Source organism: Bacteroides sp. AM32-11AC (assembly GCF_003603515.1).
GTDB lineage: Bacteria > Bacteroidota > Bacteroidia > Bacteroidales > Bacteroidaceae > Bacteroides > Bacteroides uniformis.
This window is the reverse complement of record NZ_QTNH01000014.1, coordinates 1-115,343: the sequence shown is the minus strand read 5'-3', so window position 1 is coordinate 115,343 and position 115,343 is coordinate 1. Positions and strand designations below refer to the sequence as shown.

Below are 115,343 nucleotides of genomic sequence, written 5' to 3'. Positions count from 1 at the left end.
TTCCTCACCTCGGTTGTTAATATGTGCTGCAACTGCTGTGAGGTCAGCGTCTCGGTGGGAGAGAACTCAGCCGACTTCATATAGCTTAAAATGGCATTGCGCAGCTGACCTCCTTCCGGAGTGTGGCGAATTGCTTCGAGGTTGCTCATACAAACCAATACCTTACCGTTGTCTACGGCAAATTCGAACAGCAAGCCTAACTTGTGGTTCCGTTCCACATTGTCTACTACTTGGATAAGCGGCTTGTATTCGTGGCGCGTAGCATTCAGAATAAAGGGGCGGGCATGGCGTACGATGCTCCACCATTGCCAGTTGCTATGGCACTCGGTGGGGAACTGCCGGAACAAGGGATGTTTCTCGTCCATCAGCAAGGAGAGGGTGCCCGGCGAAACTTCGCGGCCGGCGTTTTCCGAAATGCTTTTGAACATGGCATAGTTCCAGTAGTCAGGAGTAAAAAGTCCGCCTACACTCTGTTCTTCAATGGCTTTGTGGTCGGGTATAAGCAGTATCTTCCCTCCTTGGCTCAGTCTCTTTCGCGCCTCGTCATCCAAGGACTGACAGATGAAGATGTCCGCTTCGCTTTCCGGTGTCCGGTCGGGGTATACCCATAAGTTATAATAGTTATGATAATTCCCGGTGGTCAGTGTCAGTCGCAATTGGGCAGGCTTGTCTATTTCGGTAAGGGTGCTTTTCAACTCGCCCACCTGCATTGCTTTTCCTTGCTCTACATGGGCGGGGACTTTGCCTTCGCGAACAAAAGTTACGCTGTCACTCAGGCTTTCCAGACGCCAGCATAATGCATCAGACCATGGTTGCTCTTCGTAATTTGTCAGGGCGAGGCCTATGTTCAGCTCTTCTTTGTTGCTGTAACAGTAGGTGTCCATAAGCGCCAGCGGTACCACCGGAGCACAAAAGCCGCGGAATGTTTCGGGAGTGACAATGCCTTTGCTGTCCATGAAAGCATCCAGAATGCCTACCAGTGCCGAGCCTTGTCCGGGAAAGTCTTGAAGGTCGAGCATCTGGAATCCGCCTAAACCGGCAGTGCGCAGGCCGTATTCAATATCAGCCTTGTAGCATTCGACGGCAAACCGGCCGGTGGCCTGATGGAATGCGTCAATCTGGTCCTGTAGTCCATTTTCATTGAGCCGGTCACGGAATATCTCCAAGTTATATGGATGCAATACGCCGGTGTATTTCTCCAACTCCTTGTAGTCGGGATAAATTTGGAACTGTCCGGTTTCGTGACTGATGACCGGTCGGGGAGATTTCGCTATGGCAGCAGTATAATCCGCACGGGTATTGGGACGGGTGTTGTTCAAGATACCTCCCTTTTCGGCATCGACAAAGGCAAATGAACTGCGTACGTGCGTTGTATAGCCTTCGCCTCCTCCTACCCGGCAGGTTGTCAGATAATCTTCACCGTCTATGGCACCTCCCCAACCCAGGAAGTTGTTGGAACCGAACGAATAGAGATGGCGGTTGTCATGTTTTCTGAATCCGTCCAGCCAATTGCGCATCAGGTCAACGTCGCCACCCAACTCGTTGCCCAGTCCCAACATGGTGAATGAGGGGTGATTGCCCATGTAGTCGAGGGTCATATAGGCTTCGTTCAGCAAGAAGTCATTCAAGCGATGGTTGTCCGGTGAAATGCTTCCCCATAAAGGCAACTCGGCTTGGAAATAGATACCCTCGATGTCGGCAGCGGCAAAAGCGGCGCGGGGCGGGGTGTAGGAATGGCAACGGTAGTAGTTGATGCCATAACTCTTGGCTGTTTGAAAAACTTTTCGCCAGGACTTTACATCCATCGGCGCATATCCGGTAAGTGGGAATACGCAAGCGTCGTGTTTGCCGCGCAAGAAGGTCTTGAAGCCGTTTATGGTGAACTGAGTACCTTCGGTGGCAAAGTCGCGCATACCGAAATCTGTTATTATATTGTCTTTACCCTCGTTTGTGGCAAGGGTCACGTTCAGTGCATAAAGTGTGGGGTGGAATTCGCTCCATGTCTGCATCCGGTTGCCCATGTCGAGCACCAGTTCTATCTTATTTTCACCTTTGCTCAAGCCGACTTGTTTTTCCATGTCCGGCAACTGGTGTTCTTGTTGGGTGTTCCACGTCTTGGCAGAAAGGGTCACTATGCCCGATTGCTCTGAATCGCTGTATATGTTTACATGGATGCGGGCCTTTTTCTCCTTTACAGATGGGTAGACTTGTACCTGCTTGAGATAGGTGTGTGGGGTCGCTTCGATGTAGAAGTCGCCCAGAATACCGTTCCAGTTGGTTTGTGTGCCGTCGGTCCAGGCATGCGAGCTTTGGATTTCGGCTGGTACGGAGCTGGGGGAATTGTCAATGCGTATCTTTATATGGTGGCTGCCGGGTGCCAAGGCCGGCAGGCTATAGCAGTGAGGTGCATAGATATGTCCCAACGTGCCGACGCTGTCCCCGTCTATCCAGAGAGTACTGGGCTTTGTACGTTCCATGAAGAGTATCAGGCGTTTCCCTTCCATCTGTACGGGAATTTCAACATCTTTTTCATATTCTACGATGCCGGAGTAGGGATAAGTCCGTGTCAACTGGGAGGTTACATTGGTGGGATGCCTGCCGTCTCCCAACTTGTTTTCATCCGTCGTACCGGGCAATGTGCAGTTCCCTAATGAACTGTTCCAATTTCCTGATAAATCGATTCGTTCTCTTATTGTCTGGAATTCTTTTTTGTCTGTACATGATGCCAGACATGCCAATAAGCATAATACAATGAAATTTCTCATAAACTACCTGTTTTTCATGGCCGGTGATTGATTGACCGGTTGCAAATATAGGGCATTGCTCCCGTCTCTCTGTATACAAAATGTTTCCAATTATGTGACGGGATGTTTTTTTATTGCTATCTTCATGCTTGATATTAGTGTTGTTGAGTGTTCGTCATTATAGATGAGGATTTTTATATCATGTAATTTGTTTCTGTCTTTATGAATAAAGAATTGAAAATCAGTGATAAATCACCTTTTGAGAAAATAAGGAAGTTTGATGGGCAAGGACGGTCATACTGGACTTCGAGGGAATTGTGCGCTGCTTTGGGGTATAGTACGTACCAGAAATTTTCCGTTCCATTGGCAAAGGCCATGAAGTCCGCCGAAGCGGATGGCATAAATGTGGATGACCATTTTAACCTGATGGTTGAAATGGTTGGGGTAGGCTCTGGTGCATGTAGGAGCGTGGAAAACTATCACCTTACGCGGGAGGCTTGCATCTTTATAGCGAGGCAGGTCTATGCTAAAAAGAAAGAAGTGCAGGCAGCCCTTGAATATTTTTCCAGTGTTAGCATTGATTTTGATGGGGCCGAATGTGATGTGAACTGTCAGGAGGCTGTCTCTGAGATGGAGAAAGATAAAATCAGAGAGAGGAACCGGAAGCATTGGGAAGAACTAAATGGCATAGCTTCAGAGTTTTATAAAAAGAAGATGAGGTTGTTGGATGAAGTGGAGGATTTTAAAGCGGATGCTTCTTTTCATGGAAACAAGGCTCCGCATCACATGATGTATAAGCTGGAGACATTGTATAGTAAGGATGGATGCAGAGGGTATGAATTTCTGATAGAATATGATGTGTATGAACCGGTTGTCGGTATTTATTATGGGTGTAAGGGACTGATTCTTGATGAGAATGATAAAGATGGGATGGCCATGTTCAATGAAGAATGGGAAGATATTCGTTATTATGTTACTGCTGTTCTTGAAAATACATTTCCGGGGAAATTTTTCACTCACCGCTTTAAGCCTACAAATAATGCGAACAACCATACTTATTGGCCCTTTTGGATTACTCTTCATGAAGATGAGGATATTGTGGAGGTGGGTGCAAGGGCGGTTCGTCTTATAAGAAGTGTATATGAGGGGTATCTTGAAAATGAAGATGTTGAGGCTCTGAGAAAACGTTCTGACTCCCGGAAAGAGTCTCAAAAAGAGGATAAGATACGTTTCTCTGCTGATGTTAACTTTACAAAAGAGGCATATCAGGAACTGCTTGAAAAGATAGGCCGAATGTCGAAAAAGGGAAAGGGGAAGACAAATAAAAAATTGTTTGAGAAGCTGCTGGAAAAGGCCACTGAAAGTGGATACTTAACAAAAGAAAAACACTATGAGGCAGCGTGGCGGATAGTAGGAAACGGAGATGTGAAAGAGCGAGATTTCCAGAAGAAAACTAATAAACAATTTGTCTATGTGATTATACTTCTTCTGGGGTATATGCAATTTTATTTGAAAACATTAGATACTTCTAAGTGTGGTAAAGAAAATAATAGAATAGTGGCTGTTTCACCTCCTTACACGCATATCAACAAGATTCTGATGACAATGAACGGCAGATCTTTCGGGGCAACACTAAGAAAGGTGTGTACAAAGGGCGATGCTACATCTATAATAATAAATGCATGGAAAATATTGCAAACTCTATTAGACCTGCCAAAGGACGCGTGGAGAATCGTAAATGATACATTGAACTTTCCTGACTGGCAATGGGAAGAATTTAAAAAGAACATGAGGAATGGATAAAGAGGTTGATTGCCTTTTTCGTAGACGTCTATTTCGTGCTTGATTCTTCCCCCATATTTTTGCAATCGTTAATGCTAACGGTTGCTTTTTGTTTTTATAGGCAGAGGGCGCCATAATATAAACTTTAAAAAAAAAGATTATGGAAAATCAAGAATTTCCAAAAGGAGTCGGTTTCGCTCCGTTTTTGCGTTCATTCATGAGTAATTCTTCTATTTCTATTGATGAACTTGCAGTGGCTATGACAATGTCGAAGTACGCAATTACACGTTTGGCCGAGGGCAAGAGCTATCCTACTGACGTGTGCTATGCAGAATTCTGTATCATGTTCACCGTTGTATTAGGCAAAGATTTTGATGCTTACAAAAAGATGACTAGAAAAGACAAAGATGATTTGGTTGCCAAAATAATGGCAAGTGGAGGATCTGCTTGTACGGTGGCAGGAATGATAAGCTTGATTTCGGCTTCAGGTGTTGTTGCTGGGTTGTCGGCAGCAGGAATAACCTCCGGATTGGCTGCAATTGGCGGTATAATAGGAGGTGGTATGCTGGCAGGGATTGCAGTTGTTGCGGCTGCCCCATTGGTAGTAGGGGCCATATTGTATTCTCTTTGTAAACCCAAAGATAAAAAGGCCGATTTTTTGCTTGCGTACAGATATGATTTAGACCCCAAATATGAAATAAATCCTCAAGACAATGAAGATGAAGATATGGATTGAAGAAGCAATGAAGGAAATGGTAGAAGAGGTAGAAAAAAATGAACCGATGCCAAAACATTGGAAACGCAATGTGCTGCTGTTCTGCTTGTTGTCGGCCGTTTGTTTTCAGACGGGACTTTGGGTGTTGGCAAAAAACGGCATTGCTTCCGCTGATAGAAGTCCTCTTTTCATTGCAATTGGCATTGTCTGTTCTATGCTGGTGGGAGTTGTGCTGATTAAATGCTGCTTATATGCAAAAAGAATAATGAATAAAAGTAATAATTTAAAAATAAGATAGTTATGGAATGTATTTTTTGTTTGAATGAGAATGCCTATTTCGATGGCGTGAATTATGTTTGTCCGGATTGTGGAAGAGAATGGCCATGTGATGAAATTGCGGACGACGATGATGATAACAATAAGTTGCGTTGCCTTGAATGTGGCTCGCATTTGGTCTATCCTGATTCAAGCGGTATTAATGATTATGCTTGTGATGCTTGTGGGTGTAGATGGGATGGTGACGATGATGATGACTACGATGAAGATTATGACGATGATGAAGAAGAAGATTAATTATTGCAATTATGGAGCTGGGCAAATAGCGCTATTATTACCGCATTATTACATGCTTCAATCTGAAAAAGATTAGCATTCCTTTGCCAAGCCCCCTGCTTTTCATTATCTTTGCCTCTGTAGTTTGTAGTTGCGCACAGTCGTGGAATGTCTTTCTCATAGTTGTGAAGAAGGTGTATCACAAATATGAAGAAGGTGAACCACAGCTGTGCGCATCTTTTGTTGATAAGCTTTCAGCAGAAGGAAGAACGCTTCTTTGCGTAAGGAAGACCTATGCTCTGCCTAATAAAAGCCGGTACTTTGCATGAACGAAACCTGCAGACAGCAACAGAAATGAATCTAAAAATGGAGGAAAGAATATGGCAATTTTATTTGATTGGTACGAAAACCCGAAAACGAAGGATAAACAAGGGGAAGAACTGACCCTGCATCCCCGGATTAAACTGAACGGCTCCACGACGACCGATGAGCTGCGCAGGCATATACAAGAATACTGCTCGCTGACCGAGACGGATGTACTGGCGGTACTCGATGCTTTGTCGCATTTTGTGGGACGCGAGCTGGGGGAGGGCAGGCAGGTACATTTGGACGGCATCGGTTACTTTGTTCCCACGCTGACCTGCACGGAACCGGTGACACTGGAGACAAAGCGGAAAAGTACTAAGGTGAAGTTGAAAAACATCACTTTCAGACCGGACAAGGCGCTGCGCAGTGAGATAGGAGTATTGAAGGTAAAGCCGCTGAAATTGCGGAATCTCACGAAAAAGAGGCTGACGGATGATGAGGTGAAGCAAAAAGTGGTGAACTATCTACGTAAGAATGAGTTCATCACCCGCAGTGTTGTACAGTCGATTTGCGGCATGACCCGCACGACTGCGACGCGGCAGATTCGTCGTCTTTGTGAGGAGAATGTGTTGGTGAACAAAGGGTTGCAGAAACAGCCGATTTATTTTTTGAAGGAAAAAGAGTAGGTTGATGCGTATAGGGCTTGCATGGATTGCGTCATGTAGGCAAAATCTGCCTGCATGCTTGCATGAGGTCTGCTTGCATGGCGCAATCTGTTGTAAATTAGTGCGCTATGTCATTTCATGCAAGCATGTAAGTAAAACATGCGATAAAACTACAGTTGTAGATTAGGAATACCTATAATCGGCAGACGAGAAATTAAAGAATGAAAACAACGCGGCAGAAGGATAGTTTTTATTATTTTTGCAATCAATTCTCAATAGTTATTTAAAAAATATGGCAAAGAAAAATTCAACAGCTAAAGATACGGAGCTGTCACTCTCGTTTTTTGGGAAAGTGGCAGCGTTATTTAGAAGTGAAACTGTTCATTTCGTTATCGGCTTGGTACTGGTAATCTTTTCGGTTTATTTGTTGCTCGCCTTTTCGTCGTTCTTTTTCACGGGAGCGGCAGACCAGAGCATCATTGACGGAGGCAGTGCGCAGGAGCTGATTTCCACCAATAATGGGGTGAAGAACTACGCCGGTAGCCGCGGTGCGCAGTTGGCCAGCTATCTGATAAATGATTGTTTCGGCGTATCGTCTTTCTTGATTCTCGTGTTCCTGGCTGTGGCGGGATTGAAGCTGATGCGGGTGCGTGTGGTGCGCTTGTGGAAGTGGTTCATCGGCTGTTCGTTGATGCTGGTGTGGTTCTCGGTATTTTTCGGTTTTGTGTTTGTAGACCAGTACAAGGACTCTTTCCTCTATCTGGGCGGTATGCACGGATACAATGTCAGCAACTGGCTTGTGTCTCAAGTCGGTGTGCCGGGAGTATGGCTGCTATTGTTGGTAACTGCCATCTGCTTCCTCATCTATCTGAGTGCACGGACTGTCATCTGGTTGCGCAGATTGTTCAGTCTCAGCTTCTTGAAGCGTAAGGAGAAGGCGGAAAGCGTGCAGGGTGAAACGCCGGAAGAGTTCAAGACCTCTTGGGGTGCAAAGGAAAAGACTACTGCTCCGACACCGGAAGCTGCGGAGCCGGAAAAGGTTCTTGAAAAGGAGGAGGAGGTTGCCACAGAGGAAGAAGAGGACGAACCGCTGAATGAAATCACCCTTGACTTGGGTGGAAGTGATGGAAAGGTAAAGCCTGCCAAGTCTGCGGATGAGGACGTTACCATGACTTTTGAGACTCCTGCACCGGAGCCGGTACCCCCTTTTCGGGAACAGCCGGTAGAGAAGGAGCCGGCATTCCAGGTTGAGAAGGCTGAAGAGGAGGAGTATGTGGGAACGGAGAAGGAGCCGTACAATCCCCGTCTGGATTTGGAAAACTATCATTACCCCACAATAGACTTGATGAAGCATTACGATGACAATGGTCCGACCATTGACATGGTAGAGCAGAACGCGAACAAGGATAAGATTATCAATACTCTGCGTAGTTTCGGTATAGAAATCAGTACCATTAAGGCGACGGTAGGTCCTACGGTGACGCTGTATGAAATCACTCCCGAGCAGGGCGTCCGCATTTCGAAGATACGCGGTCTGGAAGATGATATTGCCCTCAGCCTTTCGGCGCTCGGCATCCGTATCATCGCTCCCATTCCGGGAAAGGGTACGATTGGTATCGAAGTGCCCAACTCCAATCCGAAGATTGTATCCGGTCAGAGCATTATCGGCAGCAAGAAGTTCCAGGAGTCTACTTACGACTTGCCCATCGCACTGGGTAAGACGATTACGAATGAAGTGTTTATGGTGGATTTGTGCAAGATGCCGCACGTGCTCGTTGCCGGTGCTACCGGTCAGGGTAAGTCCGTGGGGTTGAATGCCATCATCACCTCCTTATTATATAAGAAGCATCCGGCAGAGCTGAAGTTTGTGCTGGTAGACCCCAAAAAAGTAGAATTCAGCATCTACTCCGTAATTGAGCATCACTTCCTCGCGAAATTACCCGATGGGGAAGATGCCATCATTACGGACGTCACGAAGGTGGTGCAGACTTTGAACTCCATCTGTGTGGAGATGGATACTCGCTATGACTTGCTGAAAGCTGCCCATGTGCGCAATATCAAGGAGTATAACGAGAAGTTCATCAACCGTCGTCTGAATCCGGAAAAGGGGCATAAGTTCATGCCTTATATCGTAGTCGTTATCGACGAGTTCGGTGACTTGATTATGACAGCCGGTAAGGATGTGGAACTGCCCATCGCACGTATCGCCCAGTTGGCGCGTGCCGTGGGTATACATATGATTATCGCTACACAGCGACCGACAACAAACATCATTACGGGTACGATTAAGGCCAACTTCCCGGCGCGTATCGCCTTCCGTGTATCGGCAATGGTCGATTCGCGTACCATCCTCGACCGTCCGGGAGCCAACCAGCTGATAGGCCGCGGTGATATGTTATTCCTGCAGGGAGCTGACCCGGTGCGTGTGCAGTGTGCCTTTATCGATACGCCCGAAGTGGCGGAGATTACGAAGTTTATCGCCCGCCAGCAGAGTTACCCCACTGCTTTCTATCTGCCCGAATATGTGGATGAAAATGCAGGAGGTGATTTGGGGGATGTGGATATGGGACGTCTCGATCCTTTGTTCGAGGATGCAGCCCGTCTCGTTGTTATTCACCAGCAGGGTTCCACATCGCTCATTCAGCGTAAGTTTGCCATCGGTTATAATCGTGCCGGCCGCATCATGGACCAGTTGGAGAAAGCGGGGATTGTGGGACCGGCGCAAGGTAGTAAGGCGCGTGAGGTGTTCTGTATAGATGAGAGCGACCTGGAAATGCGGTTAAACAATTTGCAATAAGGAATGGTTATTTATAGAATGATGAAACTTGATAAGCTTTTACTTGGTGTGCTATTGCTGTTGTTTGCTGTGCCGATGTCGGCACAACAACCGGATGCCAAGAATATATTGGAGCGTACAGCCGAAGCCTTTCGGAAAGCGGGAGGGGTGAAGCTGGCGTTTACCGTGAACGAACAACAAGGCTCTTATGCGGGAGTTCTCTATCTGGAAGGTGAGAAGTTTGTGGTTGAGACCGAGGGAATGAAGACTTGGTTTGACGGACATACGCAGTGGAGCTATGTGGCTTCGGCAGATGAGGTGAATGTATCGGAACCTACGCAGGAGGAATTGCAGACTCTCAATCCGTATGCCTGGTTGTCCCTCTACAAGCAGGGATACAGATTGAAGTTGAGCAGTGTCGGTGGTAAGCAAGACAAGTCTGTTTATTACATCACCATGACTGCTGCCGACAAGAGGAAAGACCCTGAAAGTGTCTATCTGTTTGTGACAAAGGATACGTATCGTCTGCATCAAGTGGACTTGGCACCACGGGGGAGTAAGTATATGACTACTATCCTTATTGATAGCTACCAGACAGGACAATCCTATCCGGATAGTTTCTTTGTCTTTGACAAAAAAGCCTATCCCACGGCTGAAGTCATCGACATGCGCTAAATAGTAAATTGTAAATAGTCAAATAGTAAATAATATAATGATGGAAACAGAAAAAGTAAAATGTCTGATTATCGGTTCGGGTCCTGCCGGCTATACTGCCGCTATTTATGCAGGTCGTGCCAATCTTTCACCGGTACTTTATGCAGGATTGCAGCCCGGTGGCCAGTTGACAACCACTACTGATGTGGAGAATTTCCCCGGTTATCCCCAAGGTATCGGAGGTCCGGAATTAATGGAAGACCTGCGGAAGCAAGCCGAACGTTTTGGCGCAGATTTGCGTTATGGAGTTGCTACCGCAGCCAATCTTGCTGAAGCACCTTACAAGATTACGATTGATGACGAAAAGATGATTGAGGCTGAAACGCTGATTATTGCTACAGGTGCCGCTGCGAAGTATCTGGGGCTGGAGGATGAAAAGAAATATGCGGGAATGGGTGTCAGCGCTTGTGCCACTTGTGACGGTTTCTTCTACCGCAAGAAAACGGTAGCTGTTGTAGGGGGTGGAGATACTGCCTGCGAGGAAGCTGTTTACCTTGCCGGACTGGCTGCCAAGGTTTATCTGATTGTCCGCAAACCTTATCTCCGCGCTTCCAAGATTATGCAGGAGCGTGTGATGAAGCATGACAAGATTGAAGTACTGTTCGAACATAATGCCGTAGGCTTGTTTGGAGAGAACGGTGTGGAAGGTGTACATTTGGTACAGCGTATGGGTGAACCTGATGAGAAGCGCTATGATGTGGCTATTGACGGTTTCTTCCTGGCTATCGGCCATAAACCCAACTCAGATATTTTCAAACCTTATGTAGATACGGACGAAGTAGGTTATATCGTCACCGAGCCGGGAACACCGCGTACGAAAGTGCCGGGCGTATTCGCCGCCGGAGACGTTGCTGATCCTCACTATCGTCAAGCCATCACCGCTGCCGGAACTGGTTGCCAGGCAGCCATTGAAGCGGAAAGATATTTGTCTGCGAAAGGACTGATTTAGTGATTAGTGATTAGGGGTTAGGATGGTAACAATGTGTTTTTATTATGCTAACCCCTAATCGCTTATCCCTTGTCACTTATTCCTTATCCTATCTTGCTGATTTTCTTCAGCTTTTCTTCGTCTATGATTTTGATTTTACGTCCGTCGATGGTGATTAACCGTTCTGTGGCAAACTGTGACAACGTACGTATGGCGTTGGAAGTGGTCATGTTTGACAAATTGGCCAGATCTTCACGCGAGAGATAGATACTCAAGGTGGAGCCGTCTTCCTCCAAACCATAACTTTCTTTGAGGAACAGCAGGGATTCTGCGAGTCTTCCGCGGATATGTTTCTGCGTCAGGTTTACGGTACGTTCATCGGCAATGCCCAAGTCAACGGACAATTGCTTGATGAAGAACATGGCAAGGTCGTTGTTTTGTGTGAGCAGAGTCATCAAGGCAGTCATGGGGATTTGGCAAACAAGAGACGGCTCGAATGCAGATGCTGCCGTGACATAGTCTGTTTTTGCAAAGTAAGGGCGGTAACCGAAATATTCGACAGGTTTAATCATACGGATAATCTGGCTTCTACCACCGACTCCGTCTTTATAGATTTTGACCTTTCCACTCAGCAGACACATCAAATGCGTAGGTGTCTCGCCTTCGCAATGGATGACTTCGTTTTTTTTGTAGTTCTGGAGTGTGAAGTGGTTGGCGAGGAATTCCCGTTGTTCGTCATTCAAGGGAGACCATATATCTGCAATCAACTCCGGAACATTAATATCAGACAAGTTTACTTTTACCATAACTGCTGCAAAACTGTGTTATACAGCACAAATGTAAAAAGAAAAAATTAAATATTGCACAAATATGACAAAAAGATGTCGTAGGGGGGAGATAAAGGAAAATCTATATATTTACGATTAGACGATTTACGATTGAAGTTTGTATTGTTAAACAACTGCTCATTAGCAGGTGGGTTTATGATTGTATGAGTAACTCCAACCGTAAACCGTCAAATCGTAAATCGTAGTAACTTAATTGTTTATCGTAGTATCTCTATCCCCCTCCCTGCGGGGGAGGGGCTAGGGAGAGGCCTACTTTGTAAACAGCAGCTCCCTATATTTCGGAAGCGGCCAGATTTCATCATCAATTTCCATCTCAAGGTGGTCGATGTGGTCACGGATACTTTCCAGATAAGGGCGTACGGTTTCTTCGTAAGCGAAAGCCTTGTCTTTGTAGTTATCCATGTGGTTGGCTACTTTGCGGGCTTCGGTCATTTCGCGTACTTGTACCTTGATGGCTGTTACGCGCTTGGAAATTTCGCGTACAAGCTCTTTCCGGTCGGCACTGAGGACTTCGTATTCTTCGGGAGAGAAGGTCTCGCGCAGGCCACGGAGATTTTCCAGCAGACGGTTTTGGTAGATAACGGCAGTCGGTACGATGTGGTTGATGGCAAGGTCGCCCAGCACACGGCTTTCTATCTGTACCTTCATGGTGTATTTCTCCAGTTCTACTTCCAGGCGGCAGGCAAGCTCCGTTTCGTTGAAGATACGTTCGCCGATGAGTACGGAACGGGACTGGTTATCCATGTAGTGCATCAGGGCTTCGGGAACGTGGCAGATGTTGGTCAGCCCACGGCGGGCGGCTTCCTGCTTCCATTGTTCGGAGTAGCCGTCACCCTCAAAGCGGATAGGCTCGGAGGCGATGATGGTCTCTTTCATAATGCGGAAGATGGCTTCATCCTTGCCGACTCCTTCTTCCATCAGTTTGTCGATGGAGACTTTGAATTCGTTCAACTGGTTTGCCATAGCTGCATTGATGGCAATCATGGCGGCGGCACAGTTGGCGGACGAACCTGCGGCACGGAACTCAAAGCGGTTGCCGGTAAAGGCGAATGGAGAAGTACGGTTACGGTCGGTGGTATCCAGTAATATTTCGGGAATACGTCCGATGCCTAATTTCAGTGTTGTCTTTTCTTCCGATGTCATCTTGCTGCTGCTTATCTGGCGAGCTATCTCGTCGAGGATGGAAGACAGCTGTTTGCCCAGGAAGATGGACAGAATGGCGGGAGGTGCTTCATTGGCTCCCAGACGGTGGCTGTTTCCGGCACTCATGATGGAGGCGCGCAGCAAGTTCTGGTTTTTGTATACCATCATCAGTACGTTTACCAGGAAGGTAAGGAACAGCATGTTTCCTTTCGGATTCTTGCCCGGTGCAAACAAATTGATACCCGTATCGGTGCAAAGCGACCAGTTGTTGTGCTTGCCGGAGCCGTTCACGCCGTTGTAGGGTTTTTCGTGAAGCAGTACGGCGAAGTGATGCTTGCGTGCGATGCGTTTCATCAGATCCATCACAAGCTGGTTGTGGTCGTTGGCAAGGTTGGCATTCTCAAAGATAGGCGCCAGCTCAAACTGGTTGGGAGCTACTTCGTTATGGCGGGTCTTGACCGGGATACCCAGTTTGTGACATTCGATTTCCAGTTCTTTCATAAAAGCTGTGACACGTGGGGGGATGGAGCCGAAATAGTGGTCCTCCAGCTGCTGGTCTTTGGCCGAGGAGTGTCCCATCAGGGTACGTCCGGTCAGACAAAGGTCCGGGCGGGCATTGTACAGTGCCGAGTCGACGAGGAAATATTCTTGTTCCCAGCCTAAATTGGTATAAACGCGTGTGATATTCTTGTCGAACAACTGGCATACGTCTGTCGCTGCTTTGTCTACGGCTGCCAAGGCTTTGAGCAATGGAGTCTTGTAGTCGAGCGCTTCGCCGGTATAAGAGATGAAGATAGTGGGGATGCAAAGTGTGGTATCTACCACAAAGGCAGGTGAGGAAACATCCCAAGCAGTATATCCTCGTGCTTCGAATGTGTTTCTGATACCTCCGTTGGGGAAAGAGGATGCATCCGGTTCCTGCTGGATGAGCAGTTTGCCGGAAAAACGTTCGATCACTTCTGTTCCTTCGCCGAATTCGATGAAGCCGTCATGCTTTTCAGCAGTTCCATCCGTTAGGGGTTGGAACCAGTGCGTGTAGTGGGTGACGTTGAGGGACTTTGCCCAACTTTTCATGCCGTTGGCAATCAGGTCTGCCATTTCGCGGTTGATGGGAGTGCCTTTTTCAATGGCGTCGGTCACGGCTTTGTAGGCTTCACGAGGCAGGTATTCCTGCATTTTCTTACGGTCGAAGACATGGCTGCCGTAGTAGTCGGACAGTTTGTTTGAAGGGGTGGTCACTTCAAGAGGTTGCCGATTGGCAAGTTCTTGCAAAGCAAAAAATCGCATTTTTGACATATAAGTCTCTCCTTTTATTGGTTGTTGGGCGCAAAAATACATGTTTTTTCTGAACTACCCCCTCTTTTTTAGGGGGTATTCTCGAAAATATTAGTGTTTTTTGAGAATAGACCCCCTGAAAAAGCCTGCTTGTTATGGAAAAACGACCCAAAGCTTGCGTTTGTTACATGCCATGATTAGTAATCTTTCCGCATCACGATTAGTAATCTTAGTGCGTCGTGATTAGTAATTTTCATGTGTCACAATTACGAATCATTCTGTACATGACACTTGTGGCACCCTTTTTATAACAATTAATATAGGTTCGTATTTATCTCGCACAAACTATGTGTGCTTGTGTATTATTGTCTCTCGCGCGTAACATATGTTTTATAATAAAGGGTGTCACAAGTGTCATTCCCGCTTCTTTATGGAACATGTTTTTGCATTACACAAATTCTTCCGTATATTTGTCCCGATTCTATAAGGAGAAATTGCGGTTGAAACGTTTGTTGTTTATATGGATTTGGATTTGCTTCTTGTTTTCTTTTGTACAGAAGGCAGGGGCGGAGCGTGTATCTTATCCGGTTGACAAACATGTGAGTTCGGCAGACTCCATCATGGAGAAAGTCATCTTCTTTGCCCCCCTTTATGAACGTATTATTGAAAGTTACAAGGCTGAGCTTTACATAAAGGGCTGGGTGAATATCCGTAAGAAGAATCATATTCTCCGCTACATCCCTTCCATGTTCCGGCCCAAGAAAGGGGTGCGGGAATATATGATGGAAACTTATAGCGATTTGCATTTTACTGCTCCCGACATCTATGACCAGAAGGTAAAGGCAAGTGTCGGTACTGCTTCCGAGTTTTGGGAAATGGACGGACGGCTGCCGGAATATTTTCACATCAACATCTATTCTTCTACCTTATTATATGACAAACTACTCTCTCCTTTAGCACCCAATGCCAAAAAATATTATACCTATCGGATTGATACGGTGATGGGGGAACGGCATGCCCTTCAGTATAAAATCCGTTTTATGCCAAAAAGCAAAAGCTTTCAGCTGGTGGGCGGTTATCTGATTGTGAGTGATAACGTGTGGAGTGTACGCGAGATGCGTTTTTCCGGACGTAATGAGATGGTGCGGTTCAATAATCTGGTGAAGATGGGTAATGTGGGCGATTCGGACGAATTTCTTCCGTTGCAGTATGATGTGGATGCAACGTTTCGCTTTTTGGGAAATGTGGTAGATGGCACTTATGAAGCTGTACTCGATTATAAGAACATCATTCAGAAAACTTCTGGCAGTGATATACGGAGGTCGGTGAAGAAAAGTAAATATGACTTGTCCGATTCATACACGTTGCGTACTGATACGAATGCTTATCTACGTGATACTGCTTACTTTAAAACTTTGCGTCCCATTCCTTTGACTCCGCATGAGGAGACACTGTATCAGGATTTCTTCTTGCGTCGGGATACGCTCGCCCGGAAAAAGAAACCGGTGAATAAGAACTTGGAGTTTTGGGGGCAGATTGGAGATGCATTGATCAGTCGCTATACGGTAGACCTTGATAAATTGGGGAGTGTGCGCTGTTCACCGCTAATCAATCCTTTTCTTTTGAGCTATAGCGGCAAGCATGGAATTTCGTATCGGCAGGAGTTCAAGTACAACCGTATTTTTACCGGTGATCGCCTGCTGCGCATTGTTCCCCGGATAGGTTATAATTTTAAGGAAAAAGAGTTTTACTGGAGGGTGAGGTCCGATTTTGATTATTGGCCCCGTAAGCGTGCAGCATTGCATCTGGAGTTTGGTAACGGTAACCGGATTTACAGCAGTGATGTGCTGGACGACCTGAAAGCCATCCCCGACAGTATTTTTGACTTCAACCAGATACACTTGGATTATTTCAAGGATTTGTATCTGAATCTGCGTCATAGCTGGGAAATAGTAAACGGTCTGTCGCTGGAAGTGGGTGTATCCATGCACAGACGTACGGAAGTGAACCGCTCCCGGTTTGAACTGAACTACCCGAGCATGCCGCCTACCAAGTCGGCCACCCGTGCCGGTTCCGGAGGTTCATCCTTCTTTCCGAATTTTGACCCGAATATCCTGAACAAGTTCCGCCATACCTATAATAGTTTTGCTCCCCGCGTCCGCCTCACCTGGACTCCGGGACAATACTATTATATGAATGGCGACCGTAAAGTAAATCTTCATTCCAAGTATCCTTCCATCTCAGTAGATTGGGAGCGGGGACTCAGTGGAGTGTTGCAGAGCAGTGGTTCGTACGAGCGTGTAGAGATTGATTTGCAGCATCAGGTTTCTTTGGGCTTGATGCGTGATATTTATTGGCGTTTTGGTTGGGGAGAGTTTACCAATCAGAAGGAACTGTACTTTGTGGACTTTGCCAATTTGCGGCGTTCCAATCTTCCTATGGGTTGGAGTGATGATATTGGCGGGGTGTTCCAGTTGCTGGACGGCCGCTGGTATAACTCTTCCCGTAAATATATCCGCGGACACCTTACCTATGAAGCGCCTTTCCTCCTGCTCCGCCATCTGATGAAATATACCCAATATGTATTGAATGAACGTCTGTATCTGAATGCATTGGTGGTTCCTCACTTGAAACCTTATCTGGAAGTAGGGTATGGCATTGGTACACATATATTTGACTTTGGCTTGTTTGCCAGCTTTGCAAACTGGAAGTATCAGGAAATAGGTTGCAAATTTACCTTCGAACTGTTTAACAGATAGCAATGTGGTAATGTGATTAATGTGCCAATGTGTCAATGACCAGGGCGTGATGGCGTAGCATAAACATAGCGCAGCCAATTAGCATATTGGCACATTATCACATTAATCAATTGTCAATTATTGATTCTTTTGTAACTTTGCTGCAAATTGCTTGGAGCTATGGGTATAGTAATAGGAATAGATGTGGGTGGAAGTACCACGAAAATCGTTGGAATCAATGGAGAACAGATACAGTCTCCAATGTTTATTACGGCTACCGACCCGGTGACTTCCTTATTCGGAGCATTCGGTAAGTATATTTATGACAATGGTATACAGCTGGCCGATGTGGAGCAGGTGATGCTGACGGGAGTGGGAAGCGCATTTGTCAACAGCCCTCTATATGGACTGCCTACTCGCAAAACGGATGAGTTTATTGCCAATGGTTTGGGAGCCAGACATGCAACGGATATAGACCAACTGATTGTAGTCAGCATGGGTACCGGCACTTCTTTTGTGAAAATAGACGGAGACAAGGTGCAGCATATTGGCGGCTTGGGGATTGGTGGAGGTACCTTGCAGGGATTATCGAGGTTGCTGTTGAAAACTCATGATATTCATCAGGTGTCCGAGTTGGCTGAGAAAGGGGATGTAACTCGTGTCAACTTGCAGATAGGTGATATTTGCAACACTGCTTTGCCTGACTTGCCAGTGAGTGCTACCGCCTCTCTTTTCGGAAAAGCGGATAGCAATGCTTCTCAAGAAGATATTGCCTGCGGTATAATTTATACGGTACTTCAAACCATTGGAGGAGCTGCTGTACTGTCAGCTTTGAACAGTCCTATCAAGGATTTCGTTCTGATAGGAAATCTCACCCAACTGCCCCAGTGCCGGGAGGTGTTTTCTAAAATGGAAGCCATCTATCATGTACATTTTCATATACCGCCCTATGCTGAATATAGAACAGCAATAGGAGCGGCATTGGCATATATAAAAGAAAGGCAAGGGTAGTGGTTACTTCTTGCCTGCCTTCTTCATGTAGCTGTTTATCAAGGTGCAGGCGGGAGCAGCCACCGTTCCGTGGTCAAATCCCTCCATCTGGTAGAGGACGGTATTTTGTCCCAATGCTTTGAGGAGGGCATATAGGTGGGCGTTTTCCTCGTAGCGTGCCAGCATCTCCAGCTCTTTGTCACCGGTAATAAGTATCATGGGCGAAGCGTCTTTTCTTACGTTATTGGAAGGGGCATATTTGTCTATAATCGGAGTGTCGGAAGGCAATCCCCGTTCCTTGCGGATGGTGTAGTGGGTGGTGGTCTGTCCGCTGATGGGGAAAGCGCCTGCCAGATTGTTGGCATCGATGTTCCACTTTGCCAGATAGCTTTTATCCAAGTTGAGCATCAGGCTGAGATAACCTCCTGCCGAATGACCGGCTATGTATATTTTGTCTTTATCTCCTCCGAATTCTTCTATATTCTCGAAAGTCCAAGCAACGGCCTCTGCGGCATCTTCCGTGTAGGCAGGATTTTGGGCACGCGGGCTGAGTCGGTAGTTTACGGCTATCACGGCGTAGCCTTGCTCCAGGAACTCCTTCGGAAAATGTTTTTCTCCGGCTTCCAGTCCTCCGCCGTGGAACCAGATAAGGGTGGCAAATCCTTTTTTATCAGTAGGATAATGGAGGTCGAGCTTACAACGCTCCAGCTTATAACTGTCCTTTTCGCCGGGATGAAGATAGGAAATGTTCTTTTGCGTACGGTAGTTGTTGTCCGTTGTCTGATTTTGGCTATAACATAATAATGTATAGCAAATGATGGAAATGCATGCGATTATCTTTTTCATGATAAATTATTGAGATTATGTATAAATGAAACGATGCAAAGGTAACATTTTTTTTATTCTTTAATTGATTATTCCACTGCTGTTTTGAATGCTTTTTGTTTTGTAGTTCAAGAAAATACTTCTATCTTTGCGCCCGATTTACAATGAGTCAACATAAAGTCTCACTTAATTAACGAGTTAAACAATTTATTTATTAATGGAAAATTTAAAGAATGTAGCTCCTATTGAAGACTTCAACTGGGATGCTTATGAGAACGGCGAATCAGTAGCCAGTGCAAGCCACGAAGAACTGGAAAAGGCGTATGACAATACGTTGAACAAGGTTAACGACCGCGAGGTAGTTGATGGAACCGTAATCGCAATGAACAAGCGTGAAGTAGTTGTGAACATCGGTTACAAATCAGACGGTATCATTCCGATGAGTGAATTCCGTTACAATCCTGAGCTGAAGGTTGGTGATACTGTTGAGGTATACATCGAAAATCAGGAAGACAAGAAAGGACAGCTCGTTCTGTCTCACCGTAAAGCTCGTGCTACCCGTTCTTGGGATCGCGTAAACGCAGCTTTGGAAAACGAAGAAATTATCAAGGGTTACATCAAGTGCCGCACAAAGGGTGGTATGATTGTAGACGTATTCGGCATCGAAGCTTTCTTGCCGGGTTCTCAAATCGACGTGAAGCCTATCCGCGACTACGATGTATTCGTTGGCAAAACTATGGAATTCAAGGTTGTTAAGATTAACCAGGAATTCAAGAATGTGGTTGTTTCCCACAAGGCTCTTATCGAAGCCGAACTGGAACAACAGAAGAAGGAAATCATCGGTAAACTCGAAAAAGGACAAGTCCTCGAAGGTACCGTTAAGAATATCACTTCCTATGGTGTATTTATCGACTTGGGTGGCGTAGATGGTTTGATTCACATTACAGACCTTTCTTGGGGCCGTGTTAGCGATCCGAAAGAAGTGGTTGAACTCGACCAGAAACTCAACGTCGTTATCCTTGACTTCGATGATGAGAAGAAGCGTATCGCTCTCGGCTTGAAGCAACTCACTCCGCATCCTTGGGATGCACTGGATGCTAACCTGAAGGTTGGCGACCACGTGAAGGGTAAAGTTGTTGTTATGGCTGATTACGGCGCATTCATCGAAATCGCTCCGGGTGTTGAAGGTTTGATTCATGTATCTGAAATGTCTTGGTCACAACACTTGCGTTCTGCACAAGACTTCATGAAGGTAGGTGACGAAGTAGAGGCAGTAGTCCTGACTTTGGACCGCGAAGAACGTAAGATGTCTTTGGGTATCAAGCAGCTGAAGTCTGACCCGTGGGAAACTATCGAAGAGAAGTATCCTATCGGCAGCAAGCACACTGCAAAGGTTCGTAACTTCACTAACTTCGGTGTATTCGTTGAAATCGAAGAAGGTGTTGACGGCTTGATTCACATCTCTGACCTGTCTTGGACGAAGAAGGTTAAACATCCGTCTGAATTCACTCAGATTGGTGCAGACATCGACGTACAAGTTCTGGAAATCGACAAGGAAAACCGTCGCTTGAGCCTTGGCCACAAGCAACTCGAAGAAAATCCCTGGGATGTATTCGAAACTGTATTTACAGTAGGTTCTGTACACGAAGGTACTATCATCGAAATGCTGGATAAGGGTGCTGTAGTTGCTCTGCCTTATGGTGTAGAAGGCTTCGCTACTCCGAAGCACCTCGTTAAGGAAGACGGATCACAAGCTCAGTTGGACGAGAAGCTTGAATTCAAGGTAATTGAGTTCAACAAGGACGCTAAGCGTATCATCCTTTCTCACAGCCGTATCTTCGAAGATGCTGCAAAGGCAGAAGAAAGAGCTGAAAAGAAGGCTGCTACTAAGAAGTCAACCGGTAAGAGAGAAGACGTTGCTCCTGCTATCCAAAACCAGGCTGCATCTACTACTCTGGGTGACATTGATGCTTTGGCTGCCTTGAAGGAACAGATGGAAGCTGGAAAGAAATAATTACTCCGTTCTATAAATGAAGGAAGGGTACTTGCGCAAACAAGTGCCCTTCTTTTTTATGATTTGTCAATAGAATTTTATGGAATTAAGGATGGTTTTTCCATAAATGTTTATCTTTGCAGGGTGGTTACTTTTGCAATCATAGAAATATTCAATAATTTAATTTTCATTTATTATGAAAAACATGTTCAAAAATGCAGGGAAGATGGTGTTGTTCACTTGCCTGTCGCTGATGTTACTAACCGCATGCGGCCAGAAGTCTAAACTCAAGCTGGCTATCGCAGCTGCCAACAAACAATGTCCCATGGATATGGGAGCTTCCGGCGAAATATCCAGTATTACTTTTGATGGGGCGGATGTGGTATATGTACTGCTTATGAATGAAAGTTTCCTCAATATAGACGCTTTGAAAGAGAATCCTGATGCAATGAAGTCTGCTGTGACTGTTATGTTCGGTAATCCACAAGGGTCCATTAAAGAGATGCTGGATTTGGTTGTCGGTACTGATTCCGGTATAAAGTTCATATATAAAGGAAAGACATCCGGTAACGAAGTGGAATGTTATCTGACTACTCAGGACTTGAAAGATATATTGAATGGCGGTTCAACTGCTGAAAGCAGTGATAAGAAGAAACTGGAAGAGCAAGTGAAGATGACCAACGTATCGTGCCCGATGCAGGTGGATGAAGCCACTATGCTCAATAAACTGACAATCGAGTCGGATAAGGTGCTTTATCATTATACGATTGACGAATCTGTAGTACAGATGTCTGCTTTGAAGGAAAATGCCGAACAGATGAAGGCAAATGTGAAGAACTCTTTGAACTCCTCCGATCCAGCCTTGCACATGTTCTTGGAAGTATGTGTGAAGTGTGATAAAGGGGTGGGCTATCTGTATAAAGGGAATAAATCCGGAGAAACTTTTGAAATATCCTTTGGAGTTTCAGAGATAAAGGCTCTTCTATAAATCAAGGAGTAGAAATCAGTTCGGAAGGTTTGGAATGGAAAAATTTGAGTTACATATTCTTGGTTGTGGTTCCGCTTTACCCACAACGCGTCATTTCCCTACGTCTCAAATTGTGAACGTGCGCGACAAGCTGTTTATGATTGATTGTGGGGAAGGGGCGCAGTTGCAGTTCCGTAAATCACATCTGAAGTTTTCGCGTTTGAATCATATCTTTATCTCTCACTTGCATGGAGACCATTGTTTTGGCTTATTGGGACTGATTTCTACACTTAACCTTTTAGGACGTACAGCCGAGTTGCATATCCATTCTCCAAAAGGGCTGGAAACATTGCTGACACCTATGCTGGATTTTTTTAATAGGCAGATGACGTACAAGGTCCTTTTCCATGAGTTTGATACGAAAGAACCGATGCAGATTTATGAAGACCGTTCGTTGACGGTTACTACTATTCCTTTGCGTCATCGTATGCCGTGTTGTGGCTTTTTGTTTGCAGAAAAGCGGCGTCCTAACCATATTATCCGTGAAATGGTCGATTTCTACCAAGTGCCGGTATACGAATTGAATCGTATAAAGAATGGGGCCGATTACGTGACACCGGAGGGAAAAACGGTTTCCAACAACTTGTTGACCCGTCCTTCTGCTCCGTCCCGCAGTTATGCTTATTGCTCGGATACCATCTATCTTCCTTCTATCGTGGAGCAGATAAAAGGGGTTGATTTACTTTTTCATGAGGCGACATTTGCGAATGAGGATGCGCCACGTGCCAAAGAAACATTTCATACAACTGCTGCACAAGCGGCTGAAATAGCCAGGAAGGCTGAAGTGAAGAAGTTGTTGATAGGACATTTTTCGGCACGATACGAAGATGAAAATATCTTGCTTCAAGAAGCATCCGCTATTTTTCCGGATACTCAGCTTGCCAAAGAAACACTTTGTGTATCGGTATGAATTAAACTTTTCGTATCTTTGGCAGTCTAAAACAACAAATGCGAATAGAAATTTATGACCCCTTCCTATAATGAACGCGAAGTGTTGGCTCTTCTACAAGAAGAAAGCACACAAAAGCGGGGATTTGAGATGATTGTTACCCAATATAGCGAGCAGTTGTATTGGCAGATTCGTCGTATGGTCCTCTCTCATGAAGATGCCAATGATTTACTTCAGAATACTTTCATTAAAGCATGGATTAATATAGATTATTTCAGGGCAGAGGCTAAACTCTCTACCTGGCTCTATCGCATAGCCTTGAATGAATGCCTCACTTTTCTGAACAAACAACGGGCTGCTTCCACAGTCTCTTTGGATGACCCCGAGGCAGATGCACTTCAAAAGCTTGAAAGTGATCCTTACTTCTCCGGTGATAAAGCAGAGATGGCTTTGCAAAAAGCCTTGCTTGCCTTGCCGGAAAAACAACGTATGGTGTTTAATCTGAAGTATTACCAGGAAATGAAATACGAAGAGATGTCCGATATATTTGGTACTTCCGTAGGTGCCTTGAAGGCTTCCTATCACCATGCCGTGAAGAAAATAGAAAAGTTTTTGGGTGAGGAGTATTAAACCTTTGCCACAAAACAATGTCTAATTAAACAGAAAGGAGAAAGCTTATGAAAGAAGAAGATAAAATACAGAAAAAGATAGGGACGGAAAATCCTTTCCGCGTTCCTGAAGGCTACTTTGAGAATCTTACTTCAGAGGTAATGAACCGGCTTCCCGAAAAAGAGAAACTCATTGCTGTGCAGACAGAGCCTACAATGTGGCAGAAGGTAAGGCCTTGGTTGTATATGACCGCCATGTTTATAGGTGCGGCATTGATTATCCGTGTAGCTTCTTCGGAGCATACTCCATCTGTAGAGCGTATGGCTGCTGATGATACGGAAACAGAAATGGAATATATTAATATGGCTGTAGAGAATTCCATGCTGGATGATTATTCATTGTATGTTTATTTGGCAGACTCTGATGCAGAATAAGGTAACAACACTCAACTATTTAAAAATGAAGAAACTAATTGTTTTATTGGTTATGATATGTGGCATTATGCCTCTGCTTTGGGCTAGCGATGGATGTGACCAGCATCTGTCACCTGAAGAGTTTCGTGCCAAACAAAAAGCGTTTATAACGGAGAAAGCCGGACTGACGAGTGAGGAGGCAGCCAAGTTCTTCCCATTGTATTTTGAATTGCAGGACCGGAAAAAGCAGCTAAATGACGAGGCTTGGAAGTTGCTTCGACAAGGGAAAGATGAAAAAACAACCGAAGCCCAGTATGAGGAAATTATGGAAGGTGTATATGATGCCCGTATCGCTTCTGACCGGTTGGACAAGACCTACTTTGATAAGTTCAAGAAAATATTGCCTTGTAAAAAGATTTATCTGGTGCAAAGGGCTGAAATGCGTTTCCACCGTGAGCTGCTGAAAGGTATGCACAAGAATGGAGATAGTCCCCAGCGAAGACCGCAAGGGAAAAGATGAGTAGTGAATGAATACAAATAAGGAAGGTTGCCACAATGATGTGAGCAACCTTCTTTTGTTAATGAGAGATACCTTTAGAAGAATCATCTTGTTTCCCTTCTTTTTCCAGTACTTTCGCTTCGTTCCATAGCTTATCCATCTCCTCCAGCGTCATGTCATGGAGGTTTTTGCCCTCCTTGATGCTGTGCGCTTCTACATAGTTGAAGCGGTTGATGAACTTCTGGTTGGTCCGTTCCAGCGCATTGTCCGGATTGATTTTGTAGAGGCGGGCAGCGTTGATGAGGCTGAACATGACATCGCCGAATTCAGCTTCAGCTTTTTCCTTATCCATGTGGGCGACTTCTGTCTGGAACTCCCGGATTTCTTCTTTTACCTTATCCCACACCTGTTCGCGTTCTTCCCAGTCGAATCCTACATTGCGTGCCTTGTCCTGGATGCGGTAGGCCTTGATGAGCGAGGGTAGGGCGGCGGGCACACCGCTCAGTACGGTTTTATTCCCATCTTTTTCCTTCAGCTTCAACTGTTCCCAGTTTTCTGAGACCTGACCTGCGGTTTCTGCCTTTACATCGCCGAAGACATGGGGATGGCGGAAAATAAGTTTCTCACAAAGACGGTCGCACACGTCTTTCATATCGAAATCACCGGTTTCGGAGCCTATCTTTGCATAAAAAGCCACATGCAGCAGCACATCGCCCAGCTCTTTGCAGATGTCACTCTTGTCATCGCGTATCAGGGCGTCACAAAGTTCATAAGTCTCTTCGATGGTATTGGGGCGCAGGCTTTCGTTGGTCTGCTTGCGGTCCCAGGGACATTTCTCGCGCAGCTCGTCGAGTATGTCGAGGAAGCGGCCGAAGGCTTCCATCTGTTCTTTTCTTGTATGCATGATTTTGAAATTTAGTTTTTCCATTCTTCGTATGAGATAAGCAAGCCTATTACTTCCGAATAGTTCTTGCGTCCGCTTTGAATCTTGTTTCCTTTAAGGTACAAGTCGTAGATAAAGTTCTGGATGTCTCCGATGAGCGGACTGTATTTCTCCATCCAGTATTGCTGGTTCTTTTGGGCCAGTTCTATGATTTCAGGACGTATCCGGTTGAAAAGTTCTGCGTATTCTTCTTCGCTCATCAGTCGGCGGGCATTGCCCAGCACATGTGGGAGTACGGAGAAATACCCACTGAAACGAATCTCTTTCACCTGCGAACGGGTGCAGACCTGGTAAGCGTAGAAGTTGGCTTCTGCCTCGCTGGTGATGCCTAAAAAGTGTGCCAGCTCGTGGGCATAAGTAGCAGGATATTGTGGTGGAAGCAAATCGCCGTTCAGCGTGAATTCGCAGAAGAAAGGTCCCATGCTTCCCGTAACACCGACCATGGAAATGAACGGAGTGAAAAGCATGGTCTTCACGCGCGGAGAGGAGTGGGGAGGGCGATGTATCCCCAGCGTATCGCTGATTTGGTTGTATCCGTGTACGCTTTCCCGGCAGACCAATGGTTCGTCAATGGAGGTGACATCTGTATAGGAAGCATTCAGCTTGTCTATATAGTTGTCTACAAATGACTGAAAGATTTCGGGAGTATAGGCAGTATAAGGAATGTTTGTCCTGCCATAGAAATCTTTCTGTGAGTAGTTCAGTCCCCATGCCAGATAGAACCATGCATATATCCACAGCAAGTATTCCATTTCGTTCAGCAGAATCTGTTTCCACTTTTTCTTTTGGATATAGCGTGCCCTGATTGGATTGAAAAGAAGTCCGAGTACACTGAGGAAAATAAACAAGTCGCCTATGGCAAAAGGCATGAGTTTTGAAAAGGAGGACAAGAAATGGGAAATCACCGGATATACAGACTGTGCATATACTTCTCCCAATATTGGAATGAGCTGCGTTGCCCATACAACAGACAGTAATACGATTAATACGACATACCGGATTTTCAATTTGTCTCTCATTTTTATTTTCAACCTACCATTAAGAGGACTATCGACCTCTAACTCCTAAGCCCGGAGGGCGATAACTCCCTTTAACTCCTACTAACTCCTGACTCATTTTGTAGGGACAAAAATATATATTTAAATTTTAATTCATTAATTTTGCGCCCGTTATTCGCAATAAATTAATTATAGAGATTTAAAAACATGGAATTAGCAAGTAAGTACAATCCCGCTGACGTGGAGGGAAAGTGGTACCAGTATTGGTTGGACCACAAATTATTCAGTTCGAAACCCGATGGTCGTGAGCCTTACACCGTCGTCATCCCGCCCCCCAACGTCACCGGTGTGTTGCACATGGGACACATGCTTAATAATACCATACAAGATATTCTGGTACGCCGTGCCCGCATGGAAGGCAAGAATGCCTGCTGGGTGCCGGGAACCGACCATGCATCCATTGCTACCGAGGCCAAGGTGGTGAACAAACTTGCCGCACAAGGCATCAAGAAGACAGACCTTACCCGCGACGAGTTCTTGAAGCATGCCTGGGAATGGACTGACGAACATGGCGGCATCATCTTGAAGCAGCTCCGCAAGCTGGGTGCTTCTTGCGATTGGGATCGTACAGCTTTTACTATGGATGAGAAACGCAGTGAAAGCGTGCTCAAGGTTTTTGTTGACTTGTATAACAAAGGTCTGATTTATCGTGGTGTCCGCATGGTGAACTGGGACCCTAAGGCACTGACCGCACTTAGTGACGAGGAAGTAATCTACAAAGAAGAGCACAGCAAGCTGTACTATCTGAAGTATATGGTAGAAGGTGACCCCGAAGGACGTTATGCAGTGGTTGCTACCACCCGCCCTGAAACCATCATGGGAGATACAGCCATGTGCATCAATCCGAATGACCCCAAGAATACCTGGTTGAAGGGTAAGAAGGTGATTGTTCCGTTGGTAGGACGTGTTATTCCGGTTATCGAGGACGATTACGTAGATATAGAGTTCGGTACCGGTTGTCTGAAGGTAACTCCTGCCCACGATGTGAACGACTACATGCTGGGTGAGAAGTACAATCTGCCGAGCATTGACATCTTCAATGATAACGGAACGCTTAGTGAAGCTGCCGGCTTGTATATCGGTATGGACCGTTTCGATGTGCGCGAGCAGATTGAGAAGGACCTGGCTGCTGCCGGTCTGTTGGAGAAAGTGGAAGCCTATACCAACAAGGTAGGTTTCTCCGAACGTACCAACGTGCCCATCGAACCGAAACTTTCCATGCAGTGGTTCTTGAAGATGCAGCACTTTGCCGACATGGCTTTGCCGCCGGTGATGAATGATGAGTTGAAGTTCTATCCTGCCAAATATAAGAATACGTACAAGAACTGGTTGGAAAATATCAAGGACTGGTGTATCAGCCGCCAGTTATGGTGGGGGCATCGCATTCCTGCTTATTTTTTGCCGGAAGGTGGTTATGTAGTGGCTGCCACTCCCGAAGAAGCCTTGGCATTGGCAAAAGAGAAAACGGGTAATGCAGACCTTAAACTGGAAGACCTTCGTCAGGATGAGGACTGCCTGGATACTTGGTTCTCCTCCTGGTTGTGGCCCATCTCTTTGTTTGACGGTATCAACAATCCGGGTAACGAGGAGATAAACTACTATTATCCTACCAGCGACTTGGTGACCGGTCCGGACATTATCTTCTTCTGGGTAGCCCGTATGATTATGGCAGGCTATGAATATGAAGGTAAGATGCCGTTCCAGAATGTTTATTTTACGGGTATTGTCCGTGACAAGCTGGGACGTAAGATGTCCAAGTCGTTGGGTAATTCTCCCGACCCGCTGGATTTGATTGAGAAATACGGTGCCGATGGTGTACGTATGGGCATGATGCTTTCAGCTCCTGCTGGCAATGACATCCTCTTTGACGATGCACTGTGTGAGCAAGGACGTAACTTCAATAATAAGATATGGAACGCTTTCCGTCTGATTAAAGGTTGGGAAGTCAGTGCGGAAGTTCCGGTACCGGAAGCTTCAGAACTGGCAATACGCTGGTTTGAGGCCAAGCAGAATGAAGTGGCTGCCGAAGTGGCTGATTTGTTCAGCAAGTACCGTTTGAGTGAAGCGCTGATGGCTGTTTACAAACTGTTCTGGGACGAATTCTCTTCCTGGTATCTGGAAATGATTAAACCGGCATACGGCCAGCCCATCAACCGGAAAGTGTATGAAGCAACTATCGGTTTCTTTGATAACTTGTTGCATCTGCTCCATCCGTTCATGCCATTTATTACAGAGGAGTTGTGGCAGCATCTTTGCGACCGTACAGACGGTGAGAGCTTGATGGTAAGCCCGTTGTCAATGTCGGCATTGGTAGATGAGGATATCATCCGGGAGTTTGAAGTGGTGAAAGAGGTTATCAGCAATATCCGTTCCATCCGTTTGCAGAAGAACATCGCCCAAAAAGAGACACTTGAGTTGCAGGTTATCGGTGAGAATCCGGTTGTGGCATTCAACGCGGTTATCATGAAAATGTGTAACCTTTCCTCCATCAATATAGTGGAGAACAAGGCCGACGGTGCTGCTTCCTTCATGGTAGGTACTACGGAATATGCCGTACCTTTGGGTAATATGATTGACGTGGAAGCCGAGATAGCCCGTATGGAGGCCGAACTGAAGCATAAGGAAGGATTCTTGCAGGGTGTGCTGAAGAAACTGGGTAACGAGAAGTTTGTGAATAATGCTCCTGCCGCCGTTCTTGAGATGGAACGCAAGAAGCAGGCAGATGCTGAAAGTATCATCAAATCTCTCAAGGAAAGTATTGCAGCATTGAAAAAGGCATAACTGTCCATCACATAAAACAGAGAAAAAGCTCCGGAACCTTCAACTCCGGAGCTTTTTTTAGCGGTATAATGAACTGTTTATTTGAACAGTTCTGCTACGCACCACATCAGGCGTGCGGTGGTGTGTGTCCAGATTTCCTTGTAAGTGCAGTTATTTTGCATCGGGAAGTAGGGTTCGTCCTCATTTTCGAATGTTTCGATTCCTACGGGCACGGCTCCCACAACATTTCCGGCGTATGCCCCGTAAAGCGGCGGATAGTCATATCCGTCTCCATAAACGGTACTCATGGCAAACGGGTTGTAGCCTAATATGTATTCTACCTGGCGGGTTGCAATATCCCTTAACGCTTTATCATTGAATAGGCGTGCAAGGATAAAGGCAGCCTTGGCTTTGCCCATGACAACAGCGTGGAATCCCCTGAACTGATAGGCGACGGGGAAACGGCGCAGATAGAAATCCTTCGAGAGAGGGATGCCGTTGCGCACTTGTGCATTGTATTCTTCCAGGCTGGGAAGCCCTACCTGCTCTCCTTCGTGGTACAGATTCTTATAATCGGTATTATCCACCTCGTATACGGCGCTTGGCAGTATGCCGTACGGCTCAATCAGTTGTGAAATCCCGCGTAGATAGTCTGCATAGGCTTCACAGGATGCCTTCCACAACGGGGCGTCCGGATGGGTAGGGGCATCTGTCAGTAGCATCGAGAGTCCTTCAGCCATCAAGTGCTCTTGGCTTTGGTGATAATAGGCCAGAATACGTTTTTTCCGGGAAGATTCATAGAAGAAACCTCGTAGGGGGATTTTCCAGTCGGTACGCTTTTCCAACTGTTGGCCCGCCATGACGGTACGTGCCAGCCGGGTTGCCCAGTCCAGATAGTAAACATCTTGTGTAAGGCGGTACAAACGCATGGCTGTGACGGTGGCAAGGGCATAAAGTTCTGTTTCGTTCTGTTCCGTCCTTTGTGTATCCAGCAGGTCGATGGCGAATTGGAAGTCCTCAATGGCACTGTTCCGGCACCACCGTGCAAACACTGGGTCTTTCTTTTCAAAATGAGGGGCGGCGAGTGCGCAACTGGAAGCGGCTTTCAGATTGTCCGTAGGCGTATTTCGTGCTTCTGTCTGCATGTCGTCTTTGTCACCACGGATATTCTTTGTCCAAATGCCGATAATCAGTCCACCCAGTCGGTAGCCGTCACCGAAGCGGGTACGCAGAATCCAGTTCACTCCCCAGCGTGCCTCTTCCAGCAGGCGTTCGTAGAAGATACTGTCTTTGCTTTGTACGGCACCGGCCATTTCGAGGAGGGCGATGCACGATTCGGCTGTATTTCCCGTTCCTTGAGTCAGGTCGGCTGCATCGTGCCATCCTCCGGCAATGCTCATGCTCCGTCCGTCGGGATGATAGGCGAATACATCCTGATGGCATTCCTGATGAATGCCGGGCTGGTCGAAACCGCAACGTTCGGAAAAGAAGAAGTTCAGCGTGTGCCAGGCGGTAGACAGGTAGGCATCATTTCCGATGGGGAAAGGCTTTGATTGTACATCACCGATGGAGAGGAAGTATTGTCCGGGCGTATTGAAACTGCTGAAGTCCAGTACAAGAAATCCTTTGTCCAGCTTCTTGTCCTGATTCAGAGGACTGGCCGTACCTTGATAAACGGTTTGTCCCGTGGCGGCATCGTGCAGGCTGAAAGTCCTTTCCGGCATGTGCTGCACCAAAGCCTGCTTGCGTGCTCCAGGCTTGTATCCGCTGTGGCAGTAGGCCATTGCATCTTTTCGCAGATCGAATCCCCGGCTGTTTTCCGCTTCTACCTTTTCGATGCGCATGTCGTCTATGTATAGGCTCATGCGTTCGCTGGCTCCTGCAGGAGCACCTGCCAGCATGATGTTTACCGAAAAGCCGGTGACACAGTCACGGTATAGGTCCGGTATCTCCCATATGATGTGCTGCCATTTGTTGGGATAGACAGTCTCGAAGTGTTGTCCTTCAAAGCGTCCGGGAGTCGGCATGATTTTCTCTCCTTCATTGTATAGGGTGAATCCGGCAAAGGTCAGATAAACGCCCGGTGCATCCACATATACCCAAACGGCAAAGCGGTTGTATTCCCGCAAGTCTTCCCGGTCGAGGGGACGGATAATCTCCGGGGTGGCGTAATTCCGGTTTGTTGGATTCTTCTTGCCCAGGGAGGCAGGAGTGTCCAGACGGACACTTCCTTTGCCTGAGACAGTGACTTTACGGTCCACATGTATGGTTCCGGGTCCGGTGTGGCGCAGAGCGCCGAAATCTTCGGCCAGGGGGAGTACCCTGCTTTTCAATACCTTTTTCTTTTCCCACCGCGTCAGTCCGGCGTGTGCGGGATTAGCTTTCATTATGCGGTGCACATGATTGCTTTGCTGTAATTGTTTCTCCAGTTCCGTATCGGGTTTCCACGGAGCTTGTGCTTGTGCCTGCATGCAGCAGCATGCCAGCAGCAGTGTTCGGATGATGTATTTCATGGTATTCAGTGTTTGGTTTCAGGGTAAGCATGAAAAGGAGCCTTGAACTCCGGACGTAATGTATAAGTATCCTTCAGTGGGAAATCTGTGGGAACTTCTTGGGTGACGGCGCCGGTGGCAGCCCATTCGCATCCCCGGAGTAAAGTCACCTGGAAACCGGTGCAGCGCATGGAGTAAGTCATGTTCGGGTCGTTGCCGCAGTGCCCCAGGAGGTCGACGAATATGCGCCCTTTCCCGTAGCTTACTGTCCACATCAACGGTTCATGCCGTCCGCGTTCGTAGGCGGTTGCCAATATTTCCATGTTTCTTACCGGACCGCGTAGGCGGGTATATATCTCGTCCTTGAAGTGTTTCCATTGAGGAGGCAATCCTTGCAGGATAGGATGATGGGGGGCGCGGTGTTCTATGACGGTTTCGTGCTGCAAGCCGTGGTAGCCGGCATACCCCGGAGAGTAGTCGTAGACGTATTGTCCGTCTTTCCAGTACAGATACGGACCGTCCTTTTCGTTTCGTCCGTCCCATGCCCCCATGCCTATTATCTCGTTGTATTCTTTCCAGTCGGCCATCGGGACGACGGAAGAATGTATCACTACCACACCGCCTCCATCGGCAACGTATTTCTCGAAATTCTTGCGTACGGGCTCTGTCCATGTAGCTCCGCCGTAGTTGATGACGATTAAATCATATTGGTGGAAATCGGGTTTGAAGGTAGCGATGTCTCCACCAAAGTCGGGTGTAAAGGCGAAGTCCACTTTGAACATTCCGCTGTTTTCCAATATCTGCTTCATGGCTTCGCAGGCGCCTTGCCAGTAATGGCTGCCGTCCTGCCCGGCTATCATCATGGTTTTGATTACTTTCTTTTGCTGTGCGTGTGTGTGCGAGGCAGCTCCTATATAAATAAGGAGTACCAGGATAAGTGTCAGTCTTGTTTTCATTTTCCGGAAGATTTAAAGTTTTTGCCAGTAGGGTTCCATTCTATACGGTCGTAGCAGCGTGTGGTGCGCAGATTGTAACCTTGTTCGTCTACGCTGAACTTTCCGTCTTTGAAGTAGGATATGTAGAGCTCGGAGATGCCGTCCTTGTTGCGGTCTTCTACAAGGAGATTGTACTTGTCGGTGACATAAATCTCGTCGGAAATGTATTGTATTTCTTTGGTATAGTTGTCTACGATTGCATAGTAGGCCTTGAAAAGGTCGAAAGTGGGGTAGTGCCCGTTGTCACGTCCGAAAAGCATTACTTCTTCAAGGGCATCGTCCCCATCCATATTGGCAAATACGGATTGCTGAAAGGAAAATCCCGGTTTTTGTACTTGTGGAGGGATATTGTCCCATCCTTCCTGATGGGCTGTCACTGAAAATTGCGCTTGTGCATGGATGACGTACACCAGCGCCGACAATAGGATAATCAGTTTTCTCATTGCGTGCATTTTGAGGTTATGATAATAATAGGGTTACTTCTTGCTTATATGACCGGTGGCCCGGAGTTTTCCCTAACTTTTTTTAGAATAATTAATGAACACGGGATGTATAGGGACTTAGTGCCTCTCCCATCAGGACTGAACCGGTCTGACCCGTATACTGAGAGGTCATAACATCCGCATCCTTTCCATTAAAACACCCGGATGTTTTTGGGTAATACACCCAGATGTTTTTGGGTAATACATCCGGGTGTTTTGGGTGAAAACATCCCCATGTATTGGGGTAAAACATCCGGATGTTTTGACCTCTCAGTTCTATACTCTTTAGGGCTAAGTCCCGGTGTGTAGCCGACAAGGTATAGGGGACGTTCCGCTTATGTATGGTCTTAATGCGAGGTGAGCAGGTGCATCAATATCAGTGGCAGATAATCTTTCAGCTTGACCCTTAAAATCTTCAAAGCCTGCTGGATGCGGTAGTCTACCGTTTTTGGGGAAACGTTGAGTAGTTCGGCAGCTTCCTTGTAACTCAGATTCTGGAAACGATGCATGATGAAAGCTTCCCTATAAGTAGGCGGCAGTTCGTTGATGGCCCTTTGTATATGCTTGCTTAATTCGTTGATTTGATAGATATCCACCTCCTGCAGCATGGCGAACATTCGTTCATAGTAAGCGGTGTCTGCCCGTTGCTTCACTTCATTTTGGGCAATCCGGGTCATGCAACGATGGTAGACAGCCTTGAACAGATATTGCTTGAGCGAATATTCGATAACGGGTCTTTCTCGGTTTTCCCAAAGCCATAGCATGACGTCCTGAACAATCTCTTCTGCATCTTCCAACCGGACAAAACGATAGCAGTAGGTGCAGAGCACTGAATAGTACTTTTGAAATAACACATCAAAAGCACTTCTATCTCCTTTTTGTATGGCGGATAATAAAGATGTATCTTCTAATGGTATGTTTCTCATAGGGTGGGGGTTCATTATTGTTGGGCAAAAATAGCTTTTTTTCCTATTATAATCTAAGTATATAAAATATTTTTAGTTTTTTGTTTAGGAGTTCTTTTCACCCGTTTGTCTTTAGATTAAAGCTAGCAATAAAAATTATGGTAAAAAGAGAGGGAATGGAGAACCTGCTTCTCAGGTATTATGAAGGAGAGACAACGGAGGATGAAACTGCTCTGATAAAGGAGTGGCTGGAAGCATCGGAAGAGAACCGCAGGACAGCCCGCCAGATTCAGACACTCGGTCTGGCGGCGGACATGGCGCAGATTTCATCCAGGCTGGATGTAAAGAAGGCCTTGGAGGATGTACATCGTAAGATGAAACAGAAAAAGGTCAATAGGTATCAGGTATTATTTAGAGGGATGCAACGGGCGGCCGCCATTTTATTCATCCCTTTGATGGTATCGTGGTCTATCCTTTATTGGGACAAGGATAAAGAAGAGATACATATGATGGAAGTCAGGACAAATCCGGGAATGACTACTTCTGTCGAATTGCCGGATGGAACGGAAGTCGTTCTGAACTCGTCGTCGTCGTTGCGCTATCCTTCCCGGTTTGCCGATGATAAAAGGGAAGTGAAGTTGGTGGGTGAAGCATTCTTTTCTGTCGCAAAAGATGAAAAGAAGTTCATTGTCGGCACGCTGAACAATTCCAAGATAGTGGTACATGGAACGGAGTTCAACGTAGAGGCTTACAAAGGGAGCAGGACGGTACAGACCACTTTGGTTTCGGGTAAAGTCAGTTTCTCCTATGTGAATAACGGCAGGAGGAATAATGTAATGATGATGCCGGGGCAAAAGGTTATTTATGATATAGTGCGGGAAAAGGTCGTTGTGAAAGAAGTCAATGTAGACGTGGAAACATGTTGGAAGGACGGACGTTTGATTTTCAGGAACACTCCGTTTGAAGATATATTGAAGAGTTTGAGCAAAAGATATAATGTGGAATTCATTCTGAAAAAGGCTTCATTGAAGCAGAATTCCTTTACGGCTACATTTACCAAACAACGTTTGGAGCGAATATTGGAGCACTTCCGAATATCCTCGAATATTCATTTCAAGTTTGTTGAAGATGGTGATGTGGATGCCGAGAGACAGGTAATAGAAGTTTATTAACCCTTTAAAAAGTAGTATGATGAAACACAAGTCCGTTTAGAAAAACATGCAGGAAAATGTTGGCGCATTTTCCTGCATGAAACACAGTAACTTTTAAATATCTGTTTGGCGACAGATAAAGTAACTTTATTTTTTCACTAGAAATCAATACAAAATTATGAAAAAACACTATTGTATCCAATCATTTAGGGCAAAAAGTGTCCTGATGAGATGCATGAAAAAAATTCCTCTTGCTATGAGATGCACATTATTTATGTTGTTTTGTTTGGTTGGTATGACTTTTGCCAATGAAGGTTATGCTCAAAAGACAATGGTAAACATTGCTCTTGAAGACAAGACCGTTGATGAAGTACTGACAGAATTGGAACAGGGTACTGAATTCGTTTTCTTCTACAACAACAAGCAGATTGACGTTAAGCGCCGTGTATCGGTCCGGGCAAATAACAAAACCATATTCAAGGTTCTGAACGATGTATTCAAAGGAACCAATATAGGCTATAAGGTATTGGACCGTAATATAATCCTTTATGATAAAGCTGTAGGAGCTGATGGGGTACAGATGGCTTTGCAGGCTGCGACGGTGAAAGGTTCTGTGGTCGATGCAACCGGTGAACCGGTGATTGGTGCCAGTATCTTGGTGCAGGGAACTACCAACGGTGTCATAACAGACATTGACGGTAATTTCATTCTGACCAATGTGGGCTCTGATGCTACTCTTATAATAAGCTATGTAGGTTATAAGACACAAAACATAAAGGTTGCAGGCCGAAATTCGTTCAAGATAGTTTTGGTAGAAGATGCTGAGATATTGGATGAAGTGGTTGTTGTAGGATATGGTGTACAGAAGAAAGAATCACTGACCGGTGCCATTGCAGCCATTGGTGCTGATGAAATAGCTACGACCAAGACCGAGAATCTGATTAGCAATATTCAAGGTAAGATGCCGGGACTATTGATTCGCCAGAAAACCGGAGAGCCGGGAACTTTCGACAATATGGTGAGCATTCGCGGTTATGGTGACCCGTTGGTGGTAATTGATGGTATCACGCGTGAAGGTACTGAAGAACTTGCACAGCTGAATTCTGAGGATATAGAAAGTATCTCTATTTTGAAAGATGCTTCTGCCGCTATTTATGGTATGAATGCGGCTAATGGCGTAATCATTGTTACTACCAAAAAAGGTGTGGCCGAAAAGACCAGAGTATCTTACTCGGCATTGTTCGGTATGAAGAATGCCACGGGTATGGAAGAAACGGTAGATGCTTATACTTATCGCATGTTGGCCAATGAAAGGGCACGTAATGACCAGGCTGCCCCTGAATACACTGACGATATTCTGGAACTGTATAGAACCGGGGCTAAGGGTTATACAGACAATAACTGGATTGACATGTTTATGAATAAACTGGCGTTCCAGCAATCGCATACTGTTTCTGTGAGAGGCGGAACGGATAAGGTGAAATATTATGTGAGCTTCGGCTATAATGGCGATAATGGTTTGCTGAAGAGTGGTATCCAATACTATCATAGATATAATCTGAGAAGTAACCTGACTGCAGAGCTTACGAAAGGGCTGAAACTGAATGTGAATCTGTCCGGGCGTTGGGATGAAACCCAAAGGCCGAGAGAGGATTTTATGTGGACTTTTAAGACTTTGATGGTTAATGACCGTGGTATCGGTACTCATACGATTAATAATCCCAATCATTTGTCTGCAATCGGTCCTGAAAACAAGAATCCTTTTGCGTTGGTTGATCCGGATATAGACGGTTATCGCAAGAACAGAGGCCTGACGTATTCTGCCGATGTGGAATTGAATTGGCAAGTTCCTTTTGTAAAAGGGTTGGCATTGAGTCTTTTGGGGTCATTTGACGGTAACAATCGTAACAACTCTTCTTTAAATCGTTCTTATCCGTTGTATGATTATTATACAGATGCGCCTGCCGGTACGGGAGGTAGTACTGATGCTTATTCCAATACGATGAGAATATATCAGAAGATTTATGGTAGGTTGCAGGCTAATTATATGCGTTCTTTCAATCAGCACAATTTGAATGTGACAGCTGTGGCAGAGTTGAGCAGTACACGACGCGATGAATTATCCGGTTCCCGGCAATATTCAGAGTTATTTACTAATGATATTTTGAATCAGGCAAGTCCGGGTACAGCTACCAATTCAGGGTATCGTAGTTTTGGCCGTTTAGCAGCCTATCTGATGCGTGCGAACTATGATTATGCCGGTAAATACTTGTTGGAAGTAGTAGGGCGTTATGATGGTTCTTATCGTTATGCTCCTTCTAAGCGTTGGACGTTCTTCCCGTCGGTAAGTGCCGGATGGCGACTTTCGGAAGAAAGTTTCATCAAGGACAATTTGCCGTTTATTACTAATTTGAAAATCAGGGGTTCTTTTGGGCAAAGTGGATATGATGCCGGTGATCCTTTCCAATATGTATCTGCTTATAATTCAGCTTCTAATGGTTATGTTTTTGATGGTGCCAGCCAGATTATGGGTATGGTAGCTCCTGGTGTAGTGACTGACCGGCTTTCTTGGGTTACATCTTCTATTTCCAATGTAGGTCTGGATTTTGACTTATGGAACGGTAAGTTGAGTGGTACTATCGAGTGGTTCAATCGTAAGAATGAAGGCATTTTGGCCGACCGTGCACAATCTGCTCCTGATACATTTGGTGCAAGTTTCCCGAAGGAAAATCTGAATTCTAACCGGAACCGGGGTTTTGAGATTGAATTGGGACACAGAGGACAAATCGGTAAGGACTTCTCATATTCAGTAAGTGCTAATTTTACGTATGCCCGTGAAAGAAGTCTGCATGTGGAACATGCAGAATATACCAGTTCTATGGATAGATGGCTGAATGGAAAGGAAAACCGTAACAGTAATGTGATGTGGTTGTATAAATACGATGGCCAATATACTTCTTTGGAACAGTATGAAACGGCTCCTTTGATTGGTGGGAACTTGGGTAACTCTAAGATGCTTCCGGGTAGTTACAGATTGCTTGACCTGAATGGTGATGGTAGAATTAACAGCAGTGACCGTGTTCCGGAGTTTTGGGCAACCGGTGCAAATCCTCCTATCCAGTATGGGTTGACTTTGGCGGCTTCTTATAAGAATTTTGATCTCAATATGCTGTTTCAAGGAGCTTCCGGTTACTCCATCGGATATGCCAATGATGATGTTTGGGGATATGGTGGCAAGACAAATAAATCTTATTTAATTGCGAAATATGTAGATCGTTGGCATCCTGCAAATATAACAGATGATCCGTATAATCCTGCCACACAATGGGTAGCCGGCTATTATCCGGCATTACGCCACAATTTCTCTAATACTTCGGATAATGGTAGTAGATGGAATTATGGTATTTCCGTTTGGCTTCCGCAAGCTACTTATCTCCGTTTGAAGAGTATGGAGATCGGTTACAATCTGCCAAAATCATTTATGAAAAGAATCGGGTTGAACAGTGCCCGTATCTTTGTCAATGGTTCAAATCTGCTTACGTTCTGTAACAAGGCTTTGAAGGATGCTGACCCCGAACGTGAGGAAAGGGATTGGGGAGCCAACTTGGCATATCCGTTGATGAGAACTTATAACTTTGGGTTAAACATAAACTTTTAATTCTGAAATACCATGAAAAAAAATATTTTATCGATATTCTCATTATGTGCATTGATGGGATTGTCCGGTTGTAATGCCTTCTTGGAACTTGAACCGCTGGATAAAGTGTCTCCCGATCAGTTATTGGAGACAGAAGGTGGTGTAAAGGCACTATTGGCAAACATATATACCATGATTCCTATGGAAGATTTTAATTATCGTCCGAACGCTGGTTTTAATCAACGCGGTTATGATGGTGTGAATGAAACTACTAATTTGGCATTTCTTACCGACGAAGCTACCCGTAGTGACGGAGGAGTGGATATAGGTTACGAAGGATTCAATTATTGGCCCTATGGAGATATTCGTCAGGTGAATATTTTTATGCAGAATGTAGAAAAAGCCAAAGAAGCAGGAACAATTTCTGTTGCAGATGCGGATCGTATGACTGGTGAAGCCCATTTTGCACGTGCTTATATGTATTATGGGCTTGTAAAAAGATATGGAGGCGTTCCTCTGATTGACAAAGTGCAGGACGATGATTATGCCGATGGTGGACCGGGCGCTGTGGCAGTTCCCCGCAGTACAGAGTTGGATACTTGGAAATTTGTATTGAATGAGTGCACCCTTGCTGCTGCTACTTTGCCCGATGCGACTTCTGGTTCGGATTTGTATCGCGTAACCAAGTGGGCAGCTTATGCGTTGAAGTCAAGAGTTGCACTTCATGCAGCTTCTGTAGCCAAGTATTGGAATCTGGCACCTTTGGCTGGTGAAGCTGTCACTCAGAAACTGGTGGGTGGAATGACTTCTGCCGATGCCGATGCATTCTATAAAGAATGTATTGAAGCATCTAAGTCCCTTATAGAGAATTCCGGTAAATCTCTTTATAAGCCTGCTCCGGCTACTGTTAAGGAGGCTGCATCAAACTTCCAGGCCTTGTTCCTGAATGACCAGAATGAAGAGGTCATTTTCAGTAAAGCGTATCTTAATGGAACAACCAATACTAATCAAGGACATAGCTATGCTCAGTTTAATATCCTTCCTCAAGTCAATCCGGGCGCTCTGAAATATGGACGTTTCAATCCGATGTTGGAAATCGTTGATTTGTTTGAAGATTATACGGATGACGGCACGGGAAAAAGTGCAAAGATTGTAACTCGTACGGATGGGAATGAAGATGCTTATATCCCTAATTTCCATAATATGAATAATGCTTCTGTAGTGAACACCTTGATGTCGGTACCTTTTGTTAAATATAACGATTTGTATGAACCGTTTGCCAACAAGGATGCACGTCTGTTGGCAAGTGTGGTTGTGCCGGGTTCATCTTATGCCGGCACTGAGATTATTATCCAGGGCGGATTTATTAAGGACAATAATAGCTATGTGGCTTATTCAAACGAGTCTACTCAGAAAAATGGAACAACATATTATGCTTTAGGAGCCGAAGGTGAAACCATGTTCTCTGGATTTAATAATGTGAACAGTGGTGAGGATGCTAATTGGACTGCTACAGGTTTTGGAGTTCGTAAGTATATGCCCGAGGGCGAGAGCATGTCTCCCGACCGTCTTTCGTCCACTACCTCTTATATTGATATGCGTTTGGCAGAAGTCTACCTGAATTATGCTGAGGCTGTTGTGGAAAATGGTAGTGGATTTGGCGATAAGGAATTGGCTGAGAACTATTTGAATGCTTTGCGACGTAGAGCCGGACATACCGACCGGATATCTTTGACATTAGAGAGTGTTTTGAAGGAACGTCGTGTGGAGATGGCGTTTGAAGGAAAGCGTTTTTGGGATATGAATCGTCGTAGGGAATTCCATACTGAGTTCAGCAATAATAGAATTCGTAAAGCTTTGGTGCCGATGCTTGACTTGCGTGGTGCAGAGCCTAAATATGTCTTTGCAAGGGTGAACTACTTTGGTGACGAAACAAGAGGAGGGCGTACTTTCCAGAACATCAACTACTATAGGGGCATACCTAATATTGCCACGAATGGTTTAGTTCAGAATCCAGGTCATTAATTTGAATAATATTAAGTAGAAAGTTATGAAAAAGATATTGTTATTTGTGTCATGCTTCTTATTTGCATTGACATCTTGTGAAATTGATAATTATGAGGGACCGGATGCTTCCATACATGGTTCTATCCTTGACGAACAGACAGGTGAACTTGTAGGTTCCGATATGGAAAACGGTAATGCAATTAAAGTGAGGGAGCATGGATTTACTAATGCTACGGATCAAACCTGGTATATCACAAATACCGGAGAATATCGTAACAATATGGTTTTTGCTGCCACTTATGATGTTCGTTTTGAAAATGGGAATTTTTATCCATTTGAAGTGAAGGATTTTGTTGTTAAGTCAGGGGATAATGTGTATGATTTCAAGGTTATTCCTTATATTCGCGTCAAAAGTCCAAAAGTAGAAAAGAATGGCAATGTAATTACTGCTACATTCTCGTTGGAAGCTGGTAAACAAGAAGTGAAATTGAAAGAGATTCAGTTGTTTGCTTTTTCAGATATGTGGGTAGGTAACAATGTGAAATTGACGTTGAATGGAGGGACTGATAAGCAAGTGTTTAGTCCGAGTACTGCTATAAATAGCGCTGATATTTATACATTGTCCATCGATCTGGGACAAAATGCTGATGTCTTGAAATACAGCAAGAATTATTATTTCCGTATTGGCGCTCTGGCTGATGTTTCGGGTGTGGGCACTGTACGGCATAATTATGCGCCGGTAGTAGTTATAAAATTGTAATTTATAGCAGAGGGAGACGTTCTGCTTGACGGCAGAACGTCTTTTTTTATCCATACATTAAAAATAAGACCATGAAGAAATTGAACACGATTATTTTAATTTTGCTGGGGATGATATGTACTCAGTTGTATGCTGTACAATTGAATTCGATTTATCCTCTAAAACCCAATGACTCCGAAGCTTTTTATTTCACTCCCGAGAACTATCCTATAAAGGCGGATGGAAAGATGGATGTATCGGATGCTTTGCAGGCAGCGATTAATCAAGTGAAGAAAGAAAAGAATTTCGGAATCCTTTTTATCCCTGAAGGTAAATATAAAATCAGCAAGACCATTTATATTCCTACGGCTATTCGTTTGATTGGCTATGGAAAGAATCGCCCGGAATTTATTCTGGCTAAGAATTCTCCGGGTTTTCAGGAGGAAGTAGCTGATGATAAAGGAAAAGCTAAATACATGTTCTGGTTTACGGGAGCCGTTGTCAAGGAAGGTGAGAAACCCCGTGATGCCGGTGCCAGTACGTTCTACAGTGCCATGTCGAATATCAACTTGCGCATAGAAGATGGTAATCCGCATGCAGTGGCGCTACGCACACACTTTGCCCAACACAGTTTTATCAGTTATGTGGCCGTATACATAGGTAAAGGCAAGGCTGGTCTGTTCGATGTGGGCAATGAGTTGGAAAACGTTGCTTTTTACGGGGGAGATTATGGCATTTATACGACAAAAGCTTCTCCCGGATGGCCGGTAATGATGGTCGACTCTTATTTTGAGGGACAACGTGTAGCTGCTCTTCGTTGTCAGGAGTCCGGTTTGGCAATGGTGAATCTGTATGCCAAGAATGTTCCGGCTGTATTTGATATTGACCCTAATTATTGCGACAAGTTATTTTTGGAAAACAGCTATTTTGAAAATGTAAGTGGTCCGGCAGTGGTGATTACCAACGAGAACAACAGCAACAATCAGATAACCTTTCGCAATGTATATTGTAAGAATGTACCGACCTTGGCGAAATATACCCGTAGCAATACGGCCACCCATGTTTCTCATAAAATCTATAAGGTAAAGTCATACGACCACGGCTTGCAGATGGATGACATGGTGGATATGCCGGAATATGAAACGTTGGTTGATATTGAACCGATACAGAAGATGCCGGTTGCCCAACTGATGGACATCCCTGCACTGCCTGCAATGGCAACATGGGTAAATCTGCGCGAATTCGGTGCAAAGGGAGATGGGGAAACGGATGATACGAAGGCCATCCAGGAGGCTATTGACAAGTACGATAATATCTATGTGCCCCAGGGCTGGTATCGCATTACCGAAACTTTGAAGATGAAGCCCGATACCAAGTTGATAGGCCTGCATCCTTTTGGCACTCAGTTCCGGCTGGACGAAAGTACTGCTGCATTCAGTGGTTTTGGCGGTCCGAAAGCGATGGTGGAATCTTCGGAAGGCGGTGCAAATATGCTGATGGGCATTGGTATCAATACCGGCGGTTATAACTATCGTGCTGTAGGTGTGAAGTGGATGGCAAATGCAGATTCTTATATGAATGACGTGAAGTTTGTAGGCGGGCATGGCGGTTTATGGAAACCTAAACCGGGTGTTGAGGAACCACGTGGCCGGTGGAACAGACCGGCTCGTATCAGTTCTCCCGATAATCCGGTAGCGGCTTCGGGCATGGATCTTGCTTGGGACAACCAGTATTGGAGTCTGTGGGTGACCAACAACGGTGGTGGCACCTTTAAAGATATCTGGACAGCAAGCACATATGCCACCAATGGTTTCTATGCCAACAATACTTCTACTCCGGGGCGTATCTATGCCATGTCCATCGAGCATCATGTAAGAAATGAAGTACGTTTCAGCAAGGTGTCCAACTGGAAGGTGTATTGCATGCAAACCGAGGAAGAGAGCCGCGAAAGTACCGATTGCCAACCGATAGAGATGGACGACTGCAAAGATGTGACCTTTGCAAACTTGTATATGTTCCGCGTTATCCGTGTCAATGAACCGTATCACAGTTCTGTACGTATCCGCAATTGCGAGAACATCGCATTTCTGAACCTGCATAACTATTCTCAGATTAAATATACGAATAACATTGCAGTGTTCGATGTCAACAAAGACATTGACATCCGCCCGTGGGAACTTTCTCGCTTGATTGTAACCGGAAAAGAACCTCATCAGCAATCGTTAGGCAATGAAATAGGTAAGGTGAACCAATTGGCTTCCGATTTGGAATTTGCCGAAGGCATTGCGCGCGACAGTAAAGGTAACATTTACTTCTGCGACCATCGGATGCGTCGTATCTTTAAGTGGTCGGTAGAGACAAACAGCTTGTCGCTGCTGGCAGATTTCCCGTGGAAACCCTCCAACCTGGCTTTTGATTCAGAAGATAATCTATTGGTATTGTTCAGATATGATGCGCAGCCGGGATATCTGATTAATGGTAAGCCGGAGGAAATGCCGGTAATGCCTGATACAAAAGGTACTTCTTTCAGCGGATATGGTAATTCCGCATATACAATGAGAGTCTACTCCATTGACCCGGAAAATCCGGAAGAGACCATCAAACTGTTGCCGCGTGTTCCGATGGGTCAAGTGAAGAACGTGTATAAGGCTCTTTATCCTTCTAACCGTTGGAGAGACTTCCACGATTTCAATGCGGTGTCGGTCTATGTTCCTGAAATGTGCTTCCTGGCACCGGATGGAAAAACTATCATTCCTCATTATTTCGACTTGTCACGTAGTTCTTCCCTGCTGGAAGCCTATCCGGGAAAGCCTTTCTATACATCTGATGAATATGACCGCAGAATGGTGAAGATGGATGTGGCCAATGACGGCACGCTCTCCAACTTGAGCTATTTTGTGGAGCAGGGCGAATTTGGTTCTGCTGTAGATAAGGAAGGGAACTTGTATGTGGCTGACGGAGAAATATATGTATTTGATAAGGATGGCAAGAAGAAAGGGATGATTCGTGTTCCCGAACGTCCGTCCACATTACAGTTTGGCGGTAAGGATGGCAATACATTGTTTGTCACAGGCCGTTCCAAGTTCTTTGGTGTACGTATTAAATAAGGAAAATCCATATTAAAACAATCTGTGTAATGAGAAATTATCAAATAATGAGATACCTGCTGATAGTCTGTTGGATTATCTGTAATATGTCGTCCGGGTGGGCGGTAGGGGGTGGTTCCGCCTATACGCAAAGACCGGACGATCCGGAAGCATTCTACTTTACCCCGGAGAATTACGGCTTCAAGGCTGATGGAAAGTCCGACGTGACCGATGCGCTTCAAGAGGCAATCAATCAGGTGAAGCGCGAAAAGAATTTTGGGATACTGTTTCTGCCGGAAGGAAATTATCGCATTAGCAAGACGATTCAAATTCCCTCATCCATTCGGCTGATTGGTTATGGGAAGAAACGGCCGGTGATTTATTTGGGAGCCGATACACCCGGTTTCCAGACTACTCAAAATTATATGATATGGTTTACGGGAGGGCTGGCACAAGAGGGCAGGAAGCCTTCGGATGCTGGTGCAGGTACTTTCTATAGTGCGGTGTCCAATGTGGATTTCCGTATAGACAAAGGTAATCCTCAAGCCGTCGCCATTCGTGCGCATTTTGCCCAGCATGGATTTATCAATCATTGCGACATTCGGATTGGTTCGGGAAAAGCCGGCATGTATGATGTTGGCAATGAACTGGAAGACGTCAGGTTTTATGGCGGTGAATATGGGATAATTTCCTCCAGGACTTCTCCGGGATGGCCTATGATGATGGTCGATACTTACTTTGAGGGGCAGAGAAAGGCGGCTGTCTATTCAAAAGAGGTGGGGTTTGCCATCGTCAATATGCATGTGAAGAATACGCCCGTTGCCTTTGAAATGGCAGAGAATCTGGCAGACCGCCTTCATGTGGAGAATTCGTTGTGGGAGAATATTTCGGAAGCCGGTGTCAGGGTAAGCGTGGAGGGAAATACTTTTTCGCAATTGAATCTGGTGAATGTGGATTGTAGGAATGTTCCCGTACTGGTGGACTATGCTCAAAGTGGAAAGAAAGTTGCCGGAAAAGCAAAAATGTACAGAGTCAAGGAGTTTACTTACGGTCTGGTGTATCAGGATTTGAATGATGCTTCTTCTTTCAGGGAAATATGTGAAATAGAGCCGGTGGCAAAACAGCCGGTTACACTTGGCAAGGACCTTCCGGTTCTTCCGGCAATGGAGACATGGGTCAATATCCGCGACTTAGGGGCAAAAGGTGATGGCGAGACTGATGATACGGAAGTTTTTGAGAAAGCTGTCTCTTTGCATAAAAACATCTATGTGCCCCAGGGGTGGTATCGTCTGACGAGAACGTTGAAGCTGTCTCCCGGTACTAAGCTGATTGGGCTGCATCCTTTTGGGACTCAATTTCTGTTGAAGGAAAGCGAGCCTGCATTCAGTGGTTTCGGTATGCCTGTGCCTTTGGTTGAATCTTCCGAAGGCGGCGACGACGTGCTGAATGGCATAGGTATTAATACCGGTGCGTATAATTACCGTGCTGTCGGCTGTAAATGGATGGCGGGTGAGCGTTCGTACTTGAATGATGTGAAGTTTGTAGGCGGGCACGGTACCTTGCGCAAACCGGCTCCGAATGCTTCCGGACAGTCGTCTTACCGCAGGGGCGAGCGTCGAATTAGTTCCCCGTCTTCTCCGGTCATGGAGACTGGTAAGGATATGGCTTGGGACAACCAGTATTGGAGTTTGTGGATTACAAACAATGGTGGCGGGACAATTAAGGATGTTTGGACAGCCAGTACGTATGCTGCCAGTGGGCTTTATATTAGCGAAACGAAGACTCCGGGACGTATTTATGCCATGTCTTTGGAGCATCATGTCCGTACTGAAGCCCGTTTCCATAATGTGGCCAACTGGAAAATTTATGCTTTCCAGTTTGAGGAAGAAGGTCGTGAAGGGCCTGATTGTTATATGGCAGAAATGTCCAACTGTCAAAATATCGAAATGGTAAATGTGTGGATGTATCGCGTAATCCGTGCCTTTATGCCGAAGAGGATAGGTTTCCGCATATGGGATTGCAAGAATATCACTTTCCGTAATATGCACAATTATACGCAGATATTACCAGTCATAGAGTTTCCTATATATGATATGAATAAGAAGTTGCCCGTTTATTCGTGGGACTTTGCCCGTCTCACTGTTTCGGGTAGCGAGAAGAGCCTTCGCCCTTCCTGCACGGTCATGGACAAGCCTGTGAAGCTGGCTACCGGTTTTGAACTGGCCTCCGGAGCTACTACCGACAGTAAAGGAAATATCTACTTCTGTGAAAACCGTCTGAAGAAAATCTATAGATGGTCGGCAGACACGGAGCAGATTACTTTGATAGCTGATTATCCCTGGAAGCCTTTTACATTGGCCACTGATACGCAAGACAATCTGCTGGTTATTTTCCGCTATGACCCTCAGCCGGGTTATCTGGTGAACGGCAAGCAGGAAACGGTAGTGCGCTTGCCGGATGATAATCCGATGTACAGTGGTTGGGGTAACAGTGGCTGGAGTGCTTGGGGGTATTCTTTTAATCCGGATAGCGTGGATGCTACGATGAAGCCTATGCCACGTGTTGTTACAGCCGGTATGAAGAATATACAGAAGGTCATTCACCCTTCCAGTCGCTGGAGAGGTGACTTTGACAAGGTGGTTGCCAGTATGCCTGAGTATAGTTTTGTCGCTCCGGATGGCGTGACAATTATTCCGGATACCTATGATTTGGGACGTTCTTGTGCTTTGACTGTTACAGTGCCCGGTCAGTCAGAACCGGTTTATATTGTAAATGAGATGAATAAAACGACAGTACAACTTTCCGTTGGTGTGGATGGCCGTTTGACAGAACAAGGAATAATATGTCCTTATGGCCAATACAGTAATGTGACCGATGCTGATGGGAATGTCTATGTTGCTGATGGTGAAATATTTGTCTATGACAAATATGGTAAAGAGCAGAGACGTATTCAGATAGAAGAACGCCCGATTTCCTTGGCAATTGGTGGAAGGCAGAAGGATATACTTTTTGTTACCACCTCAAGTTCTTTCTATGGAATTAAGATACGTTAGGTATTGGTGTAGGTAAAAAAAGAATTAGCCCCTGCGGTTGTTTTATATCGCAGGGGCTAATTTATTATAAGAAGGTCTCTTTTCCTTATAGGCTGATTGTTTGGAATATTATTTTTCCAGCAGCTCTTTCAGAAAAGAATCCAGTTCCTCATCCAATCCTTTCAGTAGCTCTTCATTGACCAATAGAGTATCATCATCCATCAGCAACAGTTCTGCTATTGTTTCTCTATCATCATCCACCAGTACAAAAGAGAATGGTTTCAGAATAGTCAGCTTGTCGAACTTTCCTTCATTTTTCATGTTGCAGAGCAGTGAGGACAAGATACGCTCTACATTTTCGTAGAAATCATCTCCCTCGTATGTCATCCATTCTTCAATGGTGGTATTGGCTAGCTCCTTGTCTTCATCATCAAAGATAGACAGTTCGCCCGAATTCTGATTCGGTTGCAGATGAATGTCTGTAACGATAGTCTGTTCGCAACCGCAGGTGTATTTGCCGATTGCTTTTTTAAGAGTGTCCTCCAAGAGTGCTAATGACGATTGACTGAGCTTCATAATAACTTTCTTTTCTTAATGGTTGTTCAAAGGTATAAAAAAAACGGTTATCTCTGCATCATTTGACTAAAAATCATCATCAAATCTGTTCATTTGCATGTTCAGGCGTGCCATTCCCTCTTTTCGTTTCTCCAATTCGTCTACATACATGCTGATAAAGATGTAATAGGAGATGGTTCCATCATGTATTTCGCCTGTCTCTTTTTTGTCTGTCTTGCTTTTCTCACGGGCAAGGGTTTGCGCTTTTAATGCCCATTCCAAGGCAGTATCTATGCTGTCTTGCATTTCGTAGCCCAAAGCGGTGTTATAGGCTGCATACATTTTCTGTTTTCCTTTTTTTGTTTCGTAGGTCTGCTTCCAGAGTTCTACTGCTTTACTCCAATTTTCTTCTTTGGCATATACGGCTGCATCACGCATATTTACAGAACCACCACTGAAGAGATAGCGGTTACCGGTTTTCCAATAGGGGAGTAGATGTCTTACCGGAACTGTTCCTGCAAATTCAGATGCTTGCTTCACCATGTCTTCTTCGCTGATGAGGCGGGAACGTACTGACGCTTCACCATTTCCTGCCTCTTCCCAGAAAATACTGTCATTGCTGTTGACGGTTACCATAGGACCTTTGCGGTTAGGCAAATATATTCTGACGGTAGGATATACCTTTACATCCACTGTGCCGAGGAACACACCCCAGTTGGGCATATAACTTATCTTGCGATTGGAACGCATTTGTATGTTTTCCAGGGCTATCAGGAAATCTACGTCCAAATTCTGTGTAAGTTCCAGTACTTCATCCCTCGATAATGTGCTTTCGCGGGGATTGATGTCTTTACTCCGGAGGGCAGAGTCGCATATCACAACCTCTTCAAAGTAGTTTTCGTTGGCAAGGGCCTCTGCAAGGGATTCGGTTGTTATTGCGGCGTCTCCATTGTAGTAGTTGGTGAGGCGTGCCACCTCATTCTCACTTTTTTTCTGTTCTTCCTCACTGATGATGAGTTTGTTGTCCGGTACGTTTGGCATGTTGTTGACAACAGCCACACGTTTCAGTGTTGCCGGGAAACTGACTTCTGCCGGAAGCATATAATCAATGGACAGTTGTTCTACACTCTGGCAGCTGCCTAACAGCAGAGACCCCATCAATAACAGACAATAGTGATATTTGGTCATAGTCTTTGGTTTTGTTCTTTGGAGCAAAAGTACTCTTTTAGCTGAATATTCAAAAGCTGGAACGAATAAAAAATGTGATAATGTGGCAGGAGAAAAAGTGATAGGGTGATAAAAGATACCTGACGGTATCATCTTATCACCCTATCGCCTTATCATTTTATAGCTTTGATTTATGCATTCCTTCCGTGGCAGTTTTTGTATTTCTTACCGCTTCCGCAAGGACAAGGATCATTGCGTCCTACGGTCTTCTCGGCACGGATAGGTTCGCGTCTTGGTTGTTCACGTGTATCTTGTGCCGCAGCGGCCTGCTGGTTCGGGTCATTCAAATCAACCTTCTGTTCGCGATACTTGCTCATATCCTGGCGTTGTTCCGGAGCAGCCTGGCGCACCTCTACTTGGTGGGGAGTCTGGGGAGCCTCAGGGGCTTCAGCCGGAGCCTCTTGTACCGGGATTTGTCCACGCATCAGGATAGAGATGGTCTGGTTATTGATTTTGTTGACCATTGCATCAAACAAGTTCACAGATTCCAGTTTGTAAATCAGTAGCGGGTCTTTCTGCTCGTAACTTGCATTCTGCACGGAGTGTTTCAGCTCGTCCAGCTCGCGCAGGTTTTCTTTCCATGCTTCGTCGATAACATGCAGCAAGATGGATTTCTCGAATGACTTCACCACCTCCTTACATTCTGTCTCGTAAGCTTTCTTCAGGTTGCAGGAGATGTTGTACATACGTTTTCCGTCTGTGATGGGGATAAGTATGTTTTCGTACATGTGTCCCTGCATTTCGTATACTTGCTTGATGACCGGATAGGCTATCTGTGCCATACGTTCTGTCTTGCGCTTGAAGAGTTCCATGGCAGCGTCAAAAGTTCTGTCTGCCAGTTTTTCTTTCTTCTCATTACGGAATTCCTCTTCGGTGAAAGGTACTTCCATGGCAAGCGTCTGGAGCACATCCATCTTGCAGTTTTCATAGTCGGGTGCTTCGACGGCGTTGGCACAACGGTCCCAAATCATGTTCACGATATCCATACCGATACGTTCGCCCATCAAAGCGTGGCGGCGTTTGGTGTAGACTACTGTACGTTGCTTGTTCATCACGTCGTCATATTCCAACAGACGCTTACGGATGCCGAAGTTGTTTTCCTCAACTTTCTTTTGCGCACGTTCAATGGATTTGGAAATCATGCCGTGTTCAATCATTTCACCTTCTTTGAAACCCAGTTTGTCCATTACACTGGCAATGCGGTCACTGGAGAACAAACGCATCAGGTCATCTTCCAAAGATACGAAGAATACAGAAGAACCCGGGTCGCCTTGACGTCCTGCACGACCACGTAACTGACGGTCCACACGGCGTGATTCGTGGCGTTCTGTACCGATGATGGCAAGACCGCCTGCAGCTTTCACTTCCGGACTCAGCTTGATGTCGGTACCACGACCGGCCATATTGGTAGCAATGGTTACAGCACATTTCAAACCGGCAGTAGCCACAATATCCGCTTCTTTCTGATGCAGTTTGGCATTCAATACACTATGTTCAATCTTACGCATGGTGAGCATTTTGCTCAACATTTCAGAGATTTCAACAGAAGTGGTACCCACCAGTACGGGGCGTCCTGCTGCCACCATTTTTTCTATCTCTTCGATGACTGCTTTATATTTTTCACGTTTTGTCTTGTAAACGCGGTCATTCATGTCGTTACGGGCAATGGGGCGGTTGGTCGGAATAACCACTACATCCAGTTTGTAGATGTCCCACAACTCGCCGGCTTCTGTTTCTGCCGTACCGGTCATACCGGATAGTTTGTGGTACATACGGAAATAGTTCTGTAATGTAATGGTGGCAAAAGTCTGGGTGGCAGCTTCTACTTTCACGCCTTCTTTGGCTTCGATGGCTTGGTGCAAACCGTCAGAATAACGACGTCCTTCCATGATACGTCCCGTCTGCTCATCCACAATCTTCACTTGGCCGTCGATTACCACATATTCGTCATCTTTCTCGAACATGGTGTATGCCTTCAACAGTTGGTTGATGGTATGCACACGTTCGCTTTTGATGGCATAGTTGGTCATCAGGGCATCCTTCTTTTCAAGGCGCTGTTCGTCTGTTAGCTCTGTTTCGTTTTCCAGGGCAGAGAGTTGCGCGGTGATATCAGGGAGTACGAAGAAAGTGGGGTCCTCTACATTGCCACTAATCAAGTCTACGCCCTTGTCTGTCAGATCCACACTGTTCATTTTCTCTTCGATAACGAAGTACAGCGGGTCAGTCACCTCGTGCATGCGCTTGTTGTTTTGCTCCATGTAGATTTCTTCGGTCTTCAGCATACCGGCCTTGATGCCTTGTTCGCTGAGGAACTTGATGAGCGCCTTGTTCTTGGGCAAACACTTGTGGCTGCGGTACAAAGCGAGGAAGCCTTCTTCCTGGTCTTTCTTATCGTTTGATGCAATCAGGCGCTTGGCATCGGCCAGATATTGGGTAGCCAGTTTTTTCTGAGCTTCTACCAAGCGTTCCACTTGCGGGCGGAGCTGTTCGAAGAGTTGGTCGTCGCCTTTGGGAACCGGTCCGGAGATAATCAGCGGAGTACGGGCATCATCAATCAATACTGAGTCTACCTCATCGACAATGGCATAATTATGCTGGCGCTGTACCAGGTCTTTGGGGCTGATAGCCATGTTGTCACGCAGGTAGTCGAAACCGAATTCATTGTTTGTACCGAACGTGATGTCTGCCAGATAAGCTTTGCGACGGGCGTCAGAGTTGGGCTGGTGCTTGTCGATGCAATCTACACTCAAACCGTGGAACATGTAAAGAGGGCCCATCCATTCGGAGTCACGTTTTGCCAGATAGTCGTTCACTGTTACCACGTGCACGCCATTACCGGTCAGGGCATTGAGGAATACCGGTAGGGTAGCTACCAATGTCTTACCTTCACCGGTTGCCATTTCGGCAATCTTACCTTTATGCAGAACCACACCACCGAATAGCTGTACATCATAATGTACCATGTTCCATACGGTATCGTTACCACCTGCTATCCAATGGTTCTGGTAGATGGCTTTATCTCCTTCGATGCGTACAAAATCTTTAGTGGCAGCCAGTTGACGGTCAAAATCGGTAGCTGTAACCACTACTTCTTCATTTTCAGAGAACCGTTTGGCTGTTTCCTTTACGATAGAGAAAGCGGTGGGTAATACTTCGTCCAGTGCTTTTTCATAAATCTCCAATATCTCTTTCTCGATTTTGTCGATTTGGTTGAAGAGGTCTTCGCGTTTTTCCAGTTCGGTATCTTCAACGCTGGCTTTCAGTTCTTCCACTTTGGCGCGTTGTTCGGCTGCCGAATCGTGGATGTAGGCTTTCAGTTCTTCTGTCTTGGCGCGTAGGGCGTCATTGTCGAGTTTGGCTACTTCCGGGTAAGCGGCTTTGATTTTCTCCACCCACGGTTGTATTTCTTTCATGTCGCGTGTGGATTTGTTGCCGAAAATCGAGCTTAAAAATTCATTAAATCCCATTATATATTTGTTTTTATTATTATTGCTGAGTTAGTTGAGCGTGCAAAGTTACTGATTTCTATACAGATTATCCAGATTTGCACAGATTATTTTAGAATCAAAAGTCAAGGGGAGATGCTGTACTTGCATTAGGGGCGCGGATGCGCATTACACTTGCCAAGGTAGGGGCAATGCGGTCAATACTGATGGGTATACGGATGGTTTCAGCCTTCATTCCACCTCCCAATAAAATGAGGGGAGCAGGAATATCGGCCGTACGTACTACACGGTTATCAGTACTATTTTCCTGCATGATAGTCCAGCCCGGGAGTATTTCCATGAGCAAATCGCCAGAGCGCTTGCGATGAAAACTATTGCGTATACGTTCTATTTGCGGTGACCAGGGGCCCAAAAGCAGGCGATGAGCTGAATATACTTCGCTCACGCCACTGAACTGAACCAGAAATTCGGCAGATTTTTCTTGAATTTCAGTCAGGCTCAGCTGCTTGTTCTCAATAAGTTTATGGTTGAGATAGATTTGTTGGTCATAATAAGCTTCCACATATTGTCCCTCGCCATAGGATGCCATGAGGTACATGTTTAGCAGGGCGGCACAGCGGTTCAGGTAGAATTCACCACCCGGTATACGGTATACGCCCGGGTCGGCAGCTTCCGGGTCGGCATAGCCGGTGGAGGTGATGCAGAAAAGTACGTTGTGGAGCCCAACTTTACGTTCTATGAGCTCTAATAAGGAAGCTATACTACGGTCCAGTCGTACGTAGGTGTCTTGCATTTCCATGGCACATTCCTGCGTACTTCGGTGGTTATAATTTCCTGCGTAGTAAGTCAGCGATAATAGGTCGGGCACGTCATCTTGTCCGATAGTGCTCTTATTCAGCAGCTCTTCGGTCAGCAGGTTGACTTCCTCATTGATGAAAGGGCTGGTTATCAAGCGGCGGAACTTGTTTGTCCGTTCACCATCCAGCTTGTATTTGAATGGCTCGTTGCGCCATTCGGGCAGAAATGTATAGTTGGTAAAAGGAAGTGCAGGTGTCCATACCATATCCTTGATACGGTAGTCAGGAGATTTCCGGTCGTTGTATTGGCTCAGCCACCACGGAAATTCATTATAATAAGTCGTACTGCACCATTTCCCGGTATTGTTATTAAGCCAGAAAGCACCGTTCCCCGCGTGTCCGGCACCCAATATGGCGGCATCACGGAAAGGTGCGATGGCATAGACCAGACCTTTGTTGCGGGTAGCTATTTTCAGCTCGTCGGCAATAGTAGAGGTCAGTAATTGGGAGGGGGAAGTGCTTTCGTCGGTATAGTTGCCCATGAAGTTGGGGTCTTCTACACAGTTTATGGGGCGTAGTGTACCTGCATCCAGCCACTGCTCTGCAATGATACCGTTCATGGACGGTGTTGTTCCGGTATAGATGGCGGCAATGGCCGAGGCTCGGTCCGTTCCGCAAAAAGGGAATTCTGCTTGACGGAATACTTTACCTTCACGCAGTAAGCGCTTAAATCCCTTTTCTCCGTATAAGGATGAAAATGCTTCCATATAGTCTGTACGCAATTGGTCAATGGTCAATGTTACCACCAGCTTTGGGGAGGCAGGCAGCGGTTGGGCTTGCAGACCACTGAATGTAAGTGCGAGTATGGAAGTTATCAGTCCTTTTTTCATTACCTTCGTTTGTATGTTAGAATGAGGTTGCTTGCAGAACGTATTAGCAAACACAGTGCCAAAGGTAATACTGCTGGCGGAATTCTCTGCGGAATTATTGTCCAAAGCCCTATAAAAAGTGTTAAAACTACAAAATCAACCAGCATATAGCGGCTTATTTCCCTTTTTCGTACCCTGGATAGCATGAATGGAAGGCAGAAAAGGTGAAATGGATGGAATACAAATAATATATAATTGGGACTTACTGCCGGATGCTGTGAGAATAGTGCTAAAAATGCCAGTATACATCCAGCCATTCCGGCAACCAAGAAGAGTATGAGGTCTATGCCCCAAAGAGTTTTCCCTCTTCGTATGCCGTAAATGCTGATGCCTGCTACAAGTATCAGTAATAGCGAAGCCGACTGCATCGGTGTGATGCCTCTGCTGACGAAGTCGGCTGGTGTTTTACCCGTTACTACGATTTTTTCTTCTTTGGCAACCAGTGGCCGTGCTTGTCCTTCTTTGTCCACAATCTGCGCTTTATTGAAATACTCCTGCATGTAGAAGGGGACGAACATTGCCAGCCGCCGGTTGATGGGTTCGTCTGCTTTGCTGCCCATGCATAGGTCCATGCCGAAACGTGACCACAAATGGCCTTCACTGTATTTATGTAGCAAATCCCTGAAAGAGATTCCCGTACTGTTAGCAGTCATATTGTCAGCGTATTGCAGAGTGCCGTTGATGGCACGCTCTATCTGGTCCCGCGGGCGGGTGGCACAATTGTCGTAGAAAAAATTGTAGCGGTATACTCGGTTTTCAGGGCGGTAGTTCTCTGTCAATAGTGCTATCAGGCGTTCTTTTTCCTCTTCTGTTAGATTTAACGTTTGTTGCCAGACATCGCGTCCCAGATAGTTGTATTCGGCGGCGAAATGCTCATAATCGGTTACTCCAAGTTGATAATCCGTTTCTCCCAAGGCAAAACGGAAGATGAAGTTAGGGGCGTTGAAGTTGAACATGCCGTAATTGAAGACGGCGTCAATGCCACGTGTATAGTTCTCGTACCGTATGGCAGTGTGTCCGAATAGGGAATAAATCTCTCCTCCTGCAGCGCAAGTCAGTAGGCTGACGCGTACGGAGTCTGTTGCAGCAGTCTTTTGCTGTTGTGTCACCTGGGCATTTGCTGAAGGCAAACAGAAGAAAAAGATTACTATATATATATGTATAAGTAGGCTTCGTTTCATGCTGCAAACTTACGGAAAAAACTAATATTATCCCAATTTGTGATTAGGAACTAAAGCGGTTATTCGCGTTATTCCGGTCATCTGTGTCCGAAGAATCTTTTTTAATTATGAACTTGATACAATTCTTAATTCGCATTATTGGTTGTTTTGAATCAACTGTCGAGTATGAGTGGTAGGTATTTTCTATTTACAAACGATACGGGTGCAAGAAATAGTGGTATATTGAACCTGATTCAGTCGTATACTGAATGCCATTCAATCGTATACTGAATAGGGCTCAGTCGTATACTGAATGTAGCGCATTTAGCTGTATTGATAATCAGGTGGTTGTGGTATGATGTTGCGGCTTTAATAAATCTCAACAGAATGTAGAAGTGGCATTGTGGTTGTTTGGTGTGGATGTGAATAAGAATTCTTGTGCAGTTGTTCTTCTAATAAAGAGATGGTTTCTGCTGAATTTCAATATTAATGTTATATCTTTGCGCCGCTAAATTTATGCAATACGGTGAATCTCATTATTGATATAGGAAATACAATCGCCAAGATGGCGGTGTTTGATGGTGGACGTATCGTGGAGGTGGTGTATGACTCCAATCTGACGTTGGAACGGTTGCCTGAAGTATGCCGTACATATACGATTGAAAAAGCGATAGTGGCTACTGTCATTGATTTGAGTAGAGAGGTGTTGTCGCAACTGGAAGATATGGCTGTCCCCATTCTGTGGCTCAATGAAAAGACTTCTCTTCCGGTAGAAAACCTCTATGAAACTCCCCGGACGCTGGGGTATGATCGTATGGCGGCGGTGGTAGGAGCCAATGAGCAATTTCCTGGCAGGGATATACTGGTGATTGATGCCGGTACCTGTATCACTTATGAGTTTGTCGATGCTGCTGCCCGCTATCATGGCGGGAATATCTCTCCCGGCCTGCAGATGCGTTTCAAGGCGCTTCATCAGTTTACCGGACGGCTTCCAATGGTGGCTCTTGAGGGGCGGATGGTGCCCATGGGGAAGGATACCGATACGGCTATCCGTGCCGGAGTACTGAAGGGTATTGAATATGAAATTTCAGGTTACATTACGGTTATGAAGCATAAATATCCTGAACTTTTGGTTTTTTTAACGGGCGGGGATGATTTTTCTTTTGATACAAACTTAAAAAGTATCATCTTTGCAGACAGATTTTTAGTGTTGAAAGGATTAAATAGAATTTTAAACTATAATAATGACAGGCTATAGACAAACACTGTTAGTGCTCTTGCTCACGATATTATCAGGAGCGGCAGTCGCTCAAAATAATACAAATTCTCCCTATACACGATATGGATATGGACAGTTATCTGAACAAGGCTCGAGCAACAGTAGGGCGATGGGTGGTATTGCCTATGGTTTACGGGACAAGTATCAGACTAACTTTGCTAATCCTGCATCCTATACGGCGGTAGATTCGCTGACTTTTATCTTCGATGGAGCAGTCTCTCTACAGAATACAAATCTCAGTAACGGTACTCTGAAACGAAATGCCAAGAATTCCAGTTTTGACTATATCACGATGCAGTTTCGTGCAAGTAAATGGGCTGCCATAAGCTTGGGGTTGCTGCCTTATTCAAACGTTGGATACAGTATGGGAGAATATCGGGAAGATACGGAATTCCCAGACAAATCTACGACGGTAAGCTATTCGGGAGAAGGAGGTCTGCATCAGCTTTATTTAGGTGCGGGCTTTAAAATAATTAAAAATCTTTCTGTTGGTGCGAATTTTTCGTATCTTTGGGGAGATATAACAAGAACCGCTGCGGAAACCTTTCCGTCCAGTTCAAGTGTATTTCCTATTACAATACAGTCTAATGTGGCTGTAAAGAGTTATAAGTTGGATTTTGGAGCGCAGTACACCCATCAGTTTGGGAAAAAGCATGTTGCAACGTTGGGAGTCGTCTTTTCTCCGGGGCATGATTTGAGTAACGATGCGTACGAAGTTACGCAGACTGGTGATAGCAATACGGGAGCTACTTCGGCAACGAGGGATACTATTGTTACTTGCGGCATTCCGACAACATTTGGCGCAGGTGTGACGTACGTGTACGACAATCGTCTGACGGTAGGAGCGGATGTGATGTTCCAGAATTGGAGTAAAGTGAGTTATATGAACAATGACGAGGCGTTTTGCGACCGTGGAAGAATATCCGTTGGTGCAGAGTATCTGCCGAATCCTATGGGACGAAGTTATTTGTCTCATGTGAAGTATCGTTTGGGAGCTTATTATTCCAAACCTTATTATAAGATAGACGGTGTACGTGCCGCTGATGAATATGGCGTTACTGCCGGTTTTGGATTGCCCATACCGAGAACCCGTTCCGTATTGAGTCTTTCTGCACAATACGTGCGGACTAAAGGAACCCAAGCAGCGTTCTTGAACGAAAATACATTGCGTATTTGTATCGGAGTAACCTTTAACGAACGCTGGTTCTTCAAGCGTAAAGTGGATTAATGGAAATTGAATAGACAAAAAATATAACAACTAAAATTTAAATACAATGAAAATTAAGACGCTTGTGGCTGTCTTGCTCCTTTCGGGTGGAGTGACCAGCACTTTCGCACAGACTGAAAATTGTAATTCGAACAGTAGTATCTCTCATGAAGCAGTGAGAGCTGGTAACTTTAAGGATGCATACGCTCCTTGTATGGCTGTGCTGAAGGATTGCCCTACGCTGCGGTATTACACATTTACAGATGCTCAGAAGATTTTAGTGGGTTTCTTGAGTCAGATTAAGGATAGAAATTCTGCTGATTACAAGAAGTATTTTGATGAATTGATGGATGTGTATGACTTGAGAATGAAGTACATTCCTGAATTCATTAATAAAGGAATGAAGGGCGTGCCGAGTGTGGCTGATGCCTTGGGCGCTAAAGCTGTGGATTATCTTCAGTTTGCTCCTACTCCGGACCTTAATACAGCTTACAATTGGCTGAAAGAATCTGTTCAAGCTGAAAAGGGTGGTTCCAAAGGTGCGGTTTTGCACTATTTTCTGGATGTCTCTATGCAGAAGGTAAAGGCAGATGACAATCATACTGGCCAGTTCTTCCAAGACTATATCGATGCTTCCAAGTATGCGGATGATGCTATCGCAGCTGAGACCAAAGAGGCAAAGAAGGCAAACCTGCAAGCTATCAAGGATAATCTGGTAGCTATGTTCATCCAGAGTGGTGTGGCTGATTGTGAATCTTTGCAGAATATTTATGGTCCTAAGGTAGAAGAAAATAAGACAGACTCTACTTTCTTGAAGAAAGCATTGAATATTTTGAAGTTGATGAAGTGTAACGAAAGTGAAGTTTATTTCAAGGCTTCTGAATATATGTATCAAATAGACCCGACTGCCGATGCTGCTGTAGGTGTAGCATACATGTACTATAAGAAAGGCGACTATGAAAATGCCGTGAAATACTTTGACGAAGCATTGGCTAAGGAAACCGATAATGACAAGAAAGCTGAAATGGCATATGCTACTGCTGCAGCCTTGATGCAGGCTAAAAAACTCTCTCAGGCAAGAGCATATTGCCAGAAGGCTATTAGCTTTAAGGAAAACTATGGTGATCCTTATATCTTGCTGGCACAGCTTTACGGCTCCAATCCTAACTGGACTGATGAGCCTGCTCTGAATAAGTGTACTTACTTTGTAGTAATTGATAAGTTGCAGAGAGCTAAAGCGGTGGATCCTTCAGTTACAGAACGTGCTAACGAATTGATTGGTACTTATTCCCGCCACACTCCCCAGGCTAAAGACCTCTTTATGTTGGGTTACAAAGCCGGTGACCGTATCACTATCGGCGGATGGATAGGTGAATCTACAACTATCAGATAAAACTATGTTGCTACAACCCATCAACGTTGTTTATCATAAAAATGCAAGCATAACCATTGTCCTTGGGGCAATGGTTATGCTTCTTTTATTTTCTTCGTGTTCCGGGAAGAAGAAGGAACTGGGCGATGCCATTACCGAACGTGACTCTATGGCGGTGATGGACACCCGTGGGGTGACTACGCTGGTGTCTGATTCCGGTGTAACACGTTATCGCATCAATACGGAAGAGTGGCTGGTCTTTGACCGGAAGAATCCTCCTTACTGGGCTTTTGAAAAGGGGGTCTATTTGGAGAAGTTCGACTCTATCTTCCAAGTGGAGGCGAGTATCAAGGCTGATACAGCCTACTTCTTTAATAAGGAAGAGTTATGGAAACTGATGGGGAATGTGCATATACAGAATTTGAAAGGTGAGCAGTTTGATACAGAGCTGCTGTATTGGGACCAGCGGACACAAAGAATTTATTCGGATGAGTTTATCCGTATCGAACAGCCTGACCGTATCATTACGGGACATGGCTTTGAATCCAATCAGCAGATGACTGTTTACACGATTCGCAAGCCGGAGGGTATCTTCTATGTTGACGAGGAGACTGCCGCAGCAGACAGCTTGCAGACTGATACCATAAATTGATAAAATGGATACCGTTATTTTTTTATTGATAACCATGGCTTTCTCTGCTTTCTTTTCAGGAATGGAGATTGCCTTTGTTTCCGTAGATAAACTGCGCTTTGAGATGGAAAGGAAGTCAGGCGTCACTTCCGGTATCATTTCCTATTTCCTTCGCAACCCGAATAACTTCATCTCGACCATGCTGGTGGGTAATAACATCGCGCTTGTCATTTATGGTATCTTGATGGCACAAATCATAGAGGTGAATCTTCTTGCCGGAATTATTTCCAATCATTTTGTAATGGTGTTGGTGCAGACTGTAATTTCCACTCTTATTATTTTGGTAACCGGTGAGTTCTTGCCGAAGACTTTGTTTAAAATCAATCCCAATCTGATGCTGAGGGTATGTGCCATTCCTTTATTCATATGTTATGTCATTCTGTTTCCTGTTTCAAAGTTTGCATCGGGATTGTCGTATCTGTTCCTTCGGATATTTGGGATGAAAGTAAACAAGGAGGCGTCGGCCAAGGCTTTTGGCAAAGTGGATTTGGATTACTTCATCCAGTCGAGCATAGAGAATGCGGAAAGTGAAGAAGAACTGGATGCAGAGGTAAAGATATTCCAAAATGCGCTTGACTTTTCGAATATAAAGATACGCGACTGTATTGTACCGCGTACAGAGGTGGTAGCTGTAGATCTGACCACTACATTGGAAGAATTGAAATGTCTTTTTGTGGAGTCGGGTATTTCCAAAATCATAGTATATGATGGAAATATAGATAATGTGGTGGGATATATTCACTCGTCGGAGATGTTCAGGAATCCGGTGGACTGGAGGAATAACGTGAAGGAAGTGCCTATTGTACCCGAAACGATGTCGGCCCACAAACTGATGAAACTGTTCATGCAGCAGAAAAAAACGATTGCTGTAGTGGTGGACGAATTCGGTGGTACGGCGGGTATCGTCTCTTTAGAGGATTTGGTGGAAGAAATTTTTGGCGATATTGAGGATGAGCATGATAACACATCCTATGTGTGTAAGCAGTTGGGTGAACGTGAATATGTGCTTTCGGCCCGTCTGGAAATAGAAAAGGTAAATGAGACTTTCGGGCTCGACCTGCCGGAATCGGATGATTATCTGACAGTGGGCGGTCTGATTTTGAACCGTTATCAAAGTTTCCCGAAACTGCATGAAGTGATTGAAGTGGATAATTATCAGTTTAAAATAATCAAGGTAACAGCCACTAAAATTGAGTTGGTAAGACTGAAAGTCATTGAATAATTTCATTTAGGCGTAATTTTTTAAAGAATAAATGGATGCGTATTAGCATTTTTTGTATCTTCGTGCGCTAAAATGAACATGTTAGGAAAATAATAATAAACAAATAAATCATATTAACTAAAATGGCAACATTACAAAACATTCGGTCTAAAGGACCTTTATTGGTGATTGTTATTGGTTTGGCGCTGTTTGCTTTCATCGCAGGTGACGCGTGGAAAGTGCTTCAGCCACACCAGTCACAAGACGTAGGTGAAGTGAACGGGGAATCAATTTCCGCTCAGGATTTTCAAGCATTGGTAGAAGAATATACAGAAGTCATCAAGTTCTCCAGTGGCAACAGTGCATTGAGCGATGAGCAGACAAACCAAATCAAAGATGAAGTATGGAGAACATACGTCAATAATAAGCTGATTGAAAAGGAAGCAAAGAAACTCGGTCTGGTTGTATCGAAGGCTGAGATTCAGGCTATCATTAATGCCGGTGTGCATCCGATGCTGCAACAGACTCCGTTCCGTAATCCTCAGACCGGTGCGTTTGATAAGGATATGTTGAAGAAGTTCTTGGTGGACTATTCAAAAATGAATAAGGCACAGATGCCTTCACAATATGCAGAATACTATGAATCCATGTACAAGTTCTGGTCTTTCCTCGAAAAGTCCCTTATCCAGGCACGTCTTCAGGAAAAGTATCAGGCTTTGATTACAAAATCTCTTTTCTCCAACCCGGTAGAAGCTCAGGACGCTTTTGATGCAAGAGTAGAGCAGTCAGACCTGCTGCTTGCTGCAGTTCCCTATTCTTCTATCGTTGACTCTACCATCGTTATCAAGGATTCTGATTTGAAGGCTGCATACGACAAGAAGAAAGAACAGTTCAAGCAATATGTGGAAACTCGCAATATCAAGTTCATTGATGTGCAAGTTACTGCAAGTGCAGAAGACAGAGCTGCTCTCCAGAAGGAAATGGAAGAATACACTGAACAACTTACTGCCAATCCTTCTGACTATACTACCTTTATCCGTTCTACCGGTTCCGAAGCTCCTTATACAGACTTGTTCTACACTACTAAGTCTCTGCCTGCTGATGTGACAGCCCGTTTGGACTCTGTTGCGGTGGGTGGTGTATTCGGACCTTATTATAACGTATCGGACAATACTCTTAACTCTTTCAAGAAATTGGCTACTGCTGCTATGCCGGACTCTATCGAGTTCCGTCAGATTCAGGTAGTTGCCGAAGATGCTGAAAAGACGAAGACTTTAGCCGACAGCATCTACAATGCTATTAAGGGTGGTGCCAGCTTTGCTGAAATTGCGAAGAAGTACGGTCAGACCGGTGAGCCTACCTGGATCTCTTCAGCTAACTACGAAGGCGCACAGATTGACGGTGACAACTTGAAATATATTACTGCTGTCACTACTTTGGGACAGAACGAACTGACCAATCTGGCGTTGGGACAAGCAAATGTCATTTTGCAAGTAACCAACAAGAAGGCTGTCCAGGATAAATATAAGGTAGCCGTTATCAAGCGTCCGGTAGAATTCAGCAAGGAAACTTACAGCAAGGCATACAATGAGTTCAGCCAGTTCATCGCTGCAAACAATACTTTAGAGAAAATGATTGCCAATGCGGAAGATGCTGGTTACAAGTTGCTGGATAGAGCCGATTTGTACAGCTCTGAACATGGTATCGGTGGTATCAGAGGTACCAAAGATGCTTTGAAATGGGCGTTTGAGGCAAAAGCCGGTGAAGTTTCCGGTTTGTACGAATGTGGCGAGAGCGACCGTATGCTGGTAGTAGGTGTTGCAAGTATTGTTCCTGAAGGTTATCGCCCACTGGCTTTGGTAAAGGACCAGTTGAGAGCTGAAATTCTCCGTGACAAGAAAGCAGAGAAGATTATGGCTGATATGAAGGCTGCCAATGCAACTTCGTTCGAGCAGTACAAGAATATGGCAAATGCTGTCAGTGATTCTGTAAAGCACGTTACTTTCTCTGCTCCTGCCTATATCCCGGCATTGCGTAGTAGCGAACCTCTGGTAGGCGCGTACGCTTCTATTGCTGAAGTGAACAAGCTGAGTGCTCCTATCAAGGGTAACGGTGGTGTATTCGTTCTGCAACCATATGCAAAAGAGAAGCTGAACGAAACATTCAACAAGGAAACTGAAGAGGCTAACTTGGCTAACATGCATGCACGTATGGCAAGCCAGTTCATCAGTGACTTGTATCTGAAAGCCAACGTAAAAGACCAACGTTATTTATTCTTCTAAGAATAGAAAACCCATATTGAAAAGCCGTCCGGTACTTCCGGGCGGCTTTTTCATTGTCTGTACATTTCATTTTCTACACTCTCCGTTGTCTTTGTGCAACTTTATTCCTACCTTTGCATTTTTGAAAGAGTTTTGTTTTAATGAAAAACGATATGCAGAAACGACCTCTATTGGGCTTGACGCTCGCTGAATTGCAGAATGTGGTGAAGAATTTGGGAATGCCCGGTTTCTCTGCCAAGCAGATAGCTTCCTGGCTGTATGACAAGAAGGTGGCTTCTATAGACGAAATGAGCAATCTTTCGTTGAAGCATCGGGAATTGCTGAAAGAAATCTATGAGGTAGGTGCCGAAGCGCCGGTAGATGCCATGCGCTCTGTAGACGGTACGGTGAAATACTTATACCGGGCAGGCGAGGGACATTTCGTGGAAGCTGTCTATATACCCGACGAAGACCGGGCTACGCTTTGTGTCTCCTCTCAGGTGGGCTGTAAGATGAACTGCAAATTCTGTATGACCGGCAAGCAGGGCTTTACCGCCAATCTGACATCCAACCAGATTATCAACCAAATCAGTTCGTTGCCCGAAAGGGACAAGCTGACCAATGTGGTAATGATGGGCATGGGCGAACCACTTGATAATCTGGACGAGGTATTGAAAGCGCTGGAAATAATGACCGCCTCTTATGGATATGCGTGGAGTCCCAAGCGTGTCACCCTTTCTTCAGTGGGATTGAAGAAGGGCTTGCAGCGTTTTATTGGGGAATCGGACTGCCATCTGGCTATCAGCCTTCATTCGCCGATACCTTTGCAACGTCGCGAGCTGATGCCGGCAGAGAAGGCCTTCTCCATCACGGAGATTGTTGAATTGTTAAGAAACTATGATTTTAGCAAACAGCGCAGACTATCTTTTGAATATATTGTTTTCAAAGGAGTGAATGACTCGTTACCGTATGCAAAGGAACTTCTGAAGTTGCTACGTGGGCTGGACTGCCGGATTAACCTGATTCGTTTTCATGCCATACCTGGAGTGAATCTTGAAGGGGCTGATATGGAAACCATGACTGCGTTCCGTGATTATCTGACTTCGCACGGTCTGTTTACCACTATACGGTCATCGCGTGGAGAGGATATATTTGCCGCTTGTGGCATGTTGTCCACTGCCAAGCAGGAGGAGAATAAAGAAGAATTAATATAAATTATTAACTTAGGTAGGGAGGATATTACGCATTCTTCGTAGCTTTGTGAAAAACTAAAATGATAGAGATATGAGAAAGCACTTGTTTTATTTGAGTATGGTTCTCGTACTGACGCTTTTTTCCGCTTGCGGTGGTGGTAAAAAGGGTGTGTTTACTCCGACCTCCAGCGGTCGTGCGTATGAAGTTCTGGTAGTGGTGGAGCCCGGCTTGTGGGAACGTCCTGCCGGTAGGGCGCTTTTCGATGTGCTTGATTCTGATGTTCCGGGGCTTCCCCAGTCAGAACGTTCATTCCGAATCATGTATACTGCCCCTTCCAATTATGATGCCACTTTAAAACTGATTCGCAATATCATTATTGTCGATGTGAACAAGGACCTCTATACCCAGCCTAAATTCAAGTATGCAAGGAATGTATATGCTGCTCCTCAGTCTATTCTCACTATTCAGGCACCGGACGAGGCTTCGTTCGAGAAATTTGTGGAGGAGAACAGGCAGGTAATCATCGATTTCTTTACCCATGCGGAAATGAATCGTCAGATTTCAGTATTGAAGGACAAGCATAGCGACTATATAGCAACGAAGGTGAAGAGCCAGTTTGATTGCGATGTATGGGTGCCGGGCGAACTGACATCTACCAAGGAGGGTGAGAACTTCTTCTGGGCAGGTACGAATGCAGCTACCGGCGACCAGAACTTTGTAATCTACTCTTATCCTTATACGGATAAGGATACGTTTACTAAAGAATATTTTGTTCATAAACGCGATTCCGTGATGAAGGTTAATATCCCTGGTGCCCGTGAAGGTATGTATATGTCGACGGATTCTCTGATGACCGATGTACGCCCCATCAGTGTGCAGGGAGACTATGCACTGGAGGCTCGCGGCTTGTGGCGCATAAAGGGTGACTTCATGGGCGGTCCGTTCGTATCGCATGTACGTTTGGACAAGGCCAATCAGCGTATTATCGTATCTGAAATATTTATTTATTCACCTGATAAAATGAAACGTAATCTGGTACGTCAGATGGAGGCTTCGCTCTATACCTTGAAACTGCCTGGCTGTAAGCAGGAAGGTGCGGAAATTCCGGTAGGCGTAACCTCAAAAGATACTACTAATAATAAGTAATAAAAATGGAAGACAACAAAATAAGAGTCGGCATTACACAAGGCGACATTAATGGTGTAGGGTATGAAGTGATTTTAAAGACGTTTGTAGACCCGGTGATGCTGGAATTGTGTACGCCGATTATCTACGGTTCGCCTAAAGTGGCAGCTTATCATCGTAAATCATTGGACTTGCCTACCAACTTCAGTATCGTCAACTCCGCCTCCGAAGCGGTTCCCAATCGCTTGAGTGTAGTGAACTGTACGGATGATGAAGTAAAGGTTGAGTTCTCTAAACCTGACGTTGAAGCTGGTAAAGCTGCACTTGGTGCACTGGAAAAAGCCATTGAGGAATATAAGGAGGGAATGATAGACGTGATTGTCACAGCTCCCATCAACAAGCATACCATCCAGTCGGAGGAGTTTGCCTTCCCCGGACATACGGAGTATATAGAGCAAAAATTGGGAGATGGCGAGAAGGCCCTTATGATTCTGATGAAAGATGACTTCCGGGTAGCATTGGTGACCGGACATATTCCCGTTAAAGAGATAGCCGGAAGCATCACCAAAGAACTGATACAAGAAAAACTGAAGATATTCAACCGCTCCTTGAAGCAGGATTTTGCTATCAGCGCACCGCGTATTGCAGTGCTTTCGCTGAATCCGCATGCAGGAGACGGCGGATTGCTGGGAACTGAAGAGCAGGAGATTATCATTCCGGCCATCAACGAAATGGCTGCTAAGGGTATGCTTTGCTATGGTCCTTATCCGGCAGACGGGTTTATGGGCTCAGATAACTTTACCCATTTTGATGGTATCCTGGCCATGTATCACGACCAGGGGCTGGCACCGTTCAAGGCATTGGCTATGGACGAGGGCGTGAACTATACTGCCGGCTTGCCGGTGATACGCACTTCGCCTGCTCATGGCACGGCCTACGATATTGCCGGGAAAGGAATCGCCTCTGAAGATTCATTTCGGCAGGCTATCTATGTGGCAATAGATGTGTTCCGTAACCGCCAGCGTGAGAAAGAGGCACATGCAAATCCGCTGCGCAAGCAATATTACGAGAAACGTGACGATAGCGACAAACTGAAACTCGATAGTGTAGAAGAAGATTTGTAGAATGACAAAAGCGGAAATACAACAAGTAAAATTACGTTTCGGCATTATCGGCAACAATGAAGCGCTGATGCGTGCCATTGATATCGCTATCCAGGTAGCGCCCACCGACTTGTCTGTACTGATTACCGGAGAGAGTGGTGTGGGAAAGGAGAGCTTTCCGCAGATAATACACCAGTACAGCCGGCGCAAGCATGGACAGTACATTGCCGTGAACTGTGGAGCCATTCCCGAAGGGACGATTGACTCGGAACTGTTCGGTCATGAGAAGGGCGCATTTACCGGGGCTATCGGCGAACGGAAGGGGTATTTCGGTGAGGCCAACGGCGGAACAATCTTCCTTGATGAAGTCGGCGAATTGCCTTTGCCTACCCAGGCACGCTTGTTGCGTGTGCTCGAGAGCGGTGAATTCATCAAAGTAGGTTCTTCTAAGGTGGAAAAGACCGATGTGCGTATTGTTGCCGCTACCAATGTAAACTTGACACAAGCCATTGCTGACGGACGTTTTCGTGAAGACTTGTATTACCGTTTGAACACAGTTCCTATTCAGGTCCCTCCATTGCGCGAACGCGGTGGAGACGTGGTGCTGCTGTTCCGAAAGTTTGCTTCGGACTTTGCAGAAAAGTACCGTATGCCTGCCATTCAGCTGACGGAAGACGGCAAGCAAGTGTTGCTGGGCTACTCATGGCCGGGTAATGTGCGCCAGTTGAAGAATATCACCGAGCAGATATCCATCATTGAGACCAATCGTGAAATCAATGCATCCATACTGAAGGGCTATCTGCCTGAGCAGAACAATATGCAGCGCCTGCCTGCCTTGTTTGGAGTGAAGGAGGACAAGAGCTTTGGGAGTGAACGGGAAATTCTCTACCAGGTTCTGTTTGATATGCGCCAGGATGTAACGGACTTGAAAAAGTTGGTGCATGAGATTATGGCTGAAAGGGGAACGGTAGCCAATCCGGCGGTTGCCACATCGGCCTACTATACGCCGGCTACTCCGGCGGTGGTACCTCCGGTAACATCCAGTGTCCCCACCATTATACATCCTTCGGTAAAGCCGGTTACTCCGGTGGACGATGATTTCCAGGATACGGAAGAATATGTGGAGGAGTCACTCTCCCTGGATGAAGTGGAGAAAGAAATGATACGTAAGGCGCTTGAAAAACATCACGGCAAGCGTAAGAGTGCGGCTCAGGATTTGAATATCTCTGAGCGTACGTTATACAGAAAGATAAAAGAATATGGATTGGATTAAAAAAGCGGCATTTGCTTCCTTGTTGGTAAGCTTGTTATTTCTGGTGAATTCATGTAGTATGAAGTTGGGACTTGCTCCGATAAGCTCTATCGACTATACAAAGGTAAAAACGATTTCCATTGCCGATTTCCAGAACCGGGCAGAGTATGTATATGCACCGCTGGCAACAGAATTTAACCAGAAAATGAAGGATATGTTCATTCAGCAGACTCGCCTGCAACTGGTGAATTCCGGAGGAGACCTGGAAATAGACGGAGAAATAACCGGCTACAATCAATATAATGAATCGGTGGATGCCAGCGGCTACTCTTCGAAGGTGAAGGTGACGCTGACTGTCAACGTGCGCTACACCAATAACACGAACCATGAGGAGGACTTTGAACAGCAGTTCTCGGCTTTCCAGACCTATGATTCCTCAAAATTGCTGACCGAAGTGCAGGACCAGCTGATAACCTTGATGGTGAAAGACATTGCCGAACAGATTTTCAATGCAACTGTAGCTAACTGGTAAACTCATGACGCCTACCCATTTGCAACAATGGATTCAGCATCCCGAGACGCTGAATAGGGATACTTTGTACGAGCTTCGCACATTGGTGGCACGCTATCCTTATTTCCAGTCGCTCCGTTTGCTCTATCTGAAAAACCTCTATCTGCTGCACGACATCAACTTTGGCGCGGAGTTGCGCAAGGCTGTGTTGTATGTGGCAGACCGTCGTGTGCTGTTTTACTTTATAGAGGGTGACCGCTATACTTTGAAATCCCGGAAGGTCTCGTCGCTGTTTTCCGGCGATTTGGAGAAAGAGCCGAGTGTGGACCGTACCCTTTCCTTGATTGACGCATTTCTGGCTACTGTTCCCGAAGAGCATTCACAGCATACGGAGCTGGATTATGCGGTGGATTATACGGCCTATTTAATGCAGGAAGAACCCGGTGTGGATGCAGAAGATGAGTCGGAAGTGCCTAAACTGCGCGGGCATGAATTGATAGATGACTTTATCCAAAAGAGTGAGTCTTCGGATGCCTCGGATACGAGAAGGGAGTTTCTTGTAGAGAAGGAGGAAGAGACTGAAGAAGAGGAAGAACCCTCCGTATCGCCGGTAACGGAAGAGTTGGACGATAGCTGTTTTACGGAAACTTTAGCCAAAATCTATATAAAACAGCACCGATATGACAAGGCGCTTGAAATTATTAAAAAATTAAGTTTGAATTATCCAAAAAAAAATGCTTACTTTGCAGACCAAATCAGATTTTTGGAGAAATTGATTATTAACGCTAAATCAAAATAACAAAATGTATTTATTATTAGTTATCTTAATGCTGATTGCATCTGTGCTGATGTGCTTCATTGTATTGATTCAAAATTCTAAAGGAGGTGGTCTGGCATCAGGCTTTTCATCATCCAACCAAATTATGGGTGTGCGCAAGACTACGGACTTTTTGGAAAAAGCAACCTGGACTCTGGCAGCTGTCATGGTAGTCTTCAGTATTGTTTCTGCTTACACTATTCCTTCTTCCACAGGCAAGGGCGGTGATGTGATTCTGGAACAGGCGCAACAAGAAGAAAAAACTAATCCTTATAACATGCCCGTAGGTACAGAAGCTCCGCAATCGGAGGCCCCTGCAGCTACAACTCCGGCTGAAGCTCCTGCTCCTGCAGCAGAAGCCCCTGCAGCAGAATAAGATAAGGATATTGCGGATGACTCCCGCTTGGAAAAATAAGAGAAAGGTTGATACTGAAAAGGTGTCAGCCTTTTTTCGTTTTGATGAAGTATTTATTTACCTTTGTCAGCAATTTATGCAATCTGATTAATAAATTGAAATCCAAATAGTACAATGACAGAACAACTCAAACTTAAATTGAATGATTCCAAGGCTACCCGTTGGGGGGCATTGGTGATTGTTGCCTTTACGATGATGGCAGCTTATTATGTAAACGACGTGGTAGCACCGTTGAAGACAATGTTGGAAACGGACTTGGCTTGGTCGAGTACCGATTTCGGATTCTTTACCGGTGGTTATAGTTTTCTGAATGTTTTTTTCCTGATGTTGATTTGGGGAGGATTAATCCTCGACCGCTTTGGTATCCGTTTCACCGGAAAGCTGGCAACTATCCTGATGGTAGGTGGTACAGCACTTGAATACTATGCAATGACGGGACTTGCCGGTGCCGACGCGACTTTATTCGGAATCAATGAAATATTTGGCTATAAAACGGGTGTGTTTGTTGCTTTTGCCGGTTATTCCATTTTTGGAGTAGGAGCGGAGGTCGCCGGTATTACAGTTTCCAAAATCATAGCCAAGTGGTTTAAGGGGAAAGAGCTTGCCACGGCTATGGGGGTACAAGTCGCTTTAGCACGTATCGGTTCGCAAGCCGGTTATGCCGTAGCCATTCCTTTGGCCCGTGCTTTCGGTATTTCCACACCGGTGTTGTTGGGTTTGGTTCTGTTGTTGGGCGGTATGATTGCTTTCTTCGTCTTTGCAGTGATGGACAAGAAGCTGGACAAACAGATGGAAGCTGCTGCCATTGCTGCCGGTACGGAAGATGAGGAAGAGAAGTTCTCTTTTAAGGATGTGAAGAATATTCTGGTCAATCCCGGTTTCTGGCTGATAGCATTGCTGTGTGTATTGTTCTACTCTTGTGTATTCCCATTCCAGAAGTTTGCTTCCGAGTTGATGATTATCAAATACGGTATCAATGAGAATGTGGCCGGTACATTTGCCGGACTTCCGGCATTGGGAGCGCTGATTCTGACTCCGGTCTTTGGTGGTTTCATTGACAAGCGGGGCAAGTCCGCATCTATCATGCTGCTGGGCTCGGCCATGCTGATATGTGTGCATTTCATTTATGCTATTCCCGATATAAACTATTGGCTGGTAGCTATTGTGCTGATGATAATTTTGGGTATCGCTTTCTCGCTGGTACCTTCTGCCATGTGGCCGGCTGTGGCCAAGATATTCCCGGTAAGCCAGTTGGGTACGGCATACGCATTGATTTTCTTTATCCAGAATATCGGTCTTTGGGGTATTCCTACATTGATAGGGTGGGTGCTTGATGCCTATTGTATATCCGGCAAGAAACCAGATGGAACGAATATGTATGACTATACGGTGCCTATGTGCATTTTTACCGGTATTGCCTGCTTGTCCCTTATAGTGGCTCTACTGCTGAAGAAGGCAGACAAGAAGTATGGTTATAAGCTGGAAGAGCCTAATATTCAGAAATAATAGGAAAAGCGGATACCGTATGATGGAAATACCCGAAGGAAAAGTAAGTCTGTTGGACGCTGTTCCGGTCCGCTGTGGACATATAACAACCGAATGGGAAGGTGAGTGCGCCGTACTCGCCTACCCACGGTTTAAATACGAATGGATGCGTCGTTTTTTATTGCCGAAGGGGATGTCTCCTGACATCCATGTGAGGCTGGAAGAACACGGTACAGCTGTCTGGAATCTGATAGATGGACATCGTACCGTGCGCGAAATCATCTCTCTACTTGCCAGGCACTTTGGGGAGGAAGAGAATTATATTCCCCGGGTCACCGCCTACGTAATGCAGTTGCGTAAGGATGGATTTATCCAGTTGACAATCCGGAATTAGAATTCCTTTATTCCCTATCCACTTTTATCAATCCTCCCGTTGCCGTATCAAACAGCACTTTGATGGTAGAATTCTTGTTGAACAGTACCGGTGCGAGGTATTCTACGGTGCCGAATTGGGTAATGGGAAGTTGGTCGTCAAACAATTTCTTATTGTTATACACCAATGTCACTTGTGCCTTGCCCGGAAGGTTATAGGCTACACCGTCCACTTTCTTTTTGCCTTCCTCGGTGGCAGATACATCGGGACTTTTGAGGTCGGTGACGCTGATATAATACGGTTCACCGGCAAGGTCATTATTGGCCACCACTCCCAGCTTTCGGGAAAAACGGAAAGCCACTTCATCTTTCATCTCTTTAGGCGTCAGCCGGATGGTGAATGTCTTGGGTTCTTTCTTTATTTTGCCCGAGAACATTTCCGTCATAGCCGTTTCCTGCTGGTTCAGATTGTCAAGCATCAGCTTGAGTTGGGCGCCGTCCTTGGGCATATTGTCTGCTTCGCCGCGCAGGAGGGCATTCTTGCTTTCGCGGATGCTGTATATTTCCTTGGCCACCAGCTCGGCCATCTTGGCACTGGAGTTGGACATCAGTATTTCTTCCGTCAGAAAACTGCGTGGGTCAATGCTGCTTTCGGTGGCTTTGGCTTCGGGCGTCTTGGCAGCAGGCTTACCGCTGAACGGAATGTTGATGGAGCGGACAATTCCGTCTTCGGTAAGCTCCATAAGGGGTGCTACGGTCTTGTCTTTCATCTTCACGAAATAGACGTTGTCCTTATCCGGTACACCGGCTATGCGGGTTTCTATCTTATCCAGTGTCCAGAACTCCTCGGGTTCGGCAGACACGTTGTTGAGACGCAGATAGCGGTCGGCATATCTGCAAAATTCTCCGGGAGTGTAGGTATGCTTGGTGGCTTGCAATACGATTTCTATTTCTGTTTTGGGCAACATATAAGTCACTCCGTAGTCTTTGCCACGCATCACACCGGTGGTTACGTCTGTTTGCGCCATGGCAGTGATAGACAAGAACAGAGCTGAGAGCATCAATATATTCTTCTTCATAATGTACATTCGTTTAGACTGATTTAGCTAAGGGACAAAGTTAATGAAGTTATCTTTGCTAAATATTGCTTTATAAATTATTAACAGAGCTGACGAACTGTACGCAAACCGGCATGTCGACTACAATGTCCTGATGAGTATCTTCCAAGAGTCCGGTAACTTCGTTTCGTTTGTATACCTGAATGACATTGCTGTCGCGGCAGGCGGCAAGCAAGTATTTACCGTTGGGCGTGATGTTGAAGTTGCGGGGATGGATGCCGGTGGGCTGATAACCTACCTTTGCCAAGGTCCCATTTTCGGGATTCACGGCAAAGATGGCGATGCCGTCTTCTTTCAGACGGTTGCTGGCGTAGAGGTATTTCCCATCCGGACTGAGGTGGATGTCTGCACTTCCACGGGCGGCTACGGTGTCGGCTGTGATAGTCTGTATCTGTTCCAGGCGGCCGTCGTCGTAACTGAAGGCAATGACCTTACCGGACAGTTCGGTGATGAGATAGGCAAACTTCCCGTTAGGGCTGAATGTCAGATGGCGCGGGCCGGAATCCGCTTCAATGCCAACGGCTTCCAGAGAAGCATGAGGAATAGGGTTGTCGGGGTGCATCACAAAGCGCAGGATGCGGTCGGCACTGAAGTCGGTGGCGAAGATATACTTTCCGTCCGGTGAAAAGACCGTGCAATGGATGTGGGGAGTGGCTTGCCGTATGGCGTCGGGACCGGTGGCAGAGCCTTGAAAGAGCGTGTCTGCAGGAGCCAAAGTGCCGTCTTTCTGTAAAGGAAAGACGGACATGGTTCCACCGCTGTAGTTGGCAGTCAACACTTCCCGGCCATTGGTGGCCACGTAGCAGGGGTCGGCGCCGAAGGTGGGAACGGTGTTCAGCAGGCGCAGTTCTCCCGTTTCCCGGTCGAAGGCAAGGGAGCTGAGGGCTGCTGTGCTGTCGTTCATTTCACTGACGGCATAGACAAATTCGCCATCTTCCGAGGGGACGAGGTAGGAGGGATTGGGCAATGCCGCTGAACTGAGCGGAACGGCTGTTCCCGTCTCCTGATTAAAGCGGAAGGTATAGATACCCTTGCTTGAGCCATTCGTGTAAGTACCTATTAGCATGGCGAGTTCGTCCTGGTCACCGTTAGTGCCCTTTGGAGAAGAGCCACATGCTGTCAAACCTAATCCGAGCATACAGAAAAGAAGTGTTTTCATTAATTTAATGTGTTAATGTGCCAATATGCTAATGTGCTAATTGGCTGCGCTGTATATGCTGCATGGTCATTGGTACATTAGCATATTGGCACATTAGCACATTAAAATTTAACTTCGGCAATACTGACGCGGTCATCGTTCAGCACGATGCGGAGGTCGCTGGCGGTAGTGCCTTTGAACGGATAGGAAATCAGTTTGCCGTATTCGCTGACGGTGCCCGAATATACGGTGAGGAACTGTCCGCCACCGCCCGAGAGCTGGATTTCGAAGGTTGCCGGCAGGTTGTTGTCACGTGTAAAGGCAATGGCAACTTTATCTACCTTGGCTCCGTTCTTTAAGGCAAAGGTAATATAATCTCCCTTATTTCCTTGCCATGCGGTATTGATTTTTTCGTCGAGCACGTTTTCGGCATCCTCTGGGTTGGTGCTGGCACTCACACGCTTTGCTGGTTTTTGGGCTTCAATGGCTTTGGCACGGGTCTGGTAGTCTTCTACGGTCAGCGTTCCGTTCAGGCGGATGTCTTCGGAAGAGGCGCCGGCCATGAGCACGAAGTCGCCGGGTTCCACCACCCATTTCATGTCAGCGTCCAGAAGCTCCAGGTGCTTGCGGTCGATGGTGAAGGACAGCTCCTGGGCTTCGCCCGGTTCGAGGTGGATGCGCTGGAAGCCTGCAAGATTCTTTTCGTAGGTGGTGATGCTGCTCAGTACGTCGCGGATATAGAGCTGCACTACTTCATCTCCGGCACGTTTGCCGGTGTTGGTCACCTTCAGGTGGACGGTGGCAGACTCGTTCGGGGTGATGACTCGGGGGGTGATGTCGAGGTCGGAGTACTCGAAGGTGGTGTAGCTCAAGCCGTAACCGAAGGGGTAGAGTGCTCCGTTGATGCGTGACATGTTGCCCGTAGGTCCCGGATTCTTACCGCCGTCTATCTGTGAAGAAGGTTTGCAGGGGAAGTTGAAGGGGATTTGCCCTACGGTCTTGGGGAAGGTCACCGTCAGCTTTCCACCGGGGTTGTAGTCGCCGAAGAGGATGTCGGCCAGGGCTGTTCCGCCTTTGGAGCTGGGATACCAGGCTTCGAGGATAGCGGGGACGAACTTGTCTGCCCAGTTGATGGAGAGCGGGCGTCCGTTGATGAGTATCAGTACGACGGGCTTGCCCGTGGCTTGTATGGCTTGAAGCAGTTGCAACTGCCGACCGGGCAGGTCGAGGCTAGTGCGCGATTTGTTTTCGCCGCAGGTGCGTTGTCCGCCGCCCAATACTACGACGGCAACATCAGCTTGACGGGCATTTTCTACGGCTTTGTCTATCTCGGCTTGTTCGTCGTCGGTCAGCGGATAGTCTATGATTTCACTTTCGGGCCAGTGGGCGTCCACCAGGTCGCAGCCTTTGGTGTAGAGCACCTCTGCCTTGCCTTTTGTCTTTTCTTGAATGCCTTCCAGCACAGTGGTCACTTCTACGGCAAGTGGGCCGTAATGGGTCAGCGCGTAGCCTTCTTCGTTGGCATTGGGACCACAGACGGCAATCTTCTTGGTGGAGTTGATGTCTAAGGGCAATAGTTCACCGGCATTCTTCAGCAGAACGATGGACTCGCGGGATGCCTGCAAGGCAATGGCTTCGTTCTCTTCTTTTTCCACTTCACGGTCGGCATCGGCAAGGTCTGTCTGATAGGGGGCATCGAACAGACCGATGAGGAACTTTACCCGAAGGATGTCGCGCACGCGGTCGTTGATGACTTCTTCGCTCAGTCCGCCTTCCTTCACCAGTTCGCGGAGGGGAAGGACGAAGGAGTCGGGCGAGCGGAAGGTGCAGCGTACGTTCAGTCCGGCTTCCACGCTTTGGCGGACGGCTTCTTTCATGTCTTTGGCGGTGCCGTGCTTGGTGTAGAGGTATTCTACGGCGTCACTGTCGGATACGACGTAGCCACGGAATCCCATTTCGCCACGCAGGCGGGTGGTGAGCCAGTAGTAGCTGCCCTGCACGGGGATGCCGTCGTAATCGTTGTACGAACTCATTACGCCCAGCATGCCAGCTTCCCGGATGACGCGTTTGAAGGGGTAGATGTGTATGTTTTCCACTTCGCGCGGCGACATTTGCGGGTCCACGCGTGCCATGCCTTCGCGGGCGCCTTTGTTGTTACTGTAAGCGGCAAAGTGCTTGCCGGTGGCGGCCACTTGGTGGTTGTGCTGCAAGCCGCGCACCATTTCGATGCCCAGTTCGGCTACGAGGTAGGGAGATTCGCCGTAAACTTCTTCGTAGCGTCCCCAGCGCTGGTCGCGTCCTACGTCGAGGATGGGGGCGTAGACGTTGGTGTAGCCCAGCATGCGGGCTTCGCGTCCGGTGATGAGTCCTACTTGGCGAATCAGTTCACGGTTCCAGGTATGTCCCAGTCCCAGTTGGGTGGGGAAGTTGGTGGCGCGGTAGCTTTCCACGCCGCGTATGCCTTCGTTGGTAAAGTCTACGGGGATGCCGAGACGGGTATCTTCCACAAAGAACCGTTGCACCTCGTTCAGTGCCCAGGCGTGGCGCGAGGCGGGCCAGACGTAGGCATTGTCCGAGGGAGGCAGCCCCCATTGCTGGAAGCCGTTCAGGTGTTCGTCGATGGCGCCGATACCGTCTTTCCAGAGCAGCTCTTTCCATTCGGGGGTGGGGAGGTCGTCTTTCAGTACGCGTTTGTAGCCGTAGAGGGTGACCATTTGGCAGGTCTTTTCGTCCAGCGTCATCTGTTGCAGCAGGTTTTCGATGCGTGCTTCGAGCGGGGCGGAGGGGTCTTCGTACACGTCTTTCACTCCGTTTTTGTTGAAGTCTATCCAACCTTTGCGGTACATTTCACTTTTCACCGGCTTGTAGGTTGCCGGTGTTTTGGCAGGCTTTTGTGCGCAGAGCAGTGTGCTTCCTCCAAGCAGCAGGGTTAGGGCTATAAGGTTCTTCATGATATGTTCTAAAAATCTCTTGGTTATTATAGTTTCTTTTGTTGACAAAAATACGGCTAATGTGTGAAATAAAGGGATAAAATAGTCCGAAGTATCGGCTTTTATTGTCCGAAGGGTCTTCCTCTTACTAAAAATATCCTCCAAGACGCTACCGGGGAATTCAAATCATTATTAGACGAAACATATCATTCACTTTTAAAAAGAAAGAGAGAACACTATAATAACCTGAAAAGTAGATGCAATCGCGGTGTATACAAGTATTACGGCTACATCTGTTAAACGAGGGTGTATTTATATAATAGGAATCTGTTGGCGGAATTGTTGCTTGTACGGAAGAACTTTCTTTTCAACCTTGGGATGTCTAAACCCAACCTTGGTTTAGACATCCCAAGGTTGGGTATGGAAAAACCAAAGTTTGGGATAGATTGCTTCCTTAATTCTTTCCGGTTTTTCAGTTAACTTCAGAGACTTTTTCCGTTAACTTCCCATCTCTTTTGTGCAAATATCCATTACAGAAGATAGATATTCCCTCTTGCAGGGGGTAATTCCGTCAACGGATACTGGCTTTGGTAGCTGTTTGAACATTGATGACAATGGGGTGCACATATTCTATGTATGGAAGATTATTGTTTTTATCACGAAAAGTCAGTATTAGCTAATATTTGTAAATATATGGTGATTGCTAATAAAAGAATATGTATCTTTGGGCCAAAGAAAGCGGTAGAGGATGAAAAATAAAGTAGCATTTATCCCTTTTTCACCCTCCCTACTTAGCAATGAGTTACGCAATCTTTTAAATTTCAGACCGTTACAAAGTCATGGGGTTGACTGGATTTGACAGCGGGCAGAAATGGTAAGTAAGCATGCAGTGCGTCGTTGATTTGCACTTTAATCTCAGTCCTCAAAATTTTATCTGGCGAAACTCGTTACGCTCTCGCTGCTTAATCGAAGTATAGTAGATTGAAGCTTAATCCCGGCACCAGGTGCTGGGACGTGACATCACTCGGAAGCTGTTGCTCCGAAGCATTCCGATAAAGTGGTGCAGTCAAATCGGGGATAGTTCGTGTCAGCCTCGTGGCGCGGGTGAAAATTTAGAGGATAAGGCAACGGTTGATGGCTTTGGTTCTGCCGCTGCACGAAAATTTAGGCAAAGATAAGCATGTAGAAAGCTTATGATTTCCTCGTTTGGACGAGGGTTCGATTCCCTCCAGCTCCACGGATATAGTAAAAAGAAGTTTGTAAGTCCTTGAATTCCAGTAATTCAGGGGCTTTTTCTTTTCTTCTACTCCCCCTACCTTTTATATTCATTTAGAAAATAGTTGTAGTAAATGTGCTACAATTCAAAATTAATATCTACTTTTGTCTGTTCAAAAACCAATAACTATTAGAAGTGGGGGCAACACTTTAAATTCTGCAACAGATTTATGAAAATTCACGAAGGAAAATGTACAGAGAAGATTTTGAAAGAACGTGAACGGATTGGTAGTCGGTTAGCCATTCTTCGCAAGAAGAGAAATATGACCCAAGAGGAATTGGCTAATCTTTGTGGTGTTAATCGTGTTAATATAGCCAAGATAGAGAAAGGGGCTTATAATGTGAGCATTGATATACTATCTAAGGTAACATCCGCTCTTGGTTTTGTGATAGATATAAAAGTGGATAGCTCTGTTTGTCCGACTCATTTCTCTCAACGTAAACCTGTAAAGCTGGTAATAGGGAAAGACTATTATGTCAGTTTTGGCAATAACGAAGCCCATAGATGTAAGCTGGTTGATATTCCGGAGATGTACCAAGGTCAAAGAATTAAAATCGAAACTCCGACCCCGAGAGGGTCTATCACCCACATATTATTTGCCGATGAAATAGGAACGACACCTGACGAGGCTGTAATGAACCAAGTAACGATGTAAAAACATTAAAAGGGAGGAAGTGCAAGTTCCTCTTTTATTGAAATCCCCCTCGCTACAACCATCTGCAGCGAGGGGGATTTTTTAGTTTATGAGGGTTTCTACACCCACTCTTTCATCAGAGCTATTCAAAAAATTAATGATTTCTTCTGAATATATAATCTTAAATTGATGGTTCGGAATCAATTCTAAAGCTGGGAAATCAGTAGTGATTAACAGTTTTAGTCCCTTTCTTTAATATGTAAAAGCAACTTGTACAAAAGAAGTTTCTTATATACGGGATAGCAGCAATAACTCCGTTGAGCCTTCGTGGGGACAAGCCGAATTTGATTTTATAATGTGGGTTTATAAGGTACAGTCTCCGGTCAATGATTTGATAGTTGGCTTGCCGGACGATGCGATTGAACAGTTCGATGGTGCATCCGGTGCTCTTTATATCCAGTAGCTCCGTGATTACGCGTTCCTGCTCACCGCATAGTCTTAATATCCATCTGTATAAAGTGCGGGGAAGGAGGTGGAGAAAAGGGAAGTGTGAAACAATGCGGCTGTGTGCTATCTGCTGGTGGCCTCCGAATGGCATTTGCCAGGCGGGAAACCCTACAAATATAGCTCCATCGGCAGACAAATGTTTTTGTAGGCCGGAGAGGAACCGTTCTTTGTCTCTGATATGCTCTATCACATCGTGTAGAAGAATCAGGGGAAAATTCGTAGCCTTGTCCTCAAGCTGGAAAATGTCGGTGGCAATGAACTGTCCCTGCTGATGCCTTTGGGCGAAGAAGGTCCTGGCTTGCTCTATTCGCATGGCATCAATGTCTACGCCCATCACTCGGCAACCGGCTTTGGCAAAGGGGAGCAGATTGCCTCCCTCTCCACAGCCCACTTCCAGCACTTTATCGGGGATGTGTCCGATGACTTCCTTTATGTAGGGGATATAATAGTTCTTGCTGGTCTGTGACTGTTCACCAAAGTAGCTTTCCCGGTCGGTATGTCGTTTCTGCATGTTCTTTGTTCCTTCTTGAGTTTGATTATCCATATAAATAGATAATCAGTCGGGTAAAAGACTGCGTGGCGCATCGTTTTTTTACCAGGAAATGCGGAGGCCTACCGGGAGGGTGAATGTGAACGGGTGTTCCTTTCGGATGGTGCGCAGTTGGCTGCCGTCGGGGATATAATAGTTTACAGTCGGCTCCAGATAGATGCCTGCCTGGGGTGTGAGGCGATATTGTATGCCTATACTTGTGTTGACCGACCACTGCCAGGGAGCACTTACCGGCTGGCTGTCGAGCTTGTGTGGAATACTGTCCGTGACATGGAAGCTTTGGAGTGTCCCTTTTATGGGGATATCCACCTGCATGCCTGCCGTGGCATAACTGGAGAAACGTTTGTAATGCCAGAAACGGTAGGAAAGCCGGAGAGGAATGCCGATATAATGCAACTTCTGGTTGTCTTGAATGCGGAATGCTTCGCCGGTAGTGAACTCCGACCTGAGAAGCGTATATTGCAATCCGGTTTCCAGACTCCAACGCTCATTCAATTTCTTGCTGAGAGAGAGTCCCACGACGATGGGGGCATGATGTTGCTGGTTCTCAACAATCCTGCCGCTGTTATTCTGGGCAATCTGCATGAGTCCGATGGAATCTTTTCCCAGAGTACCCTGCTGATAGCGGGTGTGCAGATAAGAATAATACTCTTCCCACGTGCTGACTTGTTGAGGGAAGTCACTTGAAATGCCGTCGGTATGTGGAGTGGCAATCAGCTTATATAAGTTCTGTGCCAGTTGCGGTCCGAGTGAACCTGCCAGCATCAACTTCCATTTTCCGGATTTCTTCTTGCGGGTTGGCGGCATCAGGGAAGGGGAGGAGGCGAAAGCCATCTGCCGGTTGGTGATGGTCTGTCCGGTGAATGGAGAAGGTATGGGATATTTGTGGATACTATCTTTCATTGTGGGTATGGCAAGGGGCCATTCTGTGGAAACTGGAACGGGAGGGATGATTCGTTCCCTTTTGTTCAGATTTTCTTTGGTATAGCATTGTTCGTCGGTTCGGGGAGTATCGGTTTTCTTTGTTTGTTGCGTACTCCCGGCTTGCCTGGAAGAAACTTTGGACAAACGGTTTTCCCTGATACTCTTTTTCTCTCTGTACAGATAGTCATACAGCGTTGGAAAGAGAAGCAATACTGTCAAAACAATGAATACACGGTATCCTGCCAGCATCTTTTTAAGTAAAATTTTCGCCCGGAACAATTGGGAGGAAGAGGAGTGTGGCGCTATACCCAGTAAATCTCCGATTTCTTTGTGGGACAATCCTTCCAGTACTGCCAGTTTAAATACCTTGCAGTAGCCCTCCGGAAGGCTCTCCACTATATCCAGCATCTTATCGTACGAAATGAAATCCGGACAAAAAGGATTTTCAGCAGGCTCTTCCTCTTCCGGAATATCTGTCAATGGGATGGTGGGGTTGGCATTGGCATGGTTGAGGTATTGCAGTGCCAGGTTTCTCATAATCTTTTTCATCCAGTATTCCAGTTTCTCCGGGTTGCGCAGCGAATGAATGGAAGTGAATATGATGACAAAACCGTCGTGAAGAAGATCTTGGGCTATCGTTGGGTCGGGAATATAGCGTAGGCATACTTTCAGCATTTTCTCTGAATAGTTTTCGTAGAGCAGGCTCAAGGCCTGCCCGTTTCCCTTCTGGCATAAAGTGACAAGAGCTTTTGTATCCATGTGTTTGTCTCAATGTTATTTCTTAAGGATAGAGAAGAACATGAATGACTGCATGGATTTTTATTTTTTAACTAAGCCTCCCGGTTGACTTCTGCTGCACAGTCCGGACAAATGCCTTTCAGTACATAGTTGATGCTGTTCAGTGTAAATCCTTGAGGCAGCTTCACCACCGGAGTGGGAATGTTGGTGAAGCAGAAGGTTTTGTTGCATTTCTCGCAATGGAAATGGGTGTGCAGGTCGCTTACGTCGCAAGAGCAACTGTCGCTGCACACGGCATACTTGAAGGAACCCGTCCCGTCATCTATACTGTGTATCAGATGATGGGAGAGGAATAGGGTAAGGGTACGGAAGATGGTGGATTTGTCCACCGTATCCAGCATGGTTTCAAGGTCGAGCAATGAGACGGAACGGCCTGCCTGCATCATGGTGCGCAATACCAGGATGCGGATGGCAGTGGGCTGTATGTCCCTTTTGGCCAATAGGTCCAAATATTTCTTTTCTTCCATTTTTTCTATTTAATAAGTTTTTGTATGCATATGGCGTTCACTATCGCAATGAGGGCGACGCCTACGTCGGCAAAGACAGCTTCCCAAAGTGTAGCGATTCCACCGGCACCGAGGATGAGGACAAGCAGCTTCACTCCGAAAGCCAGCGAGATGTTCTGCCAGACAATCCGGCGGGTTTGCCTGCCCGCATGAATGGCGGTGGCCACTCTCGAAGGCTGGTCTGTCTGTATCACTACATCGGCGGTTTCGATGGCGGCATCGCTGCCAAGTCCGCCCATGGCGATGCCCACATGGCTAAGGGCAAGAACCGGGGCATCATTGATGCCGTCGCCCACAAAGGCTATTCGGTTGGCAGGGTTGCTGCGGAGTGCCTCGATGTGCTTCACCTTTCCGTCCGGCAGCAGGTCTCCGTATGCCTGGGTGATGCCTAGCTTTTCTGCAAAGTTAGTAACAATGGCTTGTTTGTCTCCCGATAATATCTGAATATTATTGATATTTAAAGCTTTTAATTCTTTGACGGCGTTGACGGCATCTTCCTTTAATGTGTCTGATAGCAACAGATAACCGGCATATTTTGTTCCGATGGCGCAGGCCACAATCGTATCGACAATTGATGACAATTCATCGGGATATTCTATCCCGAACTTAGTCAGCAGGCGGGTGTTGCCCACCAGGACACGCGTTCCATCCATAGTGGCTTGCAGTCCGTGGCCGGCAATCTCCGTAACGTCCGTTGTGGCAATCAACTCTATATCCCTTTGTTTGGCATAGCTTACGATGGCTTTGGCTATGGGGTGCGTACTGTTTCGCTCTGCCGAGGCGGCAAGCTGTATCAACTTCTCTTCCGTAACTCCCGGTTGTGCCTGGCAGGATTGTACATCGAAGGTGCCTTTGGTCAGCGTACCCGTCTTGTCGAATACCACCGTGTTGACTTGGGTGATGGCATCGAGGTAGTTGCCACCTTTGAAGAGGACACCCAGGCGGGAGGCGGCGCCGATTCCTCCGAAGTAGCCTAACGGAATGCTTACGACGAGGGCGCACGGGCAGGAGATAACCAGAAAGACCAATGCCCTGTATAGCCAGTCATTGAAGATGAACGAGAATTGTGCATCTGCCAGCGAATAGAGGAAGGGGAGCAGTACAATCAATGCCGCCAGTCCGGTGACGGCGGGTGTATAGATACGGGCAAACTTACGGATGAAAAGTTCTGCCGGCGCTTTGCGCTCGGAGGCATTCTGCACCAGTTCCAATATACGGGAAAGAGCACTTTTCTCGAAGGGTTTGGTGACTTGGATGCGTACGACTTTGTCGGTCGCAATCATTCCGGCAAGCACTTCCCCGCCCTGGCGGATGTTGCGGGGAACACTTTCTCCCGTCAGTGCAGAGGTGTTGAAGGCGGCAACTTCGTCCAGCATCGTTCCGTCCAGGGGGACGCGCTCTCCGGCTTTTACTTCGATGGTTTCGCCTACCTGCACATGTTGGGGAGCTTCGACAAGCGTACTGCCGTTTCTGATGACCGTTGCCGTTTCGGGACGTACGTCGAGCAGGGCGCTGATGTTACGCTTGGCTTTGTCTACGGCTTTGTCCTGAAAGAGCTCTCCCAAGGAGTAGAAGAGCATGACGGCAACGCCTTCGGGATATTCGCCTATATAGAAGGCGCCGAGGGTGGCGATGGACATAAGGGTGAATTCGCTGAACACGTCCTTTTGCAGGATGCTTTCCCAGGCTTCCCTCATCACCGGGAGGCCTACGGGGAGATAGGCAAGCAAGTACCATATAAAAGGTACATACTCTCCCTTGAAGAGGGTGGCGTCAGTAGCATTTAGGATGAGCCCTCCGAAGAGCAATAGGGCGGAGAGGATGATTCTCCAATAATCTTTCAGCAGACTGTTTCTTTTTTTTTGTATCGCTGTATGTCCGTGTGTGCAGCAGCATTTGCAACTCATATTGTTTCCTCCTATTTTCTATTTTCTGCTGCAAAGGTAGCGGAAAGGAGATGCAACTTGGTTGCAAAGTGAAAATTCCCGGACTGTCCGGGCTGTCTTAGATTTCCAGCATCCGCTTCTCCCGTTCCAGGTCTTTCTCGTTCAGCAGGGGAGAGGGGACGGAGCAGGTTTTGATGAAGTCGCCCGGCTGGCAGGTGTAGTTGTAGTAGGGGCGTTGCTCGTCGGTCAGCTGGTCTTGGGGGATGAGTTGGCCTTTCAGTTCCAGGAAGTCGTCCATGGAGGTGCTGTCCGAGTGTTTGATGAAGAGGATGCGGCGGGCTATGGGATTGCGGTTGTAGTCCAGACAGAGGTAGAACCCTTTGAGCAGGTGGGGAAAGTCGTACATGGGTAGTTGCAGGTAGATGGTGAACAAGGCTAGTTGGGGTGCCTCGCGTTCGTTGAAGAAGATATAGGCATTCTGGTGGTTGTTGAAGACAGCAGTGCCGAAGTGTGTGGTGTTGTAGGCGCTCATGTGCACCACTTTGACGTGGTCGTTGCTGTCGGCAGGGGTTATCAGGTAAGGCTCCACTTTTAAGGCATTGGAGGAGGAAGAGAGGCTGTAACTGATGTAGATGCCGCTGTAATTGTACACTTCCTGCGCCGAGTGGAGCATCTCATGAAGTTTATTAATAATGGAAATTCATTTTTGCTGTCAGCACCCGCCTCTATCTTTGCCGCCGAAATCAAGAACGAACTTAAACGACACACTATGTTCAACGGTGAGAAAAAACAGATAATACAGAGCAAGAGACTGGCTGATGCCTTGTTCATCCTTTGGGCGGGTGGAGCGGCTTTGCTCTCCTATTCACTGGTCTATGCGCTGCGCAAGCCGTTTACGGCTGCGGGCTTCGACGGGCTCGACTTCTTCGGGATGGATTACAAGACGGCAACCAGCATCGTGCAGATTTCCGGCTATTTTATTTCCAAGCTGATTGGCATCAAGGTAATTTCGGAACTGAAGAAGGAGAACCGTCTGAAGTTCATCATCCTCTCGGTGGCGGTGGCCGAGCTTTCGCTGGTGCTGTTCGGAGCGTTGCCCCGGCCGCTGAATGTCTTTGCGCTGTTCTTCAACGGGCTTTCGTTGGGATGCATGTGGGGAGTGATTTTCAGTTTCCTCAAGGGGCGGCGGGTGACGGACCTGCTGGCGAGCCTAATGGGGCTGAGCATTGCCATCAGTTCGGGCACGGCAAAGTCCGTCGGGCTGTTTGTGATGGAACATCTCCACATCAGTGAGTTCTGGATGCCTGCCTTTATCGGTGCCTTTGCCTTCCCGCTGCTGTCGTTGCTGGGCTGGCTGATGACGAGAATGCCGCAACCTACCGCGGCAGACCGGGCACTGCGCTCGGAACGGGTGACGCTGGACGGCAGGGCGCGTGCGGACCTCTTCAAGAGCTTCATGCCGGTATTGCTGATGCTGTTTGCGGCAAACTTGTTCATCACCGTCTTGCAGGACATCAAGGAGGACTTCCTGGTGAAGATTCTGGATGTGGAGGCGGCGGGGCTGTCGTCGTGGGCATTTGCCAAGGTAGATGCGGTGGTGACACTGATTATCTTGTTGCTTTTCGGGCTGATGTCCGCGGTGAGGAGTAATATAAAGGTGCTGTGCCTGCTGCTGGTGCTTGTGACGTGCGGCACAGCGACCTTGGGATTCGTGGCCTTCAATTACGATGGGTTGCAACTGCCACCCATGACGTGGCTGTTCCTCCAGAGTTTGTCGCTCTATACTGTTTACCTCAGCTTCCAGACGTTGTTCTTCGAGCGTTTCATCGCCTGCTTCCGCATCAAGGGGAATGTGGGGTTCTTTATTGTCACACTCGATTTTATCGGGTATACCGGTACGGTGGTGGTATTGGTATTCAAGGAATTCTTCAATCCGGACATCAACTGGCTGGATTTCTATAACCTGATGTCGGGCTATGTCGGCATTGTGTGCAGCGTGGCTTTCCTATGCTCGGCTGTCTACCTGGTGCAGCGCTATCGCAAGGAGAATGCTTCGGGACCGTTGGGCTCTTCCCTTTTCCGTTTGCGCCGTTGGTCCCGGCCGGGCAATTCCTTGCTTCTTGAGACTGAATAATAATAATATATCGTATGAAAAGAATTGAATGTATCATTATGGACTGGGCAGGAACTGCCGTCGATTACGGTTGCTTTGCTCCCGTCGCCGCCTTTGTCGAGAGCTTTCGGGCCATCGGCGTTCCCGTCACTGCTGCCGAAACACGTGCGCACATGGGGCTGACCAAAGTAGAAGAAATCCGTGCGCTGTTCGATATAGAGCGTGTCCGTGCGGAATTTGAACGGAAATTCGGCCGTCCCGCCGGTGAGGAAGACGTGCAGGCACGTTATGCCGAATTCCAACGGGTGTTGTTTGCCTCGCTCGAAGATTATACCGACCCTATTCCCGGTGTGGTGGAAACGATTTCCGCACTGCGTGCGCAAGGCATCCGCATTGGCTCCACCACCGGCTATACCCGTTCTATGATGGATGTTGTGCTGCCTGCCGCCACAGCCAAAGGCTATGCGGTAGATAATTGCGTCACTCCCGACGGGTTGCCTGCAGGCCGTCCTGCTCCCTACATGATATATAAGAATATGGCAGACCTCGCCATCCCCTCCGTAGATTGTGTGTTGAAGTATGGCGATACCATCGCCGACATCAAGGAGGGTATCAATGCCAAAGCATGGACCGTCGGCGTAGTCCTCGGCAGTAACGAACTGGGACTGACACAAGAGGAAGTCTCCTCCTTGCCTGCCGATGAGCTCGAAGCCCGTAAGGCCGATGTCCGCCGCCGCATGCTTGCCGCCGGTGCCCACTATGTGGTCGATACCATTGCCGAGCTCCCCGCAGTCATCGCCGAGATAAACCGTAAACTTGAGATTTTGTAACCCTTATAAACGTATAAACTTAAAAGCTCAATGCATATGAAACCCTACATTCTCCTTACCCCCGGCCCCCTTACCACCTCACAAACCGTCAAGGAAGCCATGCTGACCGACTGGTGTACCTGGGACGAAGACTACAACCTCCACATTGTGGAAGAAATCCGCAAGTCCCTCGTCTCCCTCGCCACCCAGCATACCGGCGACTATACTTCCATCCTCCTGCAAGGTAGCGGCACGTACTGTGTGGAAGCCGTCATCGGTAGCGTCATCAAGCCTGGCGACAAACTTCTCATACTGAGCAACGGCGCCTACGGCGACCGCATGGGCAACATCGCCGAGTATCACGGCATCTCGTACGACATGCTTGCTTTTGACGAAACAGAGCAAGTCTCCGTCAGCTACGTCGACGACTATCTTTCGCACAATGCCGAAATCACCCACGTTGCCGTGGTGCATTGCGAAACCACTACCGGCGTGCTCAATCCCCTCAAGGAGATAGCCCACCTCGTCAAGATGTACGGCAAGAAACTGATTGTAGACGCCATGAGCAGCTTCGGCGGTGTTCCCCTCGATGTACACGAACTGGGCATAGACTTCCTCATCAGCAGTGCCAACAAGTGCATCCAGGGCGTTCCGGGATTTGGCTTCATCATCGCTCGCCGTTCCGAGCTGTTGCACTGCAAGGGCGTCTCCAAGTCACTCTCTCTCAACATTTACGACCAATGGGAAGCCATGGAGAAAGGACATGGCAAATGGCGTTTTACTTCTCCTACACACGTGGTCCGCGCCTTCAAGCAAGCCATGGACGAACTGGCAGAGGAGGGCGGTGTGGAGGCCCGTCACAACAGATATTGCGAGAACCACCGCGTGCTGGTGGACGGCATGCGTTCCCTCGGTTTCCAAACGTTGCTGCCGGACGAGATTCAATCGCCCGTTATTACTTCTTTCCTCTATCCTCATGCCGATTTCAACTTCAAAACTTTCTACACACAACTGAAAGAACGTGGATTTGTCATCTATCCGGGAAAGATTTCGCAAGCCGACACTTTCCGTATCGGCAATATCGGAGATGTTCATCCCGAAGATTTCCGGCAGCTGATAGAGATAATTCGCGAGTGTAAATACTAAGCTCCGAATCTGCATAGATTTAATCGTTCCATCGTGGAGGAAAAATCGTTCCACCATGGTGGAACGATTTTTTCCTAGTGGTGGAATAATATTTTCCCCATGATGGAATGATTTGTCCTTCGCCTTCCTTCTTCTTAAGCTTCCCTATTAAATTTGACCTTCGTCAAGTCTGTAAACGCTATCTTTTCGTATTTTTGCACCCAATTTCGGAGGTATCAGATTTATGGCAACATCCAGAGAAATGACGGAAGGACGGGCTCTTCCGTTGATTTTCAACTTTACTTTGCCTTTACTGCTCGGCAATCTGCTGCAACAGACCTATTCATTGGTAGATGCAGCTATCGTGGGGCGCTTTCTGGGTATCAACGCCTTGGCTTCAGTCGGGGCAAGCACTTCGGTCGTTTTTCTTATTCTGGGATTCTGCAATGGCTGTTGCGGAGGTTTCGGCATTCCCGTGGCGCAAAAGTTCGGTGCGCGGGATTATGTCACGATGCGCCGTTATGTGGCTGTCAGCCTGCAGCTGGCTGCGGTGATGTCTGTTGTCATTGCCGTGGTTACCAGCATTTACTGTGCAGATATTCTGCACATGATGAGTACGCCGGAGAACATATTCACGGGAGCCTATTATTACCTGCTTGTCACGTTTATCGGGGTTCCCTTTACTTTCTTCTATAATCTGCTGTCCAGTATTATCCGTGCATTGGGTGACAGCAAGACGCCGTTTTGGTTTCTACTTCTCTCTACGGTACTGAATATCCTGCTCGATTTGTTCTGCATTCTGGTACTGGGTTGGGGAGTGGCAGGAGCTGCCATCGCTACCGTATTTTCACAAGGCGTCTCGGCCATATTGTGCTACATCTATATGATGCGTCGTTTCGACATTCTGAAGACAACGCCAGCCGAGCGGAAATTCGACGGTGCTTTGGCACGCACACTGATGTACATCGGCGTACCCATGGGACTGCAATTTTCCATTACTGCCATTGGCAGCATTATGCTGCAAAGCGCCAATAATGCTTTGGGTACGGCTTGTGTGGCTGCATTCACGGCAGCCATGCGTATCAAGATGTTTTTCATGTGTCCTTTCGAGAGTCTGGGCATGGCAATGGCCACCTATAGCGGGCAAAACTACGGTGCGGGCAAGCCGGAACGTATCTGGATGGGAGTCAAGGCGAGCGCCTTGATGATGATTGTTTATTGGGCGTTCACTTTCTGTGTACTGATGTTCGGTGCCAGGACTTTTGCCCTGCTCTTTGTAGATGCCTCTGAGTTGGAGATTTTAAAGAATACGGAGTTGTTCCTGCACATTTCCGTTTCCTTTTTCCCGGTTTTGGGACTGCTCTGCATCCTGCAATACACTATCCAGGGGGTGGGATATACCAATCTTGCCATGCTTTCCGGTGTCTCGGAGATGATTGCCCGGATACTGGTCAGCCTGCTGGCTGTTCCGGCTTTCGGCTATCTGGCCGTGTGTTTTGGTGACCCTACTGCATGGATTTTTGCAGATGCCTTTTTAATACCAGCCTTCATTTATGTCTATCGGCGGATACTTCGGATGAAGAAAAATTAGTGTATCTTTGTATCGGGGAGTTGAAAGAAGAATGACCGGACGAAAAATTATACACATCGATATGGACGCATTCTACGCCTCCGTAGAACAGCGTGATAACCCTGCATTGCGGGGTAAGCCCATTGCCGTGGGCCATGCGGAGGAGCGGGGAGTGGTGGCGGCAGCCAGTTACGAGGCACGGCGTTTCGGGGTGCGTTCTGCCATGTCGTCACTGAAGGCAAAGCGGCTGTGCCCCCAACTTATCTTTATCCCGGGACGGATGGAAGTCTACAAATCCGTTTCCCGCCAGATACACGAAATCTTTCATGAATATACGGATGTCATCGAGCCCATTTCGCTGGACGAGGCTTTTCTGGATGTGACGGAGAATAAACCGGGCATTCCATTGGCTGTAGACATCGCGAAGGAGATAAAGCGGAAGGTGCGGGAGAGGTTGAATCTGGTGGCTTCCGCCGGCATATCCTATAATAAGTTTCTTGCCAAGATAGCCTCGGACTACCGCAAGCCGGACGGGCTTTGCACCATACATCCTGCCCAGGCACTGGACTTTGTTGCCCGGCTGCCCATTGAAAGTTTCTGGGGAGTGGGACCGGTAACGGCGAAGAAGATGCACACTTTGGGGATTCACAACGGGGAACAGCTGCGTATGCAGTCTTTGGAGATGCTGACCCGCGAATTTGGCAAAGTGGGGACAATTTATTATGATTTTGCCCGTGGCATCGATACCCGTCCGGTAGAGGCTGTCCGCATCCGCAAGTCTGTGGGTTGCGAACATACGTTGGAGAAGGACATCAGCAAGCGTTCATCCGTCATTATAGAGCTGTACCATGCGGCAGTGGAGCTGGTGGGGCGACTGGAGCACGCCAATTTCCGCGGGAATACGCTGACGCTGAAAATCAAGTTTCATGATTTTAGCCAGATTACCCGCAGTATGACCCAAGCAAAGGAGCTGGTTGCCCTTGACGTGATTCTGCCTTTGGCAAAGCAATTGCTGCAGGAAGTGGATTATGAACATCATCCTATCCGTTTGATTGGGCTTTCCGTTTCCAACCCCCGTGAAGAGGGGGAGGAGAAAGGAGTCTGGGAACAGCTGAGTTTTGAATTTAGTGACTGGGAGACGGAACATTCAAATAAATAATGCTATATTTGTGTTCAGTATCAAAAAAAGGAAAGTTATGGGCTGTTTTATGAATATCTTGTGGTTGATGTTTGGAGGTATCATCACTGCTGTGGAGTATCTTATTGCAAGTTTATTGATGATGTTCACCATTATTGGCATCCCTTTCGGCATGCAGACCTTGAAAATGGCAAGCCTTGCCTTGTGGCCTTTCGGCAAAGAGGTTCGTAGCGGGGAACGTTCCAACGGTTGCCTCTATGTGCTGATGAATATTCTTTGGATATTCTTGGGCGGCATTTGGATTTGCCTTTCGCACTTGGGATTCGGGTTATTGCTGTGCATCACCATTATAGGCATTCCGTTCGGTATCCAACATTTTAAGCTGGCAGGGCTGGCATTGACTCCTTTCGGGAAGGATATTGTTGCGGCTTGAGCGATTGTGCTGTATCGTTTTTTTATAAATATATGTAAGTATAATTGATGGCGGAGGATGAATGGTGCTTTAATCTTATTGTAATGTGCTTCTGCTTGCATGCTAAATATTTAGCTTTGTGTTTAGCATCCGATTATGGTTCTATTTTTTGTTTTTATTTGAATTATATATAATAATAATTTTATTTTTAAAAGTGAAATGTTATATTTGTCCCATCCTCATTTATAACACTTCACATATATGCGAAAAACACACCTTTACACGCTACTATGCGTCCTATGTTTTCCATCTTTGGTTTGTGCACAACAAGCCGTTTTTGATGAATTCAGAAAAGCGGCAGGAGATTATGCTGCTCTTTACTCCGGTAAGGCAGAGGAAAATTATAACCAGCAGAAGTATCTTAACCATCCCTATTGGAATACGGATGAATTTCGCGAGGGGGCTGTCTGTTATGGCAGATGGCTTTACTCGGATTTGCAGCTCCGTTATGATACCTATAAAAAGAGTCTGATTGTGGTTACTCCGGAGAAACGGATAACCTTGCAGGTAGATATGCGGAAAGTGGATTATTTTGTCATAGAAGGACAGAAGTTTGTACCGCAGGGTGACTGTTTCGCTGCGTTGCTATATGATAGTCCGCAAATGTGCCTGACACAGTATATCGTATCCACAATGGAGTCTCAGGTGAAGAAAAACGATCTTTATTACAGCCGGTTCAAGAAAAAGAGCTATTTCAGTCTTCGCAGTGGCGGAACCGATTATGTGATAACTTCCCGTTCGGGTTTCTTGAAACTTTTTCCTACATACAAGAAGCAGTTGAAGGCTTATTGCCGGAAAGAGCGGCTGGACTTCAAGGAAGATGGCGGTGCCCGGGCAATGACCCGGTTAACGGAATATATTGATTCCTTAATTCATGGAAAATAATATGAAAGCACATAATCTTAAATATACAGTAGCCTTTTTCCTCCTATTGTCGCCTTTCGGCATGTTTGCACAGCAACAGATGGCTACGGACAGCATTTCCATATTCGAATTGATGGATGCAGTAGAAAAGGGCACGTCCTGCCGTGTTTATACAACGATAACGGTTCCTTTTAAAGTGAAGCGGGCAGAGGTGAAGAACCCCACTGCCGAGTACTTGAGAGAGGCTTTGGCAGCTACTATCTATAAGGTGACGGTTTATGGTGACAGAATATTTGTCTTGCCGGAGGTTTTTCTGGCCACCTCGCTGCCACCGGCATTGATGGGGGAAAAGTTGGAGACAGATGAGGAACTATTGCCTTCATATATTCCTGTTGTGAAGTCTTCTTCAGAAAACAAGGTCTATGAGATAGGAAACAAGTACAAGCCTGCCCCCGGAGATATGATAACTTTGACCGGAAGAGTTTCCGACTTTAAGACCGGACAGAATCTGGATGGTATCAACATCATTCATCGAGAGCCGTGGGTAGCTACGACGACCAACCGTCAGGGGGAATTTACCATTGACCTGCCTGCAGGCTATAATATTCTTGAAATCAGTGGGATGAATATCAAAGTGACCCATCGGCAATTTATGCTTTATGGTGAAGGCATTGTCCATATCGAGTTGGAAGAGGAAGACCATATGTTGGATGAGGTGCTTATTGTTTCGGGGCGTATACAGAACGTGAAAAGTGTGCAGTTGGGAATGGAGAAGCTGCAGCCTGCCCTGCTGAAAAACATTCCTACGGCTATGGGTGAGGTGGATGTGCTGAAGATGATACAGACACTTCCCGGCATCAAGACAGTGGGGGAGGCATCAAGCGGTTACAATGTGCGTGGGAGTGCCGCTGACCAGAACCTGCTTCTTTTCAATAACGGAACGATTTATAACCCCAATCATCTTTTCGGTTTTTTCACGGCTTTTAATTCGGACATGATAAAGGATGCGGAACTTTATAAGAGCAGTATCCCCAGCCAGTATGGCGGGCGTATCGCTTCCGTACTGAACATCACCAGCAAGGAGGCGAACAAGGAAAAGTTTACCGGTTCTGCAGGTATCGGGCTTGTGACCAGTAAGTTGAATCTCGAGATTCCCATCATTAAGGAAAAGACTTCCCTTCTGCTGAGTGGACGTACGACCTATTCGGACTGGATAATGAAGACATTGCCCAACAAAAGCGGGTATCGTGATGGGAAAGCCGGTTTCTATGATTTGGGGACTGTCTTCTCGCATACGGTGAACGAGCGCAACAAGCTGAATGTCTATGGCTATTATAGTCACGACCGTTTTGCCTTTAATGACAATGAGAAGTATGCCTACAACAATATGAATTTCTCGGCAAACTGGAGGACTGTCTTTGCAGAAAAGCTGACCGGAAACTTCTCTTTCGGTTATGACCACTACGATTACCGAAATGATGAAACGGTGGAGGAAGCGTCTGCCGCACGGCTGTCTTTTGCCATTAACCAATGGTTTGGAAAAGCGGACTTTCTTTATCAAGCCGGCAATAGCCATGCGGTGAACTTCGGTTTGATGAGCCAGCTGTATAATGTGAATTCCGGGACCTACGAGCCGGTGGGGCCTAATTCGCTGGTAAGATATGATGAACTGCAAAAGGATAAAGCACTGGAAAGTGCCGTTTATATAGGGGATGAATGGGATATAACTTCCAGGCTCTCCATCAATGCGGGTATACGCTATTCTATGCTCAATGCTTTGGGACCGCGCACTTACTATACATATCAGGAAGGTATACTGCCCTCCATGTCTTCGGTGGCGGATTCTATCACGGCGGGGAATGGAAAGGTCATCAAGACCTATCACGGACCGGAATTCAGAGTGTCGGCACGTTATGCCTTTACAGATGATTTTTCCGTAAAGGCCGGTTTCAATACGATGAGGCAGTATATCCATAAGGTATCGAATACTGCCGTTATGTCTCCTACAGATACCTGGAAGCTGAGCGACCCCAATATCAAGCCTCAACGTGGCTGGCAGGTGGCGGCAGGCGCCTACTATAATACGCCGGGGCAACTTCTGGAATTATCTGTAGAAGGATATTACAAAAAGCTGATTGATTATCTGGATTATCGCAGTTCCGCCCAAATCCTGATGAACCACCATCTGGAGACGGATGTCATCAATACGGAGGGATATGCTTACGGCGTGGAATTCCAGGTGAAAAAACCGGCTGGAAAACTGAACGGGTGGATGAGCTATACTTATTCGCGCACTTTCTTGCGTCAGAATGATCCGCGCATAGCCCGTCCCATCAATGGTGGAGAATGGTATCCGACCGAGTATGACAAGCCGCATGACTTCAAGCTTGTAGGCAATTACAAGTTTACCCGCCGTTACAGCATGTCTTTCAATATGGATTACAGTACGGGCCGTCCCACCACAATTCCTGCCGGGCAATACTACGACCAGGGTCTGAAGAAAATGCAGGTTTACTATACCGACCGTAACAGTTATCGTGTTCCCGACTATTTCCGTATGGATTTGTCGTTCAATATTGAACCCAGTCACCACCTGACATTGTTGACCCACAGTTCCCTTTCTTTCGGTATCTATAACCTGACCGGAAGGAAGAATGTGTACTCTGTCTATTTTGTGTCCGAGGAGGGTAGGATTCAAGGATACAAGATGTCCATATTCGGTGCTCCCATTCCTTTTGTTACTTATAATATTAAATTCTGAAAGGGTATGAAGAATAAAGTATATTGGGTGATATGTATATGTCCGTTATGGTTGTTCCTTAGTAATTGTGTGGATAAGTTCAATGCCCACTTGCCGGAAAGTAGTATCGGCCTTCTCATAGTTGAAGGTAGTATAATATCGGATAGTGCTGTCGTGTTTTCTTTGAGCCGTTCCTTTTCCTTGGATGTGGAAGGGGTTCCTCCTGATTTCAATAAGGTGGATGCTGAAGTTTGTGTAACCGGTGAGGATGGCTCCAGTTTTAGGGGTGTTGCGTTGGGTAATGGAAAGTACCGGGTTGCTGTCGGAACATTGCATAGGGATGTCCGCTATAGCTTAAAGATTGTCTATGAGGGAGATATCTATACTTCCGAACCTCAATATCCGATAGGGACGGAAAGCATAGACGATGTCACCTACGAACAGCAAGGGGAGTATGGTGATGTCAGTATCCGTTTCTCTATGCAAAGCAAAGATGCTGCATGTTATTCTTGGAGTTATGAAGAAGATTGGGAGGTTAGAGCAGTATACAATCCTATGTGTGCTTATGATCCCGATACAGACAAGGTTGTTGATTATGATGCCAGACCATACTCACGCGGATGGTGTCACAGTGAATCGTCCGAGATAATAATAGGTAATATGGAAATAAACAAGGATAATCGTGTAAAGGATAAGTGTCTCTATTCCATTGAAGCAGACGATATTTGTTTTTCTTGCTATTACAGTACTATAGTGAAACAACGTAAGATTTCGAAGGGTGAATATGAATATTATCAGGAGAAAATAAAGCTTAATGAGGAGATGGGCGGGTTGTTTGTTCCCCAGCCTTCGGAATTGCCGTCGAACATTAGATGTGAAAGCTCAAATAAACAGGCCATTGGATATGTTGGTGTCAGTTTGAATGTGGCGGAATATCGCATTTTCATTTCTACAGATGATATACAATATAGGCTTCCTGAGGGGTATTGTCAGGGAGCGAAAGGACTGAAAGAAGAGTATACATTTTTAGATTTATACTTGATGGGGTATACCATTGCATATCCGGACCCGGACCCACGTACGGGATTCAAAGGTTATGCATGGGTTTCTGGAGGTTGTACAGACGTACGCTATTTAGGTGCCAGCTTGGAAAAGCCTTCCTTCTGGCCAGTTGAAATCAATCTGTTTTAATAAGAAAAAGCGATGAATAATGCAAAATATATAGTAACATGGATATGCTTGTTGTGGCTCACTATTGGCAGTTGTGTGGATAAATTCAATGCGCACTTGCCGGAGAGTAGTACGAGGGTGCTTATAGTTGAAGGTAACATCATATCAGATAGTACAGTCGTTTTTTCCTTGAGCTGTTCCTTTCCTTTGAATGTAGAAGGAATTCCTCAAGATTATAACAAGATAGATGCAGAAGTCAGTGTAGTAGGAAGTGATGGTTCTTGCTTTAATGGCACCTCTTTGGGAGATGGAAAATACCAAGTTGTAATTGGCTCTTTGAATAAAGATGCCAGCTATAGTCTGAAAATTGTGTATGAAGGGGATATTTATACTTCGGAGCCTCAATATCCATTGGAGACAGAAACAATAAATGACGTTACCTACGAGCAACCGGAAAAATACGGTGACATCTCTATCCGCTTTTCTATGCGGAGTGAAGATGGCGGATGTTATTTCTGGAGTTACGAGGAAGATTGGGAAGTGAGGGCAGTATATAATCCCAAGTTCCGTTATGACCCTACCACTGATGAGGTGGTTGATTTTGATGCTACACCATATGCACGGGGATGGTGTCATGATAAGTCGGCTAAAATCATAGTAGGTAATATAGGAACAAATAAGGATGCTCAATTGAAGGATAAGTGGCTCTATTCTATAAAGGCGGATAATAACCGTGTCTTTCATCATTATAGCACTTTGGTGAAACAGCGTAAGATTTCGAGGGGCGAGTACGAATATTATCAGGAGAAAATAAAAATCAATGAAGAAATGGGTGGATTGTTTATTCCTCAGCCTTCGGAACTTCCTACGAATATTATTTGCAACAATTCAGGCAAAAATGTAGTTGGTTATGTGGGAGTTAGCATGAATGTGGCAAAATATCGTATTTTCATTTCTGCCGATGATATATATTATAGGTTTCCTGACGGTTATTGCCAAGAATTTAGAGGTTGGGCAGATTCGTACATGGATTTATATGTGATGGGATATGCTATTGCTTATCCATTGATGGTAGGTTATGCATGGGTTTCCGGAGGTTGTACAGACGTACGCTATTTAGGTGCCAGCTTGGAAAAGCCTTCCTTCTGGCCGGATGAAATGAATTAATATTGAAATGATATGAAGAGAGTGATATTTTGTATTATAGGTTGGGTTCTTGTATTGGGATTACACGCTCAAATTGTTGAGAATATGCGTATTTATACAGACAAGGACTGCTATGTGGCTGGAGAAGATTTGTGGATAAAAGTTTGTGTGACGGATTCCTTGTCTCGTGGAAGCGTATTAAGCAAAGTAGCTTATGTAGAGATAAGTGACACGAAGCTGGTATACGCACAAGGTAAAATCGACTTGCAGAACGGGAATGGATGGGGACGTATCAGACTTCCGCAAGTCATGCATACCGGAGCTTACCAACTGACGGCATATACGCGTTATATGAGGAACTATCCTATGGCTTGTTTCCCAAAGAAGTATATAGCCTTGCTTAATACTGTTCAGACAACAGAGGAGGATAATGTGGAACTTTTCACGGATTCCATTACCGTTTCACAAGCTTCCGGCAATCAGCTTTCCGGAGCGGACTTATGGACAGATAAATCGGTCTATGGGAACCGGAGTAAAGTAGCCTTGACATTACCCAATCTGCCTGCTGATGTCAAGGAGCTTACTCTGTCCGTAGTACGAAAAGACTATGTGCTAAAGGGGTTTCCAATATCAGCCGACGGGCAGAAGAACTATACAAGTGTTCCGGAACGGTCATTTGCTGCAGAGTGTGAAGGGCATATTGTAACCGGCAGGCTGATGGGAGCGCCTGCTGACAATGTAAATGCACGTCTGGCATGTGTGGGCAAGGATATTCGTGTCTTTGGCGGACAGCCTAAGGCTGACGCTATTTATGCTTTTTATACGACCGGAATAACGGATATGCAGGAGATTGTATTAACTGCATTACCGGAGGAGGAAAGTCCCTGCCGATTGGAGCTTGTTTCTCCTTTTGTCGGGGTGTTGGCGGAAAAACTTCCTAAGGTCTGTGTGTCATTTCGGAAAGAAGACTTGATAGAGCGTGGTTTCAGCGCGCAATTACATTCTCTTTTGCCGGTAGATTCTTCGTATAGCAAGAGTATATTGCAACAACTTTATGATTTTGTTCCCGCTTCTACTTATAATCTGGATGAGTATGTTCGTTTCAGGACTGTGAGGGATGTTTTTGTGGAATTTGTCAAGGGAATACGTATCAGTCAGCTGGAAGGTAAAGATGTCATCCGGATACTGCAACCGGATATAAGGAGATTCAGTAATATGAAAACACTGGTGTTGTTAGACGGGATTCCATTTGATGACCATGAAACCATTCTGAACTATGATGCCCGTTTGATACACTATATATATCGTTATACCGGCAAATATACTTTTGGTGGGGAGTTGTATGATGGAATTGTTTCGTTTATAACCCATCGGGGAACATTGCCTGATATACGTTTGGATAAGAATTCACAGATGTTTTCTTATGAGTTTCCACAAAAGAGAATCGCATTTGTTGCTCCATCATACAATTCAGAGAAACAAGCCGGTTCTCGCTTACCGGATTTTCGGCATACACTTTATTGGAATCCGGAGATAACTTCCGCTATGGGTACACTCAACTTTTATACTTCGGATATGAACGGAATATATATAATTACCCTACAAGGAATTTCGGTTGACGGTAGGGAGATAAGGATGCAAAGCGAGTTTGTTGTTGGTGCTAACCATTAGTATAGATGGATAAAAAAGAAAAAGGGCAGAGAACTGAAAAGTTCCCTGCCCTTTATTCATTGTATTTAAAGGTGTTTTTTTACATGGTTACGAGGGACTGCTTTGCAAGCAGCTTTTGTAGTTTACCGTTCAGTGTTTGACACATTGTTCCATTACCCCTTGCCTGATAGCGTTTGATTTGGTACTGTAACATAAAAATTTCATTTGCATTCTTTTTCATAATTCTCATCTTTTTGTGCTCTCCGCGTTTCGGAAAGCGGGTTTTTACATCTTTTCTTTTATCTTATAACGTTGCAAAGATACGAAATGTTTGCGAGAAATGTGTTTTATAACATAAAAAATAGCCATTCATCCTTTATTCTCTTTAGAAATACTAGATTTTGCAATCTATATATGACAAATATGTTACGCAAGTTTCGCAAACTCTTCCTTGTTTTATACCTTTGTAAAAAGGAATATTTTAGTATGGAGAATATTGTCAGAACAATAAGAGCTTATTATCCGGTTTCAGATGAAGCATTGGCAGCATTGACACATGGTTTTGAAAAGCAAGTGTTTCCTGCCAAAACACTTATTATCCGTGCAGGACAATTTGATAGGCAAGTCCACTTCATAGAGAAGGGAATGACACGCTCGTACACCTTGCACGATGGAAAAGAAATAACGACATGGTTCTCTATGGAAGGTGATGTAGCTTGTGGCTCGTGGGATTTATATAGGAACAAAGCAGGCTTTGAATACGTGGAAACATTGGAAGAAACACTGGTCTATTCTATTTCCATTGAAACGCTTAATGAGTTGTATAAGTCAGATATAGATATTGCAAATTGGATGAGGGTGTTACAACAGGAAAATTTTCTTCGCTTACAAGATATTCATATATCTCGCCTCAACTTGTCTGCGTATGAGCGTTATGAAAAATTAATGAGTGAGTGTCCGGCCCTTTTTCATAGAGTGACTTTGGGACATATCGCTTCTTTCCTTGGCATTACACAACAATCATTGAGTCGTATTAGGGCAAAGGGGTATTTTTTAACATAGGATAAATTCCTATACATTAGAGTTTTGTATTTTTGTCCGCAAAAACAGAATACGTATGAAAACAGAATATGAAAAGTGCATGGCTGGCGAACCTTTTATAGGAAGTAGGGATCCGAAAATAGTGGAGATGATTTTGCGTACAAAACGTCTCCTGGCACAATTCAATGCCACAGATTATGCCGATAGCAAGCGCAGGAGAGAGTTGTTGTGTGAGATGTTGGGACATGTAGGCAAGAATGTGCATGTGGATATTGACTTCCATTGTGAATGTGGCAAGCATATTTTTATGGGCGACAAGGTAATTGTCAACATGAATTGTACCTTTGTGGACAACAATCGTATTGACATAGGTAGCAACGTCCTGATAGCCTCTAATGTACAGATATATACGGCAACCCATTCTACCAAAGTAGATGAACGTATGGTGCAGGACTGTCCGGAAGGACAAGAAATCTGCCGTACGTATGCCTTACCTGTACGAATAGAGGATGGAGTATGGATTGGTGGAGGGGTTGTCATTTTGCCTGGTGTCACCATCGGGAGGAACAGCGTTATCGGGGCGGGGAGTGTGGTTACCCGTTCTATTCCTGCGAATTGTGTGGCGGTGGGAAATCCTTGTCGTGTGATAAAACAGATTGATAATATAGTATCTGTATGAGCATGTGTTGAGTAAATGTATTATCTTTGCATATATTACCATGTAAACAAGAGAGACTATATACTTATGGGGAAATTGGTGGAACTTTGGCGGAGTCCTTATCCTACGTTTTATCAACGCTGGAAGGCAGTAGTGATACCTTCGGCCATTATTTTTCTGATATTATATATACTTCAGCCGTTCGGTATTTCCCGGATAAAGGGAAGTGTGTTTGGGGTGGTTGCCGGTTCTGCATTGATTGCGGCAGGTGCTTCGGGAGTTTTCACCTATTTGCTTCCGGCATTATTTCCTGCTTATTACAAGGAGCAGAACTGGACATTGGGTAAGCATGTGTTGAATTTGCTGCTGATGTTGTTGCTGATAGCAGTGGGGATTTGGGCCTATCAATCATGGTTGATGGGAATGTGGTTGGACAAGCGGTTGTTCTTTCTGGCTTTGTCTTGGGTAATGGTGCTGGCACCTTTTCCTACCATATTTTTTCTGATGTGGAACCGCAATTTGCAACTGACCCGCAATCTGAAAGAAGCTATGGAGATGAACGGTCACCTTTCAAGGAGAATATCCCCGGAAGTTGGGATAGCGAGCTTGGAAGACAAGGTATTTTCCTCGGAAGAAGCGTTGGTGTTTGCCGGTGGCACCAAAGAAATGCTGAAAGTAAAGGCCGGAGATTTCCTTTATGCAGAGGCAAAGGGGAATTACGTAAAAGTAGGTTACCGTTCAGATTCGGATAAAGAAAAGAAAATTACATGGAGATTGTTGCGTGCCACCATGAAGCAGGCAGAGGAAGCTGTCTCTGCTTGCCCTTTTATTATCCGTTGCCATAGGGCCTTTCTTGTAAACATCCGGATGGTGGTGAAAGTAGATGGAAACTCTCAGGGATATAAGCTGAATCTGGAGGGTTGCGAAGAAGAGGTTCCGGTTTCACGCGCATACGCCAAAGAGGTGAAAGCATTGATTGAAAATCGGACAAAGAGTTAGTCACTCGTCACAGAAATACGTTGTTCGTCACAAAGAGTTTGTTGGTTGTCACATATCCGGGCTGTCTGTCCCGGATATTTTTTTGTCTGTTACTCTTCCTTTATGTTTGCAGCAGGAAACGAAACAAATGTAAAGATATGAAACGGGAAACAGTCTTTTGGATATTGGGCATACTACTTTCTACACAGCCTTCCGTAGCGCAGAAATCAGTGACCGATACAGTACGTCTGAATTTTAATATAGACAGTGTCGCTTTGGAAGAAGTAGTGGTAAAAGGAGCCAGAACTCCTGCTGCCAACAGCCGTTGGAGCGATATGCATCCGGTGGAACTGGTCACGGTGGGCGGTGCGAACGGTGATTTATACAAGGCATTGCAGACTTTGCCCGGTACGCAAGTGCAGGGTGAAACCGGTGAATTGCTGGTACGTGGTGGAGGCAGTTACGAGACGCAGACTTTTATTGATGGAATGCATGTACTGAATCCCTATACTTCGAACGGAATAAATACCCCTGCTCGCAGCCGTTACTCTACATTTATGTTCAGTGGGGTAAACCTTGCTTCGGGAGGCGCTTCACAAGAATATGGAGAAGCGCTTTCGGCAGTCTTGCCATTGGAAACAAAAGATTACAGCAAGGTCGATAAAGTCGGAGTGAACGCTTCCGTTGTCGGTGTTGGTGGAGGGGGCACAAAGACTTTTGACAGAGGATCCTTGTCTGTTGACTTGAATTATCAGAACCTGGGTTTGTATGACAAGGTTTATTCGGGCAGGAGGGATTTCGAGGAGCCTTACCGGATGTTTTCCGGAGCTGTCCAGTTCCGTTATACTCTTGATGAAAGAGTGGTATGGAAGGTTTACGCACAATACGACCGGACGGACTTTTCCACTTACGAAGGGGATAACCGCAGATTGTTCGGGCTGGGTGAAGACAATATCTATGTAAATGCAACCTTTCGCAGGCATACTTCCGGAGAGTGGAGTTGGTTTGCAGGGGCGGCCTATTCTTACTATAACCGGAGAATCGGAGGAGCAGTTGTTTCGGGTGATAACTGGCTGGAACGTCAGCAAGAGACGCATCTGAAGGCTAAAGTTTCCAAACGGCTGTCATCGGTATTCCGCCTGGATATGGGGATAGAGAGCTATATCCGCAATTACAGGAATCATTATCTGTTGTGCGGGACGGATGACAGCAATCGCATGTCGCCTACCATTGGTGCGGGTTTCTTTTCGATGGCTTATTATCCGATGGAACAATTGAAGATGGAGTTTTCTTTTCGCACGGAATACACTTCTCCGAACCGTAAGATGAATTTCTCTCCCCGGCTGGCGGCGAACTATTATTGGGGAAACATGATGCTGTCGGGGATTGTAGGGCGATACACACAGTTGCCCGAGAACAACTGTCTGGTGCGTCGGCCGCAGTTGATGTCGGAAGTATGTATGCAGTACAATTTGGGCATTCAGTACGACTATGAAGGGCGTTTCTGTAAAGCTGAACTTTATTATAAGGATTATGACCGTCTGGCATTGGAGGAAACGGATGCCGATACGAAAGCTGTATTCTTGACCTCCAACGGTTATGGACACAGCAAAGGCATAGACTTGTTCTTCCGTGATAGAGCGTCCTTCAAGAATCTGGAATACCAGTTATCCTATACCTATAATATAGCCAAACGTAAATATCGGGAGTATCCGGAACTGACTACTCCTCAGTATGCCACACGGCATAATGCAGCCTGGGTGGTGAAGTATTCCTTGCCCCGCCTGCATTCCATTGTCAGCGTGACCGACCGTTTCAGTAGCGGACGTCCTTATCATAACCCCATGCTGCCGGGTCTGATGAACGATGAAGTGAAGCCTTATAACAGTCTGGATTTGGGTGTGACCTTCCTGGTAAGCAAGAAGGTAATTATCCATGCTTCCGCCAGCAATATCCTTTGCCGGAAGAATGAGTTCGGTAAGGTGGATAACAAGGCTGTCCTGGCTTCCAGCGACCATTTTTTCTATGTAGGAGTATATGTGACTTTAGGCAAGAAGGCCGCCTACGATGTATCCAATTTTTAGACAATAACCCTTTTTAAATAAACAAAGATGAAAGCAATGATTATTTTTTTAGTATTTGTAATGCAAAGTGCCGTCCAGCTGCTCTTTGCCCAGAACCTGACTATTGAAGTGTGTGACATTGAAAAGGTGGAGGGGCATCTCTATGTCGCCATCTACAATTCGGAAGAAACATTCATGAAGAAACCCTTGACCGCCTTCCGGATAGATGTGAAAGATACGTCGCTCTCCATTCCTTGCCAGGGGTTACCTGCGGGTACGTATGCCATTTCGTTGTTTCAAGACGAGAACGGAAACGGGAAACTGGATACTGCCGTTTTCGGCATTCCTACAGAGAAGTACGGGTTCAGCAATGATGCTCAAGGCGTTATGGGCCCGCCGTCTTATGACAAATGCAGCTTCACTTTTTCCGGAGACACGACTTTGGTGATACATCTGAAGTAGGGTGATTATGTAAGTAAAAACGGGAATTAATTTTCTTTTGCGGACGATTTACACTATTTTTGTGGCTCAACCTTAATAATTGCATTATGAAACGAGTTGCACGACTTCTGGGATTTCTCGGACTGGTATGTTTGCTTGCCTCTTGCGGCAAACGTTCTTTCATTACAGACACTTCTTACCGCCAACGTGTGGAGCAAGACTTCAATCAAAAAAAAGAAAGGTTGCCGCAGGGCGATTTGTTTGCCATATTCGATACGGACTTGACGTCGTACGAACGCGAAGCTTTGGAGTTCCTTTATGCCTATATGCCTTTGGCAGACATTGCCGATTATTCCGGAGAATTTCATCTGATGAACGTGCGCGCCTCCCAAAAGGCTGCCGATGAGATGCCTTGGGGAAAAGTTATTCCTGAGGATTTGTTTCGTCATTTTGTACTTCCGGTGCGGGTCAACAATGAGCATCTGGACAGTGCACGGGTAGTGTTTTACGAAGAACTGAAGAATCGTGTCAAGTCTCTGTCCCTCTATGATGCCATTCTGGAGGTGAACCACTGGTGCCACGAGAAGGCTATCTATACTCCCTCCGATGCCCGTACCAGTTCGCCTTTGGCAACGGTACGCACGGCATACGGGCGTTGTGGCGAGGAATCTACCTTGCTGGTTGCCGCCTTGCGTTCGGTGGGTATCCCTGCCCGTCAGGTCTACACACCCCGGTGGGCGCATACCGACGACAATCATGCGTGGGTAGAAGCATGGGCAGACGGGAAATGGTATTTTCTTGGAGCCTGCGAACCCGAACCGGTACTCAACCTTGGTTGGTTCAATGCTCCGGCCAGTCGCGGTATGCTGATGCATACCAAGGTCTTCGGACGTTATGAAGGAGCGGAGGAAGTGATGTCTGTCACTCCTACTTATACGGAAATCAATGTAATCGGTAACTATGCACCGACGGCTAAGGCCACAGTTACGGTCATGGACGGACATGGAAATCCGGTGTCTGATGCTTGTGTGGAGTTCAAGCTCTATAATTATGCGGAGTTCTATACTGTAGCCCGGAAGCAGACCGATGCAGAGGGAAAGGCTTTTTTGACGGCCGGTAAGGGTGACATGCTGGTATGGGCTTCCAAAGACGGAAAATTCGGCTATGCCAAACTGTCTTTCGGTAAGGACCATGAACTGGCTGTGAAGATGGATAAGACTGCCGGCGGCGGCCATGCGGTAGATTTTGAACTTGTGCCGCCCCCCGAAAATGCGGAGTTGCCGGCGGTTACGCCCGAACAGCGTGCGGCGAATGACCGCCGCATGGTCCATGAAGATTCCATCCGCAACGCTTATGTGTCTATGTTCATGACGGATGAGACGGCGCGTTATTTTGCCCGGCGGTACAAGCTCGACGAAGATGCCGTTTCACGGATACTGGTCGCTTCTAGAGGAAACCATCGGGTCATTGCCGACTTCATGGCACGGTTGCGCTCTGAAAAGTCCAAAAGAGGAGGTCTGGACCTGCTCCAACGGATTTCGGCAAAAGACCTCCGCGACGTTACACTGGAAGTTCTGATGGACCACATGCAATCCCGTATGTGCAAGAATGCCGACCATTTCCGCAGATATGTGCGCAATCCACGCGTAAGCAACGAGATGCTGACCCCCTATAAAGGATTTTTCAAGAAAGCCGTCTCAAAGGAAGATGCTGAGGCATACAAGGCAGAACCGATGAAACTGGTGGCATGGGTGGCCCAAAATATCCGGGTAGACAATGACTGTAATTTGGGAGGGGCTCCCATTTCTCCGGAAGGGGTCTGGAAGGCCCGTGTGGCTGATGCCCATAGTCGTGACATTTTCTTCGTCTCCATGGCACGCAGCATGGCAATCCCTGCCCGTATCAACGGAGTGACCGGCAAAGTACAGTTGATAGGGGATGATGGTGCGATGGATGTGGACTTGAACCATCATCCGGAAGAGCCGGTCTTTATGGCAGAAGGAATTGCTTCGAAGGGAAAGTTGGTGGCTTCCTATAAGCCTATCCGTTCGTTGGATAACCCGAAATACTATTCTCATTTCACTCTTTCCAAACAGACCCCGCAGGGCAGTTTGCAATTGCTTTCCTATGACGAAGGCGATGCAGATATGGGCGGCGGTACTACATGGAGCAATCTTCTGAAGGAAGGAACAGCTCTGGAGGCCGGAGATTATGTTTTGGTGACCGGTACACGCCTTGCCAGCGGTGCGGTACTTTCTAAAACCACCTTTTTCAATATTCTGCCGGAGAAGACAACGGAAATTGAATTGGTGATGCGCGAGAGCGAGGATGAGGTGCAGGTTATCGGGAACTTTAATTCGGAGTCTCTCTTCACTCCGCTGCCGGACGCCGGCTCCGCAGCCCGGCAGAGTCTGCTGCAGGCTTGTGGGCGCGGTTACTTTGTCGTAGGCATTCTGGGTGTCAATCAAGAGCCAACCAATCATGCGTTGCGCGACATCGCTTCATTCAAGGCTGATTTGGAGAAGTGGGGGCGTAAGATGGTGTTGCTGTTCCCTAATGAGGCCAAAGCCGGCAAGTTCGCCCGCGAGTCATTCCCCGATTTGCCCTCTACCATTATTTATGGTATAGATACGGACGGTATCGCTGCGCAGATTGCAGAAAGCATGAAGTTGAAGCACAAAGAGAGCCTGCCGATATTCATCATAGCCGATACTTTCAATCGGGTGGTCTTTGTATCGCAAGGATATACCATCGGACTGGGAGAACAACTGATGAAGACAATAAAGGGGTTATAGGGCTTTCTGCCATGAATTGTAAATAGTAATCGTCAAATAGTAAATCATCCGATGCCTGTTATCGAAATATCATCTTTAACCCATCCCGGTGTGGAGATATTCAGTACCCTTACCGAAGCCCAGTTACGCAATCGCCTTGAGCCGGACAAAGGGCTGTTTATAGCTGAGAGTCCTAAGGTTATCAAGGTGGCTCTGGATGCCGGCTACGAGCCTTTGGCCTTTTTGTGTGAGCACAAGCACATCTATGGGGATGCTGCTGAAATCATTGAGCGTTGTGGCGATATACCCGTCTACACAAGCGGTAGGGAATTGCTTGCCGAGCTGACCGGCTACGTTTTGACGCGTGGTGTTCTTTGTGCCATGCGCCGTCCGGTTCCGAAGAGTATGGAGGACGTCTGCCGGGGAGCCCGGCGTATTGTGGTTATCGACGGGGTGGTGGATACCACCAATATTGGGGCCATCTTCCGTTCGGCGGCAGCTCTTGGCATGGATGCTGTGCTGTTGACGCGTAATTCCTGCGATCCTCTGAACCGTCGTGCGGTCCGGGTTTCAATGGGAACGGTTTTTCTTGTGCCGTGGACGTGGATGGACGGTCCTCTGGATACGCTCGGTGAGTTGGGTTTCCGCACGGCGGCCATGGCGCTTACGGACAATTCCATTTCCATAGACAATCCCGTTTTGAAGACCGAGCCCCGGTTGGCTATTGTGATGGGTACTGAGGGAGATGGTCTTTCGCACGAAGCGATTGCGGGAGCCGACTATGTGGTTCGTATCCCCATGGCGCACGGTGTAGATTCGCTGAACGTGGCGGCCGCAGCGGCTGTTGCTTTCTGGCAACTTCGCGTTTAGAAGTGATAACTCAAAAAAGCATATATTATGTTGGCATATACTTATATTGAACACGGAAAGTTCGGATTGCTTGAGAAACCGATACCGGTATTGGAAGATGCACGTGATGCTATTGTGCGGGTGACACTGGGTAGCATATGCACCAGTGACTTGCATATAAAGCATGGAAGTGTACCGCGCGCCGTACCCGGAATTACGGTAGGACACGAAATGGTGGGCATCGTAGAGCAGGTGGGTGCCGAAGTTGAGTCGGTAAAGCCCGGCGACCGTGTGACTGTGAATGTGGAGACTTTTTGTGGTAAATGTTTCTTTTGTCGTCACGGATATGTGAACAACTGTACCGACACTAATGGCGGTTGGGCTTTGGGGTGCCGTATCGATGGCGGCCAGGCGGAATATGTACGTGTGCCTTATGCCGACCAGGGACTGAACCGTATTCCCGATACGGTAAGCGACGAGCAGGCGCTCTTGGTAGGCGATGTGTTGGCCACCGGCTTCTGGGCTGCCCGTATCTCCGAAATAACCGAGGAAGACACTGTACTCATCATCGGTGCCGGGCCGACGGGTATTTGTACCCTGCTTTGTTCCATGCTGAAGAAGCCCCGTCGCATTATTGTCTGCGAGCAGTCGGCCGAAAGAATCCGTTTTGTCCGCGAGCATTATCCGGAGGTGCTGGTCATTGGGCCGGAAAACTGCAAAGACTTTGTGAGGAAGCATAGCGACCATGGTGGGGCAGATGTCGTACTTGAAGTTGCCGGCACGGAAGATACTTTCCGCTTGGCATGGGAGTGTGCCCGTCCCAATGCCATTGTCACCATTGTGGCGCTTTATGACCAGCCTCAGTTATTGCCCTTGCCGGAGATGTATGGCAAGAATCTTGTCTTCAAGACCGGTGGTGTGGATGGGTGCGATTGTGCCGAGATACTGCGCCTGATAGCGGCGGGACAGATAGATACCACACCGCTTATCACACATCGTTTCTCGTTGGAGGAAATTGACGAAGCCTACCGTATTTTTGAGAATAGGCTGGAGGGGGTGATAAAGGTGGCGATTGTGGGTAGATAGAAAAAGAGGATAGCCAATGAAGGCTATCCTCTTTTTCTATGTAATTATTTACTTGCTACTTACTTGCTCAAAGCTTGAGCCACGTCAACCGCACAAGCCACTGTACATCCTACCATCGGGTTGTTACCGATGCCGAGGAATCCCATCATTTCCACGTGAGCAGGAACTGATGAAGAACCAGCGAACTGAGCATCTGAGTGCATACGACCCATGGTGTCCGTCATACGTAAACTTGTGACGGTTTAGAAATGTATATGTTGTTGTAATATATTGTAATATAGTGTATTATACTCTATTTGATATTGAATTAAATAGATGTCTGTGACGGTAATTTATGTATTCCGTCACTGTGACGTCACAAATTATGGAATATGATAAATAAGAGTAACTATACATTATCATTTACTGTTAGGGCAAGTAAAATGAATAAGGCAGGTAAAGCGCCAATTGAGGTATTAATAGCTGTGGGTGATGAAAGAACTGTATTCTCAACTGGTAAGTTAGTTGCATTGGAGAATTGGAATAAAGATAAACAGTGTGTACGTGGTACGAATTCTGAGGCTGTAGTATTGAATGAATTTCTAAAGAGTTTGAGAGTACGAATTTATGAGGAAGAGATTAAGTTAGTGAAGCATGGATTTGCTATAACAGCTATGTTACTTCGTGATGCCTTATTAAATAAGGTGGAACTGATAAAGGAAGAAACTATTCTTAACGTTTATAAGAGACATAATGAAATGCAGCATAAACAGATTGGCTGTGGAATATCTAAAGGGACATACGCTAATTCAAAGCATGGCTTATCACTTCTTGAGAAATTTATTCAATCTAAATATAATCGTGATGATATGTTCTTAAGAGAATTAAATCGTGATTTCATTGAAGAATACCGTATATGGTTGCTATCAGAACATGGATTATCTCAGAATGGGGCAGTGAAGTATTTATCACTATTAAAGAAGGTGGTAAATCGTGCTGTTGCTAATAATAAGATTGCATTTAATCCATTTGCATCATATAAATTGGAGCGGCAAGAGGTATCTCCTGATTTCTTGAATGAAGATGAACTGCGCAGAATTATAAACTTTAATTCTCCTTTACCCAGACTTGAGCGGACGAGGGATATGTTCTTATTTGCGTGTTATACTGGCTTATCATACATTGATGTTAAAACATTGAAGGTTGAACATTTAGAACGTGATAATCAAGGAAGAATGTGGATTAAGAAGAAGAGGGTAAAGACTGGTGTTCTTGCTCGTATTCCATTATTACCTAATGCTAAAATGTTGATTGATAAGTATGCAGGTGGAGATACCTTAATGCCTATATATTCAGATAAGGATATAAATCTATATTTGAAGGATATAGCTATTCTATGTCACATAGATAAACGAATAACCTATCATACAGCAAGACACACATTTGCAAGTACGGTTACTTTAGCTAATAATATATCCTTAATTGTGGTGTCTAAAATGTTGGGACATTCTAATACACGAATGACTGAACATTATGCTAAATTAGTTGATAAGTGTATAGGTGAAGAAATGGATAAGTTAATGGGGACATTCTGTACTAAGGAATGATGTAATGAAGCATTTACTCTAATTTATAATGCCGCTCTGTTGCATAATGGAGTGGCATTATTTATCTTTACGGCACTAATACAGATATGACATGATAACCTACTCAATACCAATTCCAGAGTTGAGGACGTTAGAGCCTATACTGGCAGAATGCTTTGGCTACAGACGTGCCATGTTCTTAAATGAACTACAAGCAGCATACCACCTTCATTACCCTAATGGGGCAGGTGAGGAGATAGTTTCCAAGTATCGTATGCCATTCCCGTATCTGGATGAATACGCGGTGGATAACGGTGCTTTTGACTATCACCGCTATGCCCCCAGACCAGCCTCAACAAGTACACTGTTTGATGCTGCCAGTTTCATCATGGATACAGAGCACGAAGTATTCATAACCCTATCCAATGATAAGATACTGACTGAAATATTGGAACTTCTGGAGGAGTATGGCGTATCAGATGAAGATGAAGTAATAGGAATATCCCTTCTGTTTGTAGCTGCCATATATGACAAGCATGTAAAGGATGAACTTCATACGGAGATTGCCATTTCAGAGAATACACTTCCGTATCTGGAACAAGTCCGTCCAGAAATGCTGAAGCTGTTTGAGTTATTGAACACCAAGAGATACTCACCTTCCAGAAAGGAGGAGGTAAGGGCACTAAATTCCATCACCATTGATAACGGGGTAAAGAAGATTAGGCTTGACAACTCCTGCTATTGGCTGACTGACTTGCTTGACAACTACCTGCATATTTACTTGGGAGTTGACAGTCTGGAAGAGGCGCAAGCGGAATTGAAGGAGGTGTATTCAGAAAGGAAAGGCAGGAAAGCCAATAATGCAGCCTGCAACTTAATCATGTACGGTACATTCCATCTCTTGCAGAAGTGTTCAGCCTTAAAGACCAGAAGCGAGCAGATACGTATGACTTTAGGCTACATGGAGATATTATTTGAAGCGGACAGTTTCAATAATGACGAGAACTACACCAATGCCGCTATAGCCTACTTGGTGAAGCAAGGCTACAAACCGCAATGGAAGCCCAAGCGGATAGAGGACTACAATTTCTCTCCCAATAATCAATCCACAGAATACCTCTGGTAAGCAATATGCTGCCAATCCTCACAGACTACCATGTAATCACGTGGTAGTTTTTTATATCCTTATAATATCTAACTATTTGGCTATCTTATATATAAAGAATACCCTTCAAATCGCATTCTATTCTTTATAACCCACCTTCTAAGTATTTCCCAACTTTGCAACGTAATCAGAAACGATAAGGCGCCAAGTTGAAGATTGCACCAATTTATAAACTTAATTATTAATTTAAATTTAAACAATTATGAAGAAAATTTATTTACAAATTAATATTGTAGCTAATAATGAAGTAAGAAACATAGCTTTCGCTAAGGGTATTAATCGTTCCATCAACTTGGGCAATGTAGAGAAGATATTAGCCATGATGAAGGTCAAAGGCTACAGAAAGGCAGAGCAGATACAAGTCATTAAGGCGGAAGATGTAATTAAAACTGGCGATATTAGCTTGGTTGATATTAATGGGCAAGATATAAAGCCGGAAGATGCTGCCAAATATTTCCTTGTATTGGACGGTCAGCATAGGGTTATTGCCGCAGCCCTCTATAATGAATGGGCAGCGGAGAACGGAAAGGAAACGATAGATGTCCCTGCCATTGAAGTTGAATTGCAAGGGAATGAAACCATTGCCGAATATATCAACGAGATTAATATTACCAAGAAGGAATGGACTACCCCAGATTATGTACGTGGTGCAGCCAATATTAACCCAGACAGTGAATTCCTGCAACGGTATAACGAACTGATAAAGAGCGAGAAGAACCCAGACGGTTATCCAATCTCAACACTGAACCTTATCTTTTGTGGCAATAATAACGCCATATCAAAGTCTGACTTCTCTCTATTATGCTCTGGGAAGGATGAGAAAGGAAAGAAGGTGAAGAAGCCTATCATTCCAGCCTATAATATGGAGATAGGCAACAAGTTCATCCAAATCTGCAAGGATAAAGGCTTTGATGACAAGGATATTGCCAAGAGACACCTAATTCAGCAATTTAATAATATCAAAACAACTGCGGGAGACGCCAACGAAGCTATTAAGATATTCCAGACCATCACCCAGAATGACAAGGCGGCAATGTTCAATACGCATGGAAATCTGGATGAGAGTTTGGTGATGGAGCAGTTCAAGAAGATAAGAGAACGGAATGGCAATCCTATTATCATTCCAGTTGAAGGGACTGGGACAGCCTCCACTGATGCAGATGAGGACATTCCTTATCTGGAAGCGGAAGAAGTCCGCTAATAAGAACCGGAGCCAATGTGAGAGGTTGGCTCTTCTGCTCCCAATTCTTCCAGAGTGGTGAATTTCCCCCATATAATAAGGTGGTTTACCCTAATAATTGAAGTTGAGAGTAATCTGTAGTCTGATTATTGGGGTCACAGATAGCTGTTTTCCAATCACCAAGTAGAAATGATGATAGAGTTGAAATTCCCAGAAAGTGGTGAATTCCCTCTATATAAAACGGTCAGTTACCCCAGTATTCAGAGTTTAGGATTATTTAAAGTCCAATAATTAGGGTCACAGGTAACATATTTAAAATCACAAAAGATAACTTATGATAAAGTTAGATATTCAAGAACGGGACGGTTTCCTCATTATGGACGACTTCCCAAAGAATTGCATCTTCAACAAGGTAAAGACGGGATGCGGTGCTACTACAATAGCGCTTACCAATGACGAGAATTACATTATTGCCGTACCTACAACAGAGCTGGTAATCAATAAGTGCTACCCACCTAAGGATAAAGACGGCAGGGACATTGCTTGGAAGAAGTCACAAATCCAAGCAGGCGTAAGTCCTACTAATGACAGACTGTTTGGTTTATATGGCAAGTTCACTAAGATAGTACAAATCCAGTTGAACAAGTTTCTTGCTAAGGACGGAGTTAAGAAGATAATCTGTACGTATGACAAGGTGGATAAACTGATTGACCTCATTAATCCGCTTGAATTCAAGATACTTGTGGATGAGTACCACAATTTGTTAAAGCAGTATGGCTTTAGGACAAAGGTAATAAATCAGATTATAGAGAAGTTCAAATGCTTCAAGTCTCATTGCTTCTTAACTGCAACTCCTATCCCAGAGCGATTTAAGCCCAAAGTATTTGCCGAAATGAAGGAATATATTGCCAACTGGCAGATAGTGGATAAGATTACAATCTACCCCTGCCCATGTGTCAAAGCAAGCACTACAGCAGCTAATGTTATCAAGCATTATAAAGACAACGGTCACTTTGTGTTGGACGGGATTAAGAGTGAGGAGGCATATTTCTTTGTCAACAGCGTAAGGGAGATTAAGGAGATACTTGAACAAGCCAAGCTGACCAATGATGAGTGCAGGATTATATGCGCTGACGACGAGATGAACCATTACAAGCTGGAAGGCTTTGAAATCTCCAGTTCAACAGCCCCAGTTAAACGGTTTACATTCGTGACCTGCAAGGCATTTGAAGGAGTGGACTATTATTCAGAGACGGCAATATGCTTTATCGTCAGTGACGGCTACAACAAGCATACCCTAATCAGCATTGACATGGATATTCCCCAGATTGCAGGACGTATCAGAACCAAGTCCAACCCTTTCAGAAACAAGATAGTCCATATCTTCAATGCAAAGGCTGTCAACTACTACGTTCCGTTTGATGTGATGGAGGAGAGGATAGAGGACGAACTTGCTACTGCTCGCAGAAGGGTGGAGCAACTGAATAGGGAGACTGATATAAAGATATTAAAGCAGCAGGATAAGGAGTTTGAAAGACTGGGCGTCCATACATATATCATCAAGAAGGATGGCAGATACGAAGTCAATGACATGGTTGCCCAGTTAAAGCTCTACCAACACTGGACTACACATATAGTATATAGGTCGTCCGAAGCACTGCAAGAGGCTTATAAGGAATTGGGGATGACAGTAACCAAAGGGTATGAGTGGAGTATCGCAGATGACAGTGCAGTAAAGGATGCTCTCAAACCGCCACAATTCAGAGACCGCCTCAAACGCTTCTGTGACTTGAAGGAGAAGCTTTCCCTAACGGACAATGAGCAACGGGAATTAAGGGTGATAACAGATAAATATCCATTCTTGGAGCAGGGATATAAACAGCTTGGGCAGACGTTGAGAAGGTATAGAACCATAAAGGAAATTAAGGCATTGATTGAGTAGGATTGAACTCCAGACTATTAAACGGGTCTGGAGTTTCTTGTTATACCCCAACTCAAATTAGGCAGTGTCTAAATAGTACCCCCTCCCTTCCAGATACGGGAACTCTTTCCATACAGTTACCAAGACTGCATAAAGTGCAATTATCAGCCAGAAAGCAGGCATGAGGTGTATATTATGCGCTTTATTGTCATGTTACTCCTACGTCCCTCACCTCTCTTAGATGGGAAATGAACGGTTTAACGCAATCGCATTCCAGACCGCAAACGCTTTGGCTACGGTATTACTGGCTACTACAGTAATGTCTGTGTATTACAGAGCACAATTGCGGAAGTCTATGGGGCATTACGCTATAAAGCGTGCTATTCCCTTTAATTCACTTATTACTAACCAATAAATTATCGCTTATGGAAGATTTAAAGG

The 115,343-nt window shown here is 45.9% G+C and carries 85 protein-coding genes, 1 other RNA gene and 2 pseudogenes (1 of these 88 running past the window's edge); 63 read left to right on the top strand and 25 right to left on the bottom strand.

Annotated features, from left to right (window positions below):
- On the bottom strand, positions 1 to 2,765 hold the 5' portion of the coding sequence (locus DW800_RS15450) for a glycoside hydrolase (protein ID WP_119958184.1). Its footprint begins 55 nt before the window's first position; the window shows 2,765 of its 2,820 coding nt (coding positions 1–2,765); the start codon lies at positions 2,763 to 2,765; its stop codon lies beyond the left edge, outside the window.
- A gap of 201 nt (positions 2,766 to 2,966) precedes the next feature.
- Here DW800_RS15450 and DW800_RS15445 point away from each other — a divergent pair, with 201 nt between their 5' ends.
- The 8 genes from DW800_RS15445 (at position 2,967) to trxB (ending at position 11,203) form a co-directional block, all read left to right on the top strand.
- Entirely contained in the window at positions 2,967 to 4,547 is a 1,581-nt protein-coding gene (locus tag DW800_RS15445) for a hypothetical protein (protein WP_117588455.1), read from the top strand.
- Positions 4,548 to 4,686: 139 nt separating this feature from the next.
- The gene (locus tag DW800_RS19835) at positions 4,687 to 5,262 is read left to right on the top strand and encodes a hypothetical protein (RefSeq protein ID WP_070101133.1); all 576 of its coding nucleotides are present in this window, start codon (positions 4,687 to 4,689) and stop codon (positions 5,260 to 5,262) included.
- Entirely contained in the window at positions 5,240 to 5,539 is a 300-nt protein-coding gene (locus DW800_RS15435) for a hypothetical protein (RefSeq protein ID WP_119958183.1), read from the top strand. Before DW800_RS19835 ends, DW800_RS15435 begins: the two co-directional genes overlap by 23 nt.
- A 2-nt stretch (positions 5,540 to 5,541) precedes the next feature.
- Entirely contained in the window at positions 5,542 to 5,814 is a 273-nt protein-coding gene (locus DW800_RS15430) for a hypothetical protein (RefSeq protein ID WP_080707066.1), read from the top strand.
- Between the two features lie 359 nt (positions 5,815 to 6,173).
- On the top strand, positions 6,174 to 6,785 hold the full coding sequence (locus DW800_RS15420; protein ID WP_005832923.1) for a winged helix-turn-helix transcriptional regulator: 612 nt from the start codon (positions 6,174 to 6,176) through the stop codon (positions 6,783 to 6,785).
- Positions 6,786 to 7,056: 271 nt separating this feature from the next.
- Positions 7,057 to 9,561, top strand: a complete 2,505-nt coding sequence (locus DW800_RS15415) for an FtsK/SpoIIIE family DNA translocase (RefSeq protein ID WP_005832921.1) — start codon at positions 7,057 to 7,059, stop codon at positions 9,559 to 9,561.
- A gap of 3 nt (positions 9,562 to 9,564) precedes the next feature.
- Positions 9,565 to 10,215, top strand: a complete 651-nt coding sequence (locus DW800_RS15410; protein ID WP_080707064.1) for a LolA-like putative outer membrane lipoprotein chaperone — start codon at positions 9,565 to 9,567, stop codon at positions 10,213 to 10,215.
- A 37-nt stretch (positions 10,216 to 10,252) separates the two neighbouring features.
- The gene (trxB, locus tag DW800_RS15405; protein WP_057255730.1) at positions 10,253 to 11,203 is read left to right on the top strand and encodes a thioredoxin-disulfide reductase; all 951 of its coding nucleotides are present in this window, start codon (positions 10,253 to 10,255) and stop codon (positions 11,201 to 11,203) included.
- An 83-nt stretch (positions 11,204 to 11,286) separates the two neighbouring features.
- On the opposite strand, the gene DW800_RS15400 is transcribed toward trxB, so the two are convergent.
- Together DW800_RS15400 and DW800_RS15395 are read right to left on the bottom strand one after the other, a co-directional pair.
- Positions 11,287 to 11,988, bottom strand: a complete 702-nt coding sequence (locus DW800_RS15400; RefSeq protein WP_005832010.1) for a Crp/Fnr family transcriptional regulator — start codon at positions 11,986 to 11,988, stop codon at positions 11,287 to 11,289.
- Positions 11,989 to 12,279: 291 nt separating this feature from the next.
- On the bottom strand, positions 12,280 to 14,469 hold the full coding sequence (locus DW800_RS15395; protein ID WP_005832915.1) for a glutamine synthetase III: 2,190 nt from the start codon (positions 14,467 to 14,469) through the stop codon (positions 12,280 to 12,282).
- A 416-nt stretch (positions 14,470 to 14,885) separates the two neighbouring features.
- On the opposite strand from DW800_RS15395, the gene DW800_RS15390 reads away from it, so the two are divergent.
- Both DW800_RS15390 and coaW read left to right on the top strand, forming a co-directional pair.
- Positions 14,886 to 17,207 (top strand): DUF5686 family protein, encoded by a 2,322-nt coding sequence (locus DW800_RS15390; RefSeq protein WP_034522728.1) that lies wholly within the window; start codon positions 14,886 to 14,888, stop codon positions 17,205 to 17,207.
- 159 nt (positions 17,208 to 17,366) lie between these two features.
- Complete coding sequence (gene coaW, locus DW800_RS15385; RefSeq protein WP_005832001.1) at positions 17,367 to 18,197, top strand: type II pantothenate kinase; 831 nt, start codon at positions 17,367 to 17,369, stop codon at positions 18,195 to 18,197.
- Between the two features lie 3 nt (positions 18,198 to 18,200).
- On the opposite strand, the gene DW800_RS15380 is transcribed toward coaW, so the two are convergent.
- Positions 18,201 to 19,022: an alpha/beta hydrolase gene (locus tag DW800_RS15380; RefSeq protein WP_117680554.1), complete on the bottom strand. Its 822-nt coding sequence runs from the start codon at positions 19,020 to 19,022 to the stop codon at positions 18,201 to 18,203.
- Between the two features lie 196 nt (positions 19,023 to 19,218).
- Here DW800_RS15380 and rpsA point away from each other — a divergent pair, with 196 nt between their 5' ends.
- From rpsA to DW800_RS15350, 6 genes are all read left to right on the top strand, one after another.
- The gene (gene rpsA, locus DW800_RS15375) at positions 19,219 to 21,015 is read left to right on the top strand and encodes a 30S ribosomal protein S1 (RefSeq protein WP_005831997.1); all 1,797 of its coding nucleotides are present in this window, start codon (positions 19,219 to 19,221) and stop codon (positions 21,013 to 21,015) included.
- Positions 21,016 to 21,190: 175 nt separating this feature from the next.
- Positions 21,191 to 21,982 carry a hypothetical protein gene (locus DW800_RS15370; RefSeq protein WP_005831995.1) on the top strand — a complete coding sequence of 264 codons (792 nt, stop codon included), beginning with the start codon at positions 21,191 to 21,193 and terminating at the stop codon, positions 21,980 to 21,982.
- A gap of 34 nt (positions 21,983 to 22,016) precedes the next feature.
- Positions 22,017 to 22,931: a ribonuclease Z gene (locus DW800_RS15365; protein ID WP_005831993.1), complete on the top strand. Its 915-nt coding sequence runs from the start codon at positions 22,017 to 22,019 to the stop codon at positions 22,929 to 22,931.
- 54 nt (positions 22,932 to 22,985) lie between these two features.
- Positions 22,986 to 23,540 carry an RNA polymerase sigma factor gene (locus tag DW800_RS15360; protein WP_005831992.1) on the top strand — a complete coding sequence of 185 codons (555 nt, stop codon included), beginning with the start codon at positions 22,986 to 22,988 and terminating at the stop codon, positions 23,538 to 23,540.
- A 47-nt stretch (positions 23,541 to 23,587) separates the two neighbouring features.
- The gene (locus DW800_RS15355; RefSeq protein ID WP_005831990.1) at positions 23,588 to 23,953 is read left to right on the top strand and encodes a hypothetical protein; all 366 of its coding nucleotides are present in this window, start codon (positions 23,588 to 23,590) and stop codon (positions 23,951 to 23,953) included.
- A gap of 25 nt (positions 23,954 to 23,978) precedes the next feature.
- Positions 23,979 to 24,452, top strand: coding sequence for a hypothetical protein (locus tag DW800_RS15350; RefSeq protein ID WP_034526159.1), 474 nt, complete (start codon positions 23,979 to 23,981; stop codon positions 24,450 to 24,452).
- 58 nt (positions 24,453 to 24,510) lie between these two features.
- Here DW800_RS15350 and mazG read toward each other — a convergent pair whose 3' ends face one another.
- Both mazG and DW800_RS15340 read right to left on the bottom strand, forming a co-directional pair.
- Positions 24,511 to 25,338 (bottom strand): nucleoside triphosphate pyrophosphohydrolase, encoded by an 828-nt coding sequence (gene mazG / locus DW800_RS15345; protein ID WP_034526155.1) that lies wholly within the window; start codon positions 25,336 to 25,338, stop codon positions 24,511 to 24,513.
- Between the two features lie 8 nt (positions 25,339 to 25,346).
- Entirely contained in the window at positions 25,347 to 26,393 is a 1,047-nt protein-coding gene (locus tag DW800_RS15340; RefSeq protein WP_005831985.1) for a DUF3810 domain-containing protein, read from the bottom strand.
- A 186-nt stretch (positions 26,394 to 26,579) separates the two neighbouring features.
- Between DW800_RS15340 and DW800_RS15335 the strand changes: the two genes are divergently transcribed.
- On the top strand, positions 26,580 to 29,213 hold the full coding sequence (locus DW800_RS15335) for a valine--tRNA ligase (RefSeq protein WP_005831983.1): 2,634 nt from the start codon (positions 26,580 to 26,582) through the stop codon (positions 29,211 to 29,213).
- A 77-nt stretch (positions 29,214 to 29,290) separates the two neighbouring features.
- Here the strand turns inward: DW800_RS15335 and DW800_RS15330 are convergent, their stop codons facing one another.
- The 4 genes from DW800_RS15330 to DW800_RS15310 form a co-directional block, all read right to left on the bottom strand.
- Complete coding sequence (locus DW800_RS15330; RefSeq protein WP_057255725.1) at positions 29,291 to 31,705, bottom strand: glycoside hydrolase family 9 protein; 2,415 nt, start codon at positions 31,703 to 31,705, stop codon at positions 29,291 to 29,293.
- Positions 31,706 to 31,710: 5 nt separating this feature from the next.
- A complete protein-coding gene (locus tag DW800_RS15325; protein WP_039162911.1) occupies positions 31,711 to 32,640 on the bottom strand; it encodes a ThuA domain-containing protein in 930 nt (309 codons plus the stop codon).
- A complete protein-coding gene (locus DW800_RS15320) occupies positions 32,637 to 33,131 on the bottom strand; it encodes a hypothetical protein (protein WP_008665232.1) in 495 nt (164 codons plus the stop codon). Before DW800_RS15320 ends, DW800_RS15325 begins: the two co-directional genes overlap by 4 nt.
- Before the next feature lie 377 nt (positions 33,132 to 33,508).
- Positions 33,509 to 34,087 (bottom strand): RNA polymerase sigma-70 factor, encoded by a 579-nt coding sequence (locus DW800_RS15310; RefSeq protein WP_022401932.1) that lies wholly within the window; start codon positions 34,085 to 34,087, stop codon positions 33,509 to 33,511.
- Between the two features lie 137 nt (positions 34,088 to 34,224).
- Between DW800_RS15310 and DW800_RS15305 the strand changes: the two genes are divergently transcribed.
- The 6 genes from DW800_RS15305 to DW800_RS15280 all read left to right on the top strand — a co-directional run bounded on the left by DW800_RS15305 (position 34,225) and on the right by DW800_RS15280 (position 47,739).
- Positions 34,225 to 35,238, top strand: coding sequence for a FecR family protein (locus DW800_RS15305; protein WP_117680908.1), 1,014 nt, complete (start codon positions 34,225 to 34,227; stop codon positions 35,236 to 35,238).
- 235 nt (positions 35,239 to 35,473) lie between these two features.
- The gene (locus DW800_RS15300; RefSeq protein WP_117680916.1) at positions 35,474 to 38,875 is read left to right on the top strand and encodes a TonB-dependent receptor; all 3,402 of its coding nucleotides are present in this window, start codon (positions 35,474 to 35,476) and stop codon (positions 38,873 to 38,875) included.
- Positions 38,876 to 38,887: 12 nt separating this feature from the next.
- Entirely contained in the window at positions 38,888 to 40,879 is a 1,992-nt protein-coding gene (locus DW800_RS15295) for a RagB/SusD family nutrient uptake outer membrane protein (RefSeq protein ID WP_005831973.1), read from the top strand.
- Between the two features lie 25 nt (positions 40,880 to 40,904).
- Positions 40,905 to 41,621, top strand: a complete 717-nt coding sequence (locus DW800_RS15290) for a DUF3823 domain-containing protein (RefSeq protein ID WP_005831972.1) — start codon at positions 40,905 to 40,907, stop codon at positions 41,619 to 41,621.
- Between the two features lie 71 nt (positions 41,622 to 41,692).
- Positions 41,693 to 44,707, top strand: a complete 3,015-nt coding sequence (locus DW800_RS15285; RefSeq protein ID WP_005831969.1) for a glycosyl hydrolase family 28-related protein — start codon at positions 41,693 to 41,695, stop codon at positions 44,705 to 44,707.
- 29 nt (positions 44,708 to 44,736) lie between these two features.
- A complete protein-coding gene (locus DW800_RS15280; protein ID WP_119958182.1) occupies positions 44,737 to 47,739 on the top strand; it encodes a glycosyl hydrolase family 28-related protein in 3,003 nt (1,000 codons plus the stop codon).
- A 108-nt stretch (positions 47,740 to 47,847) separates the two neighbouring features.
- On the opposite strand, the gene DW800_RS15275 is transcribed toward DW800_RS15280, so the two are convergent.
- The 5 genes from DW800_RS15275 to DW800_RS15255 all read right to left on the bottom strand — a co-directional run bounded on the left by DW800_RS15275 (position 47,848) and on the right by DW800_RS15255 (position 55,853).
- Positions 47,848 to 48,294, bottom strand: a complete 447-nt coding sequence (locus DW800_RS15275) for a hypothetical protein (RefSeq protein WP_117600445.1) — start codon at positions 48,292 to 48,294, stop codon at positions 47,848 to 47,850.
- 66 nt (positions 48,295 to 48,360) lie between these two features.
- A complete protein-coding gene (locus tag DW800_RS15270; RefSeq protein ID WP_117600444.1) occupies positions 48,361 to 49,461 on the bottom strand; it encodes a DUF6340 family protein in 1,101 nt (366 codons plus the stop codon).
- A gap of 170 nt (positions 49,462 to 49,631) precedes the next feature.
- The gene (secA, locus tag DW800_RS15265) at positions 49,632 to 52,967 is read right to left on the bottom strand and encodes a preprotein translocase subunit SecA (protein ID WP_117704024.1); all 3,336 of its coding nucleotides are present in this window, start codon (positions 52,965 to 52,967) and stop codon (positions 49,632 to 49,634) included.
- A 97-nt stretch (positions 52,968 to 53,064) separates the two neighbouring features.
- Positions 53,065 to 54,633 carry an alkaline phosphatase family protein gene (locus tag DW800_RS15260; RefSeq protein ID WP_117704023.1) on the bottom strand — a complete coding sequence of 523 codons (1,569 nt, stop codon included), beginning with the start codon at positions 54,631 to 54,633 and terminating at the stop codon, positions 53,065 to 53,067.
- Positions 54,633 to 55,853, bottom strand: a complete 1,221-nt coding sequence (locus tag DW800_RS15255; protein WP_117704022.1) for a DUF4105 domain-containing protein — start codon at positions 55,851 to 55,853, stop codon at positions 54,633 to 54,635. Before DW800_RS15255 ends, DW800_RS15260 begins: the two co-directional genes overlap by 1 nt.
- A 505-nt stretch (positions 55,854 to 56,358) precedes the next feature.
- Here DW800_RS15255 and DW800_RS15250 point away from each other — a divergent pair.
- The 15 genes from DW800_RS15250 to DW800_RS15180 all read left to right on the top strand — a co-directional run bounded on the left by DW800_RS15250 (position 56,359) and on the right by DW800_RS15180 (position 72,139).
- On the top strand, positions 56,359 to 57,090 hold the full coding sequence (locus DW800_RS15250; protein WP_005831955.1) for a type III pantothenate kinase: 732 nt from the start codon (positions 56,359 to 56,361) through the stop codon (positions 57,088 to 57,090).
- Positions 57,077 to 58,339: a hypothetical protein gene (locus DW800_RS15245; protein WP_057089747.1), complete on the top strand. Its 1,263-nt coding sequence runs from the start codon at positions 57,077 to 57,079 to the stop codon at positions 58,337 to 58,339. The genes DW800_RS15250 and DW800_RS15245 overlap by 14 nt, the downstream gene beginning before the upstream one ends.
- 46 nt (positions 58,340 to 58,385) lie before the next feature.
- A complete protein-coding gene (locus tag DW800_RS15240; protein ID WP_119958181.1) occupies positions 58,386 to 59,711 on the top strand; it encodes a tetratricopeptide repeat protein in 1,326 nt (441 codons plus the stop codon).
- Between the two features lie 4 nt (positions 59,712 to 59,715).
- Entirely contained in the window at positions 59,716 to 60,342 is a 627-nt protein-coding gene (lptC, locus tag DW800_RS15235; RefSeq protein WP_117704020.1) for an LPS export ABC transporter periplasmic protein LptC, read from the top strand.
- 4 nt (positions 60,343 to 60,346) lie between these two features.
- The gene (locus tag DW800_RS15230) at positions 60,347 to 61,603 is read left to right on the top strand and encodes a hemolysin family protein (RefSeq protein ID WP_005831951.1); all 1,257 of its coding nucleotides are present in this window, start codon (positions 60,347 to 60,349) and stop codon (positions 61,601 to 61,603) included.
- A 122-nt stretch (positions 61,604 to 61,725) separates the two neighbouring features.
- Positions 61,726 to 63,864: a SurA N-terminal domain-containing protein gene (locus DW800_RS15225; protein WP_119958180.1), complete on the top strand. Its 2,139-nt coding sequence runs from the start codon at positions 61,726 to 61,728 to the stop codon at positions 63,862 to 63,864.
- A gap of 152 nt (positions 63,865 to 64,016) precedes the next feature.
- Positions 64,017 to 65,057: a 23S rRNA (adenine(2503)-C(2))-methyltransferase RlmN gene (rlmN, locus tag DW800_RS15220; protein WP_008665254.1), complete on the top strand. Its 1,041-nt coding sequence runs from the start codon at positions 64,017 to 64,019 to the stop codon at positions 65,055 to 65,057.
- Positions 65,058 to 65,127: 70 nt separating this feature from the next.
- Positions 65,128 to 66,183, top strand: a complete 1,056-nt coding sequence (locus tag DW800_RS15215) for a DUF4837 family protein (RefSeq protein ID WP_117704019.1) — start codon at positions 65,128 to 65,130, stop codon at positions 66,181 to 66,183.
- A 5-nt stretch (positions 66,184 to 66,188) separates the two neighbouring features.
- Entirely contained in the window at positions 66,189 to 67,286 is a 1,098-nt protein-coding gene (gene pdxA, locus DW800_RS15210) for a 4-hydroxythreonine-4-phosphate dehydrogenase PdxA (RefSeq protein ID WP_117704018.1), read from the top strand.
- Between the two features lies 1 nt (position 67,287).
- Complete coding sequence (locus tag DW800_RS15205; RefSeq protein ID WP_117680904.1) at positions 67,288 to 68,538, top strand: sigma-54 interaction domain-containing protein; 1,251 nt, start codon at positions 67,288 to 67,290, stop codon at positions 68,536 to 68,538.
- Positions 68,525 to 69,049 carry an LptE family protein gene (locus DW800_RS15200; RefSeq protein WP_005831940.1) on the top strand — a complete coding sequence of 175 codons (525 nt, stop codon included), beginning with the start codon at positions 68,525 to 68,527 and terminating at the stop codon, positions 69,047 to 69,049. Before DW800_RS15205 ends, DW800_RS15200 begins: the two co-directional genes overlap by 14 nt.
- A 4-nt stretch (positions 69,050 to 69,053) precedes the next feature.
- A complete protein-coding gene (locus DW800_RS15195) occupies positions 69,054 to 69,827 on the top strand; it encodes a hypothetical protein (RefSeq protein WP_005831938.1) in 774 nt (257 codons plus the stop codon).
- 4 nt (positions 69,828 to 69,831) lie between these two features.
- On the top strand, positions 69,832 to 70,221 hold the full coding sequence (gene secG, locus DW800_RS15190) for a preprotein translocase subunit SecG (RefSeq protein WP_009038088.1): 390 nt from the start codon (positions 69,832 to 69,834) through the stop codon (positions 70,219 to 70,221).
- A gap of 153 nt (positions 70,222 to 70,374) precedes the next feature.
- Positions 70,375 to 71,766: an MFS transporter gene (locus DW800_RS15185; protein WP_005831932.1), complete on the top strand. Its 1,392-nt coding sequence runs from the start codon at positions 70,375 to 70,377 to the stop codon at positions 71,764 to 71,766.
- Between the two features lie 19 nt (positions 71,767 to 71,785).
- Positions 71,786 to 72,139, top strand: a complete 354-nt coding sequence (locus DW800_RS15180) for a PqqD family protein (RefSeq protein WP_005831929.1) — start codon at positions 71,786 to 71,788, stop codon at positions 72,137 to 72,139.
- 7 nt (positions 72,140 to 72,146) lie between these two features.
- Here DW800_RS15180 and DW800_RS15175 read toward each other — a convergent pair whose 3' ends face one another.
- The 3 genes from DW800_RS15175 to DW800_RS15165 form a co-directional block, all read right to left on the bottom strand.
- The gene (locus DW800_RS15175; protein WP_057089751.1) at positions 72,147 to 73,196 is read right to left on the bottom strand and encodes a DUF4831 family protein; all 1,050 of its coding nucleotides are present in this window, start codon (positions 73,194 to 73,196) and stop codon (positions 72,147 to 72,149) included.
- Positions 73,197 to 73,266: 70 nt separating this feature from the next.
- On the bottom strand, positions 73,267 to 74,394 hold the full coding sequence (locus tag DW800_RS15170; RefSeq protein ID WP_117704017.1) for a lactonase family protein: 1,128 nt from the start codon (positions 74,392 to 74,394) through the stop codon (positions 73,267 to 73,269).
- Positions 74,395 to 74,495: 101 nt separating this feature from the next.
- Entirely contained in the window at positions 74,496 to 77,324 is a 2,829-nt protein-coding gene (locus DW800_RS15165; protein WP_119958179.1) for a beta-glucosidase, read from the bottom strand.
- Positions 77,325 to 78,144: 820 nt separating this feature from the next.
- Here DW800_RS15165 and ssrA point away from each other — a divergent pair.
- Together ssrA and DW800_RS15155 are read left to right on the top strand one after the other, a co-directional pair.
- Positions 78,145 to 78,543: a transfer-messenger RNA gene (gene ssrA / locus DW800_RS15160) on the top strand.
- 205 nt (positions 78,544 to 78,748) lie between these two features.
- Positions 78,749 to 79,234 (top strand): helix-turn-helix domain-containing protein, encoded by a 486-nt coding sequence (locus DW800_RS15155; protein ID WP_016272883.1) that lies wholly within the window; start codon positions 78,749 to 78,751, stop codon positions 79,232 to 79,234.
- A 199-nt stretch (positions 79,235 to 79,433) separates the two neighbouring features.
- Here DW800_RS15155 and DW800_RS15150 read toward each other — a convergent pair whose 3' ends face one another.
- The 5 genes and pseudogenes from DW800_RS15150 to DW800_RS15130 form a co-directional block, all read right to left on the bottom strand.
- The gene (locus DW800_RS15150) at positions 79,434 to 80,231 is read right to left on the bottom strand and encodes a class I SAM-dependent methyltransferase (RefSeq protein ID WP_117704033.1); all 798 of its coding nucleotides are present in this window, start codon (positions 80,229 to 80,231) and stop codon (positions 79,434 to 79,436) included.
- A gap of 81 nt (positions 80,232 to 80,312) precedes the next feature.
- Positions 80,313 to 81,953, bottom strand: a complete 1,641-nt coding sequence (locus DW800_RS15145) for a sigma-70 family RNA polymerase sigma factor (protein WP_117704008.1) — start codon at positions 81,951 to 81,953, stop codon at positions 80,313 to 80,315.
- A gap of 71 nt (positions 81,954 to 82,024) precedes the next feature.
- On the bottom strand, positions 82,025 to 82,459 hold the full coding sequence (locus DW800_RS15140) for a Fur family transcriptional regulator (RefSeq protein WP_005831909.1): 435 nt from the start codon (positions 82,457 to 82,459) through the stop codon (positions 82,025 to 82,027).
- A gap of 5 nt (positions 82,460 to 82,464) precedes the next feature.
- Positions 82,465 to 84,405: a heavy metal translocating P-type ATPase gene (locus DW800_RS15135; protein ID WP_119958178.1), complete on the bottom strand. Its 1,941-nt coding sequence runs from the start codon at positions 84,403 to 84,405 to the stop codon at positions 82,465 to 82,467.
- Between the two features lie 97 nt (positions 84,406 to 84,502).
- Positions 84,503 to 85,060, bottom strand: a pseudogene (locus DW800_RS15130) (hypothetical protein); the annotation flags it as partial.
- Here DW800_RS15130 and DW800_RS15125 point away from each other — a divergent pair.
- From DW800_RS15125 to DW800_RS15070, 11 genes are all read left to right on the top strand, one after another.
- Positions 85,061 to 86,518 carry a DUF5690 family protein gene (locus DW800_RS15125; protein WP_117704005.1) on the top strand — a complete coding sequence of 486 codons (1,458 nt, stop codon included), beginning with the start codon at positions 85,061 to 85,063 and terminating at the stop codon, positions 86,516 to 86,518.
- Positions 86,519 to 86,532: 14 nt separating this feature from the next.
- A complete protein-coding gene (gene phnX / locus DW800_RS15120) occupies positions 86,533 to 87,327 on the top strand; it encodes a phosphonoacetaldehyde hydrolase (RefSeq protein WP_008665282.1) in 795 nt (264 codons plus the stop codon).
- A 36-nt stretch (positions 87,328 to 87,363) separates the two neighbouring features.
- Positions 87,364 to 88,452: a 2-aminoethylphosphonate--pyruvate transaminase gene (locus DW800_RS15115; RefSeq protein WP_008665284.1), complete on the top strand. Its 1,089-nt coding sequence runs from the start codon at positions 87,364 to 87,366 to the stop codon at positions 88,450 to 88,452.
- A gap of 223 nt (positions 88,453 to 88,675) precedes the next feature.
- Positions 88,676 to 90,022, top strand: coding sequence for an MATE family efflux transporter (locus tag DW800_RS15105; protein WP_057252340.1), 1,347 nt, complete (start codon positions 88,676 to 88,678; stop codon positions 90,020 to 90,022).
- A gap of 31 nt (positions 90,023 to 90,053) precedes the next feature.
- Positions 90,054 to 91,160, top strand: coding sequence for a DNA polymerase IV (gene dinB, locus DW800_RS15100; RefSeq protein ID WP_044469011.1), 1,107 nt, complete (start codon positions 90,054 to 90,056; stop codon positions 91,158 to 91,160).
- Positions 91,161 to 91,197: 37 nt separating this feature from the next.
- Complete coding sequence (locus tag DW800_RS15095) at positions 91,198 to 91,572, top strand: YccF domain-containing protein (RefSeq protein WP_005832831.1); 375 nt, start codon at positions 91,198 to 91,200, stop codon at positions 91,570 to 91,572.
- Between the two features lie 240 nt (positions 91,573 to 91,812).
- On the top strand, positions 91,813 to 92,496 hold the full coding sequence (locus tag DW800_RS15090) for a hypothetical protein (RefSeq protein ID WP_117703238.1): 684 nt from the start codon (positions 91,813 to 91,815) through the stop codon (positions 92,494 to 92,496).
- Between the two features lies 1 nt (position 92,497).
- Positions 92,498 to 95,236: a TonB-dependent receptor domain-containing protein gene (locus DW800_RS15085; RefSeq protein ID WP_117680915.1), complete on the top strand. Its 2,739-nt coding sequence runs from the start codon at positions 92,498 to 92,500 to the stop codon at positions 95,234 to 95,236.
- Positions 95,237 to 95,242: 6 nt separating this feature from the next.
- Complete coding sequence (locus tag DW800_RS15080) at positions 95,243 to 96,406, top strand: DUF4249 domain-containing protein (protein ID WP_117680900.1); 1,164 nt, start codon at positions 95,243 to 95,245, stop codon at positions 96,404 to 96,406.
- Between the two features lie 12 nt (positions 96,407 to 96,418).
- A complete protein-coding gene (locus DW800_RS15075; RefSeq protein ID WP_117680899.1) occupies positions 96,419 to 97,552 on the top strand; it encodes a DUF4249 domain-containing protein in 1,134 nt (377 codons plus the stop codon).
- 84 nt (positions 97,553 to 97,636) lie between these two features.
- On the top strand, positions 97,637 to 99,202 hold the full coding sequence (locus tag DW800_RS15070; protein ID WP_227224322.1) for a hypothetical protein: 1,566 nt from the start codon (positions 97,637 to 97,639) through the stop codon (positions 99,200 to 99,202).
- A 79-nt stretch (positions 99,203 to 99,281) separates the two neighbouring features.
- Here the strand turns inward: DW800_RS15070 and DW800_RS19690 are convergent, their stop codons facing one another.
- The gene (locus DW800_RS19690) at positions 99,282 to 99,422 is read right to left on the bottom strand and encodes a hypothetical protein (protein ID WP_016272872.1); all 141 of its coding nucleotides are present in this window, start codon (positions 99,420 to 99,422) and stop codon (positions 99,282 to 99,284) included.
- 245 nt (positions 99,423 to 99,667) lie between these two features.
- Here DW800_RS19690 and DW800_RS15065 point away from each other — a divergent pair, with 245 nt between their 5' ends.
- From DW800_RS15065 to DW800_RS15030, 8 genes are all read left to right on the top strand, one after another.
- Entirely contained in the window at positions 99,668 to 100,243 is a 576-nt protein-coding gene (locus DW800_RS15065) for a Crp/Fnr family transcriptional regulator (protein WP_016272871.1), read from the top strand.
- Positions 100,244 to 100,298: 55 nt separating this feature from the next.
- On the top strand, positions 100,299 to 100,901 hold the full coding sequence (locus tag DW800_RS15060; protein WP_016272870.1) for a sugar O-acetyltransferase: 603 nt from the start codon (positions 100,299 to 100,301) through the stop codon (positions 100,899 to 100,901).
- 66 nt (positions 100,902 to 100,967) lie between these two features.
- Complete coding sequence (locus DW800_RS15055) at positions 100,968 to 101,879, top strand: LytTR family DNA-binding domain-containing protein (protein WP_044467922.1); 912 nt, start codon at positions 100,968 to 100,970, stop codon at positions 101,877 to 101,879.
- A gap of 137 nt (positions 101,880 to 102,016) precedes the next feature.
- Positions 102,017 to 103,942, top strand: a complete 1,926-nt coding sequence (locus tag DW800_RS15050) for a TonB-dependent receptor plug domain-containing protein (protein WP_117703237.1) — start codon at positions 102,017 to 102,019, stop codon at positions 103,940 to 103,942.
- Between the two features lie 27 nt (positions 103,943 to 103,969).
- Entirely contained in the window at positions 103,970 to 104,383 is a 414-nt protein-coding gene (locus DW800_RS15045; protein WP_117703236.1) for a DUF2141 domain-containing protein, read from the top strand.
- 86 nt (positions 104,384 to 104,469) lie between these two features.
- Entirely contained in the window at positions 104,470 to 107,157 is a 2,688-nt protein-coding gene (locus DW800_RS15040; protein WP_117703235.1) for a transglutaminase domain-containing protein, read from the top strand.
- A 51-nt stretch (positions 107,158 to 107,208) separates the two neighbouring features.
- Positions 107,209 to 108,006 (top strand): TrmH family RNA methyltransferase, encoded by a 798-nt coding sequence (locus tag DW800_RS15035; protein ID WP_008665308.1) that lies wholly within the window; start codon positions 107,209 to 107,211, stop codon positions 108,004 to 108,006.
- Positions 108,007 to 108,033: 27 nt separating this feature from the next.
- Positions 108,034 to 109,071: an alcohol dehydrogenase gene (locus tag DW800_RS15030; RefSeq protein WP_005832802.1), complete on the top strand. Its 1,038-nt coding sequence runs from the start codon at positions 108,034 to 108,036 to the stop codon at positions 109,069 to 109,071.
- A gap of 59 nt (positions 109,072 to 109,130) precedes the next feature.
- Here the strand turns inward: DW800_RS15030 and DW800_RS15025 are convergent.
- Positions 109,131 to 109,304: pseudogene (locus tag DW800_RS15025) on the bottom strand (GGGtGRT protein); the annotation flags it as partial.
- 138 nt (positions 109,305 to 109,442) lie between these two features.
- Here DW800_RS15025 and DW800_RS15020 point away from each other — a divergent pair.
- The 4 genes from DW800_RS15020 to DW800_RS15005 all read left to right on the top strand — a co-directional run bounded on the left by DW800_RS15020 (position 109,443) and on the right by DW800_RS15005 (position 114,923).
- Positions 109,443 to 110,657, top strand: a complete 1,215-nt coding sequence (locus tag DW800_RS15020) for a site-specific integrase (RefSeq protein ID WP_117601706.1) — start codon at positions 109,443 to 109,445, stop codon at positions 110,655 to 110,657.
- Between the two features lie 91 nt (positions 110,658 to 110,748).
- Complete coding sequence (locus DW800_RS15015; RefSeq protein ID WP_008665359.1) at positions 110,749 to 111,762, top strand: hypothetical protein; 1,014 nt, start codon at positions 110,749 to 110,751, stop codon at positions 111,760 to 111,762.
- Positions 111,763 to 112,003: 241 nt separating this feature from the next.
- The gene (locus DW800_RS15010; protein ID WP_117703234.1) at positions 112,004 to 113,002 is read left to right on the top strand and encodes a hypothetical protein; all 999 of its coding nucleotides are present in this window, start codon (positions 112,004 to 112,006) and stop codon (positions 113,000 to 113,002) included.
- Between the two features lie 313 nt (positions 113,003 to 113,315).
- The gene (locus DW800_RS15005) at positions 113,316 to 114,923 is read left to right on the top strand and encodes a hypothetical protein (RefSeq protein ID WP_008665363.1); all 1,608 of its coding nucleotides are present in this window, start codon (positions 113,316 to 113,318) and stop codon (positions 114,921 to 114,923) included.
- The last annotated feature ends 420 nt before the right edge of the window (positions 114,924 to 115,343 follow it).

Coding starts and splice junctions, on each gene's coding strand:
- DW800_RS15215 (WP_117704019.1), top strand. CDS start 65,128: ATGAGAAAGCACTTGTTTTATTTGAGTATGGTTCTCGTACTGACGCTT.
- DW800_RS15195 (WP_005831938.1), top strand. CDS start 69,054: ATGACGCCTACCCATTTGCAACAATGGATTCAGCATCCCGAGACGCTG.
- DW800_RS15400 (WP_005832010.1), bottom strand. CDS start 11,988: ATGGTAAAAGTAAACTTGTCTGATATTAATGTTCCGGAGTTGATTGCA.
- DW800_RS15035 (WP_008665308.1), top strand. CDS start 107,209: ATGCCTGTTATCGAAATATCATCTTTAACCCATCCCGGTGTGGAGATA.
- DW800_RS15280 (WP_119958182.1), top strand. CDS start 44,737: ATGAGAAATTATCAAATAATGAGATACCTGCTGATAGTCTGTTGGATT.
- DW800_RS15115 (WP_008665284.1), top strand. CDS start 87,364: ATGAAACCCTACATTCTCCTTACCCCCGGCCCCCTTACCACCTCACAA.
- DW800_RS15390 (WP_034522728.1), top strand. CDS start 14,886: ATGTTTTTGCATTACACAAATTCTTCCGTATATTTGTCCCGATTCTAT.
- DW800_RS15030 (WP_005832802.1), top strand. CDS start 108,034: ATGTTGGCATATACTTATATTGAACACGGAAAGTTCGGATTGCTTGAG.
- DW800_RS15395 (WP_005832915.1), bottom strand. CDS start 14,469: ATGTCAAAAATGCGATTTTTTGCTTTGCAAGAACTTGCCAATCGGCAA.
- DW800_RS15340 (WP_005831985.1), bottom strand. CDS start 26,393: ATGAGAGACAAATTGAAAATCCGGTATGTCGTATTAATCGTATTACTG.
- coaW (WP_005832001.1), top strand. CDS start 17,367: ATGGGTATAGTAATAGGAATAGATGTGGGTGGAAGTACCACGAAAATC.
- DW800_RS15290 (WP_005831972.1), top strand. CDS start 40,905: ATGAAAAAGATATTGTTATTTGTGTCATGCTTCTTATTTGCATTGACA.
- DW800_RS15260 (WP_117704023.1), bottom strand. CDS start 54,633: ATGAAAAAAGGACTGATAACTTCCATACTCGCACTTACATTCAGTGGT.
- DW800_RS15360 (WP_005831992.1), top strand. CDS start 22,986: ATGACCCCTTCCTATAATGAACGCGAAGTGTTGGCTCTTCTACAAGAA.
- DW800_RS15105 (WP_057252340.1), top strand. CDS start 88,676: ATGGCAACATCCAGAGAAATGACGGAAGGACGGGCTCTTCCGTTGATT.
- DW800_RS15365 (WP_005831993.1), top strand. CDS start 22,017: ATGGAAAAATTTGAGTTACATATTCTTGGTTGTGGTTCCGCTTTACCC.
- DW800_RS15165 (WP_119958179.1), bottom strand. CDS start 77,324: ATGAAGAACCTTATAGCCCTAACCCTGCTGCTTGGAGGAAGCACACTG.
- DW800_RS15020 (WP_117601706.1), top strand. CDS start 109,443: ATGATAAATAAGAGTAACTATACATTATCATTTACTGTTAGGGCAAGT.
- DW800_RS15090 (WP_117703238.1), top strand. CDS start 91,813: ATGCGAAAAACACACCTTTACACGCTACTATGCGTCCTATGTTTTCCA.
- DW800_RS15285 (WP_005831969.1), top strand. CDS start 41,693: ATGAAGAAATTGAACACGATTATTTTAATTTTGCTGGGGATGATATGT.
- dinB (WP_044469011.1), top strand. CDS start 90,054: ATGACCGGACGAAAAATTATACACATCGATATGGACGCATTCTACGCC.
- DW800_RS15295 (WP_005831973.1), top strand. CDS start 38,888: ATGAAAAAAAATATTTTATCGATATTCTCATTATGTGCATTGATGGGA.
- DW800_RS15085 (WP_117680915.1), top strand. CDS start 92,498: ATGAAAGCACATAATCTTAAATATACAGTAGCCTTTTTCCTCCTATTG.
- secA (WP_117704024.1), bottom strand. CDS start 52,967: ATGGGATTTAATGAATTTTTAAGCTCGATTTTCGGCAACAAATCCACA.
- DW800_RS15275 (WP_117600445.1), bottom strand. CDS start 48,294: ATGAAGCTCAGTCAATCGTCATTAGCACTCTTGGAGGACACTCTTAAA.
- DW800_RS15140 (WP_005831909.1), bottom strand. CDS start 82,459: ATGGAAGAAAAGAAATATTTGGACCTATTGGCCAAAAGGGACATACAG.
- DW800_RS15175 (WP_057089751.1), bottom strand. CDS start 73,196: ATGAAGAAGAATATATTGATGCTCTCAGCTCTGTTCTTGTCTATCACT.
- DW800_RS15080 (WP_117680900.1), top strand. CDS start 95,243: ATGAAGAATAAAGTATATTGGGTGATATGTATATGTCCGTTATGGTTG.
- DW800_RS15300 (WP_117680916.1), top strand. CDS start 35,474: ATGAGATGCACATTATTTATGTTGTTTTGTTTGGTTGGTATGACTTTT.
- DW800_RS15335 (WP_005831983.1), top strand. CDS start 26,580: ATGGAATTAGCAAGTAAGTACAATCCCGCTGACGTGGAGGGAAAGTGG.
- DW800_RS15415 (WP_005832921.1), top strand. CDS start 7,057: ATGGCAAAGAAAAATTCAACAGCTAAAGATACGGAGCTGTCACTCTCG.
- DW800_RS15200 (WP_005831940.1), top strand. CDS start 68,525: ATGGATTGGATTAAAAAAGCGGCATTTGCTTCCTTGTTGGTAAGCTTG.
- DW800_RS15155 (WP_016272883.1), top strand. CDS start 78,749: ATGAAAATTCACGAAGGAAAATGTACAGAGAAGATTTTGAAAGAACGT.
- DW800_RS15245 (WP_057089747.1), top strand. CDS start 57,077: ATGACAGGCTATAGACAAACACTGTTAGTGCTCTTGCTCACGATATTA.
- DW800_RS15205 (WP_117680904.1), top strand. CDS start 67,288: ATGACAAAAGCGGAAATACAACAAGTAAAATTACGTTTCGGCATTATC.
- DW800_RS15225 (WP_119958180.1), top strand. CDS start 61,726: ATGGCAACATTACAAAACATTCGGTCTAAAGGACCTTTATTGGTGATT.
- DW800_RS15040 (WP_117703235.1), top strand. CDS start 104,470: ATGAAACGAGTTGCACGACTTCTGGGATTTCTCGGACTGGTATGTTTG.
- DW800_RS15005 (WP_008665363.1), top strand. CDS start 113,316: ATGATAAAGTTAGATATTCAAGAACGGGACGGTTTCCTCATTATGGAC.
- pdxA (WP_117704018.1), top strand. CDS start 66,189: ATGGAAGACAACAAAATAAGAGTCGGCATTACACAAGGCGACATTAAT.
- DW800_RS15445 (WP_117588455.1), top strand. CDS start 2,967: ATGAATAAAGAATTGAAAATCAGTGATAAATCACCTTTTGAGAAAATA.
- DW800_RS15135 (WP_119958178.1), bottom strand. CDS start 84,405: ATGAGTTGCAAATGCTGCTGCACACACGGACATACAGCGATACAAAAA.
- DW800_RS15060 (WP_016272870.1), top strand. CDS start 100,299: ATGAAAACAGAATATGAAAAGTGCATGGCTGGCGAACCTTTTATAGGA.
- rlmN (WP_008665254.1), top strand. CDS start 64,017: ATGCAGAAACGACCTCTATTGGGCTTGACGCTCGCTGAATTGCAGAAT.
- DW800_RS15065 (WP_016272871.1), top strand. CDS start 99,668: ATGGAGAATATTGTCAGAACAATAAGAGCTTATTATCCGGTTTCAGAT.
- DW800_RS19835 (WP_070101133.1), top strand. CDS start 4,687: ATGGAAAATCAAGAATTTCCAAAAGGAGTCGGTTTCGCTCCGTTTTTG.
- DW800_RS15230 (WP_005831951.1), top strand. CDS start 60,347: ATGGATACCGTTATTTTTTTATTGATAACCATGGCTTTCTCTGCTTTC.
- DW800_RS15045 (WP_117703236.1), top strand. CDS start 103,970: ATGAAAGCAATGATTATTTTTTTAGTATTTGTAATGCAAAGTGCCGTC.
- DW800_RS15410 (WP_080707064.1), top strand. CDS start 9,565: ATGGTTATTTATAGAATGATGAAACTTGATAAGCTTTTACTTGGTGTG.
- rpsA (WP_005831997.1), top strand. CDS start 19,219: ATGGAAAATTTAAAGAATGTAGCTCCTATTGAAGACTTCAACTGGGAT.
- secG (WP_009038088.1), top strand. CDS start 69,832: ATGTATTTATTATTAGTTATCTTAATGCTGATTGCATCTGTGCTGATG.
- DW800_RS15350 (WP_034526159.1), top strand. CDS start 23,979: ATGAAGAAACTAATTGTTTTATTGGTTATGATATGTGGCATTATGCCT.
- lptC (WP_117704020.1), top strand. CDS start 59,716: ATGTTGCTACAACCCATCAACGTTGTTTATCATAAAAATGCAAGCATA.
- DW800_RS15050 (WP_117703237.1), top strand. CDS start 102,017: ATGAAACGGGAAACAGTCTTTTGGATATTGGGCATACTACTTTCTACA.
- phnX (WP_008665282.1), top strand. CDS start 86,533: ATGAAAAGAATTGAATGTATCATTATGGACTGGGCAGGAACTGCCGTC.
- DW800_RS15185 (WP_005831932.1), top strand. CDS start 70,375: ATGACAGAACAACTCAAACTTAAATTGAATGATTCCAAGGCTACCCGT.
- trxB (WP_057255730.1), top strand. CDS start 10,253: ATGATGGAAACAGAAAAAGTAAAATGTCTGATTATCGGTTCGGGTCCT.
- DW800_RS15370 (WP_005831995.1), top strand. CDS start 21,191: ATGAAAAACATGTTCAAAAATGCAGGGAAGATGGTGTTGTTCACTTGC.
- DW800_RS15170 (WP_117704017.1), bottom strand. CDS start 74,394: ATGAAAACACTTCTTTTCTGTATGCTCGGATTAGGTTTGACAGCATGT.
- DW800_RS19690 (WP_016272872.1), bottom strand. CDS start 99,422: ATGAAAAAGAATGCAAATGAAATTTTTATGTTACAGTACCAAATCAAA.
- DW800_RS15145 (WP_117704008.1), bottom strand. CDS start 81,953: ATGGATACAAAAGCTCTTGTCACTTTATGCCAGAAGGGAAACGGGCAG.
- DW800_RS15430 (WP_080707066.1), top strand. CDS start 5,542: ATGGAATGTATTTTTTGTTTGAATGAGAATGCCTATTTCGATGGCGTG.
- DW800_RS15075 (WP_117680899.1), top strand. CDS start 96,419: ATGAATAATGCAAAATATATAGTAACATGGATATGCTTGTTGTGGCTC.
- DW800_RS15180 (WP_005831929.1), top strand. CDS start 71,786: ATGATGGAAATACCCGAAGGAAAAGTAAGTCTGTTGGACGCTGTTCCG.
- DW800_RS15330 (WP_057255725.1), bottom strand. CDS start 31,705: ATGAAATACATCATCCGAACACTGCTGCTGGCATGCTGCTGCATGCAG.
- DW800_RS15310 (WP_022401932.1), bottom strand. CDS start 34,087: ATGAGAAACATACCATTAGAAGATACATCTTTATTATCCGCCATACAA.
- DW800_RS15320 (WP_008665232.1), bottom strand. CDS start 33,131: ATGCACGCAATGAGAAAACTGATTATCCTATTGTCGGCGCTGGTGTAC.
- DW800_RS15055 (WP_044467922.1), top strand. CDS start 100,968: ATGGGGAAATTGGTGGAACTTTGGCGGAGTCCTTATCCTACGTTTTAT.
- DW800_RS15070 (WP_227224322.1), top strand. CDS start 97,637: ATGCGTATTTATACAGACAAGGACTGCTATGTGGCTGGAGAAGATTTG.
- DW800_RS15420 (WP_005832923.1), top strand. CDS start 6,174: ATGGCAATTTTATTTGATTGGTACGAAAACCCGAAAACGAAGGATAAA.
- DW800_RS15010 (WP_117703234.1), top strand. CDS start 112,004: ATGAAGAAAATTTATTTACAAATTAATATTGTAGCTAATAATGAAGTA.
- DW800_RS15380 (WP_117680554.1), bottom strand. CDS start 19,022: ATGAAAAAGATAATCGCATGCATTTCCATCATTTGCTATACATTATTA.
- DW800_RS15355 (WP_005831990.1), top strand. CDS start 23,588: ATGAAAGAAGAAGATAAAATACAGAAAAAGATAGGGACGGAAAATCCT.
- DW800_RS15095 (WP_005832831.1), top strand. CDS start 91,198: ATGGGCTGTTTTATGAATATCTTGTGGTTGATGTTTGGAGGTATCATC.
- DW800_RS15325 (WP_039162911.1), bottom strand. CDS start 32,640: ATGAAAACAAGACTGACACTTATCCTGGTACTCCTTATTTATATAGGA.
- DW800_RS15015 (WP_008665359.1), top strand. CDS start 110,749: ATGATAACCTACTCAATACCAATTCCAGAGTTGAGGACGTTAGAGCCT.
- DW800_RS15150 (WP_117704033.1), bottom strand. CDS start 80,231: ATGCAGAAACGACATACCGACCGGGAAAGCTACTTTGGTGAACAGTCA.
- DW800_RS15305 (WP_117680908.1), top strand. CDS start 34,225: ATGGTAAAAAGAGAGGGAATGGAGAACCTGCTTCTCAGGTATTATGAA.
- DW800_RS15240 (WP_119958181.1), top strand. CDS start 58,386: ATGAAAATTAAGACGCTTGTGGCTGTCTTGCTCCTTTCGGGTGGAGTG.
- DW800_RS15435 (WP_119958183.1), top strand. CDS start 5,240: ATGAAGATGAAGATATGGATTGAAGAAGCAATGAAGGAAATGGTAGAA.
- DW800_RS15255 (WP_117704022.1), bottom strand. CDS start 55,853: ATGAAACGAAGCCTACTTATACATATATATATAGTAATCTTTTTCTTC.
- DW800_RS15270 (WP_117600444.1), bottom strand. CDS start 49,461: ATGACCAAATATCACTATTGTCTGTTATTGATGGGGTCTCTGCTGTTA.
- DW800_RS15125 (WP_117704005.1), top strand. CDS start 85,061: ATGAAGTTTATTAATAATGGAAATTCATTTTTGCTGTCAGCACCCGCC.